This is a genomic window from Symbiobacterium ostreiconchae (assembly GCF_055396975.1).
In genome coordinates this window covers 850056-962082 of the sequence record NZ_AP042454.1, presented here as the reverse complement: position 1 = coordinate 962082, position 112027 = coordinate 850056, and the positions used below count along the sequence as shown (strand labels likewise).

Below are 112027 nucleotides of genomic sequence, written 5' to 3'. Positions count from 1 at the left end.
CACGCCAGTCGTGCCATCCACGGGCGCAGCCGAACCGGCTGTGGCCTCCCTGCTCCACCGGAAGTGGAGCCATCAGTCCAGAGGGAGGAGGTGCTACCGCCATGCGGAAGTACGAGATGATGGTCATCGCCCGTCCGGACCTGGACGAGGCGGGCCTCCAGGCGCTGTCCGAGAAGATCGCCGAGCTGATCACCAGCAACGGCGGGGCGGTCGAGAGCCAGGACGCCTGGAAGAAGCAGCGTCTCGCGTACGAGATCAAGCGTCTGCGGGAGGGCTTCTACTCGGTCATCAACTTCACCGGTGAGCCCAGGACGGCGGATGAACTGAACCGCGTCCTGAAGATCACCGACGAGGTTGTCCGCTTCCTGATCGTCCGGCCTGCCGAGTAACGGGATGAAGAGGAGGTAAGGATGTGCTCAATTCCGTCGTTCTGATTGGCCGCCTTACCAAGGATCCGGAACTGCGGTACACGCCGTCGGGCAAGGCCGTCGCGAACATGCGGCTGGCCGTGGACCGCGGCACGATCAACCAACAGGGCGAGAGGGAGACGGACTTTATCGACATCGTCGTGTGGGAGAAGCAGGCCGAGACCGTCGCCAACTACCTGCAGAAAGGCCGGCTGGTCGCCGTCCAGGGCCGGCTGCAGATCCGCCAGTACACCACACAGGAAGGCCAGCGGCGGGAGAAGGCGGAGGTTGTCGCCACGACGGTCCGGTTCCTGGACAGCGCCCGTGACCACGGCGGCGGCCAGGCGCCCCGCCGGGATGAGGGCATGGGCAGCGAGCTGACCCTCCCCGACGATGAAGATGTCCCCTTCTAGAACCAAAGGAGGACAGAACGCATGCGTCGTGAACGTGGCCGTCGCGCGAGGCGCCGTGTGTGCAGCTTCTGCGTCGACAAGATTGAACACGTGGATTATAAGGATGCCGCTCGCCTGAAGCGGTACATCACCGAACGGGGCAAGATCCTGCCCCGGCGGATCTCGGGCAACTGCGCCCGCCATCAGCGCCAGTTGACCGTGGCCATCAAGCGGGCCCGCATCATGGCCCTGCTGCCGTTTACCGTCGAGTAGACGGCCCGAGCAACGGAAAGAGGGGGGCACCGCGTCCGGCGGGCCCCCCTGTTCGCTCACCCATCACCGCTTGCCCGAAGGAGCATTGCCGCATGCAAAGCCGATCGACCCGTGTGCAGGGGCTGGTCTTTGGCGCGCTGATGGCGGCCCTGACCGTCGTGTTCAGCCTGGTGCCGGTGCTCTCCGTCCTGATGCCGATCCCGCTGGTGCTGGCCTATGTGCGGTACGGCGGCCGCATCGCCGTCATGACGGCGACCGCCGCCACCCTCTTCACCATGGTGTTCACCGGCGTGATCTCCGGCATCCTGGCCATTCCGGCCGGCATCCTGCCCGGCCTGGTCTTCGGGCTGGGCTTCCGCCGGCGTTGGCGGCCGCTCACCATCGGACTTGCGGCCGTGCTCACCTTCTTCTTCGGCTTCGCGCTGACCTACGTGGTCACCCGCCTGGCCATGTTCGACGGCCGCGACCCCTTCATGGCCATGCTGGAGACCCCGGCGGTCCAGGCGCAGGTGGAGGGCTACGCGGCGTTCATGGACCAGATGGCAGAGATGGTGGAGTCCGCCGCCGCCCAGGGGGGCACTCCCACCGCGGCGCAGCTGCAGATGGCGCAGCAGTACCGGGACATGGCCGACGTCCTCCGGCGGGATGCGGCGGGCCTGATCTGGGCGCTGCTGCCATCCACGCTGTTCTTCATGGGCGCCTTTTCCAGCTGGATCAACTACCTACTCTGCAAGCTCATCCTTCCCCGGTTCGGCCACCCGCTGCCGCCGGCCACGCCGTTTGCGGAGTTCCGCCTGCCGATCTGGGTCATCTGGGCCTATGCGATCATCTCCCTGGCCGCGCCGCAGTTCATCGGCGGCGACGTGACCGTGATGCCCTGGTGGGCGAAGCTCCTGGTGAACGTGTTCACGCCGCTCATGCTGATTCTGGTGCTGGCGGGGCTGGCCGTGGCCTACGGCTACCTGCGGAAGCGCGGCCTGGAGAAGGGCATTGCCGTGACGATCCTGGTGGTGGCATTTCTGCTGCTCGGGCAGTTCGCCATGCAGCTTCTGGTGCTCCTGGCCATGGTGGATACGATTTTTGACCTGCGCGGCCTCGGGCACGGCTTGTGGAAGCGGACGGAGGAAATCGGTTAACTGGAGGGATCCGAATGAAGGTCATCCTGAAGGCCGACGTGAAGGGGACGGGGAAGAAGGGCCAGACCGTCGAGGTCGCGGACGGCTACGCGCGCAATTACCTGATTCCCCGGGGCCTGGCCGTGGCCGCCTCCGAAGGCGCCCTGCGCTCCATCGAGGCGGAGCGGAAGGCGCAGAAGGCGAAGCTGGAGCGGCAGATCGCCGAACTCACGGCCCTGCGGGACGAGCTCGACGGTCAGACGATTCAGCTCCCGGCCAAGTGCGGCGAAGCGGGCCGGCTCTTCGGGTCGGTCACCAACAAGGACGTGGCCGACGCCATCGCCCGCCACATCGGGAAGCCGTTCGACCGCAAGCTGGTCGACCTGAGCACGCCGATCAAGACCCTGGGTGTCCACTCGGTCACACTGCGGTTCGGCCACAACATCACCGGGAAAGTCAACGTCGAAATCGTACCCGAGTGACAGCCAGCGGCCCGGCCGGCGGGTGTCCGGCCAGGGCCGCCGCTCGCTCTTTGACCGTCTGCGCGTGGAAGGAGGTGCGGGCTTCAGCCGCCTATGATGAAGGATATCCTGGACAAGCTGATGCGCGGCGCCCAGCCGGCCGACACCGAGACGCTGAGCCAGCGGCTCACGCCGGAGGAGCGGTACGGCCGGCAGGTTGGCGCGCTGTTCAACCTCCTCATGGCCGTCTGGGGGCCGGAACGGCTGGTGGTGAAGGCCGGCAAGCTCGACGCCCTCGGGCTGATGAAGTCCGACCGGGTGGAGGAGCAGGTGCTGGCCCTGCAGCGGCTCGTCTACGAGGACCCGACCCTGGACACCGTGCCGGATCTCCGGGAGCTGCCCGAGATCCTGGATCAGCTGGAGGACGCGGTGGCCGACCTCGCCGCCCGCCGCTCGGTGGAAGACCGGATCGAGCGGAAGGTCCAGACCCGCATGCAGGAGCGGCAGGACGACTACTACCGCGAGATCAAGCAGCAGGTGCTGAAGGAGGAGGCCGGCCCCGAGACCAGCTCCACCCTGAAGCGCCTGGAGTGGCTGGAGTCCCTGGAGAAGAAGTCGCTGCACCGCAGCGCGGCGGAGCTCCTGCGCCCCCGCTCGCTGTCGGAGGTGGTGGGGCAGGAGCGGGCCATCCAGGCGCTGCTGGCCAAGGTGGCCTCGCCCTTCCCGCAGCACGTCCTCCTGTACGGCCCGCCCGGCGTCGGCAAGACGACGGTGGCCCGGCTGGTGCTGGAGAAGGCCAAGCAGATGCCGCAGACCCCGTTTGCGGCGGATGCGCCCTTCGTGGAGGTCGACGGCACGACCCTGCGGTGGGACCCCCGGGAGGTGACGAACCCCCTTCTGGGGTCCGTCCACGACCCCATCTACCAGGGCGCCCGGCGCGACCTGGCGGAGAGCGGCGTGCCTGAGCCGCGCACCGGCCTCGTGACCGATGCCCACGGCGGGGTGCTGTTCATCGACGAGATCGGCGAGATGGACCCCATGCTCCAGACCAAGCTGCTGAAGGTGCTGGAGGACCGGCGGGTCACCTTCGAGTCCAGCTACTACGACGAGAACGACCCCAACGTGCCCAAGTACGTGAAAAAGCTGTTCGAGGAGGGCGCACCGGCGGACTTCGTGCTGATCGGGGCGACGACCCGCGACCCCGAGGACATCAACCCGGCCCTGCGCTCCCGCTGCGCGGAGGTGTTCTTCGAGCCGCTCACGCCGGACGACATCGCGCTGATCGTCCGCCAGGCCGCCGAGCGCATCGGCGTGCAGCTCGCCCCGGGGGTGGAGGCCATCGTGGCGGACTACACCATCGAGGGGCGCAAGGCGGTGGGCATTCTGGCCGATGCCTACGGCCTGGCCCTCTACCGGGCGGCGGAGGCCGGGAAGGAAAACGAACCTGTCACGATCACCGAGGAACTGGTGTACGAGGTGATCCAGGCCAGCCGGCTGGCCCCCCACGTCACGCGCAAGGCCTCGCCCACGGCCGAGGTGGGGCGCATCTTCGGCCTGGGCGTGCTGGGCTTCGTCGGCTCGGTCCTGGAGATCGAGGCGGTGGCGTTCCCCGCCCGCGAGAAGGGAAAGGGCGTGCTGCGGATCAACGACACGGCCGGCTCCATGACGAAGGACTCCCTGTTCAACGCGGCCGCGGTCGTACGCAGGGTAACCGGCGAGGACCTGTCGAACTGGGATGTGCACGTGAATGTCGTCGGCGGCGGCCGGATCGACGGGCCCAGCGCCGGAACGGCCATCTACCTGGCCATGATCTCGGCGATGCAGGGGCGGCCCATCCGGCAGGACGTCGCCATTACCGGCGAGGTCTCCATCCGCGGCGGCATCCGTGCCGTCGGCGGGGTGTACGAGAAAATCTACGGCGCCAAGCAGGCGGGCATGGCCCGCGTGGTCCTGCCCGAGGAGAACCGCAAGGACGTTCCGCAGCGCGTGCCGGGCATCGAGGTCTGCTTCGCCGCGACCATCGAGGAGGCGATGCAGCTGGTCATGGCCGAGCCCGGCGGTGAGGGGGCAAACGAGCCGTGAACGCCTTCAGTGAACGGGTTCCACCGCAGAATCTCGAGGCGGAGCAGTCGGTCCTGGGCGCGATGCTGATCGACCGGGAGGCGGTGATCGCCGTCTCCAACAAGCTGGTGCCCGAGGACTTCTACTCGGACCGGCACCAGCACCTGTACGCCGCCATGATGGCGATCTACAACCGGGGCGAGCCGGTGGATCCCATCACGGTGCAGGATGAGCTGATCCGGACCGGCAAGCTGGAAGAGGTGGGGGGGCTCACCTATCTCACCACGCTGATCAACCTGGTGCCCACCACCGCCAACGTCCTGCAGTACGCCGAGATCGTGGAGTCGAAGGCGATCCTGCGCCGGCTGCAGACGGCGGCCCGGCGCATCGTCGACGACTGCTACACCACGGAGGATGTGGAGACGACGCTGCAGGAGGCGGAGAAGTCCATCTTCGCCGTGACCCAGCGCCGGTCGGCCCGGGGATACCAGCACATCCGCGACGCGCTGGTCACCGCGTACGGCCACCTGGAGCACCTGTACAGCTCCAAGGGCCGGACGACCGGCGTGCCCTCGGGCTACCGGGACCTGGACGCGATGACGTCGGGCTTTCAGCCCTCCGACCTGATCATCGTCGCCGCCCGCCCGTCGGTGGGAAAGACCGCGTTCACCCTGAACATTGCCCGCAACGCCGCCGTGCAGGCCCGGGCGAAGGTGATCTTCTTCTCCCTGGAGATGTCGGCGGAGCAGCTGGCGCTGCGCCTGCTGGCCTCTGAGGCCACCGTGGACGGCCACAAGCTGCGCACCGGCCAGCTTCAGGACCAGGACTGGCACAAGCTCGGCACGGCGCTTTCGGTGCTGGGGGAGAGCGACATCTACATCGACGACACGCCCAACATCCCCCTGCAGGAGATGCGGGCGAAGTCCCGCCGCCTGGCGCAGGAGCACGGGCTCGACCTGATCATCGTCGACTACCTGCAGCTGATGTCGCTGCCCCAGCGGCCGGGGCAGCAGATCAACCGGCAGCAGGAGATCTCCGAGATCTCCCGGTCCCTGAAGGCGCTCGCCCGGGAGCTGAAGGTGCCGGTGATCGCCCTCTCGCAGCTCTCCCGGTCGGTGGAGCAGCGGCAGGACAAGCGGCCGATGCTGTCGGACCTCCGGGAATCGGGCGCGCTGGAGCAGGATGCTGATGTGGTCGCCTTCCTCTACCGGGACGACTATTACAATCAGGACAGCGACAAGAAGAATATCGTGGAAGTCATCCTCGCCAAGCACCGTAATGGACCGGTGGGAACCGTGGAACTCTACTTCGCGCGGGACATTCAACGGATGTACGGCAGCGAGCAGCTGCGGCAGTAGGAGAAAAGTTTCCGCGACGACGCGCGAATCTTTCACGTCGCGAGTTACGAACATTAGTATCCACAGCTGTGGACATCGTTCGGAATCTGCATTGACACCGCGAAGCGGTGAATGGTACACTGTGCCTGGAATCGGCAAGCGCGGCCCAGGGGCCCCCCCTGCGGGGCCCCGGCGTGTTTCGTACGGGAGGTGCCGACATGCCAGTCGTCGTGGTGATGGGCGCCCAGTGGGGCGATGAGGGCAAGGGCAAGTTCGTCGACCTGCTGGCAGAGCGGGCGGACGTGGTGGTTCGGTCGACCGGCGGCTCCAACGCCGGGCACACCGTCTGGGCTGACGGGAAACAGTACAAGCTGCATCAGGTACCTTCGGGCATTCTCTATCCGGGCACGCTCTGTGTCATCGGCCACGGTGTGGTGCTGGATCCGCCCAGGCTGCTGGAGGAGATGGACCGGCTGGCGAGCCAGGGCGTCGATCTCTCCAACCTGCGCATCAGCGGCGGTGCGCACATCGTCTTCCCCTACCACATCCGGCTGGACGAGGCCGAGGAGGACCGGAAGGGCGAGCGCAAGATCGGCACGACCCGGCGCGGCATCGGGCCGGCCTATATGGACAAGTTCGCCCGGATCGGCATCCGGATGGTCGACCTGCTGGACCGTGATGAGTTCCTGCCGAAGCTGAAGGCAGCGGTGGAGGAGAAGAACCAGCTCCTGGAGCGGGTGTACGGGCTGCCTGGCTTCACCGTCGCGGAGATCGCGGAGCCCTACCTGGCGTACGCGGAGCGGCTGCGTCCGTACGTGGCCAACACCGTCGAACTGATCAACGACGCGATCGACGCGGGGAAGAACGTGCTGTTCGAGGGCGCGCAGGGCCACCTGCTGGACATCGACTTCGGAACCTACCCGTACGTGACCGCCTCGCATCCGATCGCCGCCGGGCTGATCATCGGCGCGGGCGTGGGGCCCACCAAGGTCTCGCGGGTGGTCGGCGTGGTGAAGGCCTACACCTCGCGCGTGGGCGAGGGGCCGTTTCCGACCGAGCTGCACGGCGAGGAGGGGCACCGCATCCGCGAGGAGGGCCACGAGTACGGCACCACCACCGGCCGACCGCGCCGCATCGGCTGGCTCGACCTGGTGATGGTGCGCTACGCCTGCCGCGTGAGCGGCATCACCGACCTGGCCGTCCCGCACCTGGACACGCTGGCCAGGACCGGCCTGCCCACACTGAAGGTCTGCGTGGGGTACCGCATGCCCGACGGCACTGTCACCCGGGAGTTCCCCGTGGGCCTGAAGGCCCTGAGCCAGGTGGAGCCGGTGTACGAGGAGCTGCCCAACTGGGAGTGGTCGGAGGCGCTCGGTACCGCCAAGAGCTTCGAGGAGCTGCCTGAAGGGGCCCGGCGGTACGTCATGCTCATCGAAGAGGTCACCGGCGTCCGCGTCTCCATCCTGGGCGTGGGCAGCGAGCGGACCCAGGCGATCTACCGCTCCAGCATCTTCTAGCCCCCGGTATCTTCGGGACACGACCGCGGGACGGCTGCCAGCCGTCCCGCGTTTTTCAAACCGAATCCGCCTTGCATTCAACCTCCGCCGTCGCTATAATAATCGTTGTCGAGGAACCGCGGGTGTAGTTCAATGGTAGAACATCAGCTTCCCAAGCTGAGAACGTGGGTTCGATTCCCATCACCCGCTCCAGCCAGGCGGAGACGGCGTCCGTCTCCGTTTTCCGTGCCGATGTAGCTCAGCCGGTAGAGCAGCTGATTCGTAATCAGCAGGTCAGGGGTTCGAGTCCCCTCATCGGCTCCAGACGACCCCCGAGGCCCATGCGGCTTCGGGGTTTTTTCGCGCCCGCCGACAGGCTTCGACAACTTTCGCCGGGGAGTCCTGGTAAAGTATGGATGAGGTGGGAAATGATGAGAAAGGACCGGGCTCGCAGGCGGCTCCGGGCGCGGAGCCTGCGCCGCGACCTGATGGCGCTCTTGGTGTTTCTGTTTGTCTTCACGGTGCACGGGCTTCACGGCCGGCTGGAGGCGGCGGATGTACCGCCGGCCCGGCCTCCGGGGCCGGTGGAACCGATGATCCCCGAGCACGACCTCCTGCTTGCCCAGCGGCGGGCGCAGGCGGCGCAGCGCACCGCCGCGCGGCTCTCCCGCGAGGCCCAGGCGGCCGCAGCCGAACTCACGGAGGCGCAGCGGCGCCTGGTGCGGCAGGCCGACGCCGAGCGGCGGCGGGACCTGGAGCGCATCGCCGACCTGGTGCCGCCGGAGTTCCGGCAGATGGTGCTCGACCTCTCCGCCCAGTACGGCGTCGATCCCCGCCTGGTCGCCGCGGTGGGCCATGTGGAGAGCCGGTGGAACCCGCGGACGGTGGGATCCCACAACGACACCGGGCTGATGCAGATCCTGCCCAGCACGGCGCAGTGGATCGCCAGCCGGCTGGGCTGGTCGGAATACGACCTGTTCGATCCGTGGACGAACCTGCACATGGGCATCTGGTACCTGCACGTGCTTCACCAGGAGTACGGCACGTGGGAGAAGGCGCTGGCGGCATACAATGGCGGGCCCCGTCATGCACACCTGGGAGCGGCCCACCCGTATGTTGGTAGGGTGATGCGTGCATACGGCTCCCAATGACGGAATGGGACAACCTTCCAGATCGTAGAAACAGAGTTAGGCGGTGGTGGTGGAATCGGCAGGTTGCTGGCAGGACACCGACAATACTTAGCGAAACAATATACCCTGTGTGATATTTGAGGAGGTGGACCCGCCTTGCCTCGCCGCCCCGTATTGCTGGTCGTGCTGGCAGCGATCATTACCCTCGGACTCGCAGCCGATCTCGGGTTTCGGAATCTGCAGCGCTCGCAGCCGAAAGTGGCGGCGGAGGAGCAGGAGACGGGAACACCTGAACCCACCGACGCGCGCGGTGTGCTGGCTGCCGCCGACGGTTCGGACCGGGAGCGCGTGGACATCGCCTCCCGCCTGGGGCAGGGTCCCCGGGCGGCGCGCGATCTGTTGGAAGCCACCGCGGTCGCGCAGGCTCCGCAGATGAAGGAGGCCACGGTCATCGCCGTGAACGGCGAGCCGGTGGTGGCCGTCGCCACCGCGGAGATGGCCCAGCAGGTGGTGGACACGATTCTGGAGGCGTACCGGGAGAACTACCTGAGCGACGCCACCGTCATCGAGGACCTCTCCTTCGCCGAGACGATCACCTGGGCGGTGGGCGAGGTCGAGGCCGACAGCATCAAGACGGTGGAGGAGGCCGTCAACGTCCTGCTGCTGGGCACGGACAAGGTGGCCACGTACACCGTCGAGTCGGGCGACACGGCCTGGGATATCGCCATGGAGTACGGCCTGACCACAGACCAGCTGGCCAGGGCCAACCCCGGCGTCGACATCGAGTGGCTGCAGATCGGCCAGGAACTGACCATCACGTACAAGGAGCCCTACGTGCACCCCCAGTCTGTCTCGCAGCGGGTGGTGTACGAGGGCATTCCGTTCGTGGAGGAGCGCATCCAGGATGACACGCTCTGGCCCTGGGAGTCGGTCGTGGTGACGGCCGGAAGCTGGGGAACCCGGGAGAAGCTCATCCGCGAGCACCGGGAGGAGGGCGTGATCGTCAGCACCGAGGTGCTGGAGAGCCGCGTCACCAAGGCGCCCCAGAAGCAGGTGCGCAGGGTGGGCGTCAAGCAGGTGCCCGACCTGGGCAGCGGGTCGCTGATTCTGCCGGTCGTCGGGGACATCACCTCGTACTTCGGCCCGCGCTGGGGCTCGTGGCACAACGGCATCGACATCGCGGCGCCCACCGGGACGCCGGTGCTGGCGGCCGACAGCGGCATGGTCGTGTACCGCGGCTGGAGCGGGAACTACGGCAACCTGGTGCAGATTGACCACGGCGGCGGCAAGATGGTGACCTGGTACGCCCATCTCTCCGGCTTCAACGTGTCGCTGGGGCAGCAGGTCAACAAGGGCGACGTCATCGGCTACGTGGGCAACACCGGGTACTCCACCGGGCCGCACCTGCATTTCGAAATCCGGGTTGATGGTTCGCCGGTCAACCCGCTGAACTACTACCAGTGACGAGAACAGGCCGCGTTGGGGCCGCCGGCAGACCTGCCGGCGGTCCTGCTGCAAGGGCGGCGCACGTGCCTCTTTCCTGCATGGGCGTCCTGACGTGGGGGGAGGATAGTGCAGGAAAGGGAAATCTCGCGCGGGCAGGCGCATCCCGCCAGAAGGAGACGGGGCGGCAGCGGTCGAATCATTCAGTAAAGTCGGTGACCCAAGGCAGCCCCGTCTCGAGTCCATCTCCAGGGAGGGTGCGGAATGGAAAGGCCCAGGGGGACGAAGAGTAAGGCTGACCAGATCAAGGCCTTCCTTGAACAGTACCAGCCGAAGCTCTCGGAAGCCCGCGGATTCCTGCAGTTCATGCTCTCCAAGGAGGAGATCCTCCGCCGGACGGAGCTGGTGTCGGACCTGACGGGTTACGAGTGTGCCATCCTGGTGTCGGCCAAGGGCTCCGGGACGTGGCCGTTCCTGTTCCGCAGGGGGGAGAAGGTCTACACCAAGACCTCGCAGGCCGTGGTGGAGCTGATGAAGTCCCTGCCGGAGCACATTGCCCTCTGCCTGTCTACCGCGCCGCCACCGTGGAGCGCGGAGCGGCAGGAGTTCCTCGACATGCTCGCCCGGTGGCACGACGAGGTGTTCCACGAGGACCTGGAGCGCGTCACGCGGCGGCAGGAGCTCCTGCGCCAGATCGACCACGCGCTGGACCGGGGAGACCGGAGCCTGTTCGAACAGCTCTCGGCCGAGCTGCGCCGGATGAACTGAACCTCCCGCAGCCGCCATCCCGAACCTGTGCGCATCGGGGCCGTCCCATGGACGGGCCCCGTTTCGCTTTGCCTGCCAAAGTCTGCGGATGGCCGCCGGTCGCGCCCTGATCTATACTAGACTATGCTAATGTAACATCTTATTGATTTAGGAGATTACAGACATGAACCGCAGACGTGCTTTGCAGCGGCTGCTCTCCGTCCTGGCCGCCGGGGCCTTGCTGATCTGCGGGCTGCTGGGCTGGCCGGAGGCCAGGGCCGCCGTCTACCGCTATTACCGGGACCAGGGCCGGGAACGGACCCTGGCCGGCCTTTCCGGGTACCTGAGCGCCGGCTCGGCCCGGTTTGTGCTGTATTACCGGCCGGAGGACGGCGACCTGGTGCGGATGATCCTGGAGCACGCGGAGTCGGTCTATGACCTGGTGGTCAGCCAGGTGGGATACCGGCCGGCCGGGCGGGTGCCCCTGATCCTTTACCCCGACCGCACCGAACTGCGCGCCGCCTACGGCTGGGGCAAGGGCCAGAGCGCGGTGGGCGTCTACTGGCGGGGCACCGTGGGGCTGCTGTCGCCGAAGGTCTGGATCGCCGCGGACGACCCGGCCGAGCTGGCGGCGGACTTCCGGCGGAGCAACCCGATTGCCCACGAACTCACCCACTACGCGCTGGATCTGCTGACCGACGGCAACTATCCGCGCTGGTTCACGGAGGGACTGGCCCAGTACGTGGAGGAGATGGCGACGGGCTACGTCTGGCTGGAGGCCGGCTCGACGCTGGACCAGCCGCTCTACACCCTGTCTGAACTCACGGCGCGCTTCGACAGTCTGCCGAACCAGCCCCTGGCTTACCGCATGAGCCATTCGCTGGTGGCCTACATGGCCGATACGTACGGGCAGGCCGGGCTGGCCCGGTTGATCGCGCTGCTGGGCGAGGGGGTGCCGTTTGACCGCGCGGTGGAAGAGGGGCTGGGGCGCAGCATGGACGCGATCTTTTCTGCGTGGCAGGATGGGGTGCGACGGGGCGCGGCATAGGGCAGGAACGTGCGGCTCACGAATCGAAAAGGCGTGCTGGAAGAGAGAGAAGGAGAGGACGTTATGGCCGATCGCATCCTGGTCGTTGACGATGAGCGCCCCATCGCCGAGATCCTGAAGTTCAGCTTCGAGCGCGAGGGCTTCGAGGTGGAGACGGCCTTCGACGGGGAAGAGGCCGTGGCCAAGGCCCGCACGTCGCAGTTTGACCTGGTCATCCTGGACATCATGCTGCCGAAGCTGGACGGCTTTTCGGTGTGCCGGGAGATCCGCCGCTTCTCCAACGTGCCGATCCTGATGCTGACGGCGAAGGAGGACGAGGTGGACAAGGTGCTGGGCCTGGAGCTCGGAGCCGACGACTACGTGACGAAGCCCTTCAGCCCCAGGGAGCTCATTGCCCGGGTGCGGGCGATCCTGCGGCGCACGCGGCTGGCGGAGGGCAACCGGGCCGGAGCCGTGTCGGATGAGATCCTGCGGGGGGGCGACATCACCATCAACCTGACGAGCTACGAGGTGCGCAAGGGCGACAAGCCGCTGGAGCTTACCCCCCGGGAGTTCGAACTGCTGCGCTTCCTGGTGGCGCACGCCGGCCAGGTCTTCTCGCGCGAGGCGCTGCTGGAGGAGGTCTGGGGCTACGACTACTACGGCGACGTGCGCACGGTGGACGTCACGGTGCGGCGGCTCCGGGAGAAGCTGGGCGACAGCGCGGCGCGGCCGGCCTACATCAAGACGCGCCGCGGGGTCGGCTACTACTTCCAGCGCTTCGACAGTTGAAAGGGTGGAGAGCGTGTTCCGCAGCATCCAGGGGAAGCTGGTGGTGGTCTACCTGCTTCTCATCGTGGTCGCGATGGAGTTGGCGAGCCTCTACCTGCTGCGCGAGCTGGAACGGAGCTACATCGGCAAGGTCCAGGACGACCTGCACCAGAGCGCGCAGCTGCTGGCGGGTCAGCTCTCCAACTTCATCCGCGGCGACCGGCTCGACCCCGAGGCGGTTGACCAGTACATGGAACGCTGGCCGGGCGAGGTGCTGGTGCTGGACGCCAACGGGGTGGTGATCGGCGCGACGGCGCGCCTTCCCAACCGGGAGGAGCTCCTGGGGCTGAAGTTCAGCCACGACGACGTCTCTCCCGCCTTCTTCGGCAACATCAACCGGAGGACGGGCATGGAAGGCTCGCAGCGGATGGCCTACGAGGCGGTGCCCATCACCGTCGCCGACAACGTCATCGGCGTGATCTACCTGAAGGACTCCCTGGAAGAGGCCTACGCCCGGCTGCAGGACATCCGCGACATCCTGCTGGTCGCGACGCTGGTGGCCATGGCGTCGACGGTGGTGCTGGGCGTCGCGCTGGCCCGCACGATCACGGGGCCCATCCGGGAGCTGACCCGCAGCGCCGCGCTGATCGCCGGCGGCCACTTCGACCAGGCCATTGAGGTGCGCTCTGACGACGAGATCGGGCAGCTGGCCGAGATGTTCAACCGCATGAGCCGCCAGCTGAAGGAGACGATGAACGAGATCCAGGACGAGAAGAGCCAGGCCGAGGCCATCCTGACGCACATGGCCGACGGCCTGATGGCCCTGAACGGAGCCGGGCGCATCATCCGGCTCAACCCCGCCGCGCAGCGCATGTTCCAGGTGCCGGAGCTGCAGGCCCTCGGCCGCCGTCCGGGGGAGCTGGCGGAAGACTCAGGACTGGAGGAGGCGCTGGCGGAGGCCTGGGACCGCAGCAGCCCGCTGACCCGCCAGATCCGGCTGCGAGACCGGGTGCTGCAGGCCTACATCACGCCGCTGAAGAGCGACGGCCGCCACCCCGGCGGTACGGTGATCGTCTTCCACGACATCACCGAACTGGAGAAGCTGGAGAGCCTGCGCCGGGAGTTCGTCGCCAACGTCTCGCACGAACTTAAGACCCCGCTGACCACCGTCAAGAGCTATGTGGAGACGCTGCTGGACGGCGCGGCCGAGGACCCGGAGGTGCGCGACCGGTTCCTGCGGGTGGTGGACGGCGAGACGGAGCGCATGGCCCGGCTGGTGCGCGACCTCCTGCGCCTGACCCAGATGGACGAGGGGACCCTCCGGTGGGCCATCGGGCCCCAGGACGTCGGGGCGCTGGTGGCGGAGGCCATCGGGCGCCTGCGCGTGCAGGCCGACCGGAAGCGGCTCACCGTGCACTGCGAGGTGGATCCGGACACGCCCCCTGCCCTGTGCGACTACGAGAAGATCCAGCAGGTGGTGATCAACCTGCTGGCCAACGCCATCGAGTTTACGCCCAACGGCGGCCGCATCCTGGTCTCCGTCGCGCCGGCAGGCGACGAGGTGCGGGTGTCGATCGCGGACACGGGCATCGGCATCCCGGCCCAGGACCTGCCCCGCATTTTCGAGCGCTTTTACCGGGTGGACAAGGCCCGCTCCCGCTCGATGGGCGGCACCGGACTCGGCCTTTCCATTGCCAAGCAGATCGTCGAACTGTCCGGCGGCAGTATTGCCATCGCCTCTGAGGTGGACCAGGGGACGACGGTCACCTTCACGCTGCCCGTCGCCCCGCACGGGGAGGTGAGCCCCGCGTGAGGCTCAGCGCAAGGGCGCGCAATGCGCTGCTCGACCTGCTGTTGGTGGTCCTGGTGCTGACCAGCGTGCTGCTTTCGGTGCGCATCTGGTACCCGGAGCCGCTCTTCGGCAGCGCGGACACCACCGAGCCCAGCCTGCAGCTGCAGCCCGCGCCCATCGTGCGGGAGATGCCGGAGATCTTCCGGCCCGAGCGCGTGGTGATCCGGCGGAGGGACGGGCTGCGCGCGGAGCTGCACGCGGGCTTCCCCACCTACCGCACCTCGTGGCAGCGCGTGCGCAAGGCGCTCACCGGCCTGGATGTCCGCGATGGCGCCCCGCTCATCGACGAGGTGCCCCGGGGAGAGGCGGAGGCCCCGGTGCTGGAGCTTTACCTGCCAACGGCGCTGCAGGTCCGCCAGTGGGCTGAACTCCTGCAGTGGAGGACGGCGTCTCTGCGCAACGGTTCGATCTTGGTCGACCGGGTGATCGTGACGCTGGGCGAGCGGGCCGCGGTGTACCTCTCCGGCCCGCCCGGGTTCAACCTGTTCGTGGCCGACCTGCCGGAAGCGGAGCGCACCGCGCTGGCCACCCACGTCGAGCGGCTGGACCCGGGGCTTTTCAGGCCGTACCGGGAGCTGATCCTGGACGACCTGGCCGTCACGGCGGAGCCGGGCGTGGTGGTGCCCGACGTGGCCGAACTGCCGGCGGCGCAGGTCGACGTCTCGATGCCCGACCTGTGGGAGGAGGAGGTCCGGTACTTCCCGGACGTCACCCTCGTCCGGCAGATCGATGAGCAGGACGCGCGCAGCCTGACGGACGGCCGGCGGGTGCTCCGGGTGACCGGAGCGGGCCTGCTGCAGTACCGCACCGCGGAGGGATCTGGCGAGGCGGCGGCCCCGACGCTGGAGCAGGCGCTGGAGACGGCCGGACGGTGGGTCGGTTCGCGGGGCGGATGGCCCCAGGATGTGGTACTGCACCGCTATGTGCGGGAGGCAGGCGTGGGCAGGCTGGCCTTCGAAGTCCATACCGGGGTCAGGTATCCCGTCCAGTCGCTGCCGGGCGCGATCCAGGTGCACGTCTCGGCGGCAGACCGGGTTGTGTACTTCGAGCGCAGCCCCACCGTGGTCAACGTCTCCTTCGAGGGCGAGCCGCTTCCGCTGATCTCCCCGGAGGCCGCGCTGGCGCACGCGCTGCCCGCCGCGCCGGTGCTCGCGGCAGAGCCGGTCCGTTCGATGTATCTGACGTACCTGCTGAAGCCCCCGGCCGAGGCCGGAGCCCGGTGGACGGCGGAACCGACCTGGGTCATCCAGGCCGGCCATACCGAGGTGTATGTGAACGCGGTGGCCCGGGAGTACCCGCTGCCGCCGAAAGTGGTGCAGTAGCGGGGACGGGCCGTAACCTTTTCTGCGGGAGTTTCGTTTAGGAGGTGGGGCAGTGGACTGGACGCGGGCGCGCGCCATCCTGCTGGCCGCTTTTGCCGTGGTCAACCTGATCCTGGCGTATGCGCTCTGGGGGCCCAAAGGCGAGATGAACCCCAGTGAGCCCACAGCCCGTTCCCAGATGGTCCAGCTGCGAACCCGGCTGGATGAGCGGGGGCTGCTGCTGCCCAGCGGTATCACCCTGCCCACCACCCCTCCCCCCATGCACTTCCTGCGCGTCGAGTTCCGGCCGGACCCGCCCAAACCCGACGCAGCGCCCGAACCCTTTGAAGGAGTGACTGCCCGCGCCAGCCTGCGCGTCCGGTACGATCCGACCACCCGGGAGACGGTGCTGGAGCCGGCCCGCTCGGAGGCGAAGACCCAGGTGGACCTGTCTGACCGCGGCGGCCTGCTCCGGGCGGCCGAGGAGTTCCTGCGGCAGTACGACCTGCTTCCGGACGATGTGCAGCTTTCGGGCATCTTCCTGCGGGAAGACGGGGCGGTGGTGGAGTTCGTGCCCGCGCACGAGGGGCTGCCCGTCTTCTCCGGGTACCTGCGCGTCTACCTTTCGCAGCGGGGGATCGAACGGGCGGTCATGCACTGGGTGGAGCCGGTGGGCTTCAAGGAGGGGGCCGCGAAGGCGGTCCGCCCCGCGGCGGAGGCCCTGCTGCGGCTGGCGGGACATCTGCAGGCGGACGGGGAGCAGGTCCGGACGATCGTGGATGTCAGGCTGGGCTACTACTCGGGCCCCTCGGTGACGGTGCCGGCGGCCGAGGAGATCAGCGCCTGGGAAACCGTCCCGGTGTGGCGGATCACCCTTGACAACGGCCAGGTCTATTATGTAAATGCATTCAACGGTGAGCTGGAGTCATGACCCCGGGTGTCCCGGTAACGATAGCCAGACCGGCAAGGAGGAAGGGATTTGACGACGTTAACGATTCGCGGCGGCCGCCCCCTGCGGGGGACGATTCGGGTTGGGGGGCGGAAGAACGCCACGCTTCCGCTGATTGCCGCATCACTGCTGGCGGACGGAACGAGCCGGCTGGAGAACGTGCCGCACATTCACGACGTGATGGTATACCGGAAGCTGCTGACGGGACTGGGCGCCCGGGTGGACTGGGACCCTGTCAACGGCATCCTGACGATACATACCGACGGTGTCAGGCCCGGTGAGCCGGAGTTTCACCTGGCATCGTCGATTCGCGCGTCCTACTACCTGCTCGGGGTGATGCTCGCCCGCTACGGCCAGGCGAGCGTGCCCCTGCCCGGGGGCGACAAGATCGGCCACCGCCCGGTCGACCAGCACATCAAGGGCCTCACGGCGCTGGGCGCGGAGGTCTGGATCGACCGGGGAATGATCCAGGCGCGGGCGAAGCGGCTGCGCGGGACCCACGTCTACCTGGACATCATCAGCGTCGGCGCTACCATCCAGGTGATGCTGGCGGCCTCGCTGGCAGAGGGCACCACCGTCATCCAGAACTGCGCCCGGGAGCCGCACGTGGTGGCGGTGGCCAACTTCATCAACGCCTGCGGCGGCAAGGTGACCGGCGCGGGGACCGACACGATCCGCGTCCGGGGCGTGGACCGGCTGGTCGGGGCGACGCAGACGGTCATTCCGGACGATATCGAGGCCGGCACCTGGATGATGGCGGCGGCGATGACCCAGGGCGACGTGACCCTGCAGAACGTGATCCCCACCCACATTACGCCGATCATGGCCAAGCTCCGGGAGGCGGGCGTCGAGATCCACGAGATGGCCGATGCCGTGCGGGTCATCGGCCGGGAGCGGCCGAAGGCGATCAACGTGAAGACCCTGCCGTACCCGGGCTTCCCGACGGACGCCCAGAGCCAGATGACAGCCCTGCTCTCGCTGGCCGACGGGACCAGCTACGTCACGGAGACGCTGTACGACGACCGGTTTCGCTTCGTCCCGGAGCTGGTGCGCATGGGCGCGCAGATCCGCGTGGAGGGGCGCACGGCCATCGTGAAGGGCGTGGAGCGGCTCTACGGGGCGCCGGTGGAGGCCACCGACATCCGGGCCGGCGCCGCCCTGGTGATCGCCGGGCTGGCGGCGGAGGGCGAGACGACGATCTACGGCATGGAACACGTGCAGCGGGGGTACGAAAAGCTGGAGCAGAAGCTGCTGGCCCTGGGCGCCGACGTGAAGATGGAGCGGCAGGGAGCGGCGGTGGTCTAGCGAAGACTAGAGGCGGTGCCACGGGGCACCGCCTTGTGCATGGGAACGGGGGTGGCGGCTTGCGGATCCGGCTGGTGACGGTGGGCAAGATCAGGGAGAAGTACCTGCAGGAGGGCGTGCAGGAGTACCTCAAGCGGCTGCGCCCCTACGCCCGGGTGGAGATCGTGACGGTGCCGGATGAGCCGATCCCCGACGGCGCATCGCCCGCGCAGGAGGCGCAGGTGATGCAGCGGGAGGGGGAGCGGATCCTCCGCGCCCTGGATCAGGGCGGCCAGGAATACGTGGTGGTGCTGGACGGCCGCGGCCGGAACTTCTCGTCCGAGGAACTGGCCGCCTTCCTGGCGGAGCGGGCCCTGCACGGGGACTCGAACCTGGCCTTCGTCATCGGCGGCTCGCTGGGGCTCGACCCCGCCGTCCTCGCCCGGGCGGACACCACGCTTTCGCTGGGGCGGATGACGTTTCTGCACCAGATGGTGCCGTTGATCCTGCTGGAGCAGGTCTATCGGGGGTTTAAGATCAACCGGGGGGAGAAGTATCACAAGTAGCTGCGGAACCAGCAACGGCTGTCCCTGAGGACCAGCCGCGCACCGTGAGACCGCTTGCGCCAGGGGAACTCGCCTGGAGACACGCCCTGCGGCGCTTTTTCAGCCATGCCACCAGGTTCGGTATGGGAACTTCCTGCCATCCACGTACCGGCCATTTCCGCAACCTCCGGTTGGAGGGAGCGGCTGGCGAAGCCCCTTCCTCCGAAGAAGCTGCTCGCAGGGGGGCATCGGGCTGCAGCCCAGGAGCTGGACTCCGCCAATCGCTCCGACGCGCGCTGGGCAGAGAGGTTCTCCCCTTCGGTCATAGAAAATCAAATGGTGGATCCCTCATCGGGGGAACAGATCCTCTGACCGCTTGCAACATGACCATCGGAGGCCAACGGATGATCTTCATACGCGGCGCGGCAGCATCAGATTGCGAAGCGATGCTCTCAGTGGCTCGCTCCCTTCCCGAATGGTTCAACGAGCAGGGGCTCCGGGAGATGGCCCGGGACTTCGCCTCTCACCAGGGACTTGTGGCTGTCTCCGGCAGCGGCGCAGAAGCGGAAGTGGTGGGCTTCGCGACCTGGTTCCCATCGCCAGACCCGACAGAACCGAACCTCGCCGAAATCACCTGGCTCGGTGTGCGACGCGAGTTCCAGGGGCGTGGCATCGGGCGGCGGTTAGTGGACGCCCTGGCGGACCGGTGCCGGCAGACGGGCGTGACCGTTCTCCAGGTCTCTACCCTGGCCGACAGCGTGGACTACGCCCCCTATGTCGGTACCCGCGCCTTCTACCGGCGGTTGGGATTTCGCGACTGGCGGGTGGATGTCGGCTACTACGGTCCGGACGCCGACCGGCTCGTGCTGCGCAAGGTGTTGTGAGCGGTACCGCGGCCGGCCTGGGCCGACACGCTCTCGGTGAAGGAGGCGTTGCCGGGGCTCGCCCGCGGCGCATGAGAACCAACAACCGGAGGAGGACCCGCATACCCTGGCAAAAACGGCGAGGAGGCTCCCCATGCACCTGCGTGCCCTGCTCCTCTCCGGCATGATGGCCGGCCTGGCGGTCGTCCTCCAGACGGCGCCCGTCTGGCTGGGGCAGCCTGTGGGCTTTGCCCTGGCCGTCCTGGCGTGCCTGCCCATGGCGCTCGTCGCCGCTGCCGAGCCGCGCGGGGCCGTTCTGGCCCTGCCTGTCGCGGCCATGCTCTGTGCGCTGTTCCAGCCGGAGGAGGGCTGGGTGTTCGGGCTCGCCAACGGCCCGTTCGGCGCGGCGATCGGCGTGACGCTCCGCCGGGGCCTGTCGGGCTGGAGGGCGCCCCTCCTTCCCGCGCTCACCCTGTTCTGCGGGCTGGCGCTGCTCACCCGGGGCGTCGGCTTCGCCGCCCTGGGACCGGACCTGCGCTCGCAGAACGTCCCGGTTGCCCTTACGGCCTGCCTCCTGTTTGCTGCCGTCTGGTCCGCCCTGTTCACGCCGCTGGTCCGGATCCTCATGCAGCGCCTGCGGCCGGTGCTGGATAACTGGATACAAGGTGATCCGCCCCCATAGCGGGGGCGGATTTGCACATGCTGCATCGTTGTCTGGCCTCTCCCACAGCGGGCATAAAGCCCATCCAAAGCCCGGTCTGCGTCCGTGCGGTTGATGCCGTGCAGACGGGGCTGCGGCTTCTCCTATGCCCTGCGGATGCGCCAGAGCGCGCCTGTGCCCGCATGGGGGATGAAGTGGCCGGGGATGGCTTCGAGCACCCCGAAGTCCACCAGGTACAGGCAGTGATGGCGGGGGCAGAACTTGACGTCGATGGGCCGCTCCGGCCAGGCGCCGCCGGCGCCCGGTCTGCGGTTCACGTAGAAGTCGCGCACCTGCCCGCTGGCGAGGTTGGCCCGGACCACCCGGAACCCGGGGATCCGGCCCATTGCCCGGGGGTCTGCTGTGAGCGGCGCGCCGGCGCCGAACTGGGCGATGAAGACCTGTCCGGCGACGCCTGGGGCCTGATCCGCCAGCTCGGCCGGCTCGGCCGCCAGGAGCGCCGGGTCGGTGAAGGCTTCCGGGCCGCCCGCCCTCTCCACGGGGCCGGGGGCGGCCTGGCGCAGAAGGTCGATCTCCCGCTGGTGCAGCGCGAGCGCGTGCCGGGCCAGCGGCCTCCCAGCCGGTGCGGCCAGTTCTGCGATGGCCTGGTAGAGCGGCAGGCAGAGCAGCGCCCGCTGCAGGTGGCGCTGGGCAAGGGCTGCACGGTATGGGTTCTTCAGTCCGATTCCCTCCTTCGCGCGCAGAGCATTCCAACTCTATGCGCGCCCACAGACGGGCATACCATCCGTGGCGGCCCGGACAGGAGGCCCCTCAGGCCGTGCAGAAAGACACTCAGGGACCGAACGGCTCACGATCCGGCGCGTACGCGCAACCCACGGCGCGGCGCATGCAGCAGAGGGGGAAAGAAGGTGGCTTCGGCGAAGCGGCCGGTCGTGCTGGTGGTGGACGACGAGCCCCGCATGCGGGAGCTGATCGGGCTCTACCTGAAGGGGGAGTTCGAGGTGATCGAGGCCGGGGACGGCCTCGCGGCGCTGCGGATGGTGCGCACCATGGACCCTGACCTCGTGCTGCTGGACGTGATGATGCCGCCGCCCGACGGCTGGGAGACGCTGCAGCACATCCGGGAGGAGTCCGCAGTGCCCGTGATCATGCTGACGGCCCGCGGCGGCGTGACGGATCGGGTGCAGGGACTCCGCATGGGTGCAGACGACTACATCGCCAAACCCTTCGACGGCCGGGAGTTGGCCGCCCGCGCGCAGGCGGTGCTACGGCGCGCGTCCGGGCAGGCGGCGACGCAGGTGCCGATCCGGCGCGGCAGCCTGACGATCCGGCCGGCCGAGCGGACGGCGGCGTACGGGGGCCGCCCGCTGAGCCTGACCCCGAAGGAGTTCGACCTGCTCACGCTGCTGGCGGCGCACCCGGGCCAGGTGTTCTCGCGGGAGAAGCTGCTCGACCGGATCTGGGGCCCGGACTACCAGGGCGACGCCCGCACGGTGGACAGCCACATCAAGAACCTGCGGGAGAAGCTCGGGGACGGGGCGGGACTGATCGTCACGGTGTGGGGCGTGGGCTACCGCTTCGCGGAGGTGACCGATGCAGAAGATTAGCCTGGTGGCCAGGTTCTGGCTCTCACTGACGCTGCTCCTGCTGCTTGTGCTGATCCCCATGGAGTATGCCCTGGATCAGCTGCTGGAGCGCTTCTACGCCACCCAGGTGACGGAGCCGCTGCTCTATCACAGCCGGCAGCTTGCCGACATGCTGGCGGCCGACGACGGGGCGCTGTCCGCGGCGCCGATGATGGCCGAGATGGTCGGCGGCGAGGTGCTGGTGCTGGACGCGGCCGGGCGGCCCCGGCTGTTCGAGGGCGCGTCGGCGATGGCGGCGCCCGAGGACGCGTCGCAGGCGGTGCTGGCCGGCCGGACGTACACGGGACAGCTGCGAACGGCCGAGGGGCGCACGTTCATCGTCACCGGCGTGCCGGTTCCGGGGGGCGCGGGGGCGGTGCTGCTGCTGGCGCCGGCGGACCGGCTGCGCCAGTCGTTCGACCTGGCCCGGCGCGGCCTGTGGCTGGCGGGCGGCGCCGCGCTGCTGCTGGGCGCCGGACTGGCCCTGGTGCTGGCCCGGAGCCTTACCCGCCCGGTGCTCGAGATGGAGCGGGTGACCGGGGCCATCGCGCGCGGCGATTTTTCGGCCCGCGTGGCCGTGGACGGCGCCGAGGAGCTGCACCGGCTCGGCCAGGCCATCAACCGGATGGCCGAGCAGCTGGAGACCCACGAGCGCCGCCGGCGGGCGTTTCTGGCAGACGTGGCCCACGAACTGCGCACGCCGCTCTCCTACATCCGCGGCTATACCCAGGCCCTGGCCGAGGGGATTGTCACCGACCCGGCGGAGGTGCGGCGCTGCCAGCAGGTGGTGATGGACGAAGCGGACCGGGTGGGGCGGCTCGTCGACGATCTGCTGGATCTGGCGCAGATGGAAGAGGGGCACATGGCCTTTGAAATGGTGCCCCTGGACCTGCGGGTGCCCGCCCTGCAGGCCCTGGAAGCGGTCCGTCCCCGGGCGGAGGGGAAGGGCATCACGCTGGCGGTGAATCTCCCGGAGGTGCTCCCGCCGGTGCGCGCCGACGGCGGCCGGATTCAGCAGGTGCTGTTCAACCTGCTGGACAACGCCCTGCGCCACACCCCGCCGGGCGGTGAGGTCCGGGTGGATGTGGAGGCCAAGCCCGACGTCGTCACCGTGTGGGTGCGCGACACGGGGGAGGGCATTGACCCGGAGCAGCTTCCCCACGTGTTCGAACGTTTCCGTGGTCGGCGAAAGGGCGGCCTGGGCCTGGCGGTGGTGCGTTCGCTGGTCCGGGCGCACGGCGGCGAAGTCGGCGCCGAGTCGCGGCCTGGCGAAGGGGCAACCTTCTGGTTCCGGCTGCCGCGGGCGTGAGACGGGCCTCAGGGATCGGCCGGAGGCATGGGCGTCGGGGTGGGCTCCAGTCCCATCGCCTGGTACGCCTGGTCGATCTCCTGCCGGAGGCGGGCGAGGGATTTTCCTTCTTCGAGGCCGATCACCACGTCGCGCGTGATGTCCAGACAGATCTGGCACCCTGCGGCGTGCCAGTCGAACGCGGCCACCTCTCCGGTTTCATCCCGGTAGAAGTAGCAGTCGAAGTTGCTGGCGTGGAAGTCGCCGCAGCCGCAGTAGCAGGGGATGTGCTGCAGCTCGTGCGCGTGATGCGCCGCCGCCACGTACAGCGCCTGCATGTGCTCCGGCGAGGCCCGGTACCATTCGGGCGCCTCCGGGAACCCTTCCGGAAAGGTCGCCTCCTGTCCGGCTTCCGGCTCATGGGAGGGCCCCGGCGAAGAGCAGCCGGCGGTCAGGCCCATCAGGGCGACCAGGAGCAGGGCCACAGCCGCCAGGGCGCCGATGGCTGGGTACGTTTGTGGGAACGCGCGGGTCTTCATCATGAACACCCCCATTTTCAGCGTGCGTCAGTCCCAGTTTCGCTCCTGACTGTGAAGAAAGTGTGAAGAGGGACCCGCCGGGGATGGGCCGCACGGTTTCCGAAGACACAGAAGAGCCGAGTCGCGGGAGTTTCCCTGACTCGGCTCAGATTGTGGGGTTATGTGTGGGCAGGCCGCCCGCGGCGGTCAGTCCGCTGCGTCGCCCAGGTTCTCTGTGGTCCCTGCGGGTTCCTCGGCGGCGGTTTCCAGTTCCGTCTCCATCGCGAAGCCGATACCGTGGACCGCTTCAGCCGTCACCAGCCCTACTTCCCAGTTTGCCTCAAAGGTCGAATAGGTGAACACCGAAACAGTCCCTCCTTCCCGCGGGCACGGGCGCACCGCCCCGGCGCTTCTGGTTCCAGCATAGCAGGAGGACGCTTCGCAATCGGGCGATTTGCGGCGAAATGCCGGTATTGGCGAACAGAACGCAGGTTGCGCCTTCCGTCCCACAGCCCGGGTGCCGGTCATCTGCCCTTCCGCGCAGTTCGCCGCTGGAAAATGCGCTTCACCGGATATGGCAGGAAACGGAGCGATGCCTTTACTTTTTGAGGTAGGTAAGGTATGTTTAGTGGTAGCAATTTTCCAATGTTGAATCGCGTGACTCCAAGACGCTCACCATGCCCGGACCTGTCAGACAGCTCTAAGGGGGGCAGACCATGGAACGGCTTATCGGCGTAGATCTTGGCTACGGATTCGTCAAGGCCACGGACGGCCGGGAAGGTTTCCTCTTCCCGAGCGTTGTCGGCGACGGCAGCCCGCATCAACCGCTGCGGCTCGCATCCCAGGAGGCCGACCCCACCGACAATCTGCGTCTGCAGATCGGCGACAGGGTCTACCACGTGGGAACCCTGGCCGTGCGCCAGTCCCGCATGGCCTACCGGTCCCTCTCGGTCCTGCGCGACGAGGGCAACGACTTGCTCGTCCTGTTCCTGACGGCGCTCAGCCTGTTCTGTCATGAACCCAACACGACGTTCTCCGTCGTCACCGGCCTGCCGCCGGGCCGCATGCACCTGGCGGACGAGTTCATCCGCAGCGTGAGGGGCGACCACCGGGTCGTCCGCTACCGCGCTGCCAACCCCGAGGAGCTTTATCTGCGGGTCGACCGGGTGACCGTGGTTCCGCAGCCGCTGGGCACGTACTGGTCCCAGGTGCTGGATTCCCGGGGCCAGCTGCAGCCGCACGCGGCCGCGGAGGGCAGGGTCGGCATCATCGACATCGGTTTCCGCACGACGGACCTGGTGACGGTGGAGGCGGGTGAATACGTGCCGGAGCAGAGCCGCACCGTGCCGACCGGCCTCTCCGCAGCCTACGGCGCGGTGGCCGCCGCCCTGCTGCGGGAGTACGGCATCGAGCGCGAGAACCACGCGCTCGACGAGGCGATCATCTCGGGCGAGATCGGTGTCAGCGGGCGGCGGGTGGACATCACCGGGCTCCGGGAGCAGGCCTTCGAGCAGCTGGCCACCAAGGTGCTGGTGGAGATCCGCTCCACCTGGCAGGTCGCCGACTACGACTACCTGTGGTTCACCGGCGGCGGCGGCCAGGCCCTGCAGCGGTACCTGGTGCCGAAGTTCCCGCAGGCGAGCCTGATTGGGGATCCGCTGACGGCCAACAGCCGCGGCTACCTGGCCTGGGCCCACTACATCTACGGGACCGGCGGTGCGCCCTGGACGGAGCGGACTCCGGTGAATCCGCAGCCCCAGTAAGGGTGACCGCACATGTTCGGGTGGCGTCGGAAGCTGGATACGCAGCCGCATTCCGTGATTGACCGGGGAACCGAAGTCCACGGCCCCATCCACTCGCGCGGGACGCTGGAGGTGCGCGGGCACATTCGCGGGCCGGTCATCCACGACGGAAAGCTGGTCGTCGCGCCGGGCGGGGTGTGCGCCGGCCCGGTGCGCTCGGTCGACCTCTACCTGCAGGGCGAGATCCACGGCGACGTCACGGTGACGGGCACCCTGCGGATCGGCAACGGTGGGCAGCTGTTCGGCGATGCCGACTGCCGCCGCCTGGTGATCGATCCCGGCGGGCGCTTCGTGGGCATCAACCGCTCGGACGCGGAGGGACAGCCGGCCGGAGACGCCACCGCGGCCGGATCGCCGCCGCCGCCGGCCCAGCCGGCGCCGAGCGCGCCGGCGGCGCGGAGGCCCGTGGCGGCGCCTGCGGCCGATCCCGCGCGGCAGGATGGCCGGCCGCCCGCCCTGGAGCCTTCCGGGGAGCCCGGGCCGGCGACCTCCATCGTCTTCCACGGGTACATGCGGTCCAGACGCAGACTGGCGCCCACGGCGTCTGACCACGAAGAGTGACCGAATCCCCCTGCCCGCTGGCGGCAGGGGGATCGTCTTCCGGATCTGCCGGTGGCTCCCGGCGTAACCCCCGCACCCCGCGGAGGCGTCTAAAGTACGACCATACGTGCATTCGGCAAGCTGGAGGCAGGTTGCATGGAGCCGATCGATCGTGAGGTTGTGCAGCAGCGGCTGCAGTCCTTTGTCAACACCGATGTCTACCTCCACCTGGAGACGACCAACGGCGCCTACGCCGGCGAGTTCTCCGGGGGGAGCGGGATGGCGGTCTGCGCCTTCATCCGCAACGCCCGGGTGCGGTTCCGCCGCGCCCAGATCACGGGCTCCGGTCCGTACCGCGTGGGGCTGCAGATGGAGTCCGGCGGGGGCTGGACCTACGCCGAGGGCCTGACGGATTACGAGGTGGACGACCAGGGCCGGCTGCTGCTGGCCGGCCACGACGCCGACGGCTGTCTGGCGATCGCCCTGGAGCTGAGCCACACGCCGTTTCCCATGTAGGAGGTCAGACCGTGAAGGAGCACCTGCTGGTCATCATGCCGCATCCCGACGACGAGACCTTTGCGGTGGGCGGCACCATCGCCCTCCACGCCCGGCGGGGCGTGCCCGTCACCTACGTGTGCGGCACCCGGGGCGAGATGGGCCGGCGCATGGGCCGGCCGCCGTTTGCCACGCGCGAGAGCCTGCCCGTGCTGCGCGAGAAGGAACTGCGTGAGGCGTGCCGCATCCTGGGCATCACCGACCTGCGCTTCCTCGGGCTGTGGGACAAGACCGTGGAGTTCGAGGACCCCGAGGCCCTGGCCGCGCGCCTGAAGGCCATCATCGAGGAGATCCGGCCGTCCTTGATCATCACCTACCACCCCGACTACAGCGTGCACCCCGACCACATGGCCCTGGGCCGGGCGACGATCCGGGCGGTGGAGCTCCTGCCCCCGGAGGAGCGGCCGCCGGTGCACACCCGGGCCTTCGGCAAGGCGTCGGCGGTGCTGGGTGAACCTGACCTGGTGGTGGATGTGCGGCCGGTCTGGGAGACAAAGTTGGCCGCCATCCGGGCGCACCGCTCGCAGAGCCAGCTCGTGCTCGACAGAGCGGCTGCCGATCCGGAGGAGCAGGAGCGGCTGCGCCGGGAGCGGGAGCTGGAGCGGTTCTACGTGTGGAAGTTCGACAACTAAACTGGGCGGCCCCCGGAGCGCATCCGGGGGCCGCTGTGCCAGGCAAGCCGCTCTGCGCGCGCCGGCTGCCAGGGCGGCGCTTGTGTGGCACGAATCTTGCATGAGATGATGGAAAGGTGGAAGTGGCGAAAGGGTAGTGGTGATCCGCCGCCTGTCCCGCCCGCATAATCCGGCCGGGCAAGGCGGAGGTTAGGAAACGACGTACTCCCGGGCCGTGACCTTGCCCGTGGTGAAGTGGTGGATCCAGTCGGCGAGCAGGTCCGCGTGCCGCGCAAACTCGTCCCGGTCGTACAGCGGCGGGCCGAAGAGCACCGCGACGCAGCGGCGGGTTCCCTCATGCGTGGCGGTCCGGGCAGAGTCGGTAATGGGCGAACCGCAGGGGCCGGCAGCATCCCGCAGCACGGGCTTGCCCCGGGTCTCCATCTCCGTGCCTGCCAGCGTCAGGTAGCGCTCGCCCTCCCGGCCTGAGCCGAACACCAGGGCGCCGCCCTCCAGCCGGTCCGCGTCGTACAGCCCGATGGGCAGCCCGGACGCCGCTGACCAGACGTTCACCAGATCGACGATCAGGCTCACCCGGGGGAGCCCGTCCCCCTTTACGATGCGCCGGAGCAGCCGCTCGGAGGACACCCGGTACCGGGCGGGATCCGTCCCCATGGCTTTCAGCGCCTTGCGCCAGCCGGCGATGGCCGGCAGCCGGCTGATCTCCTCCATCTGGAGCCCGGCCCGGGTCTGGGCCACGGTCGCGTCGACCAGGGCCTGCAGGGCGCCGGAGGCCGGGCCGTTCTCCAGGCCTTCGACCTGCAGGAGCCCCAGCGTGACGAAGGGAAGCTGCTGGCTCAGGTCCGGATCGATCTTCAGCTGCAGCACAAGCACCCCCTTTCCACCGCGACTCCGCATGGATACGCCGGAAATAGTACCGAATCCTGCTGGACACCGGCGCAGGGATCCCGGATACTAATGTTAAACGTCTTTGCGGAAGTTACCGAGAAGGAGTGTCCGCCCCATGGTAGAGAGAGCTTTCACGCTCAGCAACCCGACAGGTCTGCACGCCAGGCCCGCAGCGCTGTTCGTCAAGGAAGTCCAGAAGTTCGCCGACACGGAAATCTTCGTCCGCAAGGGCGACAAGGAGGTCTCGGCCCGCTCCCTGCTTTCCCTGCTGAGCCTCGGGATCTCGCAGGGTGAGACCATCGTGATCCGCTGCCAGGGCCCCCAGGAGGAGGAAGCCATGACTGCGCTGGCCGCGCTGATTGAGGGTGGGCTCGGTGAGTGAGCGGATCTTGCAGGGCGTGGCGGCCGCTTCCGGCGTGGCGGTCGGCCCGGCGCTCGTTTACCGGGAAGGGCAGCCTGAGACCGCGGCGCGGCAGGCAGCCACGCCGGACGAGGAGCTGGCACGGTACGCGGCCGCCTGCAGGCGGGCCGAGGAAGAGCTGGATGCGCTGGCCGGGCGGGCCGATGCGCAGGCCCGGGACATCCTCACGGCACATCAGCTGATGCTCCAGGACCCGGAACTGCACAACTTCGTGGAGGCGGCCATCCGGGAGGGGCAACCGGCCGAGGCGGCGGTGCGGACGGCGGTGGAGCAGTTCGCCGGCATGCTGGAGGCGCTGGACGACGAGTACCTCCGCGAGCGCGCCGCGGATGTGCGCGACGTGGGCCGGCGGCTCGTGGCGGCCCTGACGGGGCGCACGGTCGGGATCGTGCTCCGGGAGCCGGCCGTGGTGGTTGCGCGCGACCTGGCCCCCACAGACACCATCGGGCTCGACCGTTCGCTTCTGCTGGGCATCGTGACGGAGCAGGGCGGCCCCACCTCCCATACCACCATCCTGGCCCGGTCCTGGGGCATTCCGGCGGTGGTGGCGACGCCGGGGGTGCTGGATGCCGCAGTCGACGGCATGACCGTCGCGCTGGACGGCGACACGGGCGAGGTGGTCCTCGACCCCGCAGCGGAGACCCGGAGCCGGTACGAGGCAGCCCTCGCGCGCGCCCGCGAACAGGCGGAGCGCGACCGGGCCGAGGCGTTGCTGCCGGCGGAGACGCCTGACGGCGTGCGGGTGGAACTGGCGGCCAACGCCGGTTCGCCGGCCGAAGTGGCCTTCGCCATGGAGAAGGGCGCCGAGGGGGTCGGCCTGCTGCGCTCCGAGTTCCTCTTCATGGGGCGCGACGCCGCGCCGACGGAGGAGGAGCAGTTCCAGGCCTATGCGGAGGCGCTTCGCAACGCCGGCGGCAAGCGGGTGATCATCCGCACGCTGGACATCGGCGGCGACAAGGACGTGCCCTACCTGGGCCTTGCGAAGGAGGAGAACCCCTTCCTGGGCGTGAGGGCCCTGCGGCTGTGCTTCCAGAGGCCGGAGCTGTTCCGGACCCAGCTGCGGGCGCTGCTGCGGGCCTCGGTGCACGGACGGCTGGCGATCATGTTCCCGATGGTGAGCGGCCTTGCTGACCTGCGCCGGGCGCAGGAAGCCCTGGCCGAGGCGCGGCGCTCGCTGGAGGCCGAAGGGCACCCGGTGGCGGACGACTACGAGGTCGGCATCATGGTGGAGATTCCGTCGGCGGCGCTGCTGGCCGACCACCTGGCGCCGGAGGTGGACTTCTTCTCCATCGGCACGAACGACCTGGTGCAGTACACCCTGGCGGTGGACCGGGGCAACCCGGAGCTCGCCGACATGTACCAGCCCTGGCACCCGGCCGTCCTGCGGCTGATCGACCAGGTGGTGAAGGCCGCGCACGCGGCGGGGAAATGGGTCGGCGTGTGCGGCGAGATGGGCGGCCTGCCCGAGGGGGCCCTGCTGCTCCTGGGCCTGGGCGTGGACGAGCTGTCGATGTCGCCCGCCCTCCTGCCGCGCATCCGCCGGCTGGTGCGCGCGACGCCGGCTGAGGAAGCCCGGGCGCTCGCGCAGCGCTGCCTGAGCCTGGGCACGCCCGAAGAGGTCCTGGCGCTGGTGGAGCCGCTGGTCCGCCGCGGCGGGTAGTCACGCTCGACACGAAAGGACCGCCCTGACCGGGGCGGTCCTTTTCCTTGCTCATCGACCGGCTAGGCGGATGGGTGCGCGGTGGGAACCCCCGTCCCGGCCGGAGCTTCCTGCTCCTCCAGCCGCTCCTCGAACTGGAGCCGCCAGAGCTTGTAGTACAGCCCTCGTTTCGCCAGCAGCTCCTCGTGGGTGCCCTGTTCGTGGATCCGGCCCTTGTGCAGCACGATGATCTGGTCGGCGTGCTGGATGGTGGAGAGCCGGTGTGCCACGATGAAGGTGGTGCGGCCCTTCGTCAGTTCCCTCAGCGCCTTCTGGATCCGCGCCTCCGTCTCGGAGTCGATGGACGCCGTGGCCTCGTCCAGCACCAGGATCGGCGGATCAAAGGCCAGGGCCCGGGCGAAGGAGAGCAGCTGCCGCTGCCCCGCAGAGAGGGTGGCGCCCCGCTCGGCGACGGGCTCGTCGTAGCCGTCGCGCAGCTCGCGGATAAACTCGTCCGCCCCGACGATGCGGGCTGCCTCCCGCACGCGCTCGTCGCTGATCTCGGTGTTGCCCAGCCGGATGTTGTAGGCGATGTCGCCGCTGAAGAGGAAGACGTCCTGCGCGACCAGGCCGATGGCCCGGCGCAGCTCGGCCGTGGAGACCTCCCGCACGTCGATGCCGTTGACCAGCACCTGGCCTTTCTGCACGTCGTAGAAGCGCATGAGCAGGTTGATGATGGAGGACTTGCCTGCCCCGGTGTGGCCGACGAAGGCGATGGTCTGCCCCGGCTCGGCCCGGAACGAGACGTCCTTCAGCACCCAGTCGCCCTCGTTGTAGGCGAACCAGACGCCCTTGAACTCCACCTCGCCGGTGACCCGGCCCAGGGGCTTGGGGTCCGGCGGATCCACGACGGCCGGCGGGGTGTCCAGCAGCATGAAGATGCGCTCGGCCGAGGCCATGGCGCTCTGCAGGATGTTGAACTTCTCCGCCAGCTGCATCAGCGGTTCGAAGAAGCGGCGGGAGAGGGTGACGAACAGCAGCAGGACGCCGGGGGTCAGGTTCCCGCCCAGAGCCTGCAGGCCGCCATACCAGAGCACCAGGGAGATGGTGATGTTGGCCAGCAGGTCGAGGATGGGCCGGAAGACGGCCCAGACCATGAGCTGCCGCCAGGAGGCCCGGTTGTACTCGTCGTTCTCGTGCTTGAACTCGGCGAAGGTCTGGGCCTCCCGGGCGAAGAGCTGCACGACCCGCATGCCGCTCACGTGCTCCGCGACGAAGGCGTTGATGCGGGCCAGCCGCACCCGCACCTCCCGCCAGGCGTCGCGGGCCCGGGTCGCGAAGAACCGGGTGTAGTAGGCGACCAACGGGACGAGGAGCAGGCTGACGCCGGCCAGCCTCGGGTGCGTGCTGATCATCACGACGGCCACGCCGACCAGCATGAAGACGTCGCGGAACAGGTTGACCAGCACGCTGGTGTACATCTCGTTCAGCGTCTCGGTGTCATTCGTCACCCGGGTGACCAGCCGTCCGGCCGGGCTCTGGTCGAAGAACTGCAGATGAAGCCGCTGCAGGTGGCCAAAAAGCTCCTTGCGGATGGCGTAGATGATCTTCTGCCCGGTCAGCTGGAGCAGGAGCACCTCGCCGTAGGAGACGACGAAGTTGGCGATGAGGGCCGCCGTCAGCCAGAGGGCGAGGCGGGTCAGGCCCTCCACCGCGGCCGGGTCCTCGATGCCGAGGACCAGGTACTGGTCGATCGCGGTCTGCACCAGCTTGGGCACCAGGAGGTCCAGGCTCACGGCCACCCCGAGCATGGCGATGCAGGCCAGCAGCGCCTTCCAGTGGGGCCGGGCGTAGGCGAGGAGACGGGCCATGAGTCGTGCGTCGTAGACCTTGCCAAGGGCCTCTTCTTCGCGAAAGTCCGCCATACTTTCCTCCTGTGTGAGCTACTCGAGGCTGGCGATGGCCTCCTCGAGCTGTTGGCGCTGGTAGGTGCGGAAGTAGCGGCCGCCCAGGGCGACCAGCTCCTCGTGGGTCCCGGACTCCACGATGCGGCCGCGCTCCAGCACGATGATCTGGTCCGCGGCCTTCACCGCCGCGACCCGGTGGGAGATGATGATGGTGGTGCGCTCTCGCATCACCGGCCGCAGGCCGCTGAGAATGCGCTGCTCGGTGGCGGTGTCGACGGCGGAGAGGCAGTCGTCGAGCACCAGGATCGGGGCGTCCTTCAGGACGGCCCGGGCCAGGCTCACCCGCTGCCGCTGGCCCCCGGAGAGCGTCACCCCTCGCTCGCCGACCATCGTCTCGTACCCGTCGGGCAGGAACTCCAGGATGTCCTGCTCCACGTGGGCCGTGCGGGCGGCCTGCCGGATCTGCTCCGGAGTCCACTCGCCCGGCGCGAAGCCGATGTTCTCGCCCACCGTGCGGGAGAAGAGGAAGGCCTCCTGGGGCACAGCGGCGATGGAGCGCCGGAGCAGATCGAGGGGCAGGTCGAGTACGTCGACGCCGTCGATGAAGATGGTGCCCCGGGGCGGGTTGAAGACCCGGGCCAGCAGCGAGGCCAGCGTGGACTTGCCGCTGCCTGTGCGCCCGAGGATGCCCAGGGTCTGGCCCGGGGCGATGTGCAGGTTGATGCCGTCCAGCGCCGGCGGCGAGTCGGGGGTGTACTGGAAGGTGAGGTCGCGGATGACGATCTCGCCCCGGATCCGGCCGCCCTCCGGGACCACGGTCTCCGCCGCATCCCGGACCTCGGGTTCGGTGAGCAGCACCTCGCGGATGCGGGCGAAGGCGGCGAAGCCCCGCTGGATGATGTGGACCACCCACCCGGCCGCGATCATCGGCCAGATGAGCATGCCGATGTACATCGTGAGCGCGGAGAAATCACCCAGCGAGATCTCGCCGCGAAGGACCGCCCGGCCGGGGACCAGCAGGGCGACGACGAAACAGAGCCCGGCGAACAGGTTGACCACCGGGTCGAAGAGGCCGTCGATGCGCATCATCGCCATGAAGCGGCGGATGTAGTCCCGGTTGGCCTCGTCGAACTTGGCTTCCTCCGCCGCCTCCTGGGTGTAGGCCTTCACGACCCGGACGCCGGAAATGTTCTCCTGCACCACGTCCGAGAGCCGGGCGAAGCTGTCCTGCACCGCCCGGGAGCGGGCGAAGATCGCCCGCCCGACCGCCGCGATGAGCACGGCCAGGAACGGAAGCGGCAGCAGCGCCCAGAGTGAGAGCTTCAGCCCGATGGTGGAGATCATGGCGATGAGCGTGAAGAGGGTCATGGCCACCGCGTCCGCGACCATGAGCACGCCCTCGCCGGCGATGCCCCGCACCGCCTGGAGGTCGTTGGTGGCCATCGCCATGATGTCGCCGGTCTTGTGCCGGTGGAAGAAGGAAGCGGAGAGCCGCTCCAGGTGCGCGAAGAGGTCTGCGCGCAGGTCCCGCTCGACCAGGCGCGCGGTGCCGAAGACGAAAATCCGCCACACGAAGCGGAGAAAGGCGATGAAGAGGGCCGTGCCGATGATGAATGCCAGATACCGGTAGATCCCTGCGACGTTCAGGTTCCCGGCCTCCAGGTCGTCCACAAACATGCCGATCAGGCGGGGCGTGACCTGCTGCAGGAGGTCCGTGCCGGCCAAGGCCAGGACGCCCAGCAGGTAACGCCACTTGTAGCGGCCCAGAAACCGGAAGAGAGAGCTGTGAGAGGACGACATAAGCACCTCGCCGCTTCAACGTAAGGTTGACGAGAGATCAGTGGCCCGCAACATGAATAGACGTCCCCTGCGTGCCTTGAGTTCCGCGTGATTCTGAGTGCTCCGAAAAGCGCCGATCCCCCGGTCTGCACCGGGGGATCGGTATGCGCAGCCGCTACATGGCTGCCGTCTCCGCCCGGGCCGCAACGCGGCGGCGGACCCTTGCCACCAGGTCGTCGAAGAGCGTATAGACGACCGGGATGACCACCAGCGTCAGCAGGGTGGAGAGGGTCAGGCCGCCGATGACGACGGTGGCCAGCGGCGCCTCCAGCTCGGCGCCCTCGCCCAGCCCCAGGGCCAGCGGCAGGAGGCCCAGCACCGTGGTCAGGGTGGTCATCAGCACCGGCCGCAGCCGCCGCGGGCCGGTGATGCGCACGGCCTCGTCCCGGTCCAGCCCGCGCCGGCGGAGCTGGTTGATGTAGTCCACCAGGACGATCGCGTTGTTGACGACCACGCCTGCCAGCAGGATGAGGCCGATCATGGCGGACATGTCCATGCTCCGGCCGGTCAGCACCAGCGCCAGCACCGCGCCCACCAGGGCGAGCGGGATGGTGAAGAGGATGACGAACGGGTGCAGGAACGACTCGAACTGTGCCGCCATCACCAGGTAGACCAGCGCGACGGAGAAGACCAGGGTCTGCAGCAGGCCGCTGATCGCCTCATCCATCAGCTCGTAGTCGCCGCCGTAGCCGATTTCGTATCCCGACGGCAGCGGGAGGCGGGAAAGGCGCGCCTTGATGTCGTTGGTGACGCTGCCCAGGTCACGGCCGTGGATCTGGCCGATGATCTTCACCACGCGCATCTGGTCCTCGCGGTCGACGGTGGTGGGGCCCACGCCCCGGGTGAGCTCCGCCAGCTCGCCCAGCGGGACGGTCTGCCCGAGCGGGGTGGCGATGGGCAGCTGCCGGAGCGCGTCCACGTTGTTCCGGGCGCTCTCGGTGGCCTGCAGCCGGATGTCGACCTCCTCGCCGCCCACCCGGTACTGGGTGACCACCTGCCCGCGCACCGCCGACTGGACGGCCGCGGCCACCTGGCTGGCGCTGAGGCCGTAAGAGGCGGCCCGTGCGCGGTCGACCCGGATCTGAATCTCGGGCAGCCCCTCGCTGATGGAGGTGTCGAGCCCGCGGGCGCCGGGCACCTGCGCGACCTCGGCCAGGACCTGCTGCGAAAGTTCCCGCAGCACCTCCAGGTCAGGCCCCTTGATCTGCACCTCGATGTCGTTGCCGCCCGTCTCGATCATGCCGGCGGTGGAGACGGTCACCTTGGCGCCGGGCAGCACGATGCGGTTCCTGACGTCCTCCACGACCTCCTGCAGGCTGCGGCGCCGCTCATCCGGCCGGGAGAGGGCGCCGGAGATGAAGGCCTGGTGAGACTCGCCGCCGGTGCTGTAAGCGCTGCCGGAGGCGCCCACCGCGACGTAGAGGCTGCGCAGCTCGGGCAGATCCTTGATCTGCTCCACCGCCCGTTCGACGGCCGCCTGGGTCTGCTCGAACTGGGTGCCGGGCGGCATCTGGATGCTGACCCGGAACTCGCTGGTGTCGCTGGTGGGGATGAAGTCCAGGCCCATCCGCCCCAGGACCAGGAGGGACAGGGCCAGGGAGGCGGCCCCGATGGCCACCACCTGCCACCGGTGCCCGAGGGCCCAGTCCAGCAGCCGGCCGTAGACGGCCTCCAGCCGCTCCAGCCGCCCGGCGATCCAGGCGGAGAGCCGGGCGATACGCGGGTTCTCGCGCCGGGCCGGACGGTCCTCCAGGAGCCGGGGGGCCATCATCGGCACCAGCGTCATAGAGGTCAGCAGCGACATCATCAGGGAGAAGGAGATGGTCAGCGCCAGCTCACGGAAGAAGAGCTGCGCCAGACCAGTGATCCAGACCACGGGGAGGAACACGACGACCGTGGTGAGGGTAGAGGCCGTGACGGCCAGGCCCACCTCGGCCGTGCCGTCCTCCGCCGCCTGGACGATGTCCTTCCCCATCTCCTTGTGGCGGAAAATGTTCTCCAGCACCACGATGGAGGAGTCCACCATCATGCCCACGCCCAGCGCGAGGCCGCCCAGCGAGATGATGTTGAGCGTGATGCCGCTGAAGAAGACCGGCCCGAAGGTGGAGATGATCGCGACGGGGATGCTGACGGCGATGGCGAAGGTCGCCCGCAGGTGCCGGAGGAAGAACAGCAGCACCAGGATGGCCAGGATGGCGCCCTGCAGGCCGTTGGTGGCGACGGACTCCAGCGAGGTGACCACCATGCGGGAGGTGTCGGAGAGGACGGTGGCCTGCACCTGACCCGGCAGCTCGGCCTCGATCTTCTTCAGCTCGGCCTTGACGGCGTTGGCCACCGCCACGGAGTTGCCGCCGCTCTGCTTCTGGATGTCCAGCGAGACGGCGGGACGCCCGTTGAGCCAGACCATCGACTCGGCCTCGGCGAAGGTGTCGCGCACCTCGGCGATGTCGCCCAGCCGCACCGGTCCGAGCCGCAGGTCGCGGATCTCATCGACGGACGCATACTGGCCGATGGTGCGCACCAGCAGGTTGACCGTGCCCTCGGGGACCTCGCCGCCGGGGAGGTTCAGGTTCTCATAGGCCAGCAGCTGCGCCACCTGGGTCATGGAGAGGCCGAAGGACTGCAGGCGGGCGGGGTCGACGATCACCTGGATCTCCCGCTCCAGGCCGCCGCTGACGTTCACGGAGGCGACGCCCTGCAGCCGCTCCAGCCGCGGCTTGATCCGGTCCTCGGCCAGGGACTTCAGCTCGGCCAGGTCGTCGGAGCCGGTGAGGGCGATGGTCAGCACCGGCAGCGCGGTGGGGTCGATCTTGAACACCATGGGGGCCTCCGTGCCGTCGGGCAGGTAGCCCCGGACCTGGTCGACCTTCTCGCGGATGGAGAGGGCGGCCTGGTCCATGTCGGTGCCGTAGTCAAACTCGACGATGACCAGGGACGTGCCCTCGGAGCTGGAGGAGGAGACCTTGGTGACGCCGGGCACGGTGCCCACGACTTCCTCCATGGGGCGGGAGACGTGCGCCTCGACCTCCTCCGGCCCTGCCCCCTCGTACCGGGTCACCACCACCGCCAGGGGAAACTCCATGGCGGGGTAGAGGTCCAGGGGAAGCCGGGTCAGCGAGACCACGCCGATCACGGCGGTGATCAGGTAGAAGACGATGGTGGGGACTGGGTGGCGGATGGAGAACCGGATGAGGGGCCTCACTGGTCAGGCCCTCCTCCCACGCGCACGGGGGCGCCGTCGTAGAGCCGGTTCTGCCCCGCCACCACCACCTGGTCGCCGGCGGCCACGCCCTCGACCAGCGCCTGCTCGTCGGAGCGGACGGCGACCGTGACCGGCGTGCGGTGGGCCACGCCGTCCCTGACCACGTACACGTGGGGTTCGCCGCCGCTTTCCACCAGGGCTTCGACCGGCACCAGCACGCCGTCCTGCTCAGACAGCGGGATGCTGACCTCGGCAAACATGCCGCCCTTCAGCACGCCGTCGGGATTGGGCAGGGTGACCCGCACCCGGTAGGAGCGGGTCTGCAGGTCCATCTGCGGGCTCACGGACTCCACCTCGCCGGTGAAGGTCCGGCCCAGCGCGGGGACGGAGACGGAGACCGCCACCCCCGGGCGGACGGCGTTGATGGCCGCCTCGGCCACCCCTGCCTCCACGACCACCGTGGAGAGGTCGACCAACTGGAACAGCGGGGTGCCCGCGCCGACCATGCCGCCGGGCTCCACGTAACGGGCCGCCAGCACGCCGTCGGCCGGGGCGGTGATGCGGGCGCCCTCGTAGCTGGAGGTGACCAGCTCAAGCTGCGCACGCGCCGCCTCCACCTGGGCTTCCGCCAGGGTCAGCTGGGTGCGGATCTGCTCCGCCTGGCTGCGGGAGACCGCGCCCTGCTCCAGGAGCATCTCCAGCCGGGAGGCCTGCCGGGCCGCCTCGGCCCGCTGGGCCTCGGCCTGGGCGTACTGGGCCTGCGCGGCGGCCAGCTGGCTGGCCAGGTCCTTGTCATCCAGCTCCGCCAGGAGGTCGCCTTCCTGGACGGCGTCGCCCATCTGCTTGTGCACCGCGACCACCTTGCCCGGGACCTTGGCGGTGATCACGACGCTCCGGATCGGACTCAGCTGGCCGGAGGCCCGGCTCATGGCGGTGAGCGTCCCGGTGCGGGCCTCTGTAACCGCAACCGCCACGGCCTCCACCGTGGGTTCGCTGTTCTGGCCGGAGGCCAGGCCGCAGCCCGACAGGATCAGGGCGCACAGCGCCAGCCATGCCGCGGGGAAAAAACGCTTCATCTCACGCGCACCTCCAGGGGATCAGGGGACGGCCGGCAGCACGTCCAGCCGGATGTCGGCCCAGACGGTCTCGCCCGACGGCAGACCGACCAGGGGGGTGATGACGACCTCGCCGGGCGCCGTGCTGCTGCGGAGGCCTGAGGACGGATCCACCGCCACCGGCGCGTACCGTCGGCCAGGCACCAGATCGGTGAACCGGTAGATGCCGTCGTTGTTGGTGTAGGCGAACCGGTCCGCGGCGTGGCTGCCCTCTGCGTAGAGCACCACCCGGATGCCGGCGAGCGGCGTGCCGTCGGGGCCCACGACCCGGCCGGTGATCGAAGCGGGCACGTGGGTGGTCAGATTGGCCTGGACGCCGAAGTTCGTGCCGGGCTGCAGCACGCCGCCGGCGGCAGACAGGACGGCGTCGTCGCTGGCCGCCCGGATGAGGTAGGCCTCGCCGGGTGCAGCCGGCACCCTGACTGCGTAGCTGCCGTCTTCCCCGACCTGGCCGCTGAAGGTCTCGCCGTCGCTGGTGCGGACGACGGTCACCTGGGCTCCGGAAGCCGGACGGTCATCGCCGGCCTGCACCAGCCCCAGGAAGAGCGTCTCGGCGGGGCGGGCGACCAGGACCACGTTGCCGGGCGCGGCCGGGTTGAGGGGGGCTGGCTCCCGCTGGGCGCCGTCGGGCGCCACGGCGCCGTTCACGTACGCCGGGTCGGTGATGACCGGCAGGTAGCGGGTCTGCTTCGCGACGGGCAGGTCCTTGAACTCGTACCGGCCGCTCTCGTCGGTGGTGGTCTCGGTGATCCGGTTGCGCCCCTCCTCCCGGAGACCGACCTTCACGCCGGCCAGGGGCTCGCCCCGGTCGTCGACCACCCGGCCGGCCACGGCGGCCCGCTCGGGCTGGAGGACGAAGTCCGCGGTGTTGTTCCCCCGCCGCAGGTCCACCAGGGAGGGCGGCAGGCCCTCCTCCGCGAAGGGCTGGTCGGTGTACAGGTAACCGGAGACCTTCACGCTCACGTGGTAGCCGGTGCCGGGGTCATCGGCCGGCGAGGTCGGGATGTTGGCCGGGAGGCTGATGTCGTACCTTCCGTCCTCGTCGGTCCTGGCCGTCCAGGTCTGGGAGCCGCGGACGACCTTCACCTCGGCCCCGGCGACCGGTTCGTCCAGGTGGTTCTTCACGGTGCCGGAGAGGACGGCGCTGCCGTAGCTGTAAGTATCGGGCGCCTCGGCGACGATGTTGGCGGAGATGCGCTCGCCGCCCGCGACGTTCATCCAGCCGGTGTCGCTCCTGACCAGGGAGCCGCCGGGGAAGGCGCGCACCCGGTAGGTGCCGCCCACGACCTCGCGGAAGGTGAAGCGGCCTTCCTCGTCCGTGCGGGCGATCTGCACGGTGCCCACGCCGGCCCGCTGCAGGTGGACCTCGACATCCTGCATCGGCCGGGCGCTCTCGTCGAACACCTTGCCGGCGAGCTCCGCGTACAGCCGGTTCAGCACCAGCCGGTCTTCCCCGCTGAAATCGACCCAGCCGCCTTCCTGCAGGGTGAAGGGGGCGGTCGTGATCGTCTCATGGTCATACCGGGAGACGCGCAGCCGGTACACACCGCCCTCGGCCGGCGGCGCTGCGACGGCGAAGTAGCCGGTGCGGTCGGTCCGCACCGTGGCCACCGGGCCCCAGCCGTCCAGGAGGAGCTGTACCGTGGCGTCCCAGACCGGCGTGCCCCGGGTCCCCGAGACGACCTCTCCGGTGACGCGGCCGGTGGCGAATGGCAGGGTCAGGTCCACCTGGTTCCGGCGGCGGGGGTCCAGCGGGCCGATCTCCTGGGAGGCGGGGCGGTACCCGTCGGCCCGGACCTGAAGGGTGTACTCGCCGTCAGCCCGGACGGCCGAGAGCGTGTAGACGCCCAGGTCGTTGGTGCGGGTCGACGCCTCCAGGCCGTAGCCGGCCCGGAACAGCTCGACGGTGGCCCGGGCGACCGGCAGGCCCCGGGCGTCCAGCACCAGGCCGGTGAGGTACGCCGTGTACGGCGCCGCGGTCAGGGTGAGGGCGGCGCCGTCGCTGGCCGGGACGTAGGCCCGCTCCACCAGGCCGTGCCCGTCGGCCCAGACCCGCAGCCAGAAGCTCTGGCCGGGAGGCAGCGCCAGGGTGGCCCGGCCCTGCTGGTCGGTGCGGACCGAGACGATGCCGGGCAGGCCGGGGGTGAGGACCTGCACCTCGGCCTCCGGCAGCGGCGTGCCGTCGGTGCTGATCACCGTCACGTGCAGGGGCGGAGCCGTAGCGGGCACCAGGAAGGAGAGGTCAGCCGCCGACGCCGCCGGGGCGGTGAGGCCCAGCAGCGCGGCGCAGAGTACCAGGGCCATCAACTTACGCATATCTCACACCTCTATACTGTTCCTGACGCAAATATGGCGTTCGTGAAGAAGTCAGCGACGTCGTCGTCCAGCCGGTCGTACCAGTCGGGCGGCAGCAGTCCGGCGAAGGGAGCGGGGGTGCCGGGACCCACCTGCAGGATCGCCCAGATCGCGGCCGACAGCCCGACGGTGAGCAGGATGGGCAGCAGCGGGTTGACCGGCCGGCCGCCCAGCGCCCGGACGAAGGTCTCCCGGTCCTCCTCGGTGTAGGCGGAGACCACGTGCTGCAGCATGATGTCGGCGATCTCCGGGTGGAACCGGCCTTCGGTGAACAGCACGTTGAAGACCGCGCGGTTCTCCCGGATGATCCGGACGACCTCCCGGATGCGCAGGCGGATGAGTTCGCGCACGTCGCCGGTCCGGGGGAGCCGCTGCTCGCGGCGCAGGGCCTCGTGCACCACCGGCTCCACACAGGCGATGAACAGCTCCTTCTTGTCCTTGAAGTACCGGTAGATGGTGCCTTCCGCCACGCCGGCCCGGCGGGCGATCTCGGCGGTGGTGGCGCCGTTGTAGCCCCGCTCGCTGATCAGGTGCAGCGCTGCTTCGAGAATGCGGTCCCGTGTCGCTTCCATGCGCCGTGCCTCCTTACCCGTCACCGACGGCGTGGCTGAGCTCCAGCAGCCGCAGCAGCAGGCCGGCAGCGGCCTGAATGCGCCCCGCCTCGGCCTCCAGCGCCGCCGCGGAGGCGGTCTGCACCTCGACCCAGGTGGCGATGCCGGCCTCGTAGCGCAGCTCGGCCAGCCGCAGCGCCTCCTGCGCCATCTCCACGGCCTTCTCCCGGGCCTTCAGCTCCTCCACGGATCCTCTGGCCGCCAGGTAGGCCTGGGTGACCTGGGCCCGGGCCTGGGAGAGCGCCATCCCGTAGCTGGACGCGGCGGCCTGCACCTGGGCCGCGGTCCCGCCCTCGGCGACGAGGCCGGTCTGCAGGCGGCGGCCGGCGAGCTGCGCGGCGGCCTCCCGCAGATCGGGGCGCCGCTGAACCGCCCGGGCGATCAGCGCCTCCAGGTCGTCGGGCAGCAGGACGTCTGCGGCGCGCAGGGAGAGGGGCTCCGGCTGCACGTCGGCCGCCAGGGGCACGCCGATGACTGCCCCCAGGGCGCTGCGCGCCCCCTGCTCCATGGCCTCGGCACCCGCCAGGGCCGCCTGCTGGCCGGCCAGCGCGACCTGTACCTGCAGCAGGTCGTACGGCGCCGCGCTGCCCACCGCGACGGCGGCCTCCACGTTGGCGAGCTGTGTCTCGGTGCGCTCCAGCGCGGCGCGCTGCGCCCGGACCGTGGCTGCGGCCTTCTGCCACTCCACGTAGGCCTGCAGGGCGCCGGCCCTGACCTGCTGGCGGGCGGTCTGGTACTGCGCCGCGGCCTGTTCATAGGCGTAAACGGCCTGCTGGCCGACCGCCCCGGGCGTAATGGCCTCGGCCGGGATCGTCAGTCCGTACTGGGACTGCAGGAAGGCCGACGCCAGCGGGGCGAGGGCCGGCGTGTTGGCCGGCGCGGCGTCCAGCGCCGCCCGGGCCGCCTCCACCTGGAGCGCGGCCATGCGCAGCCCGGGGTTGTACCGCTCGGCCAGGCCGAGGGCCTCCTGCAGCGAGAGGATGCGCACGGACGCTTCACCGGCGGCCGTGACGCCGTCCACCGGCCCGGCGTCTGCCGGTGCCGCGGAGGCCGCCGTCCACGCGCCGGCCAGGAGAGCCAGTGCGGTCAGTAGGGATACCAGCGATCGCACAATCTGCATGACGGGACATCACCCTCCGGGGATCGAATCTGCGGAACGATGGGAGTGAGCACTCACTCATTCTACGCCCCGCCGCAGATGGCGTCAATAGGAAAGGACGTACCCAGCGGCTGCCAGGTACGTCCATGAGCACGATTTTCGGTTCAGGAACCGAGATCCTCCCAGAGCGCCAGGAGCCGGTGCGCGCTGATGCGGGCCAGCGCGGCGTCGCCGGTCTCCAGCGCCCCGCGGAGTCCGGCGAGCTCCAGGTCGAAGGTCTCGACCTCTTCCAGGGTGGAGGTGAGCCGGACCCGGCCGCGGACCCGCCGCCAGGCCTCGCTCAGCCCGTGAACGGCGCCGCCGGCGTCCTCCCAGCGCTCCCCTTCCGTGTGGTCGAGAAGCTGCCGGAGGTGTGCCGCGACGTCGTCGTGGCTTCCCAACGGCCGCTTCAGGAAGGTCCCGGAGTTCAGGGCCAGCACCGAGACGGCGACGATGAGCGCGGGCAGTCCGTAGTAGAGAATCCTGAGCAAGCGCCCTCTCACGGCAGCGCCTCCCTTCCTTCCTCCGGTTCAGTTGGGCCCGGGATAGTCGCTGAGGTCGTGGGTACGGGGAACCCGGTCGGTGTAGCGGTCCACGTAGAGCTTGCCGTCGGCGTCCACCACCGCCATGAAGGCCTCCTTCGGGCTCTTCACACCCTGCTCCTTCAGCTTCGCCATCAGCCAGGCCCGGTTGACGCCCACCCGGCGGAGATTCTGCTCCATGACCTCGCCGTCCACCACCAGCTCGACGCCCAGACCCCGGGAGGACGCCGGAAGCCCGAGATCAGCCGGCGTGACCGGCTGGTTCTCCGCGGTCTTGAGCACGGAGAGGGTGCCCCGCGGCTCCAGGATGGCCAGTTCCACCTCGTCAAAGTGAAAGACGGACTGGGCCCGCAGCAGCTCTGCAAGCTCGCTCTCGCGCATCCGCAGCCGGCGCAGGTTCTCCTCCAGGATCTGGCCCCGGTAGACCAGCATGACGGGCTCGCCGTCCAGCATCTTGGCCATCCACCGGCTCTTCAGCGCGATCCACTGCGTCAGCAGCGTGAGGCCGCCCCAGGCGAACAGGCCCACGAACACGGGCCACGGTCGGAGGGAGAGGTTGGTGGAGAGCTCTGCGCCCAGCGACCCGAGGGTGATGCCGCTGACGTACTCGAAGAAGGTGAGCTGACTCACCTGGGTCTTGCCGAGGAGACGGCACAGGATCAGGAGGTTGAGGAACGTGATGGTGGACCGGATCAGGACGATGGCGACTTCACCCAACGTTCCACCTCCAACCGGGAGATTCGCCGCAGTCCGCCCGCCGTGCAGCGCCGGGCACACGGGCCAGTCCGCTGCATTGGGAACCTCGCGGTGGTTTACACACGGCCCAGTTCTGTTATACTGCGTTAGGATGCAACCCCACACGCCCCTGCAGGAGGTGAGGACCGTGAATCAGCACGAGATGCCGCTGTTTTCCGGGCTGGTGCGGCACGCCGCGCGCAACCCGATCCAGTTTCACATCCCCGGCCATAAGAAGGGCGCGGGGATGGCCTCCGAGTTCCGCGAGTACATCGGCGAGCGCGCCCTGGCCATCGACCTCATCAACATCGCCCCCCTGGACGACCTGCACAACCCCCACGGCATCATCCGGGAGGCGCAGGCCCTGGCCGCAGAGGCGTTCGGGGCAGACCACTCCTTCTTCAGCGTGCAGGGCACCAGCGGGGCCATCATCACGATGATCATGACCGTCTGCGGGCCCGGTGACAAGATTCTGGTTCCCCGCAACGTCCACAAGTCGGTCCTCACCGGCATTGTGCTGTCGGGGGCCCTGCCCATATTCATGAACCCCGACCTGGACTACGACCTGGGCATCGCACACGGGGTGAGCCTGGAGGCGGTGCGCCACGCCCTGGACCAGCACCCCGACGCGAAGGGCGTGCTGGTCATCAACCCGACATATTACGGCGTCGCGGCGGACCTGAAGGGCATCGTCGAGCTGGCCCACTCCCGCGGCGTCCCGGTGCTCGTGGACGAGGCCCACGGCGTCCATCTCTGCTTCCACGACGAGCTGCCCCTTTCGGCCATGCAGGCCGGCGCCGACATGGCGGCCACGTCGGTGCACAAGCTGGGCGGGTCGCTGACGCAGACCAGCATCCTCAACGTGCGGGAGGGGTTCATCAACCCGGGGCGGGTGCAGGCGATCCTCTCCATGCTGCACACCACCTCGACGTCGTACCTGCTCCTGGCATCGCTGGACGTCGCCCGGAAGCAGCTGGCCACCCGGGGGCGGGAGCTGATCGACCGGGCCGTGCGCCTGGCCCGGCGTGCCCGCCGGCAGATTGACGAAATCCCGGGGCTGTACTGCCTGGGGCCGGACGTGGTCGGCCAGTCGTCCTCCCGCTTCGACCTCGACCCCACGAAGCTCTGCATCAATGTGAAGGAACTGGGCGTGACCGGCGTGGAGGTGGAGGTCCTCCTGCGGGAGGAGTTCAACATCGAGGTGGAGCTCTCCGACCTCTATAACATCCTCTGCATCATCTCGCTGGGCGATACGGAGGAGGACGTGGACGCGCTGGTGGCCGCGCTCGGGGAGATCTCCCGGCGCTTCTACCGGCAGCGGCCCGCCAACGTGGTGAAGGTGAAGGTGCCCGTGACCCCCATCCTCGCGATGCACCCGCGCACGGCCTTCTACGCGGAGACGGAAGTGCTTCCGATCCAGGAGGCGGAAGGCCGGGTGATCGCCGAGTCGATCATGGTCTACCCGCCGGGCATCCCGATCCTGCTCCCTGGCGAGATCGTCGCCCAGGAGAACCTGGACTACCTGAACGAGTGCATCCAGGCCGGGCTGCCCGTGCAGGGCACGGAGGATCCCGAGGTCAAGATGGTGAAGGTCGTCAAGGACGCGCATCGTTAAGCTATAGGATTGTCGACAAGTTACTGGAAAAGCCGGGAGCGGCGTGGGGCCGTTCCCGGCTTTTTGGCCTGCCCCGCCCTTCGACAACGGGCTGGCCGCGGGGAGAGTTGTACACAGGTTTTCCGCGGCCTGTGGAGAACTCTCGTTCCCCGAAACGCCCACCCGGCGCGGCTTTGTTCGATCAGGCCGAAAGAATATCCACGGGCATTGTGGATAACTTGTGGTCAAACTGGGGAGACGCGGTGGACAGTTTTCGCGCGACGAACAGGAAAAATCTCCACGTGCAGACCGCTCCGCTTCCCGCTGCGTACCATGGGGAAAAAGACGGAGGTCGGGGTATGGTCTTCTACTTCGTGCAGCCAGGTGAGACGCTGTTTGCCATCGCCCGGCGCTACCGGACGACCGTTCACGCCCTCGTCACTGCCAACCGGCTGAAAGACCCCAACGCGATCAGCCCGGGCCAGGCCCTGCTGATCCCCCGCCCCGGCCAGCGGCCGTCGCCGCCGCCGGGGGGCGTGGTGCACCGTGTGCGCAGGGGGGAGACGGCCCTTTCGCTGGCGGCCCGCTACGGGACCACGGTGAAGGCGATCATGCTGGCCAACCAGCTGGCCCACCCGGAGTTCGTCGAGCCCGGGCAGCGGCTGGTCATCCCGGAACCGCCCGAGCCGGGGCCGGACTGGCCGATGCTGGGGCGGGACCCGGGCCGCGGGGCGGACGGCCCGGTGACCCCGGCGGCGCCGCCCAGCCTCCGGTGGACCCGCCGCCCCGGGAAGCCGTCCGGGTTCGCGCCTTCCGCGCCGGTGACCCGGTACGGCCTGGTTTTCGCCGGCCTCGGCGACGGCATCTGGTACGCGCTGGACCAGGCGACGGGCAGGGTGCGCTGGAAGGCCCGCGGGCTGCCCGCCGGGTCCGGCGCCCCGGCTGCACGGACGGGAGACGGGCCCGACCGGGCCGGCGGGCCGGGCGCGGAAGCGCTGCCCGCGCCGGTCGCTTACGACGGGCTGGTCTACTTCTGCGAGTCCGGGGGCATGCGGGCCGTGGAAGCCCGGACGGGCGCGCCGGTCTGGCAGGTCGCGCCGGAGGAGGGCCTGGGCTCGCCCGTTGCCTCCGAGGGCATCCTGTACTGCGGGTCCGCGCGCGGCGCGCTGGCGGTCGAGGCCAAGACCGGCGCCGTGGTCTGGAAGGCGCTGCTGGACGGGCCGGTGGTGCAGCCGGTGGCCCTGGGCGACGGGCGGCTGTACGCCGTCACCGAAACGGGCACGCTGTGGGCCCTGGATGCGCTGACCGGGGCGGCGCTGTGGCAGGCGGCGGCCGACCCCTGCGCACCGGTCTTCGCCGAGCTGCTGGTGGTGGTGGGCGGCCGGGCCGTCGATGCGCTGACCGGCGAGCAGGTGTGGCGCCGGCCGGATCTGCAGACGGCTGCGGCGGTGCGGGGAGAGGCGGTCTGCTACCCCGGGCTCTGGGCGGATCTGTTCACGGGCCAGACCGTGTGGGAGGCGGAAGGCGGGCCCGCGGCGGCACGCACCGGCGCTGCCCACCTGCTGGCGGGCGACCTGCACGTGTGGGCGACCCCCGATCCGGCGCTGGCAGCCTGGGACGGAGCGCAGGGAGGGCTGGCCTGGTCGGTGCCCCTCCCGGCTCCGGCCGTGGCGATGGCCCTGGCAGACGGATGGATTTTCGTCACCCTGGCAGACGGTTCGCTGGCCGCCTACAGCACGGCCGCAGCGGAATGAGCGGCCGCACCTGCGTGTCCCGGCCCCGGGATCGGGGGCCGGGTCTTTCTGTTCTTGCATGGAGCGGGCCGCGGCCAGAGAGACTAGGGTTCACCAACGGCAGACGAGGGAGGAGAGGTCCGTGCACAGGCTGCTGAAATGGGCCGCGGCCGTCTGCGCCGCCGGGCTCCTGCTGCTGTGGCCGGAGGCGACGTTCGACGGTCACCGGACGTTCGCGGAGAGCCGGGCGGCCAAGGACAACCTGCACCTGCTGGCCCAGGTGGTCTGCGGCGAGGCCCGCGGCGAGCCGTACGAGGGCAAGGTGGCCGTGGCGGCCGTGATCCTGAACCGGACGCTGGACAACCGGTTCCCGGACTCGGTGGCCGGGGTGGTCTACCAGACCCATGCGTTCGAGTCGGTCTCCAACGGGGAGATCTACAAGGAGACGACGGAGGAGTGCTTCAAGGCGGCGCGGGCGGCCCTGGCCGGCTGGGACCCCTCCAACGGGTCGCTCTACTTCTTCGCCCCGGCCAAGACCAGCAACGCGTTCATCTGGTCCCGGGAGCAGGTACGGACCATCGGCAAGCACATCTTTGCGAAGTAGGAGGCCGGTGCCGTGAAGTCGCAGAAGGGGCAGGTCTGGGCGTACCTGCTGCTCGGGGTTGCGCTGGTGGGCGCCATGGGTTTCGGCGCGTACCAGACCCGCCTGAAGAACCAGTACCTGCGGGAAGCGGAAAACAAGTACATGGCTGCGTTCCACAAGCTGAAGTGGACCAGCGAGAACATCGAGGAGCGCATGGCCAAGCTCGTGGCTACCAGCGATCCGAGGCTCCAGGAGAGCCTGCTGGCGGACCTGCGGGTGTTCAGCGCGCAGGCGGTGGAGCACATGTCGACGCTGCCGTTCACGACCATGAACACCCCGCGCATCGCCAACTTCCTGAACACCCTGCGGGCGCAGTCTGATGAGAAGCACCACAAGCTGAGCGTCGGCGAAGCCCTGACGGAGGAGGACTGGTCCCACCTCATGGAACTGCGCAAGCAGGCGGTCTTCTTTGAGGAGGAGCTGTCCAACCTGCTGGGGCTGGTGGGGAACAACCTGATCCGCTGGCACCCGACGGTGCAGGCGACCAGCCCGGCGCAGAGCGGGAAGGCCGCGACGCCCATCACCCGGTCGGTGATGCTCCTGGAAGAGAATCTGCCCGTGCCGCCGGGGGAGGAGAACGCGCTGGCGCCGGAGAAGGCGCAGCTGCCGCGCCCCCAGACGGATCCGGGTCCCAGGGTGGACGCCGCGGCCGCTGCGGAGGCGATCAAGCGCTTCGTGGACATGCCCCTGTCCGGCGAGCCGGTGCAGACGGGCGTGTACGACCCGGAGGACACCGAACGGGGGCTCTCGCTCTACTACTTCGATGCCAAGAAGCAGAACGGGCTGCCCATGAGCTTCGGGGTTTCGGTGCACGGCGGTCACGTGGTGTACATGATCGACGGGCGGGCGGTCACCGAAAAGAAGACGGCGCCCGCGGAGCTGGTCGCGAAGGCGAAGGAGATGCTGGCCCGGTGGGGCTTTGATGAAGTGGCCCTGGTGTCCAGCGCGGAGAACGACGGGACCCTGGTGATGGACTTCGCCCCGGTCGCCGGCGGCGTCGCGGTCCACACCGAGATGATCCGGGTCATGCTGGCGATGGACAATGGCGAACTGGTGGGGTACGACGCCCGCGCCTACTGGGTGAATCACGTCGAGCGCGATCTGCCCCCGCCGCGGCTCAGCGCCGAAGAGGCGGCCTCCCGCACCTCCCCGCGCCTCACAGTCACGGGAGAGCCGCGCCTTTCGCTGATCGCCGACCGCCGGGGGCAGGAGCGGCTGGTCTGGGAGGTGCCGGGGCGCGTGGAGGACCAGCACTTCCGGGTCTTTGTGGACGCCATGGACGGCACGGAGGTGGACCTGATCCGCTCGGTCGGCGATCCGGCCCCGCCGATGCAGGAAGGATAGGGTGAAAGGGGCTGTCCGCCCGGAACGCCGGGGACAGCCCCTTTCGCGCGCCGAGGCCCGGAGCTCCCGGCAGATGAGCGGATGCATTTCGCCGGTGAAAATGTGCATTTCGCCGCCCGAAAACCACTATTGGCAGGAGAAGCCTTGACGTGCTATAGTGGGAGTACCTTCTGCCTACGACAACGCACGAGGGTGGTCCTTTCGTGCCGGGCAGGACGACTGTGCAGGGGAGGGAGACTCCTATGGCTGCGACCCCCACGCAGGGAACCGCCCGGCTCCCCGTCAAGGACGAGCTCGGGTTCTTCAACATCCGCCTGGAGTCGATCGGGGGCTACGGCGCCAACATCGCCGGCAAGATGCTGGCCGAGGCCGGTGTGCTTTACCAGGGCCTGAACGGCGCCAACTTTTCCTCCTACGGCTCCGAGAAGAAGGGCTCGCCCGTGAAGTCCTTCATCCGCTTCGCTGAGCCCGACACGCCGATCCGCATCAGCTCGCCCATCGAGGAGCCGCATATTGTCTGCATCTTCCACGAGGCGCTGATCCGCACGCAGCCGGTGGTGGCCGGCCTGCGCCCGGGCGGCGTGGTCATCGTCAACACGCGCAAGCGGCCGGAGGAAATCCGGGATGCGCTGGGCGTCGACGACGTGACCATCGGCACCTTCGACGCCACGACGATCGCCGTGGAGACGGGCTCCCGGGTGAACATGGCCGTGCTCGGGGCGATCGCCCGCGCGGCGGAGTTCCTCGACCCCGAAGCGATCAAGGCGCTCATCACCGACACGTTTTCGAAGAAGTACCCGCACACCGTGCCGGGCAACCTGCGCTGCTTCGAGCGGGGGTACGAGGAGATCCAGTTCGAGTACTTCGGCCCTTCCGGGGAGGCGGGCGCCGCCCGCGGCCGGCCTTCGGCGGCCGCGTACGGGTACCTGAACATGCCCATCGGCGGCGTGATCCCCAACCCCGGCAACATGGCGCTGAAGGACCTGAGCGCCTCCCGCCAGGGCTTCCTGCCGGAGTTCGACCGGGAGAAGTGCATCGACTGCGCGCAGTGCGACCTGGTCTGCCCGGACTTCTGCTTCGTTTGGGAGCAGGGGGTCGACAAGCGGGGGCGGCCGGCGATGGTGCTGAAGGGCATCAACTATCAGTACTGCAAGGGCTGCCTGAAGTGCGTGGAGGCCTGCCCGGTGGACGCCCTGCGGGAGATCCGGGAGCAGGACGGCTGGGCCGACGCGCACACGGTAAGGCACGACCACTTGCTGGCGGTGGGGAGGTGAGCGGCCGATGGCTTTGAAAGAGGAGCAGCTGAGGGTCCAGAAGACGGACTTCAAGTCGGGCAACGAGATGGCCGCGCTGGCCGCGAGCCAGATCAACTTCCACCTGATGGGCTATTACCCGATCACGCCGTCCACCGAAATCGCCGAGTTCGTCGACGAGATGCGGGTGGAGGGCGAGAACACGATCGCGATGGTCGCCGGCGACGGCGAGCACGGCGCCGCCGGCATCTGCTACGGCGCCGCGGTGGCCGGCGGGCGGGTGTTCAACGCCACCTCGGCCAACGGGTACCTGTACGCTTTGGAGCAGATGCCGGTCCAGTCGGGCACCCGCATGCCGATGGTGCTGGACCTGGTCACCCGGTCGGTGTCGGGGCCGCTGGACATCCGCGGCGATCACTCTGACCTCTACTTCGCCCTGAACACGGGCTGGATCATCCTATACGCCAACAACCCGCAGGAGGTCTACGACCTACACCCCATCGCCGTCCGGGTGGGCGAGCACCCTGACGTGCGGCTGCCGGTGATCGTGGGCTTCGACGGGTTCTTCACCAGCCACCAGAAGCGGCGGGTCTCCTACTTCGAGGATCCGAAGGTGCTGCAGGCGTTTGTGGGGCCGCAGCCTGAGGGCTTCCCCCACGCCCTGGACCCGCGCAATCCGCAGACCTTCGGCCCGTATATGAACGATCCGGACCTGATCAACAACAAGTACCAGCTGCACCTGGCCATGGAGGCGGCCCGGCGGGTGATTCCCGAGGTCTTCGCCGAGTGGGAGCGGCTCTCGGGGCGCCGGCTGGAGATGGTCGAGCGGTACCGCATGGAGGACGCGGACGTCGCCCTGGTGCTGCTGGGCTCCGCGGCCGACACCGGCAAGCAGGTGGCGGACCAGCTCCGGGAGCGGGGCGTGCGCGCCGGCCTGCTGACGCTGCACGTGCTCCGTCCGTTCCCGGCTGACGAGATCCGGGAGGCCCTGCGGGGCGTGGCCGCGGTCGTCATCGGCGAGCGGGCCGACTCCTACGGGTCGGGCGGGGGGAACCTGTCCCACGAGATCAAGTCCGCGCTGAAGGACGACCCGGACAACCGCACGCTGGTGGCCACCCGCATCTACGGCCTGGGCGGCAAGGACTTCTACCCCGCCGACGCCGAGGCGTTCTACGAGCTCGCGCTGGAGATGGCCCGCACGGGCCGGGTGGAGGTGCCGTTCGACTACCACGGCACCACCGCCGCCACCGAGACCCAGCCGCTGCCGGTGGTGCGGCCGCTGACCCGGGAGGAGCAGCAGTCGCCGGTCAAGGTGGAAGTGGTCGGCGACGAGCTGAAGGTCACCGTGCCGCCGCCCCGCCAGATGATGGGCATGCCGAAGCGCATCACGCCGGGGCACGGCGCCTGCCCGGGCTGCGGCATCTTCCCGGCCCTGGACAACTTCTTCCGGGCGCTCTCCGGCGACGTGGTGGTCCTGTTCCAGACGGGGTGCGCGATGGTGGTCACCACGGGCTACCCCTATTCGGCCCACCGGGTCACGTATATCCACAACCTGTTCCAGAACGGCGCCGCCACGCTTTCCGGCGTCGTGGAGGTGTTCCACGAGAAGAAGCGCCGGGGCGAGATCGACGTCGGCGAGGACATTACGTTTGTGATGGTGACCGGCGACGGCGGCATGGACATCGGCATGGGGCCGGCCATCGGCGCCGCGCTGCGCAACCACAAGATGATCATCCTGGAGTACGACAACGAGGGCTATATGAACACCGGTTCCCAGCTCTCGTACTCCACGCCCATCGGCCACAAGACCGCGACGTCCAACGTGGGCAGCCTGGGCGGCGGCAAGGCGTTCCACCACAAGGACACGCCGCAGATCATGGCCGCCTGCCATATCCCTTACGTCTTCACGGCCGTCGAGTCGCAGCCGCAGGACCTGTGGAAGAAGGCGGCCAAGGCCCAGTGGTACGCGAAGAACGTCGGCCTGGTCTACGGCAAGCTGCTGATCGCCTGCCCGCTCAACTGGCTCTCTGAGGACCGGATGGGCACCAAGATCGTGCAGGCCGCGGTGGACTGCAACTTCTTCCCGCTCTATGAGGTGGAGCGGGGCAAGACCCGGCTCACCTACGACCCCGAGGCCAAGGGCCGGAAGATCCCCGTGGAAGACTGGCTGAAGATGATGGGCAAGACCCGCCACCTGCTGAAGCCCGAGTTCGCCGACGTGCTGGAGGAGTTCAAGCGGGAGGTCGACCGCCGGTTCCGACGCATCAAGGCGATGAGCGAGCATCCCGAGCTGTAGGGAAAGCGCGGAAGGCCGCCGGCAGCCGCCGGCGGCCTTCCGCGCGCCTTGCGCCGCGCGGGGCTGCCCGGGCAGGGCAGGAGTTTGCGCGGGTCACGGAGAAACTCGCGACGCCACAGGACTGCGCGCCGCACCCGGGCGCGCGGGTGGACCGATTTCGGGAAAGGGGGGGTGCCGAATGGCGCTCGGGCCCGACGGGCCGGGTGAGTTCGGTTTTTTTGAGGCGATGATGAAGCGGGGCTTCGTCAACATCCCCCGGATGCTCTTCGACTACACGCTGGATCTCGGTCTGGACTACGACCGGATCGGCAAGATTTTTGCCGTGCTCGCATGCGTGGGCGGACCGGGAGAGAGTCCCTACAGCGTTTATACGGTCACCCGCCGCAGCACGCCCCGGGACTTCGACCAGGTCCGCACGCTGGTGCTGCAGCTGGAGGAGGACATGATCACCCGCTGCGACCACGTGACGGAGAACGAGATCACGTTCTCGTTCGGCCCGCTCTTCGCGCGCCTGTTCGCGGTCTGGGAGGAGTACTGGCACGAGCACCAGAAGGAGCAGGCCCGCAAGGGGCCCCACCCGGCTGTCGCACTGGCCGAACAGCTGCTGGGGCGCTCGCTCTCGGCGCGCGACGTGCGGGAGATTCTCGAGTGGGTGGACGAGCTCGGGTTCACCGTGGAGATGGTGGAAGCCGTGCTGCGGGAGGGTCTCCGGCAGGGGGTCACCCGCATGAGCTATTTGAAGGCGATCGCCCGGGAGTGGGCGGAGGCCGGGCTGCAGACGCAGGCGCAGGTGGCCGCGTACCTGGAGGAGCACCAGAAGACCGTGGCCCGCCACCGCAGGGCGACGCAGGCTCTGGGCATCAAGCGGCCGCTGACCGCCGCGGAGCAGGCGATGATCGAGCGCTGGTACGAGGAATGGGGTTTCGACGACGAGGTTATCCTCCAGGCCTGCGAGCAGGCGGCCGGCGCGAAGAACCCCCTGCAGTACACGAACAAGGTGCTGGAGAGCTGGCTGCAGGAAGGCATCCGCACCCGCGCGGACCTGGACCGCATGCTGGAGCAGAAGCGGCGCACCGCCGCGGCCGGCGTGGAGTCTGCCCGTGCCGCCCGCGGGGGACGCAGAGGGTCCGGGCAGTCCAACGTCATCTTGAAGCGCGAGAAGAAGGATGATAGTTACTATGAGGTCGTCTTTAAGCGATATGACGATTGAACGGGCCAAGCGCCGGGAGGCCCGCATCCGCCAGCTGGAGCAGGAGCGCGCCGAGCGGGAGGCGGCCATCTTCGCGCGCGTGCCCCGTCTCGCCGAGATCAAGGAACTGCAGGCGGAGATCGGCCTGGACCTCGCGCGCCTGTACCTGAAGCGTCCGACCCGCTTCAAGATGACCTTCGAGGAGCTGAGGGACTGGTCCCTCCGCCTCTCCGAGGAGCGGGAGGCGCTGCTGCGCCGTCACGGCATCGACCCCCGGGAGCTGGAGGTGCACTGGGACTGCCCCCGGTGCCAGAACACCGGCTGGATCCGGGATCCCGAGGCGGGCGAGACGGTCGCCCCCCCGCGCAAGTGCAGCTGCCTCATCCAGGAGGAGATCGAAGACCTGTACCGGGTGGCGGGCCTCACCGGTCCCCTCCGGGAACAGACCTTCGACCGCTTCGACCTCACCGTCTACCCGCCGGAGAACCGGAAGCACAACGCCGGGGTCCTGGCGGACTGCCGCCGCTTCGCCCAGGCGGTGGCCGAGGGGCGGTGCCGCACCTCCCTGCTCCTGCAGGGGGCCGTCGGGCTGGGGAAGACTTTCCTGGCCTCGGCCATCGGCAACCACGTCATCGCCGCCCGGAAGACTGTGCTCTACTTCACGCTGGCGGAGTTCGTCGACCTCGTCCGCACCGAGAAGTTCGACGACGAGGGGGACTTCCGGGCGTCGGCGCAGTGGCTGCTGGAGGCGGACCTGGTCATCCTGGACGACCTGGGCGCTGAGAAGGTGACGGAGTTCGTGGCCCAGGAGCTGTTCAACCTCATCAACCTGCGGCTGAACCGGCAGATGCCCATGGTGGTTTCGACCAACCTGCGCGCCAGCGAGCTGTTCGACACCTACGGGGAGCGCATCGCCTCGCGGCTGCTCTACGGGTTTGAGGCCCTCACGCTGGAGGGCGAGGACGTGCGGCGGGTGCTGCGCCTGCGGGCGGAGGGCCGGCCGTGAGTCTCGCAGGTTTCACGCCGCGGCCCGTCGAATACAGCCGTGAGGAGGGTCGCTGAGTGACGCAGGAGCAGGACCGGGCGCCGCTTTTTGAGGCGCTCAGGGCGTACGCCGCCCGGGTGCGGGCGCCGCTGCACGTGCCCGGTCACAAGATGGGGCGCGGCGCGCCCCCGGCGTGGCGGGATTTTCTGGGGCCCAACGCGCTGGCGATCGACCAGACCGAGGCGCCCGGGCTCGACGACCTGCACGCGCCCGAAGGCGTCATCGCCGAGGCGCAGCGGCTGGCCGCCCAGGCGTTCGGCGCGTGGCGGAGCTACTTCCTGGTGGGCGGCACCACCGCCGGCCTGCACGCGCTGATCCTCGCCGCGTGCCGGCCCGGCGAGGCCATCGCGGTCCCGCGCCACGCGCACCGGTCGGTGCTGGGGGCCCTCATCCTGGCCGGGCTCCGACCCCGCTGGGTGCGGGTCGCCTTCGACCCGGAGCTGGGCATCGCCACCGGCCCGCTGCTCCCGTCGCTGGAGGAGGCGCTGCCGGGATCGGCGGCGGCGGTGCTGGTCCATCCCACCTACTACGGCATCGCCGGGGACACGGCCGGCGCGATCGACCGCATCCGCCGCGCCGGGCTCCCCGTCCTGGTGGACGAGGCGCACGGAGCGCACTTCCCGTTCCATCCCGCCCTGCCGCCTTCTGCGCTGGAACTGGGCGCCGACGGGGTTGTCCAGTCCCTGCACAAGACGGGGGGGAGCCTGACCCAGTCCTCCCTGTGCCACCTGGGCCACGGCAGCCGCATCCGGCCTGAGCGGCTGCAGGAGATGCTCCGGCTGGTGCAGAGCACCAGCCCGTCATACCTCCTCATGGCGTCGCTGGACGTGGCCCGCCGCGAGCTCGCCCTGGCGGGGCGGGCGAACTGGGAGCGGGCCCTGGAGCTGGCGCATGAGGCCCGCCGGCGGATCGACGGCCTTCCCGGCCTCCGGGTGCGCCCCACCGACGACCCGACCAAGCTGCTCATCGATGTCCGGGGCCGGGGCCTCTCGGGGTTCCGGGCGGCTGAGTGGCTGTGGAGCGAGGCCGGGGTGGCCGTGGAGGCGGCCGGGCTGACGTACCTGCTTGCCGTGCTCTCGCCCGGGGATGCGCGCGAGCAGATCGACGCGCTGGTAGGCGGGCTGGCTCGGCTTCCCGCGGAAGGGGGCATTCCGCCCCTCCCGCCGGAGCCGCCATGGCCTGAAGTGGTCCTGGCGCCGCGGGAGGCATACTTAGCCCGTAAGGAAGCGGTGCCGCTCAGCCGCGCCGCAGGCCGCATCGCGGCCGAACTGGTGGCGCCCTACCCGCCGGGCATACCGGTGGTCGCGCCCGGCGAACGGCTGACCGCCGACGTGCTGGATTACCTCCGGCACGCCGTCCGCTCCGGCTGGCACCTCCAGGGTCCGGCAGATCCGCAGCTGAGCACCATCCAGGTCGTGGAGGAGTGAGCGGCGTTGTCGGTGTTCATCAGCTTCGAGGGGGTCGACGGGTCCGGGAAGTCGACCCAGATCCGGCTCCTGCTGCAGCACCTCGATGCGCAGGGCGTGCCCTACGTCTTCACCCGGGAGCCGGGCGGCACGCCCATCGCGGAGCAGATCCGCAGGATCCTCCTGGATCCGGACAACCGGGGGATGTCGGTCATCACGGAGGCCCTCCTGTTCGCGGCGAGCCGCTCCGAGCACGTGGCCCGGACGATCCGGCCGGCGCTGGAGGCGGGCAAGGTGGTGATCTGCGACCGGTACGTCGACTCGTCGCTGGTCTACCAGGGTGTGGCCGGGGGCCTGCCGCTGGAGTTTCTGACGCAGATCAACGAAATGGCTACGGGGGCGCTGCGCCCGCACCGCACGATCGTGCTGGACCTGGCCCCGGAGGCGGCCCTGGCCCGTCGGGAGAGCGGCGAGACCGACCGCATTGAGCGCAAGTCGCTGGCATATCACCAGCTGGTCCGGGAGGGGTACCTGGAGCTGGCCCGCGCGGAGCCCCGGCGCGTGAAGGTGGTCGACGCATCCAGGAGCGTGGACGAGGTGCAGAACGAGATCCGGAGGCTGGTGGAGGAGGTGCTGCCCCGCCGCTTCCGCGGGGTCGGGGCCGCACCGTGAGCGAAAGGAGGGCGAACCTGCGTGAAGTTGATCATCGCGATCGTCCAGGACAAGGACACCCACCGCCTGCTGACGGCGCTGACCCAGGAAGGGTTCCGCGCGACGAAGCTCAGCTCGACGGGCGGCTTCCTGCGGGAGGGCAACACCACCCTCCTGATGGGCGTGGACGATGATAAGGTGGAGGACATTCTGCGCATCATCAAGAGTACCTGCAGGTCGCGGGAGCAGCTGGTTACGCCGCTCTCGCCCATGGGCGGGCCGGCGGACTCGTACATTCCTTATCCGGTGGAGATCACGGTCGGCGGCGCCATCATCTTCGTGCTCGGCGTGGAGCGCTTCGAGCAGTTCTAGGGGGCCTTGGGCGTGACGTGGTCCGCGATTCGTGGCCAGCAGATGGCCGTGGACTTGCTGCGCCGCGCGGCGGCCGGGGGCAGGGTTGCCCACGCGTATCTGTTTGCCGGGCCGCCCGGGGTGGGCAAGCGGCTGGCCGCGTTGGAGCTGGCCCGCAGCCTCAACTGCCTGGCGCCGCACGCCGGCGAGGCCTGCGGCTCCTGCCGCAGCTGCCTGAAACTGGCCGAGGACCCGCCGGTCCACCCCGATGTGATGGTGGTGGAGCCTGACGGGCGGGTGATCCGCACCGAGCAGATGCGCCAGGTGCAGAACGAGGTGTACGCCCGGCCGACGGAGGGGCGCTTCCGGGTCGTCGTGATCGACGGGGCCGAGCGCATGAACGCCGAGTCGGGCAACCGGTTGCTGAAGGTCCTGGAGGAGCCGCCTTCTTACGCCTGCTTCGTCCTGCTGACGACGAACGCGGCCGGCGTGTTGCCGACCATCGTGTCCCGGTGCCAGATCGTCCACTTCTCGCCGCTGCCGCCGGAGGAGGTCGCGGCGGTGGTGCAGGAGAAGGCGGGCATCGGCGTTGAGGAGGCCCACCTCTTCGCTTCGCTTGCAGGCGGGTCGGTGGGGGCGGCGCTGGCGATGGCCGCGAACCCGGAGGTGGCCCAGCGCCGGGACGAGGCCCTGCGCCTCCTGCTCCGCCTGGGGGAGATGGACGACGCCGACCTGCTGGAACAGGCCGGCGCTTGGGAAAAGGAGAAGGACCACCTGGAGGAGCGGCTGGAGATGGTGGCCCTGTGGCTGCGGGATGCCCTCCTGCTCGCCCGGGAGGCGCCCGAGCGGCTGGTGGTGAACCGGGACCGGATCGCGGACGCGCACAGGATCGCCCACCGCTACGGCGGCGAGGGCCTGATGGCGATGCTGGAGAGCGTGGCTGCTGCCCGTGGGGCGCTGCTCCGCAACGCCAACACCCGGCTGGTGCTGGATGTGCTGCTGCTCGACCTCCACGGCGCAGCCCAGCCCGGAGCCGGTTGGCGCTGAGATAGATGGGAACGCTGCCCATGGCAGCGAGGAGGTGACGGGGTGGTCTGTGTCGTAGGCGTACGCTTCAAGCTCGCCGGGAAGGTCTACTACTTCGATCCCGGTGAGCTGCCCGTCGCCCAGGGAGATCGGGTCATCGTGGAGACGGTCAGGGGCGTTGAGTACGGCGAGGTCGTCGTGGGGCCGAAGATGGTCCCCGAAGACGAGGTGGTGCAGCCCCTGAAAAAGGTGATTCGCATCGGGAACGAGCGGGATGCCCAGATCGCGGAGGCGAACAAGCGCAAGGAGAAGGATGCCTTTGCGATCGCCCTCCAGAAGATCGAGGCACACAACCTCGACATGTACCTGGTCGACGTTGAGTATACATTTGATGGTTCAAAGATCATCTTCTACTTTACGGCGGAAGGCCGGGTCGATTTTCGCGAGCTGGTCCGGGACCTGGCTTCGGTCTTCCGCACTCGGATCGAGATGCGCCAGATCGGCGTGCGGGATGAGGCCAAGCTGCTCGGGGGCATCGGGCCCTGCGGGCGGGTTCTCTGCTGCACCAGCTTCCTCGGCGACTTCGCGCCGGTGTCGATCCGCATGGCCAAGGACCAGAACCTCTCGCTGAACCCGTCGAAGATCTCCGGGCTGTGCGGGAGGCTGATGTGCTGCTTGCGCTTTGAGCAGGAGACCTACGAAGCGGCAAAGACCGATCCGACGCTGGCGCCGGGCTACGTGCCGCCGCCGCTGCCCGACCCTGAGCCGGAGGAGGTGCCCGAGGTCGAGTGGCTGGCGGAGCCTGCGGCACCGGCCTCCCCGGCGCGGACTCGGCCGAAGGAGGAGGACCAGGCTCGGATCGCCGGCGCGGAAGAGGAGCAGAAGCGCGTCCGCCGGGGGCGCGGCCGGAACCGGGGAGCACAGACCCAGGAGGCGGGCGCCGCAGACGCTCCTGCGCCGGAGGCGGCCGACGGCAGCGGTGAGCCGCAGGATCCGGGCAAGGCCGGCCCGAGCAAGCGGTCCAGGCGGAAGAAGCGGAAGCCGGCCCGGACAGCCGGCAGCGCGACCCATGCGGAGGGCCGCGGCGGGGCGGCGCGCGCGGGGGGCGAGCAGGAGGGAGGCTCGCCGGCCAGAGGCGGTCAGGCCGGCGATGCGCGCACACGCAGCACCCAGGAGGCGGCCGCCGGGCAGGCAGAAGTGAAGACAGCGGGGCGGACCGGGCGCGGCTCGCGGCGGCGGCGCCGCCGGCGCAGCGCCGCCGGGTCAGCCCGCAGGACCGCAGACGGTGCGCCGGCAGCAGACGGCACGACAGCGGCCAGCGGGCTGGCCGAAGGGTAATCCACAGGAGGATCTCGCAACGTGGCGGGCACGCTCTACATTGTCGGCACGCCGATCGGGAACCTGGAGGACATCACCCACCGGGCCCTGCGGATTCTGAAGTCGGTGGCCGTGATCGCGTGCGAGGACACGCGGGAGACGCGCAAGCTGCTGCACCACTTCCAGATCGACACGCCGACCACCAGCTACCACGAGCACAACCAGCGCACGGCCGGTCCGGCCTTGATCCGGCGGCTGCTGGAGGGCGAGGACGTGGCCCTGGTGAGCGACGCCGGGATGCCGGCCATCTCCGACCCGGGAGAGGATCTGGTGCGGCGCGCCGTGGAGGCGGGCATTCCCGTCGTCCCCGTGCCGGGGCCCACAGCGTTCGTGACGGCCCTGGTGGGCGCGGGACTGCCGACCCGGCGCTTTGCGTTCGAAGGGTTTCTGCCCCACAAGGGCCGGGAGCGCAGGCGGGCGCTGGAGCGGCTGAAGGCGGAAGAGCGGACCCTCATCCTGTACGAGGCGCCGCACCGCCTGCTGGAGACGCTGCGGGACCTGCACGAAGCGCTCGGCGACCGGCAGGCCGCCGTCGGGCGGGAGCTCACGAAGGTCCACGAGGAGTTCGTGCGGGGGAGCCTCACCCAGCTCATCGACCACTTCACCGCGCACGCTCCGAGGGGGGAGTTCGTGCTGGTGCTGGCGGGGGCCGAAGAGGCGCCGGCGGAAGCTGCGGCCGGGGCGCCGGACCCGGCGGTCCTGGCCCGGGAGGTGGCGGCTTGCACGGCGGAGGGAATGGACCGCAAGGCGGCGATGAAGGAAGTCGCCCAGCGGTACGGCGTCTCCCGCAAGGTCGTCTACCAGGCCGTGCTCGACGCGAAGGAAGAGGAATGAAAAAAGCACTCCGCGCGGCGGAGTGCTTTCTGGTCTTATCGTCTACCCGACCTGATGAGCACGCTCAGCCATGGAGGCAAGGCAGGACTGGCACACGTTCTTACCCTTGAAGTTTTCCACATTGGCCGCGTTGCCGCAGAAGACGCACGCCGGCTCATACTTGCGCAGGATGATCTTGTCCCCGTCAACGTAGATCTCCAGGGAGTCCTTCTCCTCAATGTTTAACGTACGACGGAGTTCGATCGGAATCACGACCCGGCCGAGTTCGTCTACCTTCCGGACGATTCCCGTGGACTTCATCATATGGCGCATTCCCTCCTTGCGTCCAGGGGCTGCGAAAGCTCTATCACCGATGATAACAGTTATGGCAGAAAAAGTCAAGTCAATGCCTTAACGTTACCCACGGCACATTCGAACGGGTATCTGGTTAAGGGCTGTCTGCCCGCTTATGACAACGATAACTGGATACGCGTCCTAAGTCAAGGGTCAATTGGGCATTTTCCCCAGGTGCGGCAGCCGTTAGCAGCGGGGGCGGGTCTTGACACCGTTTTCGGAGTCGCCTATACTATGGCCATTCAAACGCGATGAAAGAGATGAGTAGGGTCTGAGGTCCCCACAGCGAGCCGGGTCTGGTGCAAGCCGGCGGCGACCGAGACGGCCCGAACATGGCTCTGGAGCGGCCGGCTGAAGGTTCTTTCGGAACTGCGTAGGCTGGGACGGGGGGCTCCCGTTAGAGGGCCAGGATATCGGCCGCGGAATCGGCCCGTATCCGCACGAGGTCCGACCTGGGTCGGGCGAACAAGGGTGGTACCACGGGGTGCAAGCCTCGTCCCTTTCAGCGGGACGAGGCTTTGTGCGTCTGCGGGGCGAGATTTGTGAGGAGGAGGTTCGGCATGACGACCAGGTTCTATATCACAACGCCCATCTACTACCCCAGCAGCAAGCTGCACATCGGCCATTCGTACACCACCGTCGCTGCAGATGCGCTGGCGCGCTACCACCGGCGGCTGGGGCACGAGACCTACTTCCTGACCGGCACCGACGAGCACGGCCAGAAGATTGAGCGTGCGGCGCTCGCCGAGGGGAAGACGCCGATTCAGTTCGTCGATGAGATCGTGGCGGGCATCAAGGACCTGTGGGCGGCCCTGCACATCTCGTATGACGACTTTATCCGCACGACGGAGGAGCGGCACAAGAAGGTCGTGCAGAAGATCTTCAAGCAGCTCTACGACCAGGGGGACATCTACAAGTCCTCGTACGAGGGCTGGTACTGCACGCCGTGTGAGACGTTCTGGATCGAGGGCAAGCTGAAGGAGGGGAACCTCTGCCCGGACTGCGGCCGCCCCGTCGAGTGGACGAAGGAGGAGAGCTACTTCTTCCGCCTCTCGAAGTACGCGGAGCCGCTGCTGAAGTATATCGAGGAGACCGACTTCATCCAGCCGGCCTCGCGCAAGAACGAGATGGTCTCGTTCATCAACCAGGGGCTGGAGGACCTGTGCGTCTCGCGCAGCACCGTGCGCTGGGGGATCCCGGTGCCCATCGATGAGAAACAGACCATCTACGTGTGGATCGACGCGCTCTCCAACTATATCTCCGCACTGGGCTGGGGCACCGAGAACGACGAGCTGTACCGGAAGTTCTGGCCGGCGGATGTGCACCTGGTGGGCAAGGAGATCGTGCGGTTCCACACCATCATCTGGCCGTGCATCCTGATGGCCCTGGGTCTGCCGCTGCCCAAGAAGGTCTTCGGCCACGGCTGGCTGCTGTTCGGCTCGCAGGCCGAGAAGATGTCCAAGTCAAAGGGCAACGTGGTTGATCCCTTCGTCCTCATTGAGCGGTACGGGCTGGACGCGGTGCGCTACTACCTGCTCCGGGAGGTGCCCTTCGGCTCTGACGGCACCTATACGGAAGAGGCGTTCATTCTGCGCACCAACAACGACCTGGCCAACGACCTGGGCAACCTGCTCTCCCGCACCACGCAGATGATCAACAAGTTCAGCGACGGCCGGGTGCCCGAGCCCGATCCGGCCACCGATGACCGGGTCCTGGCCGATCTCGCGGCACAGGTGCTGCGGGAGTTCCAGGAGGCCATGGACCGGTTGGAGATCTCCACGGCCCTGGCGGCGCTGTGGAAGCTGGTGGACCGGGCGAACAAGTATATCGACGAGCAGGCGCCGTGGGCCCTGGCTCGGGATCCGGCCAAGGCGGGCCAGCTTCGCAACGTGCTGTACAGCCTGGCGGAGTCGCTGCGCCTCCTGGCCGTGACGCTCACGCCGTTCCTGATCCATACGCCGGAGCGCATCTGGGAGCAGCTGGGCCTCGAGCCGGACAAGGTCCGCACGGTTCCCTGGGAGGACGCGGTCGCCTGGGGCGGCCTGAAGCCGGGCACCGTGATCCGCAGGGGGAGCCCGCTCTTCCCGCGGATCGAGCTGCCGAAGGAGGACGGCGAGGCCGCCGTGCCCAAGGCGAAGACCGGCGAGGCGGCGGCCGGGCCGGGCGGGCAGAAGCCCGGGGCGCAGCCGGCGGCCGGGCCGGGCGAGCAGGCTGACGGCGTGGCGGAGATCGACTACGATGACTTCGCCCGGGTGGAGCTGAAGGTCGCGGAGATCGTGGAAGCCGAGCGGATCCCCAAGGCCGACCGGCTGCTCCGGCTGGTGCTGGCGGTGGGCGAGGAGCGCCGGCAGATCGTCTCGGGCATCGCGCAGCACTACGCGCCCGAGGAGCTGATTGGTAAGCGGATCGTCCTGGTGGCCAATCTGAAGCCCAAGAAGCTGCGCGGCGTGGAGTCGCACGGCATGCTGCTGGCCGCCACCGCGGAAGACGGCAGCCTGAGCCTGGTCACGCTGGACAAGCCGGACTTCCCCACCGGGATGCGCGTGAAGTAAAACCAGATCACGTCTCCCCGGGCGCCCCTGCCAGGCGCCCGGGGAGATGAACTGAAAGAGGGACGCGGGATGTTGTTCAACACGCACTCGCATGTGGATACGGGGCGCCAGTTCGCGCAGGACCGGGACGATGTGCTGGCGCGCGCACGGGAGATGGGCGTCAGCCAGCTGATGGTGATCGGCTTTGAGCGGGCGCTGCTGCCGATCACCCTGGGCTTCGCCGAGCGGCACGACTGGGTGTGGGCGGCGGTGGGCATCCACCCCACCAGCGCCCTGGAATGGGGACCCGACGCGGAGGCGGAGATCCGGGCAGCGGCCCGTCACCCGCGGGTGAAGGCGCTGGGCGAGGTGGGCCTGGACTACTACTGGAAGGACCGGGCGCCGTTCGATGTGCAGCGGGATGTCTTTCGGCAGCAGATTCGCCTGGCCCGGGAGCTGGGGCTGCCGCTGGTCATTCACAACCGCGATGCCCACGAGGACGTGGTGCGCATCCTCGAAGAAGAGGGGGCGGATGAAGTTGGCGGCATCATGCACTGCTTCTCCGGCGACTGGGAGATTGCCCAGCGATGTCTCGCCTTGAATTTCTATATCGGCATCGGCGGAACGGTAACGTATAAGAACAATCCGGTCGGTCAGGATGTGGCCCGGCGGCTGCCGCTGGACCGGATCGTGCTGGAGACGGATGATCCGTATCTCGCACCCGTGCCGTACCGCGGCAAGCGCAACGAGCCGGGCTACGTGCGGATCGTCGCGGAGTTCCTTGCGGAGCTGCGCGGCACCACGCTGGAGGAGATCGCGGCGGCGACGACCGCGAATGCCCGGCGCGTGCTCCGGATGGATGCCTAGTGGACCGAAAGAGCGAAGTGTGTTGACGACCCGCCCGGCAGTCGCTATACTAACATCTTGCCGGGCGGCGCGGTTCACCAGCAATTGGTCGGTTGACGCCGTCCTGTGCGTCTGCTAAAATGCCATCTTGCCGCCAGCTGGGCGGCGGGGTTCACGGCGGAGACAGCCGGCCGGAACGGCCAAGTGGCACGAACTGGCCGGTTGACACGACGCCGGGAACTTGCTAAACTGGTGAAGCTGTCGCCTGACGGCGGCGGCGGATCTCGAACCTTGAAAACTAGACAGTGCAGAAGAGGGAAGCCGAGCGAGCCGGTATTCCAAAGGAGCCAAAGTCAAGCTTTCCACGGAGAGTTTGATCCTGGCTCAGGACGAACGCTGGCGGCGTGCCTAAGACATGCAAGTCGAGCGGGGCTTCGGGGCTTCGGCCCTGAAGCCCAGCGGCGGACGGGTGAGTAACACGTGGATAACCTGCCCTCTGCTCTGGGATAACAGGCCGAAAGGCCTGCTAATACCGGATAAGCTCACGGTCCCGCATGGGGCTGGGAGAAAAGGCGCTGGAGTCAGTGGCGCTGGCAGAGGAGGGGTCCGCGGCCCATTAGCTGGTTGGCGGGGTAACGGCCCACCAAGGCGACGATGGGTAGCCGGCCTGAGAGGGCGACCGGCCACACTGGGACTGAGACACGGCCCAGACTCCTACGGGAGGCAGCAGTCGGGAATTTTGCACAATGGCCGAAAGGCTGATGCAGCAACGCCGCGTGAGCGAAGAAGGCCTTCGGGTTGTAAAGCTCTGTTGCCTGCGAAGAAGGGCCCCGTCAGGAAATGGGCGGGGTTTGACGGTAGCAGGCGAGGAAGCCCCGGCAAACTACGTGCCAGCAGCCGCGGTAATACGTAGGGGGCGAGCGTTGTCCGGAATTACTGGGCGTAAAGGGCGTGTAGGCGGCCTGTTAAGTCAGGGGTGAAAGACCGGGGCTCAACCCCGGGGGTGCCTCTGAAACTGGCGGGCTTGAGTGCTCTAGAGGGCAGTGGAATTCCCGGTGTAGCAGTGAAATGCGTAGAGATCGGGAGGAACACCAGTGGCGAAGGCGGCTGCCTGGGGAGTCACTGACGCTGAGGCGCGAAAGCTAGGGGAGCAAACAGGATTAGATACCCTGGTAGTCCTAGCCGTAAACGATGAGTGCTATGTGTGAGGGGTATCGACCCCCCTCGTGCAGGAGCTAACGCACTAAGCACTCCGCCTGGGGAGTACGGCCGCAAGGTTGAAACTCAAAGGAATTGACGGGGGCCCGCACAAGCAGCGGAGCATGTGGTTTAATTCGAAGCAACGCGTAGAACCTTACCAGGGCTTGACATCCACCGAACCCTGCAGAGATGCGGGGGTGCCTCTTTTCGGAGAGGAACGGTGAGACAGGTGGTGCATGGTTGTCGTCAGCTCGTGTCGTGAGATGTTGGGTTAAGTCCCGCAACGAGCGCAACCCCTGTCGCATGTTGCCAGCACGTTATGGTGGGCACTCATGCGAGACTGCCGGTGACAAACCGGAGGAAGGTGGGGATGACGTCAAATCATCATGCCCCTTATGTCCTGGGCTACACACGTGCTACAATGGCCGCCACAGAGCGCCCCGAACCCGCGAGGGGGAGGCAATCGCGAAAGGCGGTCCCAGTTCGGATCGCAGGCTGCAACTCGCCTGCGTGAAGTCGGAGTTGCTAGTAATCGCGGATCAGCACGCCGCGGTGAATACGTTCCCGGGCCTTGTACACACCGCCCGTCACACCATGGGAGCTGGCAACACCCGAAGTCGGTGAGCTAACCCGCAAGGGAGGCAGCCGCCGAAGGTGGGGCCGGTGACTGGGGTGAAGTCGTAACAAGGTAGCCGTATCGGAAGGTGCGGCTGGATCACCTCCTTTCTAAGGAGCACAGCCCCTGAGAAGGGGAGACTCCGAGGTCGATCCTCAGCCCATCAAAACGGGCTGAGGGAAACTGACGGCCGCTGGGCGGACCGAATCTGCACTGTTTAGTTTTGAGGGTTCGAGATGAGCGGTGAGCAGTGGGCTGTGAGCAGTGAGAGCTGTTCCGGCCCGCACGCTTGCTGACTCAGGATCTTCGAGCCCCTCAGTGAGTGCCTGCGGGAGCTTCGCTCCCGCACGGGACCACGGGCTGCTTCGGGAACCTTGGGTTCCCTGCAGCAGCGTCGTACCTTGAAAACTGCACAGTGGACACACGCAAAGGCAACGCGGGAAGCGTGCATCTCAGCGAAATCAAGCTGGGAAGGGCACACGGTGGATGCCTGGGCGCCAGGTGCCGATGAAGGACGTGGAAAGCTGCGATAAGCCTCGGGGAGCCGCAAGCAGGCGTAGATCCGGGGATCTCCGAATGGGGCAACCCGGCTGGCGTAATGGCCAGTCACCCACAGCTGAATCCATAGGCTGTGGGGGGGCACCGCCCGAACTGAAACATCTCAGTAGGGCGAGGAAAAGAAATCAACCGAGATTCCCTCAGTAGCGGCGAGCGAACGGGGAGGAGCCTAAACCAGCAGCGAGCCATCGCTGCTGGGGTTGCGGGACGCCCGTAAAGCGATGCTGCCGAGTCTAGCCGAAGAGGTCTGGAAAGGCCCGCCACAGAAGGTAAGAGCCCTGTAGGCGAAAGGCGAGGCGCCGCTGGGCGGATCCCAAGTACCACGGGACACGAGGAATCCCGTGGGAATCCGGGGGGACCACCCTCCAAGGCTAAATACGCCTGGCGACCGATAGTGAACCAGTACCGTGAGGGAAAGGTGAAAAGCACCGCGGGAGCGGAGTGAAAGAGACCCTGAAACCGTGTGCCTACAAGCAGTACGAGCCCCGTACGTGGGTGAGTGCGTGCCTATTGAAGAATGAACCGGCGAGTTACGGTCACTGGCGTGGTTAAGGGCCTCAGGCCCGGAGCCGAAGCGAAAGCGAGTCTGAAGAGGGCGTAGTCAGTGGCTGTAGACCCGAAACCCGGTGATCTATCCATGGCCAGGGTGAAGCGGGGGTAAGACCCCGTGGAGGCCCGAACCGGTTAGCGTTGAAAAGCTATCGGATGAGCTGTGGATAGGGGTGAAAAGCCAAACGAACCGGGAGATAGCTGGTTCTCCCCGAAATAGCTTTAGGGCTAGCGTCGGCATGTGAGCTTGCTGGAGGTAGAGCACTGATTGGGCTAGGGGCCCTACCGGTTACCGAACTCAGTCAAACTCCGAATGCCAGCAAGTATGGCCGGCAGTCAGACGGCGAGCGCTAAGGTCCGTCGTCAAGAGGGAAACAGCCCAGACCGCCAGCTAAGGTCCCGAAGTTCCTGCTAAGTGGGCAAGGATGTGGCGTTGTAGAGACAACCAGGATGTTGGCTTAGAAGCAGCCATCATTGAAAGAGTGCGTAATAGCTCACTGGTCGAATGACGCTGCGCCATAAATACTCGGGGCTAAGCAGGACACCGAAGCTGCGGGTGTGAGCGGTGAGAGGTGAGTGGTGAGCAGTGAGTGCGGTCCGGAGTTTTCGGGATCTGCGGGTGTACCAGCGGAGCTATGAGCTGGCGCTGACGGTACACCGGCTGACCCGAAGCTTTCCGGCGCACGAACAGTTCGAGCTCGGACAGCAGCTGCGTCGCGCAGCCGTATCGATACCGGCGAACATCGCCGAGGGATTCGGTCGGCGCGAGTCGGCCGCTGACTTCCGACACTTCTTGCGGATGGCGTTGGGGTCTGCCAACGAGATGTTCGTGCTGCTGAGTCTGGCCAGGGATCTCGGGTACGAGATCGCTGCCATGGACAAGGTGATATCCGAGTACGAACAGCTCGGGAAGCAGATTTACGCGCTGATGCAGAGGTTGCAATAGCTCACTACTCACTACTCACATCTCACTGCTCACGCGGTAGGGGAGCGTTCCATGTGCGTCGAAGGTCGACCGGAAGGACGGCTGGAGCGCATGGAAGTGAGAATGCCGGTATGAGTAGCGAAAAGACAGGTGAGAATCCTGTCCACCGAAAGCCTAAGGATTCCTGAGCAAGGCTCGTCCGCTCAGGGTCAGTCGGGACCTAAGCCGAGGCCGAATGGCGTAGGCGATGGGAAACAGGTCGACATTCCTGTACCACCTACGGGTCGCTTGACCGATGCGGGGACGCAGGAGGCTAGGGGGACCCGGCCGCTGGTTGAGCCGGGGTAAGCGGGTAGCGTGGCCCGGCAGGGAAGTCCGCCGGGCTAAACGTGAGACGCGATGCCGACCGAACTGAAGTAGGGAAGCCCCTGACGCCACACTGCCGAGAAAAGCCGCTAGGGAGACCCGGGGTGCCCGTACCGCAAACCGACACAGGTAGGCGGGGAGAGAATCCTCAGGTGCGCGGGAGAACCCTCGCTAAGGAACTCGGCAAAATGCATCCGTAACTTCGGGAGAAGGATGGCCCTCGGACCGTGAGCGGAGAGACGCCGCAGAGCGGGGGAGGGTTGCAGAGGAGAGGCCCAAGCGACTGTTTACCACAAACACAGGTCAGTGCTAAGCCGGAAGGCGACGTATACTGGCTGACGCCTGCCCGGTGCTGGAAGGTTAAGGGGAGAGGTCAGGCCGGAAGGCCGAAGCTTTGAACCGAAGCCCCAGTAAACGGCGGCCGTAACTATAACGGTCCTAAGGTAGCGAAATTCCTTGTCGGGTAAGTTCCGACCCGCACGAATGGCGTAACGACTTGGGCACTGTCTCAGCGAGGGACCCGGTGAAATTGCAATACCTGTGAAGATGCAGGTTACCTGCGATTGGACAGAAAGACCCCGTGGAGCTTTACTGTAGCCTGGCATTGGATTTTGGTGGTGCGTGTACAGGATAGGTGGGAGCCTGCGAAGCCGGGTCGCCAGATTCGGTGGAGGCGCCGTTGGGATACCACCCTCGCAGCATCGAAGTTCTAACACGGGCCCCTGCAACGGGGTCGTGGACCGTGCCAGGTGGGCAGTTTGACTGGGGCGGTCGCCTCCCAAAAGGTAACGGAGGCGCCCAAAGGTCCGCTCAGGATGGTTGGAAATCATCCGGGGAGTGTAAAGGCAGAAGCGGGCTTGACTGCGAGACAGACAGGTCGAGCAGGGTCGAAAGACGGGCTTAGTGATCCGGCGGTTCCGAGTGGAAGGGCCGTCGCTCAACGGATAAAAGCTACCCCGGGGATAACAGGCTGATCTCCCCCAAGAGTCCACATCGACGGGGAGGTTTGGCACCTCGATGTCGGCTCATCGCATCCTCGGGCTGAAGTCGGTCCGAAGGGTTCGGCTGTTCGCCGATTAAAGCGGTACGCGAGCTGGGTTCAGAACGTCGTGAGACAGTTCGGTCCCTATCCATCGCAGGCGGAGGAGATTTGACGGGAACTGCCCCTAGTACGAGAGGACCGGGGTGGACGGCCCGCTGGTGTACCAGTTATCCCGCCAGGGGTACAGCTGGGTAGCCAAGGCCGGAACGGATAAGCGCTGAAAGCATCTAAGCGCGAAGCCGGCCCGAAGATGAGATCTCCCATCCCGCAAGGGAGTAAGGCCCCTGGAAGATGACCAGGTAGATAGGCCGGGAGTGGAAGCGGCGCAAGCCGTGGAGCGGACCGGTACTAATCGGCCGAGGGCTTGATTTCGCTGAAGCCGGAGCGTGTGCAGATCGCTGTGCAGTTTTGAGGGTAGGACCCAGGCGTCCGCAGGAACTGCCGATGGCGGTTCCGAGGATCGCCTACCTACAGTCCACAATTTTTGGGTGGCGATACCGGAGGGGATCACCCGTTCCCATACCGAACACGGAAGTTAAGCCCTCCAGGGCCGAAGGTACTCCGCAAGGGGGAGAATAGGTCGCTGCCCAAACTAGATTTCTGCGGTAAGCCTCCCCCGGCGGCAGCCGTCGCCGGGGGACGGCGGACCGGATTCAACCGGGCGGTTAGCTCAGCGGGAGAGCACTTGCTTCACACGCAAGGGGTCACTGGTTCGATCCCAGTACCGCCCACCAACATCCGGCCCCATCGTCTAGAGGCCTAGGACACCACCCTTTCACGGTGGCGGCACGGGTTCGAATCCCGTTGGGGTCACCACTGCGCCTGCAGGCAGTGCCTGCAGGTTTCCCCTTACATCGTACCGCGGGGCGCCCGCTTCTCACGGCTTTCCTCCAGCCTCTCGCCTTCCGTTTTCATCCCCCTCAACGTCTCACCATCTCGTCCACTACTTTCTCACTGCTCACATCCCACCGCCCACTGCTCACTTCCCACTTCCCACTTCCCACTTCCCACTTCCCACTTCCCACTTCCCACTTCCCACCGCCCACTGCTCACCGCTCACCGCTCATAGGTGCCTATAGCTCAGTGGATAGAGCGCTTGCCTCCGGAGCAAGAGGTCCCAGGTTCGAATCCTGGTAGGCACGCCAGCGCAAAGCCCGGTGATAGCTGATCACCGGGCTTTGCTGTACACCCGCGTGCAGAAGTTGCCAGCCTTCCCTGGCAGGCATAGGGGCGCGCCGGGGCGAACTAGTAGGGCAGCGCGCACCACGCGGGAAGGGGGGCGGACATGCGCCTGAGACTCGTACGGCGGCGAGTGCTGTCCGTCGCCGCGGCGGTCATCCTGCTGGCCGGCGCCCTGAGCTGGCTGGCCCCGCCTGCTCGGCACACGGTGACGGTTCACGGGCTGGGACGGCCGGTCACAATCGTCACCGAGTCGGCGCGCCTGGACGAGGCGCTGGCGGACGCCGGGATTGCCGTCGGTCCGTCCGACGTCGTGGAACCGCCGCTCGATACCGTGCTGGCCGGAACGGGGCCGGTTGAGGTCACGATCCGCCGGGCAGTGCCGGTGACCCTGGTCGACGGCGGCCGGCGGCGCACCGTGCGGACGACGGCACGCACCGTCGCCGAGCTCCTGGCCCACCAGTCGGTCACCCTGGGCGAGATGGATTCGCTGTCCGTTCCGCGCACGGCGCCCATCACCGCGGGCCTGGAGGTCCGCATTATCCGCCGGGCAGAGGAATTCGTGGCGACCTACGTCGAGATTCCGTTTGAGACGGTGGAGCGGCCCGACAGCCGGCTCGTGGTTGGCAGCGAGGAGGTCATCCAGACAGGTGTCCCCGGCCGGAAGCGGGTCGAGCGGTTTGTCAGGTATGAGGACGGCGTGGAAGTCTCCAGCGAGGTCGTGAGCGAGACGGTCGTTGAGGAGCCCACACCGCAGATCGTCGCCTACGGCACGGGCGGCGTGGTCTCACGCGGCGGGGAACAGTTCCGCTATACCGATGTCCTGGAGATGGTCGCAACGGGCTATACCCCGGGCCCGGAGAGTAATCCGGACGGAAATGGGTTAACCTACACGGGCATTCCGGCGGCTCGCGGCATCGTCGCTGTCGATCCGTCCGTCATTCCGCTGTACACACGCCTTTATGTGGAAGGATACGGGCCGGCCCTGGCCGCGGACACGGGCGGAGCGATCAAGGGCAACCGCATCGACCTCTGCTTCGAGACCGTGGAGGAGGCGCTGGCCTGGGGCGTGCGGACGGTGACGGTCTACGTCCTCGGAGACTGAACACGGGCCAGGGGCTGCCGGCCGGCGCCTCTGGCTTCTCGCACTTTCGCGGACACGCGTGAAGGAGACGATTCCATGGACCTGGCAAACCCGGGCGTCCTGAAGACGCTGATGGCACAGTACGGCCTCCGCCCGCAGCATCGGCTCGGACAGAACTTCCTCATCGACGGCAGGGTGCTGGACGGCATCGTGGCCGCCGCCGCGCTGCAGCCGGAAGACCTGGTGCTGGAGATCGGTCCGGGGCTGGGCACCCTGACGCAGCGCCTGGCCCAGCGCGCGGGGCGCGTCGTCTGCATTGAAATCGACCGCGGGCTCGTGCAGGTGCTGCGGGACACGGTGCAGAAGGCCTATGACAACGTCGAGGTCATCCATGGTGACGCCGGGCGGATCGATTTACATAAGCTGTTCGAGGAGAGGATGGCGCCGGGCCAGAAGGCCAAGGTGGTGGCCAACCTGCCGTACTACATCACCACGCCGCTGGTGATGCGGCTCCTGGAGGAGGAGCTGCCCCTGGCGCGCGTGGTGGTGATGGTGCAGAAGGAGGTGGCCGACCGCATGGTCTCGCCGCCGGGATCCAAGGCCTATGGTGCGCTCAGCGTTGCGGTACAATATTACACGGCGCCGCGGGTCGTGCTGCGGGTCAACCGGGCGTCTTTCCTGCCGCAGCCCGAGGTGGAGTCTGCGGTCGTCAGCATGGAGATCAGGGACGAACCGCCGGTGGACGTAAGGCCGGAGCCCCTGTTCAAGGTGGTCCGGGCCGCGTTCGGCCAGCGGCGCAAGAGCCTGGTCAACGCGCTGACGTCCCTGGGACTGGAGAAGGCGGCAGTGCAGGCGGCTCTGGAGGCGGCGGGCATTGACCCGGGGCGGCGGGGCGAGAGCCTGTCACTGGAGGAGTTTGCGGCAGTGGCGCGAAAGCTGTTCTGTTGACCAGGCCACGGCCATGCACGTGCACCTGTTGGGGGGAGCGCATGTGGAGGATGGTAGATTTCACAGCCCGACCAGGGGACCGCTCACGTTCGACCAGCTGATCGAGGATCTGATGGCCTTTATGGCGGACGATCCCCACGGTTCGTACCGGCTGATCGTCGGGACGGACTCCCATACGCGCACGGATCTGTGCTTCGTGACGGCGATCATCGTGCACCGCAAGGGAAAGGGCGCGCGGTTCTACTACCGCCGGCGCCGGCACAGCAAGATGCGCAGCCTCCGTCAGCGCATCTTCTACGAGGCCGCGCTGTCGCTCTCGACTGCGGAACGGCTGGCCGAGAGCCTGTCCCGCCACGGTGCCAGGGGGCTGAATGTCGAGATCCACCTGGACATCGGCGAGCAGGGCGAGACCCGCGAACTCATTCGCGACGTGGTGGGCATGATCGTGGGCAGCGGCTTCCACGCTGAGATCAAGCCGCACTCCTACGGCGCCTCCAAGGTGGCTGACCGCTACACCAAGTGACACCTGTCCTGCATACCGCCCGCAGGAGCAACAGTTTATTCACCAGAAGTACTTGACATGGGGCACGCGGCCAAGTAAAATGATATTTTCCTTGACTCTGGTGGCCAGAGCTGCTATACTAGTCCTGTGAACGACTGCGCCAGCGGATGCGGCGACTGAGCGGGAAGGTGTGGTGGCAATTGGCTTCCAGGAGTGTTCTTGTCGACATCAAGCGGGATCTCGAGGCGTACGTTGGGGAGAAGATCCGCCTGAGAGCCAATAAGGGCCGCAAGAAGATCATCGAGCGCGAGGGCGTACTGGAAGGTACATACCCTAACATCTTCACCGTCCGGCTGTCCGAAGCAGACACGGTTCGTCGGGTCAGCTACAGCTACGCAGACCTGCTGACGGAGACGGTGGAGCTGGTGGTCTGCTCCGCCAGCGGCAAGGAGACGAAGTTCGAGGCGCATTCCCGCTAGGCGACCCGGAACAAGAGCCAGGGAGACTCCCTGGCTTTTTCGGTGTGTGGAGGGAAATCCGGATGGAGATCGCGTGCCACGCCAAAGTGAACCTCACGCTGGATGTGCTCAACCGGCGGCCGGAAGACGGGTACCACAACATCCGCTCCGTCATGGTGCCGGTTTCCCTGCATGACCGCCTGGAGCTCGAAGGCCGCGAAGCGGGCATCGTCTTCGAGTGCCAGCCCCCGGTGACGGGGGGACTGGAGCAGAACCTGGCGTACCGGGCCGCGGTGCTGCTCCAGCAGGCGACGGGGTGCCGGCTCGGCGCCGCGATCCGCCTGCATAAGGCGATCCCGGTAGCCGGCGGGCTGGCGGGCGGCTCCACGGACGCCGCCGGCGTCCTGCTGGGCCTCAACCAGCTCTGGGGAACCGGGCTCTCGGAACGGGAACTGGCGGAACTGGCCGTTCGGCTGGGCGCTGACGTCCCGTTTTTCATCTGGTCGCGCCCTGCCCGGGTAGAGGGCATCGGTGAGCAGGTCACCCCGCTTGCGATGGCAGAGCCGCTGTGGCTGGTGTTGGCCACGCCGGATGTGGCCAAGTCTACCGGTCGCGTGTACGAGTGGTTTGATCAGCTCCCGGACGTGCATCCCCGCCCCGACACAGGGGCGATGGAGGCGGCGCTGGCTCGGGGCGACCTCCGCGCGGTGGGCCGGGCGCTGTGCAACGTGTTTGAGCAGGTGATGCTGCCGCGGCACCCGGAGATCGCCCGCCTGAAGGCGGCGATGCTGGCGGCCGGGGCCCTGGGCGCTGTCATGTCGGGGGCGGGTCCGACGGTGCTGGGGCTCGTGCCCGACAGGGAGTCCGGCAGCAGGCTGCTGGCGCAAGTCCGGCCCCTGGCCAGGGAGGCCTGGCTGGTCCGCACGGTCGGACAGGGGGCCTCAGGCGCACCGGAACCAGCCGCGGCTGGATGGCTGCGGCGCTCCGGCCCCTGAGGTGGCGGGATGGTTGCGGCCCTCCGGCACCGGAGGGGCGGCCATCTGCGGCGCTCCGGCACAGGAGGGGCTGGCATGTGCTGTGCACCGGCAGGAGTTCGGGTCGCGCGCCGAGAAGCAGACTGCTTGTTTCCCATTTGAATTTCTGGGCATTGAGGAGAGAGACGGCATGGCCGTACACGTCATCGTCCTGGCCGGCGCCGCCAACGGCGGCCCGCTGCGGGAGGTCAGCCCGGCGCCTAACGAGGCGCTCGTTGAGATCAACGGCAAGCCCATGATCCAATACGTCATTGACGCACTGCAGGAGGCCAGGTCGATCGGGCGTATCGTGATCGTCGCCCCGCCCGGCGAGGTGGAGCCGCACGTGTCCGGCCAGGATCTGGAGTTCGTGCCCAGCCGCGGCAACATCGTGGACAACATCCTGGGGGCGCTGAAGGTCCTTCAGCCGAAAGCGCCGTTCCTGGTGATCAGCAGCGACGTGCCGCTCATCACCGGCAAGATCGTGGACGACCTGATCGCCCTCTGCCAGCAGCGGCCGGCGGACCTGTACTACCCTATCGTGGAGCAGAAGGTCGCCGAGGCGCGGTACCCGGGCGTCCGGCGCACGTATGTCAAGCTGCGGGAAGGGACCTTCACGGGCGGCAACGTGTTCCTGGTCAATCCCGCGATCGTCGACCGGGTGGCACCGAAGATCCGGGCGTTCCTGGACTACCGCAAGAGCCCGCTGAAGATGGTCAGCCTGCTGGGCTGGGGCTTCACCCTGCGCTACCTGCTGCTGCGCGATCTGAGCCTCAGGGAGTTGGAGGAGAAGGTCTCGCGCATGCTGGACATCAACGGGGCCGTCGTGGTCTGCCCGTGGCCCGAGGTGGGCATCGACGTGGACAAGCCGAGCGACCTGGGGCTCGTGCAGGCGCTTCTGAAGTAGCGCCGCGACCCAGGCGGACGGGGGGTGGCATCCATCGATCGGATGAACCGGAGCCAGCGTCTGGTGGCCATCATGAAACTGCTCTCCGAACGGCCGGGGGAGCTCCTGCCGCTGAGCTTCTTCACCGAGCGGTTCGGTGCCGCCAAGTCCACGATTTCCGAGGATCTGTCCCTGGTGAAGGAGGCCCTGGAGGCCGACGGTTCCGGCCTTCTGCGCACGCACGCAGGGGCAGCCGGGGGCGTGCAGTACTGGCCGCTGCCTTCCCGGGAGGAGGAGCAGGAGACCCTGCTGGAGCTTTGCCGCCTCCTGGGCGACCCGGGGCGCATTCTCCCCGGCGGTTTCGTGTACATGACCGATCTGATCACACACCCGATCTGGAGCGCCCGAATCGGGGCCATCATGGCCCGGCGGTTCATCGATGCGGCGCCCGATGTGGTGCTCACCGTGGAGACGAAGGGCATCCCCCTGGCCCTGATGGTCGCCCGGGCCCTGGGGCTGCCCATGGTGGTGGCCCGGCGGGAGGGCCGGGTCACGGAGGGACCGTCGGTTACCCTCCACTACATCTCCGGCTCGACCCGGCGCATCCACACGATGACCGTGGGCCTCAGGGCGCTCACGCGCGGCTCCCGGGTACTGGTGGTTGACGACTTCATGAAGGCGGGCGCGACGGCCCGCGCCATGGTCGAGGTCGCCGGGGAGATGGGCTGCTCCGTCGCCGGCGTGGGGGTGTTCGTCGCCACGGCGGAGCCGGCGCGCAAGCAGGTGGAGCACTACGTGTCGCTGCTCACGCTGGAGCAGGTGGACGAGGTGGCGCGCACGGTTCGGGTGGTTCCCAGCCGACCGAATGACGAAGGAGTGACCTGAGGGTGACCGTAACCATCGCAGACATCGAGAGAGCTCGTGCCCTTCTCAACGGCCACATCAAGCGGACCCCCCTGCTCCAGAGCCCCGGCATCACCACGCATCTGGGGCTTCCGGTCTACCTGAAGGCGGAGAACCTGCAGCGCGCCGGATCGTTCAAGGTGCGGGGGGCCCTCACGAAGATCCACTCGCTGACCGAGGAGGAAAAGGCCCGGGGCGTCATCGCGGCGTCTGCGGGCAACCACGCCCAGGGCGTCGCCCTGGCGGCCTCCAGCCTGGGCATCCGGTCCGTCATCTGCATGCCGGAGGGCGCCCCGATCGCCAAGCTGGAGGCGACGCAGAGCTACGGCGCACAGGTGGTCCTGCACGGGGAAACCTACGACGACGCCTACCAGAAGGCGCTGGAGCTGCAGGCAGAGCACGGTTACACGTTCATTCACGGGTTTGATGACCCGTATACCATTGCGGGCCAGGGGACGGTGGGCCTGGAGATTCTGGATGACCTGCCCGACGTCAGGACGGTCGTGGTGCCCATCGGCGGCGGCGGCCTCATGGCGGGCGTCGCCCTGGCCGTCAAGTCCCGCAAGCCCGATGTGCGGGTCGTCGGGGTCCAGGCCGCGGGCGCGCCGGCGGTCTTCCTCAGCCGGCAGCAGGGGAAGCTGGTGGCGACCGAGTCGGTGCATACCATCGCCGACGGCATCGCCATCAAGCGGCCCGGGGCGCTTTGCTGGGAGATCATCCAGGAGCATGTCGACGACGTCGTGCTGGTGGATGAGGAGGAGATCGCCCAGTCGATCCTGTTCCTCCTGGAGCGCGCCAAGGTGATCGTAGAGGGCGCCGGCGCGGTGGGCATGGCGGCGCTTCTCGGCGACAAGGTTTCCGACCTGCAGGGGCCCGTGTGCGTGGTGCTGTCGGGCGGCAACATCGACGTGAACATCATCTCCCGCATCATCGAGCGCGGCCTGGTCAAGGCGGGCCGGTACATCCGGATCTCCACCTTCGTGCCCGACCGGCCCGGCGGGCTCCAGCAGCTGCTCGCCACGGTGGCGCAGACCGGGGCCAACGTCATCGACGTGCGGCATGAGCGGTGGCTCAACAAGGTGACCATCGGCGAGGTGGAGATCAACCTGGCGCTGGAGACCCGCAACGCCCGGCACGTCGAAGAGATCCTCACCACGCTGAAGGCCAAGGGGTATCATGTCTGGATCATTCCGCCTTATCGTCCCAACGACTGGTAGGGGGTGTGAGCGATGGTGCATCGGCCGGCCTCGTGGTTCCGGAACGTGGCGGCAGCGAGCCTTGTGGTCGCGGTGGCCATGGTTCCGGCGATCGCGGCGCTTCTGAACGGGAGTCTGCCGCTCTGGCTCCACATTCCGCTGATCGGGCTGGCGCTGACGCTGCTGGCGCTGGGGTCCGCCGCAGCAGGCGTGGCGGCCGTCGAGTTCCGGCACCGCCGGCAGCTCGCAAGCGGCGGGGAGTAGCCGCAGACGAGGGAGGGAGGCTTCGGCCTCCCTCCTTCGCTGTTCGCCCGCGGGGGAGAACACGGCAGGCGAGTCTGCGAACATTTGCACGGTCACTTCGGCTCCTCGCGGGAGGAATTCTCTGGAAAGGAAGAGAAGTACTTCCACACAGCAACGCTGGGGAGGTACAGAAGAATGAAGATCACGAACGTGCGGATCAACCAGCTCGTGGGGGAAGGCAAGGTCAGGGCGCTGGCGTCGGTCGTGTTCGACGGGGTGCTGACCGTCACGGATCTGCGGGTCGTCGAAGGCTCCAAGGGGATCTTCGTCTCCATGCCCAGCCGGAAGAACAAGGACGGCAAGTACCGCGACATCGTGTACCCCTGCACGGCCGAGATGCGGCAGGCGATTCAGAGCGCCGTGATCGGCGCCTACAACGCCATGGTGAAGAGCGAGGTGAGCGCGCAGGCGGAGGAGCGGAGCGGCCTGGAGGAGACCCTGGCCCCAGCGCCGCAGGCCGCATACGGCGAAGGCGAGCTGCCGTGGGTTTCCGGCGAGGAATGCGCTGCGGCGCCGCAGGAGGGTGCCGACGCCCGGGAGCTGGCTGCCGTGGGGGGCGAGGCGCGGCTTGTGGGCTAGCCGGTCGTTCGGATCCGGCCCGGTACAGCGGGGTGTGCCGGGCCAATTTTCCTTGTCTCGTGTTCAGCCTGTGGTATAATGGCTCCGGATCGAAACCGGGGGAGGGAATCCCATGTCGGACATCACCGCCGTTTTGCTCGCTGCCGGACACGGAACACGGATGAAGTCGGACCTGATCAAGGTGATGCACCCGATCGCCGGCAAGCCCATGATCGGCCACATCGTGGCCAACGTGCGGCGGGCCGGGCTGGAGGATATCGTGGTTGTCGTCGGATATCAGCAGGAGCGGGTCCGCGCCTACCTGGGCGACCAGGTCCGATACGCCGTGCAGACGGAGCAGCTGGGCACGGGCCACGCGGTGCTGCAGGCGGCCAGCCTGATCGACGAGACCGAGGACGGCCACGTGCTGGTGATGTTCGGCGACAACCCCTTCATCGGTCCGGAGCTGATCCAGCGGCTGATCCAGGCGCACGTCGAGGCCGGCGCGGCCGCCACCCTGCTGACGGCGGAGGTGTCCGACCCCGGTTCGCTGGGCCGGATCCTGCGCCACCCCGAGACGGGCGAGTTCGCCGGCAGCATCGAGTATAAGGATGCGACGCCCGAGCAGCGGCGCATCCGGGAGATCTGGCCCGGAGTGGTGGTGTTCCGGCGGAAGGGCTTCACCGCCCTCCTGAAGCGTCTGGACCGGAACAATGCCCAGCGCGAGTACTACCTCCCCCAGGCCTGGGAGATCCTGCTGCGCGAGGGGCAGAAGGTACAGGCCCTGCGGCTCGCCTCCGAAGAGGAGGCGCTGGCGCCCAACGACCGGGTGGAGCTGGCCAGGGCCGAGGCCAGGCTGCGCAGGCTGATCAACGAGCGGCACATGCGCAGCGGCGTCACGATCATCAACCCGGACGCGACGTACATCGACGAGGACGTGGAGATCGGGCGCGACACGGTGATCTGGCCCTTCACCTTCATCCACGGCAAGACCGTGATCGGACCCCACTGCAAGATCGGGCCGATGACGACCATCGTCTCGTCCACCGTCGAAGAGGGATCGGTGGTGGAACAGTCGGTGGTCGAGGAATCGTACGTGGGGCCCGGCTGCCGCATCGGTCCCATGGCGCACCTCCGCCCGGGCTGTGAGCTGGAGGGCGGAGCCGAGATCGGCAACTACGCCGAGCTGAAGAAGGCGAAGGTGGGCCGCGGCGTGAAGTGCCACCATCACGCCTACCTGGGAGATGCCACCATCGGCGCCGGGGCCAACATCGGCGCCGGCACGATTACCGCCAACTACAACGGCGTCGAGAAGTTCCGCACGGAGATCGGACAGGGCGCCTTCATCGGCACCAACGTCAACCTGATCGCCCCGATCACTGTGGGCGACGGCGCCCTGGTCGCAGCGGGCTCCACCGTGGGCCCCAGACTGCAGATCCCGGCGGATGCGCTGGTGGTGGAACGGGCGCAGGCGGTCATCAAGGAAGGCCGCGCCGCCAGCCTGAAGGAAGCGTGGCGGCAGCGCAAGATGAAGAGGGAGGGCGTCTAGCCGTGGTACCGTACCGTGATCGTAAGCTCAAAATCTTCTCCGGGAACGCAAACCTCCCCCTGGCGAGGGCCATTGCGGAGCACATGGGGATCAGCCTCGGCAACATGAACGTGGGCCGCTTCTCCAATGGCGAGATTCGGGTGGACATCAACGAATCGGTGCGGGGCACCGACTGTTTCGTGATCCAGTCGGGGGTCCATCCGGTGAACGAGAACGTGATGGAGCTGCTGGTCATCGGCGACGCCCTCCGGCGGGCGAGTGCCCGCCGGATCACCGCGGTGGTGCCCCATTTCCCCTATGCCCGGCAGGATCGCAAGGCCCGGGGCCGCGAGCCCATCACGGCCAAGCTCATGGCGAACCTGATCACGACGGCCGGCTTCCGCCGCCTCCTGACCATCGACCTGCACGCTGCGCAGATCCAGGGCTTCTTCGACACGCCGGTGGACCACCTGCACGCGGGTCCCCTGATCGCCAACTACTTCCGGCAGAAGGGGATCAAGAATGCCGTGGTGGTGTCGCCTGACACCGGCGGCGTGCCCCGGGCCCGCGACCTGGCGGAGCGGCTGGGGGTCGGGCTGGCGATCATCGACAAGCGGCGGCCGGAGCCCAACGTCTCTGAGGTCATGAACATCATCGGCGACGTGGAGGGCAAGGCGGCCATCATGGTGGACGACCTTATCGACACCGCCGGCACCATCGTGAGCGCGGCCGAGGCGCTGCTGCAGCGCGGGGCGACCGAGGTCTACGCCGCCTGTACCCACCCGGTGTTCAGCGGCCCGGCCTACGAGCGCCTGGCTGCCAGCCCCATCAAGGAGATCGTGGTGACCGACACGATCCCGGTGGACACCGAGAAGCTGGGCGACAGGCTGCGGGTGGTTTCGGTGGCGCCGCTCCTGGGGAAAGCCATCATCCGCATTCATGAGGACCTCTCTGTGTCCAAGATCTTCGAAGAGGAGCCCAGGCTGTAGCCTTCGCCGCCAGGCTGCACGGTCCGGCCCGCCACGGCATCCCGGACGGTTCCGGGGTGCCGTTGTGTTGTGGTAAAGTAGAGCATGTCGAACCCCGCAAGAGGAGACAGTGTGTATGGCCAAGCTCATCGTGGGCCTCGGCAACCCCGGGAGCCGGTATGCCGCCACCCGGCACAACGTGGGCTGGATGCTGCTGGACGCGTTCGCCCGCAAGCACGGGGTGGCGGTGTCGCAGCGCGGCTTTCAGGGGCTGTACGGCGAGCTCAGGTGGGGGCCGGAGGCGGAGAAGGTCATCCTGCTGAAGCCCCTGACCTACATGAACCTCAGCGGACGGTCGGTGGTGCAGGCCGCCCGCTTCTACCGCGTGGACCCTGCCGGGATCCTGGTCCTGGTCGACGACCTGGACCTGGAGGTGGGGCGGCTGCGCCTGCGCGCGAAGGGCAGCGCCGGCGGCCACAACGGCCTGAAGTCGGTCATCGCCGAGCTGGGCACGACGGAGTTTCCGCGCCTCCGGATCGGCATCGGCCGGCCGGCCCCGGGCTGGGAGGTCGTCGACTGGGTGCTGGCGCCGTTCGGGGAAGAGGATGCGGCGGTGGTGTCCGCCGCGCTGCCCCGGGCCGTCGAGGCCGTGGAATGCTTCCTCACCGACGGCATTCTGGCGGCGATGAACCGTTATAATGCATAGCAATGGGGGATTCACCGTGAATCTCGCTGCGTCGGTCAGGCGGGGTACGCAGGCGGGCCTCGTCGTCCTGTGGGAGCTGGCCAAGGTGATCGTGCCGGCCGTCGTGCTCGTCCATCTGCTGGAGCAGAGCGGCTGGCTGCCGCGCATCTCCGGCTGGCTGGGGCCGGTGATGGGGATCTTCGGCCTGCCGGGTGAGGCTGCCCTGGCCCTGGTTTCGGCCAACCTGTCCACCATCTACGCCGGCCTGGGCGTGACGGTGGCCCTCGGGCTCCCGGCCCGGGAGACGACGATCGTCGCCGCGATGATGATGATCTGCCACAGCGCCATCGCGGAGACGGCCCTCGTGGCGAAGGCGGGGGCCCGGGCCGGCTGGGTGCTCCTGGCGCGCGTCGTCACCATGGTCGTGGTCGCGCTCCTGCTCAACTGGCTGCTGCCGGGGGAGGGTGCGGTATGATGATGTGGCTGACCTGGCTCTGGGAAGGGCTGATCGCCGGCCTGCTGCAGGTCGCCCAGCTCTGGTGGCTGATCCTGCTGTTCATCGGCATCCAGATCCTGAAGGACACGGGCTGGCTCACCCGGGCTGCGCGGTACATGGCGCCGGTGCTCAGGCCGCTTCGGCTCCCGGGGGAGGCGGGCCTCCCCATGGCCGCCGGGCTGGGCATCGGGCTGACCTACGGCGCCGGCATCCTCGTGCAGACGGCCAGGGAGGGGCGGCTGAGCCGGGATGAGCTCACCGTGATGTGCGTCTTCCTGGGCATCTGCCACGCCATCTTCGAGGAGACGGTCCTCTTTGCCGCCGCGGGGGCCAACGGCCTGCTGCTCCTGGCCATCCGCATGGGCACGGCGGCCGTGGCCGGCTGGCTGGCGGCGCGGGCCTGGCTTCGCCCCGCCGCGTACGGGCTGCCGATGCCGGGCGACGCCCGGGCGGACTGAACGCATAGGGCGCTGCGGCGGGGGTCAGACTTCCGCACAGCGGTTCGGGCTGTAGCCCTGCGGGCTAGAGCCCTGACTGGCCGTGCCCCGCGCCCGGAACGCACCCTGCGCTTCCGGCCGGCGGTGGGCGGCCGCATACGGGAGGTTTCCCAATGTCCAGTGAAACGCTGCTTCAGGTTCTCCAGGCCTCGCCGGAGTTCAGTTCGCTGTACGACGGGCTCAGGCGGGGTTTCGCGGAGCAGATGGTATACGGTGTCGCCGGCTCACTGAAGAGCGCATTCCTGGCCGCGCTGCGCGAACGCACGGGCCGGCCCGCCCTGGTGATCACCGCCACGATCCAGCAGGCCGAGCAGTTCCGCGCGGACCTGGAAACCTGGCTGCCGGATCAGGACGTGGTGCTCTTCCCGCCGATGGAGTACCTGCCGTTCGAGGTGATGGCGCACTCGCCCGAGGTGGTGAGCCAGCGGCTGGCCGTGCTGGAGCGGCTGGCGAAGGGCGAGAACCTGATCGTGGTGGCGCCGGCGGCGGCGCTTTACCGGAGCCTGACGCCCCACGCGGTCTTCCGGCAGTCACTGCTCACGCTGACGCCCGGGACGGCGATCGGCCGCGATGCCCTGGTTGCGCGCCTCACGCGGCAGGGTTACGAGCGCGTCGACATGGTGGAGTCCAAGGGGCACGTCGCGGTGCGGGGCGAGATCGTCGACTTCTTTCCCCTGGCCAGCGAGTACCCCCTCCGGGTGGCCTTCTGGGGCGATGAGATCGACGAGATCCGGCGGTTCGACCCGGCGACGCAGCGCACGGTGGAGCGGGTGGAGTCGGTTTCGGTGGGGCCGGCTCGGGAGTTCATCCTGCCGGAGGACGGGGTAGAACGGGCCATCGAGCGGATCCGCAAGGACCTGGCTGAGGCCGTGGTCCGGCTCCGGCGGCTGCAGGCGCGCAAGGCCACCGAGCGGTCGGGCGCGGAGGGCCCTGCGCCCGGCGGCGAGGGCGGGCCCGGTGCGGCAGCAGAAGCCCGGGACGGGGACCGCAGGTCCGGCCGCCGGCGCGGGCGCAAGGCTGTACCCCGGCTGCCGCTGGATTCGGTCGACGCCGCGCAGAAGCTCGAGGACCGCGTGGAGGCGCACCTGGCCAAGCTGCAGGAGCAGATCTACTTCCCCGGGCTCGAGCACTACGCCCCCTTCTTCTACGACCATCTGGAGACGCTGATCGACTACTTCCCCGAACGGCCGCTGATCCTCATCGACGAGCCGGCGCGGATTCGGGACGCAAGCCTGGAGGCGCAGGGGCGCGAGGCCGACCGTCAGGTGGCGATGATGGAGCGCGGCCACCTGCTGCCGGGCCAGCTGGGTCTGTACCTGAACTACCAGGAGCTGTTCCAGCGGTGCCGCCAGGGCAGCGCGATCTACTTCAGCGCCCTGGGCCGGGGCATTCCCGGCATCCGGCCGGCCAACGAGGTGGGGCTTTCGGCCACCTCGGTGCAGGAGTTCCACGGCCAGTGGCCGCTGTTCGAAGAGGAACTCCGGCGCTGGAAGAAGCAGGGCTACCGCATCGTGATCCTGGTGGGCACGGAGGACCGGCAGCGGCGCGTCCGGGAGCTGCTGCAGGAGGCCGACGTGGAGAGCGGCGCGGGGGCGCCGGGCCGTCCGGTCGTTCTGCCGCTTCCCGGCGCCGTCTGGGTCGGCATCGGCACCGTGGAGGGCGGCTTCCAGTGGCCCGGGCAGCGGCTGGTCGTCGTCACTGACCGCGAGATTCAGGGCCGCCAGCGGCGGCGCCGCAGGGCCGGCGTGCACGGCACGGCGGCTGCGTCGGCGCGCCAGGCTGCACGCATCGCCAGCTACCACGACCTGCAGGTGGGCGACTACGTCGTCCACGCCACTCACGGCATCGGCCGGTACCTGGGGGTGCGTTCGGAGACGATCCTGGGCGTGACCCGGGACTACCTGGTCATCCAGTACGAGGGCTCTGACCGGCTGAAGATCCCCACCGAGCAGGTCGACCAGATCCAGAAGTACATCGGCGCGGAGGGGCACGAGCCGCGGATCAACCGGCTGGGCGGCGGCGAGTGGGCGAAGGTCAAGAGCCGGGTCAAGGAGTCGATCCGGGAGATGGCCGCGGAACTGCTCCGGCTGGCGGCCCTGCGGGAGACGCTGCCGGGCACCGCCTTCCCGCCCGACACGCCGTGGCAGCGGGAGTTTGAGGACGCCTTCCCCTACGAGGAGACGCCCGACCAGCTGACCGCCGTCGCCGAGATCAAGGCGGACATGGAGAAGCCGAGGCCGATGGACCGGCTGCTGCTGGGCGACGTGGGCTACGGCAAGACCGAGGTCGCGCTGCGGGCGGCGTTCAAGGCCGCGACCGCCGGCAAGCAGGTGGCCATCCTGGTGCCCACCACGATTTTGGCGCAGCAGCACTACGCCACCTGCAAGAGCCGGATGGAGGGCTTCCCCATCCACCTGGCGGTGCTCAACCGCTTCAAGACCCCGAAGGAGCAGGCCGAGATCATCAAGGGCCTCGCCGACGGCACGATTGACATCGTCATCGGCACGCACCGGCTGCTCTCGGACGACGTGAAGTTCAAGGACCTGGGCCTGCTGATCGTGGACGAGGAGCAGCGCTTCGGCGTGGCGCACAAGGAACGGATCAAGCAGCTCCGGGCCAACGTCGACGTGCTGACGCTCTCCGCGACCCCCATCCCCCGCACCCTGCACATGGCCATGGTGGGCATGCGGGACATGTCGGTGATCACCACACCGCCGGAGGACCGGTATCCGGTGGAAACGTTCGTCGCGGAGTACGACGACGCCCTGGTGCAGGACGCCATCGGGCGGGAGCTGGCCCGGGGCGGGCAGGTCTTTTTCGTCCACAACCGCATCCAGACGCTGGACAAGGTGGCCGCGCGCCTGCACCAGCTGGTGCCCGAGGCCCGCATCGCCGTGGCGCACGGCCAGATGCCCGAGGACCGGCTGGAGCAGATCCTGCTGGACTTCATGGACGGCGAGTACGACGTGCTGGTGGCCACCACCATCATCGAGAACGGGATCGACATCCCCCAGGTGAACACCATCATTGTCGACGACGCCGACCACCTGGGGCTGAGCCAGCTGTACCAGCTGCGGGGGCGGGTGGGCCGCTCCAACCGGCTGGCGTACGCCTATTTCCTGTACCGGAGGGACAAGGTCCTCACCGAGGCTTCGGAGAAGCGGCTCCGGGCCATCAAGGACTTCACCGAGCTGGGCTCGGGGTTCAAGATCGCCATGCGGGACCTGGAGATCCGCGGCGCCGGCAACATCCTCGGCCCGGAGCAGCACGGCTTCATCGTCAGCGTCGGCTTCGACCTGTACACGCAGCTGCTGGAGGAGGCCGTGCGGGAGCTGAAGGGCGAGCCGGCGCCCGAGCCGGAGGTGCAGCCGAACATCGAGCTGCAGGTCGACGCCTTCATCTCGGACCAGTACGTGCCCGACGCCCGGCAGAAGATCGACGCCTACAAGCGGATCATCGCCATCCGCTCCATGGCGGACGTGGAGGATGTCGCGGACGAGCTGGTCGACCGCTTCGGCTCGCTGCCCGACCCGGTGAAGAACCTGCTGGACATCGCCCGGCTGCGGGTGCACTGCAACCGGCTGGGCATCACGTCGATCTCGCAGATGCGGGACCGGGTGACGGTGAAGTTCCTGCCGTCCGCGGCCCGTCAGGTTCCGATCGACCGGCTGGCGCTGCTCAACCGCCGGCCGGAGTTCCGGGGACGCATCGAGACGCCGCGCAGTAGAAGCTCCACCAGCTTCGTCGTGAAGGTGGGCGGCCTGGACGCCCGGTCGCTCCTGCGCACCCTGCTGCTCCTGATGGAGCGGCTGCGCGAGGAAGTCGCGCAGGCCGCGGCGCGCTGACCCCGGCCTGGGCGGCTCCGGGCCGCTCCGCTGCCGCCGCACCCGGCAGATAGGCCACAGCGCTCCGGCACCCGCCAGGGTCTGGCGGGTGCCGGATTCGCGTGCGCAGGAGATGCCTGCGATTCCACTTCTTGCATATACTGTCACCGGAACGCCCCGGCGGGAGGGCTGCCAAAATGTGAATAGGGGCTGGAAGGGGTGCCGTATACTATCGGCAGTCGAGCCGAAGTCGCTGCCTACAGAGGAGGGTTGTACTTGAAGGCCACAGGCATAGTCAGACGCATTGATGACCTGGGCCGGGTTGTCATCCCCAAGGAGATCCGTAGGACCCTTCGGATCCGGGAAGGCGACCCCCTGGAGATCTTTGTCGACCGGGACGGCGAAGTGATCCTCAAGAAGTACTCGCCGATCGGGGAACTGGGGGAGTTCGCCAAGGAGTACGCCGACTCCCTCTACGAGGCTATCGGGCATACTGCACTGATTGCCGACCGGGACACGGTTATCGCTGTAGCTGGAGCGCCCAAGAAGGAATTCCTCAACAAGCCCATCGGTTCGATTGTGGAACGCGCCATGGAAGAGCGCCGCTCCATCGTGGTGGCCCGGGCAGGAGAGGGCAAGCAGCGGGGCTCTATCGTCGGCGATGATGAAGACGAGAACCGCATTCCCGTGTACGTAGTCGCCCCCATCGTGGCCGGGGGTGACCCCATCGGCGCCGTGATCATCTGTTCGCGGGAGGCCGATGCGGTCATGACCGAGACCGAGATCAAGCTCGCGGAGACCGCCGCCGGTTTTCTCGCTAAGCAAATGGAGCAATAGCAGGAAACCCGAGTCCGTTCAGGAGCAGCCCGTCTGCTCCTGAACGTGTTTATCCGGCCGGAGTCTTCGTCCCGCCCGTGCTGCGCCGGCCCCTGCCCTTTACGGCGGCGCCCCGGTGAGATACCATAGGAAAGATTAAGCGGTCTCACCGGAACCGACGACGGGGGGGCGAGCATGCAGCGCGAAGGCGAATCGTTTCTGCGCGGGGCGTTCGTCCTGACCCTGGCCACGCTGATCACCCGGCTCCTGGGACTGCTGTACAAGCCGCTGGTCGCCCGCATCTTCGCCCCGTTCGACGGGCGGGGGGGCGCGGTGGGACTGGGGCTCACCCAGGTGCCGGTCACCGCGTACCAGATCGTCCTCTCGTTCACCTCCGTCGGCCTCAACGTGGGCATCGCCCGGCTTGTCGCCGAGCGGATGGCCCTGGGCGACGTGCACGGGGCGCGGCGGGTGTTCCGGTCCGCGCTGGCCCTGATGGCCGGCCTGGGGCTTGCGGGCACGGCTGCCTTGTTCTTCGGGGCGCCGTGGATCGCCCGGGCGATCTCGCCGGAGGTGCTGGAAGCCGCGCCCGGCTTCCGGGCGATGGCGCCGGCCCTGTTCCTCACGTCGGTCCTGGCCGCTTACCGCGGCCTCTTCCAGGGATTCCAGCAGATGACGCCCACCGCCGTGTCGCAGATCGTCGAGCAGGCGGTGCGCGTGAGCGCCGGGGCGGCGCTCACGTGGGCGCTGGTGCGGATCTCCGTTCCCCTGGGCGCCGCGGGGTTCAACCTGGGCGACGTGTTCGGCGCCGCGGCGGCCCTGGCGTACATGCTGATCCTGTCCGCGCGGCGCGGGCGGGGACTCTGGCGGGCGGAGCCCGCCGCCGCGGACGGGCCGGGGGCGCCGTCTATCCCGGCGCAGGGTGCCGGCGCTGGTCTGCAGGCAGCCCGGCGTGACTGGCTGCCCCGGGGTCTCGGGCTGTACGGCCGCATCTTCGCAGTGGCCGGGCCCATCACCATCGTCGGGGCCGTTGTGCCGCTGATGATGATGGCCGATGCCCTCTTCGTCTTCCGGGCCCTCTCCGCCGCGGGCATCACCGGCGTCGACGCGCAGGAGCAGTACGGCCTCCTCACCAACGTCTTCATGATCGCCAACCTGCCGGCCATCATCTCCACCGCGGTGTACACCGCCGTGCTGCCCGCCCTGGCCGGCGCCGCGGCCCTCGGCCGGGCCGGTGACGCCCGCCGCAAAGCCCGGCAGGCCTACCGGGTCACCTTCCTGCTGGGCATTCCGGCCCAGGCGGGCATCTGGGCCCTGGCGACCGGCATCTACCGGCTGATCTACGGCGCGCCCGCAGGCGGGCCGGCGCTGCAGGCGATGGCCTGGGCCGTGTTTCCGATCATGCTCCAGCAGACCACCTCGGGCGTGCTCCAGGGCATGGGGCGCATCGGCCTGCCGGTACGGAACTTCGTGCTCGGCGCTGCAGTCAAAATTGGGCTGACCGCGTGGTGGACAGGCCCCCACGGCATCGCCGGGGCCGCGTGGGCCACGGCCGCCGGCTTCGGCGTGGCCGCGGCGCTCAACCTGGTGGACGTGGAGCGCCACCTGGGGCGGACGCTCCAGACCCGCGCCATGCTGTGGAAGCCGCTGGGCGCTGCCCTGGCCATGGTCGGCCTGCTGCGGGTCCTGCAGCCGCATCTGCCGGCGGGCCATCTGGGGGTGCTCATGGCCGTCGCGGCCGGCGCCGCCGCCTACGGGCTGACGCTGCTCCTGACAGGCGGCGTGCACCGCCGGGACGTGGCCGCGATTCCCCGCTTCGGGCCGCAGCTCGCCGCGCGGCTCGGCCGCACCCGGCTCCTGCGGTAGGCTGCCGCCCGCGGATCCGAGGCGTCCGTCCCGCCCGGCGGGAAACAGGGGGGTTCTTCGTTGCAGCAGTCCAGATCCGAGGGATTCGTGCGCGGCGCCCTGCTGATCACGGCCGGATCCCTGATCTCCCGCATACTCGGCGTCTTCTACCGCCCCGTCGCCCAGCTCCCCCTGGGTGAGGACGGGCTCGCCCTGGTATCGCCGCCGAACGCGCCCTACATGCTCATCCTGGCCCTGTCCTCCACCGGGCTGAACGTCGCCGTCTCCCGGCTGGTTTCGCAGCGGCTGGCGGTGGGCGACCTGCGCGGCGCGCGGCGGGTGGTGCGGCTCTCCGGCACCGTGCTCGGCATTCTCGGGGTGATCTTCAGCGTTCTCTTCGCTGCGGCGGCGCCCTGGATGGCCCGGGTGCAGGGCTTCCCGGAGGCGGCGCCCGGCTTCCTGGCCCTGGCGCCGGCGATCCTCATGGTGACCCTGGAGGTTTCGCTGCGCGGCCTGTACCAGGGCATGCAGCAGATGCGGCCCGCCGCGATGACGATGGTGATCGAGCAGGTGGGGCGGGTAGGGCTCGGCCTGGCCGGCGTCTTCCTGCTCACCCCCATCGCGCTCAACCTGGGCGCGGCGGCCTTCAATGCGGGCAACACCGTCGGCGTGTTCCTGGGCCTGGTCTACATGGTCTGGATCTACCTGCGGGACCGCCCCATGCGGTCGTGGACGACGGTGGCCCCTGGGGTGGAATCGTGGGAGCGGCTGAGCACCTGGCAGCTGATGCGGGAGATCCTCGCAATCGCGATGCCGCTCTCCTTCCTGGGCGCGGTGCTGCCGCTGACGCAGCTGGCGGACACGGCCCTGATCACCAACCGGCTCATCGCCGCCGGCACCGACGTCGCGGAGGCCAAGCGGGCCCTGAGCTACATCACCAACGCGACGCAGCTCCGGGATCTGCCCATCATCTTCGCCCAGGCGCTGTACGTATCGCTGATCCCGGCCATCAGCGAGTCGATGGCGGTGGGGAGGGAGGAGCAGGCACGGCACCGGTCCGCCGCCGCGATGCGGCTGACCTGGATGATCGGCCTCCCGGCCACGGTCGGCCTGGTGGCGGCCGGGCGCGACGCCTACGGCGTGCTCTTCACCGGCCCGGGCTGGTACGTGATGGCGCCGCTGGGCTGGTCGACGATCTTCCTCATGCTGCAGCAGACCTCGTCGGGCATCCTCCAGGGGCTGGGGCTGATCTGGCTCTCGGTCTGGAACCAGCTCCTGGGCGTGGTGGTGAAGATCGTCCTGACCTGGTGGTGGACCGGGGTGCCGGCCCTGGGCGCGAGCGGGGCCGCGTGGGCGACCACCGCGGGCTTCCTCCTGTCGGCCGGCCTGAACCTCCTGGCCCTGCGCCGCAGGTTCGGCCTGGGGCTCGGGGTACGGGAGAACATCCTGCGCCCTGCCGTGGCCTCGGCGCTCATGGCGGCCGCGCTCCTCGGGGTCAGCCCGCTCATGCGGGAGGCGATCGGCTGGCCGCGGCTTTCGGGCCTCGCCGTCATCGCGGTCGGCGTGCTGGTCTACGGCGGCGCGCTGCTGGCCCTGGGCGGCATCCGGCAGGCCGACCTGGCGCTGGTGCCGGGCATCTCGCCGGCGACGATCAACCGGCTCAGAAGGCTCAAACTGCTGCGTGAAGGTTAAGGGGGACCACGGCGATGGACGACCTGCTTCGTGCGTTTGCGATCGATCCGGCTGACGGCGTGGAGATACGGCCGGCCGGCCAGCTTCAGGACTGGGCGGGCCCGGCGGATCTGCCGCTGGTGATCCCGGCCGTGCCGGCCGGAGAGCTGGGCGCCGTACAGGGGGCGCTGCTCCGGCATTACGCCCCGGCGCACCCGGTGAAGGTGCGCGCGGGCGGGCGCGTGCACGCGGTCCCCCTGAATGGTTTGACCGGCCAGAACTGGGGAGAATACCGGATAGACCTTTGCCTGGCCCCGCCGGCGCAGGCGCCTCGGGGCCGGTGGCCGCTGGATTCGCTGGTGGATGTGATGGCCCGGCTGCGCGCGCCGGACGGCTGTCCCTGGGACCGGGAGCAGACCCACGAGTCGCTCCGGCGCTACATGCTGGAGGAGGCCTACGAGGCGGTGGAGGCCATCGACGACGGCGATCCCGGCCACCTGTGCGAGGAGCTGGGCGACGTGCTGCTGCAGGTGGTCTTCCACGCGCAGATCGCGCGGGAGGCGGGCCGCTTCGACATGCGGGACGTGGTCGCGGGGATCACCGAGAAGCTGATCCGCCGGCATCCCCACGTGTTCGGCGATGCGTCCGCGGCCACGGCGGAGGAGGTCACCCGCCGGTGGGACGCGATCAAGCAGGCGGAGCGCGGGCTGCAGCGCGCCCAGTCTGCCCTCGGCGGCATTTCCCGGTCCCTGCCGGCCCTCTCCCGGGCGTGCGAGCTGCAGAAGCGGGCGGCGAAAGTCGGCTTTGACTGGGACGATGTGGACGGTCCGGCGGAAAAGGTGCGGGAGGAGCTGCGCGAGGCGCTTTCGGCCGGCCCCGGCGAACGGGAGGACGAGGTGGGCGATCTGCTGTTCGCGGTGGTCAACCTGGCCCGCAAGCTGCAGGTCGATCCGGAGGTGGCGCTGACCCGGGCCAACGCCAAGTTCGAGCGGCGCTTCCGCTATGTGGAGGAGCGGCTGGCGGAGAACGGGCTTCAGCCGGCCGATGTGAGCCTTGCGGAGATGGATGCGCTGTGGGAAGAGGGTAAACGGGTCGAACTTCGGAAAAAATATGGGGGAAATTAACGAGAACCGTAAAGGAAATGGAAGGAGTTCCGGAAACCTGCGCCGAATACGGCTCAGCGGGATTCATACCCAATTCTGACCTCGAAAGGGGAGACCGATTCTTGAACAAGCAGGATCTGGTCGCCAGCGTCGCCGAAAAGTCCGGTCTGACCAAGAAGGACGCGGAGAAGGCGCTCAACGCCGTCGTGGATTCCATCAAGGAGGCCCTGAAGAAGGGGGACAAGGTCTCGCTCGTCGGGTTTGGCACGTTTGAGGTTCGTACCCGGGCTGCCCGTTCGGGGCGCAACCCGCAGACCGGTGAGCCGATCAAGATTCCTGCGGGCAAGGTGCCTGCCTTCCGCCCGGGCAAGGATCTGAAGGAGAGCGTATAGCCCAGACGATAGGGGCCGGACCCCGCAAGGGGGTCCGGTCTTCGTGTGAGGAGCGGTGAAATGCGGATCGACAAGTTCCTGAAGGTCTCCCGGATCATCAAGCGGCGCACCCTGGCCAAGGAGGTCTGCGATGCCGGCAGGGTGCAGATCAACGGCCGGGTGGCGAAGGCCGGGACCGAGGTGAAGCCGGAGGACACGGTGTTCATCGACTTCGGCCGCCGGCAGCTGACGGTGCGGGTGCGGGAGGTGCGCGAGCACGTGCGCGCCGCCGAGGCCCGGGATCTCTACGAGGTGATCGCGGAGGAGTTCAGGCCCGACCCCCTGCTGCCCGAACTGGAGGACGATCCCGAGTAACGAAGAGACGAGCGGACCGCCGAGGGGCGGTCCCTTTTCTTACATAATGCCCCGCGCCGCGGCATAGGGATGGGACAGGTCCCCCGCCAGCCAGGGGGTGCAGAGGAGGTCGGTGACGGGTGGAGGAGAGGACGCCTTACCGGATGGAGGGCCGGAGCCCCGGCATGGGTGAGCAGGAGGCGAGCACCCACTCGCTGAGCATTGCCAACCGGGAGCGGGTGCAGATCACGGGCGTGCTGGCCGTGGACAGCTTCGACGACGAAGAGGTGAACCTGGAGACGGAGATGGGGCTGCTCACGATCCGCGGCGAGGAGCTGCAGATCAAGCAGCTCGACCTGGAGAAGGGCCAGTTTGAGATCGCGGGCTTCGTCTCCGCCCTGCAGTACGCCAGCCCGCGGCAGCGCAGCGGACGGCAGCCGCGCGGCCGGTCGTTCCTGGAGCGGCTCCTCAGGTAGCCGATGGGCACGGGCAGTCGGGGCGGGGGGGCAGTCCGGTGCTGCGAATGGAGCTTCAGTTCTACGCGTTCTTCATGACGGTGCTCAGCGGCATCGGGGTCGGCCTGCTGTTCGACCTGCTGCGGGCGGTCAGGCGGTTTGTGCGCCCAGGGCCGCTGCTGGCGGCCCTGGGGGATCTTCTTTTCTGGGGTGCGGCCACGGCCATGGTGGGCACGGGCCTCTTCCTGGGCAACTGGGGCGAGTACAGGCTCTACGTGCTGGTCGGCCTCCTGATCGGCCTGGGCCTGCACTTCTGGCTCGCCAGCCCCGCCGTGCTGTGGCTGGCCGACCGGCTGCTGCACGCGCTGGCCTGGGCGCTGGGGCTCCTCTGGGCGCTGGCGCTCCGGCTGGTCTGGTTCCCGCTGCTGGCGCTGGCGGGGTTCATCCTGCGCCTGGGGCGGTGGCTGGGCGGCTGGCTGGCGCGCAGGCTCCGCGGGCCGTACCGCTGCCTGCGGCTGCACTACCTGCTGACGAAGCGGCGCATCCGCCGCGCGTGGCGGCGCTGGCTGCGGGGGCCGAAAGAGTGACGAAGTTTCTGGACGCGAGAAGGAGTTTCCCGGTTGTCGAAGAAGGTAATAAGAACGTACACAGCTTGTACCCAGCTTGTACTCAGGTTGTACACAACGCTATCCACAAGTTGTGCATAACAGGTAGCCAGGGGCTGACGCGGCAGTGAACATCGAAATCCGCGGAGCGGAACGGCTCAGCTTCCGGGAACGGCAGGTCGTCGTGCTGAAGGAGATGGGCTGGAGCAACGAGCAGGTCGCCAAGCGGCTCTCGCTCGCGGCCAGCACTGTCGCGACCTTGTACAACCGGGCGAAGGCCAAGGGCTACCAGGTGGTCATCGTTCTGCCGGGAGACAGTCTGGGGCTGTTTGACAGCGCCGACAGGGAGGAAGATGAATGAGGACTTCCCGTAGGAGGGCGGATACGGCAGTGGCCGCGCCGCAGCCAGGCCGGCGAGCCAGGGCAAACCCCCTGCGGCGGCACTGGCTGACCGGCGCGCTGTTCATCGCGGTCGGCGCCGTCCTCTCCATCGGCGTGCTCGAGCTTTACCAGGCAGAACTCGAACTGCAGCAGGCCCTGCAGGAGCAGGCGAGGGTGGAAGCCGAACTGAAAGCGCTGCAGGAGAAGAACCAGCGGCTTTCCGAGACGCTGGAGCGGGTCACCAGCGACGAGTCGATGGAACTCAAGGCCAAGCAGCTGGGCTTCACCTGGCCGGACGAGCGGGTGTACCAGACGGTGCTGCCGGGCATGAACTGAGCAAGGGCGCCGCAGCGGCGCCCTGCTTCTGCACTGTCAGGACCTGGTCTGTTGAAAACGCCTGCCGGCGCGTGCTAAGCTAAGGTGAACTGGCGCAGTCGGGCCCGAGTGGCGGAATGGCAGACGCACGAGACTTAAAATCTTGGGGCCGCAGCGGCCGTGCGGGTTCGAGTCCCGCCTCGGGCACCAGATGAGACAAGGGCTGCAGGGTTCGACCCCTGCAGCCCCTTTCGCGTCTCGGGCCCGATTTTGTAGCCACCTTGTAGCCACCGGGATTCCAAACGGGTTCAAATGGCATCAGACCGTACCGAATCATTTCTCATTTGCAGGCATGGGTGGGAGGATCTGCGCAAGCTTCCGCGTGACCTCCTGCTGCATGGTGGGTAGCACGTGGCTGTAGGTGGTCATCGTGACCTGGACCGTGTCGCCTAACCTCTCGGCAGCAACCCGCGGGTGGACGCCGGCCGCCAGCATGAGCGTGGCGTGGGTGTGGCGGAGATCATGTAGGCGGACATGCGGCAGGCCCGCTTTCTGCAACAGGAGACGGAAGTGCTTGCTGACCTGGCTCGGCTCCTGCGGCCGGCCGTTGAGGCGCGGAAACACGAGCCCATGATCCTCATAATGCGGGCCCAATCTGAGCTTTTGCTCGGCCTGGGCGACACGATGGCGCCTGAGCACCGCGATGGCCTCCTCGGTGAGCGGGATCGTGCGCCTGCTGTGCCTCGATTTGGGTGCGTCGAACCGGATTTCGTTGTTCACCACAGTGGCCGCCCGGTTGATGGTGACGGTCCGGTTCTCCCAGTCGATATCCTCCCAACGGAGGGCGATTAGCTCGCCCCTGCGGGCACCAGTCGCGATGGCGAGGTAGTAGAGCGGGCCGAGGGGGTCATCGGCCAGGGCTTGAACGAGTTGCTGCAGCTGATCTGGGGTTAGGACGGTCATCTCGCGGTGTTCAGCCCGGGGGGCATCCACTCCGTCTGTGGGAGCCGCGGGGATGAGGCGGAGCTTTACGGCCCGGCGCATCGCCCTGCGCAGGATCGCGTGGGTGTACTCCACGGTGCGCCTGCTCAGCCCGGACGCCAGCATCTGATCGTAGAGGGCCTGGATATGGAACGGCTGGAGCCTGTCCAGCTGGATGTGGCCGAGGGCAGGCTTGATGTATTTCTCCAACTTGACCCGGTAACTTTCCATGGTCGAGGCCCGCACGGTGCCGGCGGCCCACTGTGCCCACTGGTCGAGGTACTGCGCAACCGTCAACCTGGTAGGGTCGGGCAGGGTGCCCTTTGTTTGCAGTTCTGCGATCAACTGTTGCAGCTTCTGCTTAGCCTCCGTTTTGGTGCGGCCATAGACTGTGCGCCGCCGGCGCCGGCCGTTCTCCGTGCCCAGGCTGACAGAGGCGACCCACACTCCGTCGGCCCGCTGATAGATCGAGCCCTCGCCCTGGCCGCGCTTCCTCCTCCTCTCAGCCATTCTCTCCCCCTCCGTTCCTTCGGCCTAGCAGGCGATAGTCCGGGGTAGGATCCCCAGACGTTCCAATCTTACCTGCAGTGCTGTCCGACTCACCAGGAAACGACCAGTCAGTTCCGCCAGTTGGTTCACTTCAGCCCTACGGATTACCTCCTCGGGCATTAGCAGTTCCGCGGCGAACTCGTTAGCTTCTCGTTCATGCTGGGGGCCCGGTGCCATCCCAGCTGCGATTAGGTCGCGGTGGAGGAGGTAATGCCCCAGCTCGTGGGCGATGCTGAAACGCCGACGACCATGCCCACGGCCTGGCGACACGAAGATGGCCCAACAGTCGGGCGGGTGGTAGGCCAGGCAGGCGTCAACGTCTAGCGGACCTCCGGGCGGCAGCGGCAGAACGGGAACTCCGCATGCTCGGGCAACGGTGACCACGTGGATCGGGGGCTGGAGTCCAAGTTCAGTGAGGCAGAAGCGCGCTACGTCTGCTGGGGGGTTGATGTCGAGGTCAGTTTCAAGGGCAACCATCCGAGGAACAACCTCCCTTCTTACGAACATATGTTCGCTTGATGGTGCGCATTTTCCTGTTGCAAAGCTTCGGGAGTTGTGAGCGAATTGCCGCGTTGCCAGCCCTACGGCGGTCTACGGGCGTCGAAATTCCACTCCAGCAGGCCGATAGACTCGCCGGGATCAGAGAACTATAATGATCCATGAACCGACACGCCGAACTGCAGGAGGTGGCTCCGAGCACATGACGACGCCATGCTCATTTCTCCGGCGTGTAGAGAGCAGTGAGGGTCTATCTGCGATGGTGGCGCGAGCTAGAGCAATAAATGACACATATACTACCTTCATGCCCGATGTCATCGTCTGGGACATGCTGTTCTCCGTGTTTCCGCCTGACGAATATCCTGAAGTCGTTGCGCTGAGTCGGGAATACACGGGACATCACGTCGTCAACCATCTGCTCCTGCGATACTACCCGGCTGAACGGGTGGTGAAGTATCACCTTGTGAAAGAGCGAGTCGGCCAGCCGGACGAGGTTACGATCTTCGAGATGTGTGTCGACACGAGCCGTGTTGACCTGGCCAGGATCAACGGCGAGTCATATGCATTTGAGGTGAAGACCGAGTTCGACAGGTTGGACAAGCTGGCCCGTCAGATGGAAGACTATGCCAAGGTGTTCGAGCACGTTAGTGCGGTCGTCCACGAAAGCCATTTGGAACGGGCACTAGAGCTTGTGCCGGAGTTCTGCGGGATCCAAGTTTATGCGATCGTCGATTCTCGGATTGAACTGTACACGCTTCGGTCCCCAGAGCGGAGCAAAATGGTAACTGCAGAGGCACAGGTAAGGAACCTATCGAGCAAAGACCTGGCTGAGGTCCTTCGTCAGGCCCGGCTGCCCGACCCGCGAAGAAAGGACGAGCGAGCTGCGCTCGTCCTTCGGAAATGCGATCCGGAACAGATCAATGCCTATTTCAAGGCAGTGGTGAAGCGGAAGTACAAGAAGCAGTGGGATTACCTTCAGTCGATTTTTGACCAGGTTGAGCCGGTCGATATACAGGCCTTCTACCGAACAGAAGCCGATCCGAAGTGGGTTTACTACAAATACTCTTCCATGGTGTAGAGGTAGTGCATAACGGCGATACGTTTCCAGAGGCCCTGACTTCGACCGGTTTCAGGGCCATTTACGATACTGTTGATCGTCTGACAGCCTGGGCAGCTTGAGTGGTGGTTCGCTCCATAGCGGGCGTAGTAGCGTGAGGCTAGTACGGTCGGGCCAATATGCCTTTTGAACTCCCACAGGTTCTTAACTCGACCTCGATATCCTACAAACTCGTTGGTGTGCCACGCGTAGAAGATGAACCCAGGGCTGATTGTTCCGCCATCGTGAAGCAGATCTTTCTTGATGCCAGCGAAGTCGCCAAATGCGTCGAACCCGTAGCGGTTGTATGAAGTTAGGAGACTATTGTCAGCGGCTGCTATCGGCTGGTCGTCTATCAGTCCAACGTTTGTAATTGTGTCGTCGATAGCAGAGCGAACCAGAACCGTCTTGCATCCAGGGTTAGCTTTCAGCGCCGTTATCTGACCATAAAGGCCCTGAACGGTTGGGCTCGTGTGAGCAGCATCGTCGATATCCAGGACAACGATATCGCCGGCTTGGGCCACAGTAGTGACTTCCCGGAGCGCCGAAGAGAAATCCCTCTCGAACAATCGAAAAGCTAGGCGAGCGAACGTCTCGCGCAATTCCCTTGCTGTTTTTGTTATTATGCCAGGTACGAAAGGAATCTGGGGGTTATAGGTGACTACAGGAACGAGATCGGGCACCGAAGCAAGTGTTCGAAAGAGATCGATACGGCGAGTAGGATCAAGTTGCACCGGACGAAGGAAGTTTGCCACCTCTTGAGAGGTTGACGAACCGAGAGGCAAGTAGGTCGGAAAGTCCACCATCACAGGATGCGCCAACGTTCGAAGATCGTTGGTGTAGATTGTCGCGAAGTCCCCCTTCATGTTGGACGCTGGGCGCTCCTTGACGATCTCAATCAACGGTAGGGTCTTGGATGACAACCTGACCTGCTTGAGGGCTCCCCGTTCCTCCTTACGGTACCGAAGGACAGGCACATACTTCAGGTTTCGCATGACTTCGTTTATTGAAACCACAGTACGCGAACTACGCGATGATTTGCGCGGCACAACACTCGCTCCTTTCTGCACCAGCTTTATGCGTACACGCACAAAGGCAGCAAATCATACCTGATACACGGTTCTTAGAGATCGCCCCCTTGCTGGTTAAATGGCAATTGCCACACGATGAAAAGGAATACACAAATATCCAGCCACTTGCGATGGCTGGCTACTTCTTTTTCTCCTGCTCCTCGCGAAGCTTCCGGTTGGCATCCTCCATCATTAGGATCAAGAGGCGCTTGTACTCCGGGCTCAGTTCCTGGCGCTTGCCTCGGAAGACGACGTAGAGTTCGTCATCGTCACCGTTGCTTAGACTGGAGCTACGCGGCCCTTCAGAACCAGGACCCTCTGCGAGTCCGGGGTTGTCCACTGTTAGATTGGTGCGTTTCCTTTCAGAGGAAATAGCGGTACGACCTAGCAGATAGTCAACGGTGACCCCGAATATCGTTGCTATCCGCTGGAGCATCGCGAAGTCTGGTTGGTTCTTACCGATCTCCCAGGCTGAGACCGCAGCACCCGTGATCCCGAGCATTCCACCGAGTTCCTTCTGGGTGAGGCCGCGCTCCAGCCGAAGCTGCTTGAGTCGAGCTCCAAATGGCACGATCAGGGGCACCTCCCTTCTGCTTCGTATTAGGCCGCTTTCCCCTGGGACCCAGCGTTACAGTCATATTATGGCGCTCTTAAACCACCGGTTGAAGTCGTTTCAAGAGAATGTTGAACCCGCTCTTGACATCAACCGTTCGTTGAATTACACTCAACTCAGGTTGATTCAACTATTCGTTGAGGGGGGTGAGACCGTGGCCCGTGACACAGCACTCAAGATCGAGAGGATTCGTCAAGGGTTGATGGCCAAGCAGGTAGCCGAGCGGGTTGGCGTCAGCGAGCAGTACTACTGCGCAATCGAAAATGGACGAACTCCTTCTTTTCGCTTGGCAATGCGCATAGCGGAGGTCTTGCAGAAACCGGTACATGACCTTTTTTCTGCCCATGAAATCAACGAATCGTTGAGACCAACCGGCGACACCCGTGAACGGAGGTGTTCCTGAGTGCCTGACACCACGACCCAGCAGCCCATCCTGGTCACGGTGCCTGAGGCCGCAAGGCTCCTGGGCATCAAGACGTGGCGGGCCTACGCCTTGATCAACGCCGGCATTATCCCCTCCGTCCGCCTCGGTGAGCGGTGCCTGCGGGTCCCCGTCGACGCCCTCCGGCAGCGGATGAACGAGATGGCGGAGGCCGGAGCAGAGGGGCGGTCGGCATGAGCGGTCGGGTTGACGTCGGGGTGATGTATGGGGAGATCGTCTGGAGTCCCCGATACATCGCCTACGAGATCTGGCGTAGAGGTCCGGCGCCGGCGGCCCCGCAGGAGCGCAGAGACTCCATGCGGCTGTTCCGCCAGCTCTGCGACGACCTGTTTGCGAGGTGCCGAGCAAGTACTACCGAGGAGCGGCTGGACGCCATCGAGGAGGCCCTGTTCGGAGAAGCGGCCGACCCGGAACTGGTGAGGGCGTTCCAACGCTGCTGGCCTAGCCGGGAGTTGGCGGAGGCGGTCATCCAGAGCGTGCGGCGGGCCTACGAGATCCACAGAGGGGGTGAGCGAAGGTGAATATCACCGCAGACGTGCGGATCGTGGAAAACGGCCTCATCCCGGTGTATGAGGGCGCCAACGGTCGCCGCCTTGTCAGTGCACGGGAACTGCATGAGGCCCTGGGCAGCAGGCAGGAGTTTGCCAACTGGATCAAGCACCGCCTGGAGACCTACGGCTTCACCGAGGGCACCGACTTTTTGACAACCTTATCAAAAACCCCTACCGGCGGCCGTCCGCGGATCGAGTACTGGCTCACCGTCAACTGCGCCAAAGAGATCGCCATGGTCGAGAACAACGAGCGGGGGCGGCAGATCAGGAAGTACCTGATCGAGGTCGAGGAGCGGTACCGTGCCGGTCTGACCCTGACGGTGGAGCAGCTCCTGCAGGATCCGGACTTCCTCGTCCAGCTCACCATCAGGTACAGGGATGAGCGCAACGCCCGCCTGGCCGCCGAGGCCAAGGTCAAGGAGCTGACCCCCAAGGCCGAGTTCCACGACCGGGTGGCCTCCAGCCGGGACGCCATGAGCATCAGGGAGGCGGCCAAGCTCCTCGGGACCGGCCAGAACCGGCTATTCGCCTGGCTCCGTGGTCAGCGGATCCTGATGGCCGACAACCAGCCGTACCAGGAGTACCTCGACGCCGGCTATTTCCGGGTGATCGAGCAGACGTGGACGGACCGGCAAGGCAACGTGCATCTGGCTACCAAGACCCTGGTCACCGGCAAGGGCCTGGCCTGGCTGCAAAAGCGGTGGGACGCCTACCATCGCCCGGAGCGGGCCCTGAGGGTAGTCGAGACGGCCTCGCACCAATAACGATGGCGTGACCTTCCAGAAAAGTTCGAGAGGAGGGAGAGGATGGAGCGGCGCCAGTGGACCGAGGAGGATCTGCAGGCCCTGCGGGAGGCCGTGGTGACGCTGGAGCGGCTGGGCATCTGGTCGGTGCACGTGCGGGGAGACGGCATCACTCAGACCACCGTGCACGTGAGCAGCAGGAACCTGGCCGAGATCGCCCGGCTACCTGGGACGACCGTCGCACAGCCGCAGTGGCGACATGGATCCTGGGAAGTGCGGGCGGAGGCAGGAGGCCTCAGCATTACGGCCCGGGTGGCCACCGAGGAGCTGCCGGCAGTCGGCTGGCGCCTGGCGAGTGAGGAGCCCAGGCTGGAGCGGGTGCAGGAGGTGGGCGCGTGAACGAGTGGCTTGCCATTCACGACGGTGAACTGGTCAGTGCCCTGATCAATTTGGATCACGTGATCAGCATTCGGGTTCGGGAGAAGGAGAGGCCTTCAGACGCCCCGTCCCGGTATGAAGTTGTAGCTTTCCTGGCCGGCGGCGGCACGGTTCAGTTGTACGAAAGCAGTCTGGGTGATTGCCAGCAGCAGATGGAGTGGCTGATCCGGCAACTTGGAGGGTGTCGGCATGAACTTCGTGATCCTCATCGGCCGCCTCACCAAGGATCCTGAGCTGCGGTATACGCCCTCAGGTAAGGCCGTAGCCACCTTCCGGCTGGCGGTTGACCGAGGCACCGTCAACCAGCAGGGCGATCGGGAGACGGACTTCATCAACATCGTCTGCTGGGAGAAGCAAGCCGAGGCCGTCACCAACTACCTGCAGAAGGGCCTGCTGGTCGCTGTCCAGGGCCGGCTGCAGGTCCGGCAATACACCACCGACGACGGCCAGCGCCGGGAGCGGGCCGAGGTAGTCGCCCAGCGGGTGCAGTTCCTGGAACGGGCCCAGCAGCAGGAGGGCAATCAGTCCCCGCCCATGGGTGAGGAGACCGAGGCGCCCGACGACGACGTGCCATTCTAGAGGGTGGTGCACATGATACCCGAACCGGGATTCATCACCAGCATGGTGGGGCGGATCGCAGACCTGGCGGGGGTGTCCACCGCCACGGCCCGGGAGTGCCTGGCGGCCGGGATGAGAGAGATGGAGGCGATCCAGTGGCTGCGGTGGGGGAGGCGACGCGGCCTGTCGACTGAGCAGGTGATCGAGTCCTGGCGGCAGGCCGGGCAGGCACAGCGGAGGCGAGTCCGCCTATGAGGGTCGACCCGGTGTGGCTGTCACGGATCGCGGCCCGGGTGGTGCTGGCGGCCGATGTACCGTACCAGGTCGCTCGCCGGCTGATCCGGGAGGGCATGGACGAGGCTACGGCGGTGGAGTTGGCAACGGCCTGGCGCCGGCGTGGCGCAGATCCGGCCGATCTGGATCGGGTGATTCGGGTGTGGCGGAGCACAGAGAAAGCCCCCCGGCCACGGCGCCGGGCGGCACGACGGTAGATCACGACGGAGAGGAGAGGTGTCCTGTGACTCTGCAGCAGCGCATCGAGCGGATGAGGCGGCAGGCGCAGAACGGGGTTATCTCCCCGGGCGAGTTGATCTGCCTGCTGGACGATCTGAGCACGGTGGTACAGGCCCATGAGGCCCGCATGGATGCCGCGCTCGCCTCGCTCTCGTACTCGGAGCTGATAATGGTCCGGCGCCTGGTCGACGCACTGCCTGAGGAGACCGGCGGAGTCATCGTTGCGAGCCGTATTGCAGACAGTTGCCTCGGGACCAGGAGCGTGGTGGTGCAGGCGCTCCGCAAACTGGCGGCCGCTGGACTGGTGACGGTACGGTCCCTGGGTCAGAAGGGCACCCACGTCCGGCTGCACGGCATCACCCGGACGGATCTGTTGCAGCGCCTGGGAGGTGCGGCGTGATGCCTGTCCGTTTCACCCTCACACGGGGATGCACCACCTGCGGCGCTCAGATCACGTGGGAGGACGAACGCCCCCGGGTGCTCATCGACCAGGAGGCGGTGGCGATGCTCGAAACCGCCAGGCGGTTCGTGGAGGAGCACCCGACAGTGGAGGTCGGGGATCCGCCTCGGCCGGATGGAGTCCGCGTGAACCTCCTCACCGGGCAATATTACGTCGACGACATCCGCACCCGCTACATCGAGTGCCCGGCCTGCTCTGGCAGGATCTACGTCTCCTGGGGTGATTCCGATGATGGCAACTCGTAGGCTCTCCCCTGGCCGGCGCAACCTCCTGGAGCGCCTGGCCCGCTCCCGGGCCGCCAGGGATCTGCGGGAGTTCGGCAGGAACGCGGCAGCCGGCCTTCTGCTAGGCCTCACGTTTTGGGGCTGGGTCATGGTGACGGCGTGGATCATCGAACACGGCGCCCCGGCCCTAGCGAGGTGGCTGGGGTGGATCTAGCGGAGGAGGCGGGCGGATGGCCTGGATCGAGCTCCACCAATCAGTCTGGACTCACCGCAAAACGTTGATGCTGGGACATGCGCTCGGGCTGCCCCCCGCCTACGCGGCCGCACACATGATGCAGCTGTGGTGCTGGGCCCTGGACAACGCCCAGGACGGCGACCTCACCGGCCTCCCACCGGCTGTGGTGGCGGCGGGCGCCGGGTGGGCAGGGGATCCTGACCTGTTCGTCGAGGCAGCCGTAACGGTTGGCTACCTGGATCGGGATGGCGATTCACTCCGCATCCACGACTGGCACGACTACGCCGGCAAGCTCATCGAGCGGAGGGAACAGCAGCGGGAGCGTATGCGGCAGGCCCGTTCCAGGGCGTTAGCATCACGTGCGCATAACGTGAGTGGTAAGGCGCAGGAACGTGAGCAGTTACCTAACCGTACCGAACCTAACCATACCGTACCGGGGGAAGAGGGGGAAGCGGGCGGGGCGCCGCCCGGCGAGCCACCGGACAACGCCCCGGTCAACTGGATGTTCTGGTACCACAAACGCACGACGCGCCACCCAACCGCGAAGGAGATCGCTGACGCCGACGCCCTCATCGAGAAGGGTGTCACCCACGAGTTGATCATCGCCATGATCGAGCGAGCCATCGAGCTGAAACGGTCGGCCCCGGCCGCGTGGGCGCTGAAGCGGATCGCTGATCTCCAGCCCTACAACATCCGCACCGTCGATGACCTGTGCCGGTTCGAGGCAGAACAGCAGCGGCAGAACCGGTCCAGGGATGCACCCAAGCGTGAGGAGCCCCGGGGATTTGACGCTCTCATGGCGATCATCGGAGGTGGATCCGCGTGACCCAGGACGAATGCGCCCGGCTCCTGGCGACGGCCATGCTGGCCTACCCAAACTGGCTGCGGGACATCGGGGAGCCCCGCATGGCCGCCATGGTTGCCACCTGGCACCGCATGCTCCAGGACATCGACTACCAACTGGCCGACGCGGCCCTGGCGAAACACGTGGCGACCAGCCAGTACCCACCGAGCATCGCCGAACTGCGGAGTGCTGCCCTCTCCCTGCTCCCCTCAGAGTTCCCGGACGCCGAGGAGGCATGGGGAGAGGTGGTGCATCACCTCCAGCGGACGGGGTATACCCGGACGCCGGAATGGAGCCACCCGATCATCGGCCGGTGCGTGGTGGCGATGTGGGGCTCATGGGCGAACGCCTGCCAGTCGGTGATGACCGAGACCCTGAACGTCGACCGGGCCCAGTTCATCCGGATGTACCAGACCATGACCAAACGGGAGCGGGAGGCCGCACTCCTCCCGGCGCCCATCCGGGAACTGACAGGGATGCTGGCTGAACGGTTCCGGCCACCCGGGTTCGATGTGAAGAGTCTGCCAACACCGGGGATGGTTCGCACCGAGGAGGCGGATTCGGCATGAGGACGACTGCCCTCCCTCGCTGGGAGGGAGCCAGGCACAGCACGGCCCTACAGGAGACTGCGTACCTGGCCGGCGGCGGCCGGCTCATGTTCAACCCACTCAGCAGGAGCGAGATGCGTCGTGTGGTGCGGCAGTGGCTCCGGGCGGCTCGGACGCCGGCTGAGGTTCGCCGGGTAATGAGGGTATGGCGGGAGATCCACTACCTGGCCCGGGGCCAGGCCGACCCCATCGGCGTTAGGCAGATCCGCCTGCACTACTACCTGGACCTGCCCGCCCTGCGCCCGGTCCCACACCCATGGTACCCGGCGGCTGCCGTGACGATCCGTTACGCCCTCCCGGCCGGAGTCCCGCCGGAGCTGGGGTTGGAGTCGCCGCTCCAGGCCCTGGAGATCGCCCGGTGTTTCGTGGCCGACGATCTACGCTGGCCGGCTGTGCCCGACCTGGCGCCGGAGATCCTCCGGGAGGTGGTCAGGCGGATGCGGCAGGGCGACGACTGGGCCGAGGTGGTGGCCGGGCGAGTGCAGTGGCGGCCCCGGTGGCTGCTCAGCTTCTCTGACCCGGCCGTGGGCCACGACGGTGGTCTCTACCGTGGCGCCGGAGCCCGCTGCCTCGGGGAGACGGCCGGCGGGAAGGTGGTCTGGGGATGGGAGCTCTGAGGCGGACACCTCTCCGCCGCCGGACACCGCTCCGGGCCAGCCGCTCCCTCACCCGCTCCATCACCGCCCTGGCCCGGGTGGGACGCCGGGGGCGCCGGCTGAGAGCGGCCGACCGCCGGCAGGAGAGGGCTACACACCAGCTCCCATGCGTGTGCGGATGCTCGGCCGGCCCAGGGGAGATCACGAGGGCACACCTGATCGGCCGGGCAGTGGAATCGGTGCGGAACGAGGACTGGAACAACGTCCCGGCCTGCTGGTGGTTGCACCGGTGGCTGGACTCTGAGCCGGATGGCATCCGGTGCAAACGGTCGATGTGGGCCCTGGCCGTGGGCCTGGGCCGCCGGCTGGAGGCCGTGGACGTGCAACCGCTCCTGCGGGAGTGCGGCTACTACGAGTGGAGGAGGCGTAGCGGCGGATGAGCGCGCCGTGCGCTACGTGGGCACACGGTTCAGGAGGCAGGAGGAGGATCACCATGCCGGTAGCGACACTGATGCAGACTGTGGCCGCGAATACGATGCGGCACCTCACGGTGCTGTTGCGCCTGGGGCCGGCTCTGTGGGCCGCGGTGGCCGCCATGGTGGCGTACACCGGTCATGGGGCCATCCGTGTGCTGCGGAGGGGGTAGGACGGTGCCCCGGTACACGAGCGGCTACGAGGCGGCCCGGGCGGACGGGTGGTGCATCCAGTGCCTGCGCCGGCAAGCAGTCGAGGGCCGGTCCATGTGCGAGCACTGCGCCGAGCTTCGCAACGCCCGGAGCCGTAAGCGGAACGAGCAGCGGCCCACACAGCGGATGACCAGGCGCCGGGTGCAGGACCTGTTCGAGGGGGCGAGGACGCTGTGATCTACACCATCGAGCGGACCATGACGCCGGAGGAGCGCAGGCTGGAGCGGCTACGCCGGATCCAGCGCCGGCTGTTCCCGGGTGACAGGCACCTGCTACCCCGAGTCCTGACGGCCCCCGTGGAGGAGGTGATCCGGTGGCGGCAGAGTGGGCACAGCGCCTAGATGGCCTGGCGGCGAGGCACCGGGCCGGCGATCCCGTGGATGAGGAGCTGTACGAACAGGGGAGGCGCATGGTCCGGCGGATGATTCGCCGCCGGGGATGGTATTTGGCCGGCGCCGCCGAGGACGACCTGGTCCAGGAGGGCATGATCGGGTTCTGGGGGGCGGTACGCCACTGGCGCCCGGACGGCGGCATGGCGTTCGCTGCGTTCGCAGAGATGTGCGTGACCCGGGCGATGATTACTGCCCAGACCAAGGCGAACCGGCTCAAACACCAGGTGCTGAGCAGGGCGATATCGCTGGACACGCCGTTGGCCGGCGCCAGGGACGAGTCCCGGCCGCTGGTCCTCCGAGACATCGTAGGTGATCCGGACAGCGACCCGGCTGAGCGGGTGATCGAGGCGGAGGACCGCCTGGAGAATGCCTGGATCGTGGCCGGCGCCCTGCAGGGGCTCAGCAACCTGGAGCGGGAGGCCGTGCTGCGGATCACGCGGGGCCAGTCCTACGCCGAGGCGGCCTGGGCCCTGGGCACCACCCCGAAGGCCATCGACAACGCCCTGCAGCGGGCCAGGCGCAAACTGCTGCGCCGCCGGGAGGCGCTGAGCGCATGAGCGAGTTCCTGGACACGTCGCCGCTTATCCGCCAGGAGCGAGACCTGCTCCTCCTGGTATGGCGTCACGGGGTGATCACGGCCGAGACAGCGCAGTACGAGCTGGACTGGACGGCAGGCGAGCTGGGAAACTTCAACCGGCGCCTGCTATCCAGTGGGCTGATCCGCCGGGAGAAAGGCGGCCGGTCCAAGACAATCACGTACCACTGCACTCGGCTGGGCCGGATGGTGGCAGACGCCCTCAACCGGGGCCTGCGGGTGGAGCTGGTGGAACCCATCGGCCGGCGGCGGAATGCGGCCCCGGTGAGGGAAATGGTCCGGCTGCGGCTCCAGGGATACACGGTCCGGGAGATCGCAGACCGGCTGGGCTACCTGAACGACCACACGGTTTACCGCCACCTGCGCCGCGCTGGGCTGTCGAGCGGGCGGCCCGGCCGGCCCCGGCGGCGAGCGGCTGGAGAGTGAGAGGAGGAGCGGCTGAGATGCTCACGGAGCTGGAGGAACTGGTGCTCGATCTGCTTTGTGAACGCCGCTACGTCTATGCTCATCGCGTAGCGCAGGATGCCCGGATTCCGCTGGAGCAGGCCGAGCGGGTGCTGGAGCAGCTGGCCGACCTGGGGTACGTGAAGCGGCTTTCCGGGTGGTACGGCCGGCGCTACCGGATCACCCAAGAAGGCCGGGAGGCGACGGTGCGGCCGAACCCGGAGGTGTGGACGGCGTGAGAACTGAGGAACGGCAGAGCCAGGATAGGCCGATTGGGCGGATACCGCCAGGAACGACCGTTTCATGGACCAGCCAGAGCTGGGGCGTGGAGAAGACCAAGACCGGCCAGGTCCTTGCCTTCGTGCCGGCCGGCCATCATCCCAGGCGGTATTTCGATGTAGATGTCCGCGGTATCCCGACCTCACGCCTGAAGTTCGACTTCAGGCCGAGCCGGAATGACCGCTACATCGTGGCCGTGCCGCGGGGCGGGAAATCGAAGATCGTCGACTATTACGCTCCTATGGCATCCCGGCTCGAGCCGGAGCCGGAGATAACCAGGACGCCAGGCGAGAGGTGAAGACCGCATGATGCTCACCGATTTGCAGCAGGCAACCGCCTCCCTGGCGGACCCGGCCTGGCCGGAGGACAGAGACAACCCCCACCTGGCCGACTGCCTCATCGCCCGGCTGGCGGAGGAATGCGGGGAGCTTGCCCAGGCAGTACGCCTGCTGGCAGGCCCCCGGCTGGGGCATCCCGGGGAGGCAGCGGGGAGCATCGAGTACGTGGAGGACGAGCTAGGCGATTGCCTATTCCTGTTGGCCCGGTTGGCACTGGCGACGGGCGCCAGCCTGGAGCGGGCGGCGCAGCGGGTGATCGGCAAGATCGAGAGGAGGATAACCGGCTATGACTGAGCGATGGCGGGTGCTAGATGATCGGTGGACCAACCCCTTCACCGGGGAGCCGGAACGCCACATCTGCAAGTCCAGGGCCGATGATGCGACCGTAATCGCGGTGGAAGGGCCGCACTGCGATGACGACGCTCGGTGGGTAGCTGCCGCCCTGAATGCGGTGGACGGCGTTCCCACCGAAGTTCTGGAGGCCGGGGTAGTGGTGGTGCCGGTGGAGGAGCTCCGCAAGCGGCTTCCAGCCCTGATCCGGGCCACGGCTGAGATGGTGCTCTCGGAGCGGAGGAAGCTCGACAACGATCAGCTCGACGAAGAACTGAAAGATCTGTCCGCTCTGTCGCAGACAACTGCCAAGATGGAGAGCAAGCTGGGCAGTTTCATCGAGTGGCTCTCCCGCCTCCCGCAGAGCGGGGCGCAGACCGAGCCGCCCAGCAGATATACCGTCACCCTGACGGATGAGGAGCGGCAGATCGTATGCGAGGCGCTGAGCGTCTACACCGATCACTGCGCCGAGTACGAGGACCATCCAACCGCGGCCGTGCGGGAGACAGCCAGCACCAAGAAGCTGAAGGCCTGGGCTATCCTCTCCCGCCTCCAGCAGCACGGGGGCTGGTGGGAGACCGGCGACCAGGAACCCCGCCGGCTGCGCGAGGACTGCTACGAGCCCGGCCAGCAGATGGGAGGTGGGCATGTGTGAACGAGGTGGAGCAGAGGCTGCGGGAGATCGAGGAGCGGGTGAGCAAGGCAACACCGGGACCGTGGCGGGCGGTCTGCGAGGCAACTGCGGAAGAGACCGCATGTGGGCGTGATGTGTACTCCTTGACCGGTCCGGAGTGGGTGGAGGAGGGCGACTACAGCTTCTTCGGGGAGGATGACGCTCAGTTCATCGCCCATGCCCGCGATGACGTACCCTGGTTGCTCTCCCTCCTCCGTGAGAGGGAGGAGGAGGTCAGAGCCCTGCGGCACCTGCTGAACGAGATCGAGTGTGGCACGGACGACATCCGAGAGGGCCTGCGCGGCTGTGGCGATCACTCCTGCATCGTGAAGAAGCCGCTCGGCATGGCGACCAACGGCGGTTGCAGGTGCGTGACGAACAACACCTTCGAGGTGCGTGTGCTTCTCGGCCGGGCGCTTCGGAAAGCGGCCCGGCTGGAGGAGGAGAACCGCAGGCTGAGAGAGGCGTTGGGCTGGTTAGTCCACCTCAACCACGGCGTAAGCAAGGACGGTGGTCAGCCAACGATGACGGAGTGGGAGGACGCATGGGAGCACGCAGAACAGCTGCTGCGAGGTGAACAGCCATGACACCCAGCTACGCCGAGGAGGCCCTGATCGACTCTCTGCGGCGTAAGAATGCCGCCTACCGGGCTCTCCTGGAGCGGGCCCTCACCGGCGCTCTGCACGAGGCATGCGGCGACCATGAGGACCCCGATCCCTGCTGGCACTGCTGCGACTGGCGGGAGCTGGCGCAGGATATCCAGGCTGCGCTCGATGGCGAGACCTCTCCCGATCCGCTCATCGAGGAGAACAGGCGCCTCCGCCGCTTGGTGGACCACTACGAGACTGGAATCCGCCGCCTGATTGAGGAGGTGAGCCGTCACGACACCGGCGCAGCAGCGGGTGTACGAGGCGATCCGTGAGCTGGAGGATGAACTGGGGTACGGTCCCTCCACTCGGGAGATTGCAGCCCGGGCGGGACTGCACAGCACGGCGACGGTGCACATGCACCTGAGGGCTCTCCTGGAGGCTGGCCTCATCCGTCGGGCCTCCAGGAGGTCCGGCTACCGCACGGTCAAGGAGCGAGAGGAGGTCGACCATGGAGAGGATCTGCGGCACGTGCACCTTCGCTCGCCCGTGCGGCCGCTCGGGAGAGGTGGTCTGCACCCACCCTGAGAACCGGCGGTTCACGGTGACGACGGCTCAGTGCCGGCGACAACGGAAGTGGTGGAGGCCTCGGCCGGACATGGTGGAGGCATGGGAGGAGCGGATGGTGCGATGCGGCAGTTGACGGTGGAGGACCTGTTGGCCGAGACAGCGGCGGCGGAGTACCCGGCCGGTCGGTGGGAGATGTCGGGCGGTGCCATGCGCTGGGTCGGCCTGATCACAGGCCGGCCGTCGACCGGACAGCCCGACCGTATGATGGTGATCGGGGTCAGCTTTCTAAGCCACAGCCGGGGCTGGAGGTCTATGCCGTACGAGTTGGACCTACGCCGTGGAGACATGGCAGACGTAGACCCGACCCACCTGCAGTCCGGACTGGTTGTGGCCGTGGAGGAGGCCTGCATGGCGACGGAGCGGGAGCGGTTGGAGACAGGGTGTTGAGGTCAACTACTTGCCGTGGGTTAGGACCCCGTCTCTCAAGTTCTAGAGAGACGGGGTCTACCGACCAAAACGCAAGCTTTCGCGCGCGTGCGATGTCTTACACATCTCTTGGACAAGATCTCGGACAAAATCCGAGACATATGAGTGAACATCCTGTTTGCTATCATGCGGGAAAAAGGGCATAATGTATCCCACAGAACTGGATCTATCGACGGGACATTTGGAGGGACACCGCATGGCAAGGTGGGACATCAACTTTGAACCGTACATCAACTTGCGCTCCCCAGAGATCGTAGAGCTCATCGTTGAGATTGAGGCGTTCAAACGATCCGTCCTCAAGATACCTCTCCCGCCTAGCATGCGAGAGAAGATTGACAGCATCAATATTATCCGTCAGATCAGAGGTACGACCGGCATAGAAGGAAACTCGTTGAGTGAGGATGAGATCAAGTCGGTGCTGTCCGACTCGGCCAATCGCGAATCGGGAGCTGTTTCTGTCGAGCAGCAAGAGGTCATCAACGCTCAGGGAGTGCACCATTTCATCGTTGAACACGTCAAACACAACCGAGATGGGATTATCACCGAGGATTTGATCCGTACGATTCACCGAATTACCACCGAAGGTTGCAACTATAGAGACAACATCCCTGGTGAGTATAGGAAGCATCCAGTAGCAGTTGGCGAGTTCTATCCTCCCGACCACCACGAAATCCCAGAACTCATGCGCAAGTTCGTCGCACTGATTAACTCCAGAGAGGTGATCGAGGGATACAAACCGCTGGTACGCGCTATCGTTGCCCACTTTTACCTGATTACCATTCATCCTTTTGGGGATGGTAATGGTAGGACTTCGCGTGCCATCGAGGCGTACATTCTGTATCACGGCGGTTACAACGTCAGGGGGTTTTACTCCCTTGCAAATTACTTCTATAAGAATCGAGCTCAATACATCGAAAAATTGCAGGAGGCCCGGTTCAAGCACAACGGGGATCTCACCGAGTTCGTTGCGTTTGCGCTTAGAGGCTTCGTGGAGGAACTGCAATCCGTTCAAGATGAGATCTTGGAGTACGTCAGGCGGGTGATGTTCCGTGATCTGTACCTAGAGAAGCTTGCTCTAGGCGATATAAACGGCCGTGGCGTGGCCATCGTCGAGCACCTGACCTTCTACGAGCCAGAGGGGGTACCGGTTGAAGCGTGGAAAAACCGAACGTACCACTTATCCCGGGGGCTTTACGAAGGGAAGAGCCTGAAGACACTTCAGCGGGACCTCGCGAACCTCGAGAAGCAGGAACTGGTTGTGATTCGGAATGGCAGACTGCAGGCCAACCTCGAGTTGATGAACCAATATACATGATGTCTGCTTTCCCTTGGGAACTGGCACCGAACGCTTGCAAACGGCGTTCGGTGCCTCGATTTTTGCAGGAGGTTTTCAGGCGCGCCGAGAAAGGGCTGGCGACGTTCGGGGACCATCGAGAGAGGAGGGCGCAGACGATGAGCAGCGACCGCATTCGGGTAGGAGAGTACCTGGTGGAGCGGAAGGTGCTGGAG

119 protein-coding genes, 6 tRNA genes, 3 rRNA genes and 1 pseudogene (1 of these 129 running past the window's edge) are annotated in these 112027 nt (G+C 67.6%); 111 read left to right on the top strand and 18 right to left on the bottom strand.

Features of this window, described 5'->3' with window-relative positions; all coding sequences use genetic code 11:
• The first annotated feature begins 101 nt into the window (after nucleotides 1-101).
• The 22 genes from rpsF (at nucleotide 102) to ACZ5UM_RS04700 (ending at nucleotide 20136) form a co-directional block, all read left to right on the top strand.
• The gene (rpsF, locus tag ACZ5UM_RS04805) at nucleotides 102-389 is read left to right on the top strand and encodes a 30S ribosomal protein S6 (RefSeq protein ID WP_464847214.1); all 288 of its coding nucleotides are present in this window, start codon (nucleotides 102-104) and stop codon (nucleotides 387-389) included.
• A gap of 23 nt (nucleotides 390-412) precedes the next feature.
• Nucleotides 413-820: a single-stranded DNA-binding protein gene (locus ACZ5UM_RS04800; RefSeq protein WP_464847213.1), complete on the top strand. Its 408-nt coding sequence runs from the start codon at nucleotides 413-415 to the stop codon at nucleotides 818-820.
• A gap of 21 nt (nucleotides 821-841) precedes the next feature.
• The gene (gene rpsR, locus ACZ5UM_RS04795) at nucleotides 842-1072 is read left to right on the top strand and encodes a 30S ribosomal protein S18 (RefSeq protein WP_011197430.1); all 231 of its coding nucleotides are present in this window, start codon (nucleotides 842-844) and stop codon (nucleotides 1070-1072) included.
• A 92-nt stretch (nucleotides 1073-1164) separates the two neighbouring features.
• Nucleotides 1165-2208 carry a DUF2232 domain-containing protein gene (locus ACZ5UM_RS04790; protein ID WP_464847212.1) on the top strand — a complete coding sequence of 348 codons (1044 nt, stop codon included), beginning with the start codon at nucleotides 1165-1167 and terminating at the stop codon, nucleotides 2206-2208.
• A 14-nt stretch (nucleotides 2209-2222) separates the two neighbouring features.
• Nucleotides 2223-2669 carry a 50S ribosomal protein L9 gene (rplI, locus tag ACZ5UM_RS04785; protein WP_273382163.1) on the top strand — a complete coding sequence of 149 codons (447 nt, stop codon included), beginning with the start codon at nucleotides 2223-2225 and terminating at the stop codon, nucleotides 2667-2669.
• 96 nt (nucleotides 2670-2765) lie between these two features.
• Nucleotides 2766-4730, top strand: coding sequence for a Lon family ATP-dependent protease (gene lonC / locus ACZ5UM_RS04780; protein ID WP_464848281.1), 1965 nt, complete (start codon nucleotides 2766-2768; stop codon nucleotides 4728-4730).
• A complete protein-coding gene (gene dnaB, locus ACZ5UM_RS04775; RefSeq protein ID WP_464847211.1) occupies nucleotides 4727-6067 on the top strand; it encodes a replicative DNA helicase in 1341 nt (446 codons plus the stop codon). Before lonC ends, dnaB begins: the two co-directional genes overlap by 4 nt.
• A 197-nt stretch (nucleotides 6068-6264) precedes the next feature.
• Nucleotides 6265-7563, top strand: coding sequence for an adenylosuccinate synthase (locus ACZ5UM_RS04770; RefSeq protein WP_464847210.1), 1299 nt, complete (start codon nucleotides 6265-6267; stop codon nucleotides 7561-7563).
• A gap of 118 nt (nucleotides 7564-7681) precedes the next feature.
• A tRNA-Gly gene (locus ACZ5UM_RS04765) sits at nucleotides 7682-7755 on the top strand.
• Between the two features lie 35 nt (nucleotides 7756-7790).
• Nucleotides 7791-7866 (top strand) — tRNA-Thr (locus tag ACZ5UM_RS04760).
• Nucleotides 7867-7973: 107 nt separating this feature from the next.
• Nucleotides 7974-8693 (top strand): lytic transglycosylase domain-containing protein, encoded by a 720-nt coding sequence (locus ACZ5UM_RS04755; RefSeq protein ID WP_464847209.1) that lies wholly within the window; start codon nucleotides 7974-7976, stop codon nucleotides 8691-8693.
• Nucleotides 8694-8828: 135 nt separating this feature from the next.
• Nucleotides 8829-10136 carry a peptidoglycan DD-metalloendopeptidase family protein gene (locus ACZ5UM_RS04750; RefSeq protein WP_464847208.1) on the top strand — a complete coding sequence of 436 codons (1308 nt, stop codon included), beginning with the start codon at nucleotides 8829-8831 and terminating at the stop codon, nucleotides 10134-10136.
• A gap of 243 nt (nucleotides 10137-10379) precedes the next feature.
• Nucleotides 10380-10883 (top strand): YpiB family protein, encoded by a 504-nt coding sequence (locus tag ACZ5UM_RS04745; RefSeq protein WP_464847207.1) that lies wholly within the window; start codon nucleotides 10380-10382, stop codon nucleotides 10881-10883.
• Nucleotides 10884-11046: 163 nt separating this feature from the next.
• Nucleotides 11047-11910, top strand: coding sequence for a peptidase MA family metallohydrolase (locus ACZ5UM_RS04740; RefSeq protein ID WP_464847206.1), 864 nt, complete (start codon nucleotides 11047-11049; stop codon nucleotides 11908-11910).
• Between the two features lie 63 nt (nucleotides 11911-11973).
• Nucleotides 11974-12681 (top strand): response regulator, encoded by a 708-nt coding sequence (locus ACZ5UM_RS04735; RefSeq protein WP_464847205.1) that lies wholly within the window; start codon nucleotides 11974-11976, stop codon nucleotides 12679-12681.
• 13 nt (nucleotides 12682-12694) lie between these two features.
• The gene (locus ACZ5UM_RS04730) at nucleotides 12695-14473 is read left to right on the top strand and encodes a sensor histidine kinase (RefSeq protein ID WP_464847204.1); all 1779 of its coding nucleotides are present in this window, start codon (nucleotides 12695-12697) and stop codon (nucleotides 14471-14473) included.
• Nucleotides 14470-15834, top strand: coding sequence for a hypothetical protein (locus ACZ5UM_RS04725; RefSeq protein WP_464847203.1), 1365 nt, complete (start codon nucleotides 14470-14472; stop codon nucleotides 15832-15834). The genes ACZ5UM_RS04730 and ACZ5UM_RS04725 overlap by 4 nt, the downstream gene beginning before the upstream one ends.
• A 52-nt stretch (nucleotides 15835-15886) precedes the next feature.
• Nucleotides 15887-16744 (top strand): two-component system regulatory protein YycI, encoded by an 858-nt coding sequence (yycI, locus tag ACZ5UM_RS04720; RefSeq protein WP_464847202.1) that lies wholly within the window; start codon nucleotides 15887-15889, stop codon nucleotides 16742-16744.
• A gap of 48 nt (nucleotides 16745-16792) precedes the next feature.
• Complete coding sequence (murA, locus tag ACZ5UM_RS04715) at nucleotides 16793-18067, top strand: UDP-N-acetylglucosamine 1-carboxyvinyltransferase (protein WP_464847201.1); 1275 nt, start codon at nucleotides 16793-16795, stop codon at nucleotides 18065-18067.
• A 59-nt stretch (nucleotides 18068-18126) separates the two neighbouring features.
• Nucleotides 18127-18612: a 23S rRNA (pseudouridine(1915)-N(3))-methyltransferase RlmH gene (rlmH, locus tag ACZ5UM_RS04710; protein ID WP_464847200.1), complete on the top strand. Its 486-nt coding sequence runs from the start codon at nucleotides 18127-18129 to the stop codon at nucleotides 18610-18612.
• A 383-nt stretch (nucleotides 18613-18995) separates the two neighbouring features.
• Nucleotides 18996-19475, top strand: a complete 480-nt coding sequence (locus ACZ5UM_RS04705; RefSeq protein ID WP_464847199.1) for an N-acetyltransferase family protein — start codon at nucleotides 18996-18998, stop codon at nucleotides 19473-19475.
• Between the two features lie 133 nt (nucleotides 19476-19608).
• Nucleotides 19609-20136 (top strand): hypothetical protein, encoded by a 528-nt coding sequence (locus ACZ5UM_RS04700; RefSeq protein ID WP_464847198.1) that lies wholly within the window; start codon nucleotides 19609-19611, stop codon nucleotides 20134-20136.
• Nucleotides 20137-20258: 122 nt separating this feature from the next.
• Here ACZ5UM_RS04700 and ACZ5UM_RS04695 read toward each other — a convergent pair whose 3' ends face one another.
• A complete protein-coding gene (locus tag ACZ5UM_RS04695; RefSeq protein ID WP_464847197.1) occupies nucleotides 20259-20654 on the bottom strand; it encodes a hypothetical protein in 396 nt (131 codons plus the stop codon).
• A gap of 369 nt (nucleotides 20655-21023) precedes the next feature.
• On the opposite strand from ACZ5UM_RS04695, the gene ACZ5UM_RS04690 reads away from it, so the two are divergent.
• Together ACZ5UM_RS04690 and ACZ5UM_RS04685 are read left to right on the top strand one after the other, a co-directional pair.
• Nucleotides 21024-21722, top strand: coding sequence for a response regulator transcription factor (locus ACZ5UM_RS04690; RefSeq protein WP_464847196.1), 699 nt, complete (start codon nucleotides 21024-21026; stop codon nucleotides 21720-21722).
• Nucleotides 21709-23049 (top strand): sensor histidine kinase, encoded by a 1341-nt coding sequence (locus ACZ5UM_RS04685; protein ID WP_464847195.1) that lies wholly within the window; start codon nucleotides 21709-21711, stop codon nucleotides 23047-23049. Before ACZ5UM_RS04690 ends, ACZ5UM_RS04685 begins: the two co-directional genes overlap by 14 nt.
• Nucleotides 23050-23057: 8 nt before the next feature.
• On the opposite strand, the gene ACZ5UM_RS04680 is transcribed toward ACZ5UM_RS04685, so the two are convergent.
• Nucleotides 23058-23570 (bottom strand): PCYCGC motif-containing (lipo)protein, encoded by a 513-nt coding sequence (locus tag ACZ5UM_RS04680; RefSeq protein WP_464847194.1) that lies wholly within the window; start codon nucleotides 23568-23570, stop codon nucleotides 23058-23060.
• Between the two features lie 183 nt (nucleotides 23571-23753).
• Nucleotides 23754-23909: a hypothetical protein gene (locus ACZ5UM_RS04675; RefSeq protein WP_464847193.1), complete on the bottom strand. Its 156-nt coding sequence runs from the start codon at nucleotides 23907-23909 to the stop codon at nucleotides 23754-23756.
• A 353-nt stretch (nucleotides 23910-24262) separates the two neighbouring features.
• On the opposite strand from ACZ5UM_RS04675, the gene ACZ5UM_RS04670 reads away from it, so the two are divergent.
• The 4 genes from ACZ5UM_RS04670 (at nucleotide 24263) to bshB2 (ending at nucleotide 27075) form a co-directional block, all read left to right on the top strand.
• Complete coding sequence (locus ACZ5UM_RS04670; RefSeq protein WP_464847192.1) at nucleotides 24263-25309, top strand: ParM/StbA family protein; 1047 nt, start codon at nucleotides 24263-24265, stop codon at nucleotides 25307-25309.
• 12 nt (nucleotides 25310-25321) lie between these two features.
• On the top strand, nucleotides 25322-25909 hold the full coding sequence (locus ACZ5UM_RS04665; RefSeq protein ID WP_464847191.1) for a bactofilin family protein: 588 nt from the start codon (nucleotides 25322-25324) through the stop codon (nucleotides 25907-25909).
• A gap of 135 nt (nucleotides 25910-26044) precedes the next feature.
• On the top strand, nucleotides 26045-26404 hold the full coding sequence (locus ACZ5UM_RS04660; protein WP_464847190.1) for a YojF family protein: 360 nt from the start codon (nucleotides 26045-26047) through the stop codon (nucleotides 26402-26404).
• Nucleotides 26405-26415: 11 nt separating this feature from the next.
• Nucleotides 26416-27075 carry a bacillithiol biosynthesis deacetylase BshB2 gene (bshB2, locus tag ACZ5UM_RS04655; RefSeq protein ID WP_464847189.1) on the top strand — a complete coding sequence of 220 codons (660 nt, stop codon included), beginning with the start codon at nucleotides 26416-26418 and terminating at the stop codon, nucleotides 27073-27075.
• Nucleotides 27076-27264: 189 nt separating this feature from the next.
• Here the strand turns inward: bshB2 and ACZ5UM_RS04650 are convergent, their stop codons facing one another.
• Nucleotides 27265-27948, bottom strand: coding sequence for a B3/B4 domain-containing protein (locus tag ACZ5UM_RS04650; RefSeq protein WP_464847188.1), 684 nt, complete (start codon nucleotides 27946-27948; stop codon nucleotides 27265-27267).
• Between the two features lie 130 nt (nucleotides 27949-28078).
• Here ACZ5UM_RS04650 and ACZ5UM_RS04645 point away from each other — a divergent pair, with 130 nt between their 5' ends.
• Nucleotides 28079-28345 carry an HPr family phosphocarrier protein gene (locus tag ACZ5UM_RS04645; RefSeq protein WP_464847187.1) on the top strand — a complete coding sequence of 89 codons (267 nt, stop codon included), beginning with the start codon at nucleotides 28079-28081 and terminating at the stop codon, nucleotides 28343-28345.
• Nucleotides 28338-30044 (top strand): phosphoenolpyruvate--protein phosphotransferase, encoded by a 1707-nt coding sequence (ptsP, locus tag ACZ5UM_RS04640; protein WP_464847186.1) that lies wholly within the window; start codon nucleotides 28338-28340, stop codon nucleotides 30042-30044. Before ACZ5UM_RS04645 ends, ptsP begins: the two co-directional genes overlap by 8 nt.
• Nucleotides 30045-30106: 62 nt before the next feature.
• Here the strand turns inward: ptsP and ACZ5UM_RS04635 are convergent, their stop codons facing one another.
• The 9 genes from ACZ5UM_RS04635 to ACZ5UM_RS04595 form a co-directional block, all read right to left on the bottom strand.
• Complete coding sequence (locus tag ACZ5UM_RS04635) at nucleotides 30107-31948, bottom strand: ABC transporter ATP-binding protein (RefSeq protein ID WP_464847185.1); 1842 nt, start codon at nucleotides 31946-31948, stop codon at nucleotides 30107-30109.
• 18 nt (nucleotides 31949-31966) lie between these two features.
• On the bottom strand, nucleotides 31967-33730 hold the full coding sequence (locus ACZ5UM_RS04630; RefSeq protein WP_464847184.1) for an ABC transporter ATP-binding protein: 1764 nt from the start codon (nucleotides 33728-33730) through the stop codon (nucleotides 31967-31969).
• A 154-nt stretch (nucleotides 33731-33884) separates the two neighbouring features.
• Nucleotides 33885-36971 carry an efflux RND transporter permease subunit gene (locus tag ACZ5UM_RS04625; protein ID WP_464847183.1) on the bottom strand — a complete coding sequence of 1029 codons (3087 nt, stop codon included), beginning with the start codon at nucleotides 36969-36971 and terminating at the stop codon, nucleotides 33885-33887.
• Nucleotides 36968-38047 (bottom strand): efflux RND transporter periplasmic adaptor subunit, encoded by a 1080-nt coding sequence (locus ACZ5UM_RS04620; protein ID WP_464847182.1) that lies wholly within the window; start codon nucleotides 38045-38047, stop codon nucleotides 36968-36970. The genes ACZ5UM_RS04625 and ACZ5UM_RS04620 overlap by 4 nt, the downstream gene beginning before the upstream one ends.
• 21 nt (nucleotides 38048-38068) lie before the next feature.
• Nucleotides 38069-40402 carry a carboxypeptidase regulatory-like domain-containing protein gene (locus tag ACZ5UM_RS04615; RefSeq protein WP_464847181.1) on the bottom strand — a complete coding sequence of 778 codons (2334 nt, stop codon included), beginning with the start codon at nucleotides 40400-40402 and terminating at the stop codon, nucleotides 38069-38071.
• Nucleotides 40403-40413: 11 nt separating this feature from the next.
• Nucleotides 40414-41013, bottom strand: a complete 600-nt coding sequence (locus tag ACZ5UM_RS04610; protein ID WP_464847180.1) for a TetR/AcrR family transcriptional regulator — start codon at nucleotides 41011-41013, stop codon at nucleotides 40414-40416.
• Nucleotides 41014-41026: 13 nt separating this feature from the next.
• Nucleotides 41027-42172 (bottom strand): TolC family protein, encoded by a 1146-nt coding sequence (locus ACZ5UM_RS04605; protein WP_464847179.1) that lies wholly within the window; start codon nucleotides 42170-42172, stop codon nucleotides 41027-41029.
• Between the two features lie 143 nt (nucleotides 42173-42315).
• Entirely contained in the window at nucleotides 42316-42693 is a 378-nt protein-coding gene (locus ACZ5UM_RS04600; protein WP_464847178.1) for a hypothetical protein, read from the bottom strand.
• A gap of 27 nt (nucleotides 42694-42720) precedes the next feature.
• The gene (locus ACZ5UM_RS04595) at nucleotides 42721-43449 is read right to left on the bottom strand and encodes a YetF domain-containing protein (protein ID WP_464847177.1); all 729 of its coding nucleotides are present in this window, start codon (nucleotides 43447-43449) and stop codon (nucleotides 42721-42723) included.
• A 157-nt stretch (nucleotides 43450-43606) separates the two neighbouring features.
• Between ACZ5UM_RS04595 and ACZ5UM_RS04590 the strand changes: the two genes are divergently transcribed.
• From ACZ5UM_RS04590 to rsmI, 14 genes and pseudogenes are all read left to right on the top strand, one after another.
• On the top strand, nucleotides 43607-45082 hold the full coding sequence (locus ACZ5UM_RS04590) for an aminotransferase class I/II-fold pyridoxal phosphate-dependent enzyme (RefSeq protein WP_464847176.1): 1476 nt from the start codon (nucleotides 43607-43609) through the stop codon (nucleotides 45080-45082).
• A 338-nt stretch (nucleotides 45083-45420) separates the two neighbouring features.
• Complete coding sequence (locus ACZ5UM_RS04585; protein ID WP_464847175.1) at nucleotides 45421-46815, top strand: outer membrane protein assembly factor BamB family protein; 1395 nt, start codon at nucleotides 45421-45423, stop codon at nucleotides 46813-46815.
• A 121-nt stretch (nucleotides 46816-46936) separates the two neighbouring features.
• Nucleotides 46937-47398: a cell wall hydrolase gene (locus ACZ5UM_RS04580; protein ID WP_464847174.1), complete on the top strand. Its 462-nt coding sequence runs from the start codon at nucleotides 46937-46939 to the stop codon at nucleotides 47396-47398.
• A gap of 12 nt (nucleotides 47399-47410) precedes the next feature.
• The gene (locus ACZ5UM_RS04575) at nucleotides 47411-48781 is read left to right on the top strand and encodes a PepSY1/2 domain-containing protein (RefSeq protein WP_464847173.1); all 1371 of its coding nucleotides are present in this window, start codon (nucleotides 47411-47413) and stop codon (nucleotides 48779-48781) included.
• Between the two features lie 242 nt (nucleotides 48782-49023).
• A complete protein-coding gene (locus tag ACZ5UM_RS04570) occupies nucleotides 49024-50055 on the top strand; it encodes a 2-oxoacid:acceptor oxidoreductase family protein (RefSeq protein WP_464847172.1) in 1032 nt (343 codons plus the stop codon).
• A 7-nt stretch (nucleotides 50056-50062) separates the two neighbouring features.
• Nucleotides 50063-52330: a thiamine pyrophosphate-dependent enzyme gene (locus tag ACZ5UM_RS04565; protein WP_464847171.1), complete on the top strand. Its 2268-nt coding sequence runs from the start codon at nucleotides 50063-50065 to the stop codon at nucleotides 52328-52330.
• Between the two features lie 178 nt (nucleotides 52331-52508).
• Nucleotides 52509-53540: a DnaD domain-containing protein gene (locus ACZ5UM_RS04560; RefSeq protein ID WP_464847170.1), complete on the top strand. Its 1032-nt coding sequence runs from the start codon at nucleotides 52509-52511 to the stop codon at nucleotides 53538-53540.
• Nucleotides 53530-54525, top strand: a complete 996-nt coding sequence (locus tag ACZ5UM_RS04555) for an ATP-binding protein (protein ID WP_464847169.1) — start codon at nucleotides 53530-53532, stop codon at nucleotides 54523-54525. The genes ACZ5UM_RS04560 and ACZ5UM_RS04555 overlap by 11 nt, the downstream gene beginning before the upstream one ends.
• 56 nt (nucleotides 54526-54581) lie before the next feature.
• A complete protein-coding gene (locus ACZ5UM_RS04550; RefSeq protein ID WP_464847168.1) occupies nucleotides 54582-55991 on the top strand; it encodes an aminotransferase class I/II-fold pyridoxal phosphate-dependent enzyme in 1410 nt (469 codons plus the stop codon).
• Nucleotides 55992-56003: 12 nt separating this feature from the next.
• Nucleotides 56004-56642: a dTMP kinase gene (tmk, locus tag ACZ5UM_RS04545; RefSeq protein WP_464848280.1), complete on the top strand. Its 639-nt coding sequence runs from the start codon at nucleotides 56004-56006 to the stop codon at nucleotides 56640-56642.
• 21 nt (nucleotides 56643-56663) lie between these two features.
• A complete protein-coding gene (locus ACZ5UM_RS04540; RefSeq protein WP_464847167.1) occupies nucleotides 56664-56993 on the top strand; it encodes a cyclic-di-AMP receptor in 330 nt (109 codons plus the stop codon).
• Between the two features lie 12 nt (nucleotides 56994-57005).
• On the top strand, nucleotides 57006-58019 hold the full coding sequence (gene holB, locus ACZ5UM_RS04535) for a DNA polymerase III subunit delta' (protein ID WP_464847166.1): 1014 nt from the start codon (nucleotides 57006-57008) through the stop codon (nucleotides 58017-58019).
• A gap of 42 nt (nucleotides 58020-58061) precedes the next feature.
• Nucleotides 58062-58709: pseudogene (locus tag ACZ5UM_RS04530) on the top strand (PSP1 domain-containing protein); the annotation flags it as partial.
• 648 nt (nucleotides 58710-59357) lie between these two features.
• Nucleotides 59358-60209, top strand: coding sequence for a 16S rRNA (cytidine(1402)-2'-O)-methyltransferase (gene rsmI / locus ACZ5UM_RS04525; RefSeq protein WP_464847165.1), 852 nt, complete (start codon nucleotides 59358-59360; stop codon nucleotides 60207-60209).
• 42 nt (nucleotides 60210-60251) lie between these two features.
• Here rsmI and ACZ5UM_RS04520 read toward each other — a convergent pair whose 3' ends face one another.
• Entirely contained in the window at nucleotides 60252-60509 is a 258-nt protein-coding gene (locus tag ACZ5UM_RS04520; RefSeq protein ID WP_173355310.1) for an AbrB/MazE/SpoVT family DNA-binding domain-containing protein, read from the bottom strand.
• A gap of 593 nt (nucleotides 60510-61102) precedes the next feature.
• Here ACZ5UM_RS04520 and metG point away from each other — a divergent pair.
• The 35 genes from metG to ACZ5UM_RS04345 all read left to right on the top strand — a co-directional run bounded on the left by metG (nucleotide 61103) and on the right by ACZ5UM_RS04345 (nucleotide 94329).
• The gene (metG, locus tag ACZ5UM_RS04515; protein ID WP_464847164.1) at nucleotides 61103-63094 is read left to right on the top strand and encodes a methionine--tRNA ligase; all 1992 of its coding nucleotides are present in this window, start codon (nucleotides 61103-61105) and stop codon (nucleotides 63092-63094) included.
• Nucleotides 63095-63163: 69 nt separating this feature from the next.
• Nucleotides 63164-63940 (top strand): TatD family hydrolase, encoded by a 777-nt coding sequence (locus tag ACZ5UM_RS04510; protein WP_464847163.1) that lies wholly within the window; start codon nucleotides 63164-63166, stop codon nucleotides 63938-63940.
• 340 nt (nucleotides 63941-64280) lie between these two features.
• Nucleotides 64281-65845 (top strand): 16S ribosomal RNA (locus ACZ5UM_RS04505).
• A 349-nt stretch (nucleotides 65846-66194) separates the two neighbouring features.
• Nucleotides 66195-69547 (top strand): 23S ribosomal RNA (locus tag ACZ5UM_RS04500).
• A 112-nt stretch (nucleotides 69548-69659) separates the two neighbouring features.
• A 5S ribosomal RNA gene (gene rrf / locus ACZ5UM_RS04495) occupies nucleotides 69660-69767 on the top strand.
• The 16S, 23S and 5S rRNA genes sit together here with 3 tRNA genes alongside, the layout of an rRNA operon.
• Before the next feature lie 67 nt (nucleotides 69768-69834).
• Nucleotides 69835-69909 (top strand) — tRNA-Val (locus ACZ5UM_RS04490).
• Nucleotides 69910-69915: 6 nt separating this feature from the next.
• Nucleotides 69916-69991, top strand: a tRNA-Glu gene (locus tag ACZ5UM_RS04485).
• Nucleotides 69992-70244: 253 nt separating this feature from the next.
• A tRNA-Arg gene (locus tag ACZ5UM_RS04480) sits at nucleotides 70245-70320 on the top strand.
• 140 nt (nucleotides 70321-70460) lie between these two features.
• Complete coding sequence (locus tag ACZ5UM_RS04475; protein WP_464847162.1) at nucleotides 70461-71459, top strand: G5 domain-containing protein; 999 nt, start codon at nucleotides 70461-70463, stop codon at nucleotides 71457-71459.
• A gap of 75 nt (nucleotides 71460-71534) precedes the next feature.
• On the top strand, nucleotides 71535-72386 hold the full coding sequence (rsmA, locus tag ACZ5UM_RS04470) for a 16S rRNA (adenine(1518)-N(6)/adenine(1519)-N(6))-dimethyltransferase RsmA (protein ID WP_464847161.1): 852 nt from the start codon (nucleotides 71535-71537) through the stop codon (nucleotides 72384-72386).
• Between the two features lie 43 nt (nucleotides 72387-72429).
• Nucleotides 72430-72909 carry a ribonuclease H-like YkuK family protein gene (locus ACZ5UM_RS04465; protein WP_464847160.1) on the top strand — a complete coding sequence of 160 codons (480 nt, stop codon included), beginning with the start codon at nucleotides 72430-72432 and terminating at the stop codon, nucleotides 72907-72909.
• A 179-nt stretch (nucleotides 72910-73088) separates the two neighbouring features.
• Complete coding sequence (locus ACZ5UM_RS04460; RefSeq protein WP_464847159.1) at nucleotides 73089-73367, top strand: Veg family protein; 279 nt, start codon at nucleotides 73089-73091, stop codon at nucleotides 73365-73367.
• A gap of 62 nt (nucleotides 73368-73429) precedes the next feature.
• Nucleotides 73430-74341 (top strand): 4-(cytidine 5'-diphospho)-2-C-methyl-D-erythritol kinase, encoded by a 912-nt coding sequence (gene ispE / locus ACZ5UM_RS04455; RefSeq protein ID WP_464847158.1) that lies wholly within the window; start codon nucleotides 73430-73432, stop codon nucleotides 74339-74341.
• Nucleotides 74342-74510: 169 nt separating this feature from the next.
• Nucleotides 74511-75266, top strand: coding sequence for an NTP transferase domain-containing protein (locus ACZ5UM_RS04450; protein WP_464847157.1), 756 nt, complete (start codon nucleotides 74511-74513; stop codon nucleotides 75264-75266).
• A 24-nt stretch (nucleotides 75267-75290) separates the two neighbouring features.
• Nucleotides 75291-76130, top strand: a complete 840-nt coding sequence (purR, locus tag ACZ5UM_RS04445) for a pur operon repressor (protein WP_464847156.1) — start codon at nucleotides 75291-75293, stop codon at nucleotides 76128-76130.
• 2 nt (nucleotides 76131-76132) lie between these two features.
• Nucleotides 76133-77365 (top strand): threonine ammonia-lyase, encoded by a 1233-nt coding sequence (gene ilvA, locus ACZ5UM_RS04440; RefSeq protein ID WP_464847155.1) that lies wholly within the window; start codon nucleotides 76133-76135, stop codon nucleotides 77363-77365.
• A 12-nt stretch (nucleotides 77366-77377) separates the two neighbouring features.
• A complete protein-coding gene (locus tag ACZ5UM_RS04435) occupies nucleotides 77378-77608 on the top strand; it encodes a hypothetical protein (RefSeq protein WP_464847154.1) in 231 nt (76 codons plus the stop codon).
• A gap of 174 nt (nucleotides 77609-77782) precedes the next feature.
• Nucleotides 77783-78226 carry a SpoVG family protein gene (locus tag ACZ5UM_RS04430; protein WP_464847153.1) on the top strand — a complete coding sequence of 148 codons (444 nt, stop codon included), beginning with the start codon at nucleotides 77783-77785 and terminating at the stop codon, nucleotides 78224-78226.
• A gap of 112 nt (nucleotides 78227-78338) precedes the next feature.
• Nucleotides 78339-79754: a bifunctional UDP-N-acetylglucosamine diphosphorylase/glucosamine-1-phosphate N-acetyltransferase GlmU gene (glmU, locus tag ACZ5UM_RS04425; protein ID WP_464847152.1), complete on the top strand. Its 1416-nt coding sequence runs from the start codon at nucleotides 78339-78341 to the stop codon at nucleotides 79752-79754.
• Nucleotides 79755-79756: 2 nt separating this feature from the next.
• On the top strand, nucleotides 79757-80722 hold the full coding sequence (locus ACZ5UM_RS04420; RefSeq protein ID WP_464847151.1) for a ribose-phosphate diphosphokinase: 966 nt from the start codon (nucleotides 79757-79759) through the stop codon (nucleotides 80720-80722).
• Between the two features lie 115 nt (nucleotides 80723-80837).
• Complete coding sequence (pth, locus tag ACZ5UM_RS04415; RefSeq protein WP_464847150.1) at nucleotides 80838-81407, top strand: aminoacyl-tRNA hydrolase; 570 nt, start codon at nucleotides 80838-80840, stop codon at nucleotides 81405-81407.
• A 16-nt stretch (nucleotides 81408-81423) separates the two neighbouring features.
• Nucleotides 81424-81861 carry a nucleoside recognition domain-containing protein gene (locus tag ACZ5UM_RS04410; RefSeq protein WP_464847149.1) on the top strand — a complete coding sequence of 146 codons (438 nt, stop codon included), beginning with the start codon at nucleotides 81424-81426 and terminating at the stop codon, nucleotides 81859-81861.
• A complete protein-coding gene (locus ACZ5UM_RS04405; RefSeq protein ID WP_464847148.1) occupies nucleotides 81858-82340 on the top strand; it encodes a nucleoside recognition domain-containing protein in 483 nt (160 codons plus the stop codon). The genes ACZ5UM_RS04410 and ACZ5UM_RS04405 overlap by 4 nt, the downstream gene beginning before the upstream one ends.
• A gap of 152 nt (nucleotides 82341-82492) precedes the next feature.
• On the top strand, nucleotides 82493-86224 hold the full coding sequence (gene mfd, locus ACZ5UM_RS04400; protein ID WP_464847147.1) for a transcription-repair coupling factor: 3732 nt from the start codon (nucleotides 82493-82495) through the stop codon (nucleotides 86222-86224).
• Between the two features lie 255 nt (nucleotides 86225-86479).
• Entirely contained in the window at nucleotides 86480-87040 is a 561-nt protein-coding gene (gene spoVT, locus ACZ5UM_RS04395) for a stage V sporulation protein T (RefSeq protein WP_464847146.1), read from the top strand.
• Between the two features lie 174 nt (nucleotides 87041-87214).
• A complete protein-coding gene (locus ACZ5UM_RS04390) occupies nucleotides 87215-88885 on the top strand; it encodes a putative polysaccharide biosynthesis protein (protein WP_464847145.1) in 1671 nt (556 codons plus the stop codon).
• 60 nt (nucleotides 88886-88945) lie between these two features.
• Nucleotides 88946-90556 (top strand): putative polysaccharide biosynthesis protein, encoded by a 1611-nt coding sequence (locus ACZ5UM_RS04385; protein WP_464847144.1) that lies wholly within the window; start codon nucleotides 88946-88948, stop codon nucleotides 90554-90556.
• A 14-nt stretch (nucleotides 90557-90570) separates the two neighbouring features.
• Nucleotides 90571-91659: a nucleoside triphosphate pyrophosphohydrolase gene (gene mazG, locus ACZ5UM_RS04380; RefSeq protein ID WP_464847143.1), complete on the top strand. Its 1089-nt coding sequence runs from the start codon at nucleotides 90571-90573 to the stop codon at nucleotides 91657-91659.
• Nucleotides 91660-91760: 101 nt separating this feature from the next.
• Nucleotides 91761-92030, top strand: coding sequence for an HU family DNA-binding protein (locus ACZ5UM_RS04375; protein ID WP_464847142.1), 270 nt, complete (start codon nucleotides 91761-91763; stop codon nucleotides 92028-92030).
• A gap of 60 nt (nucleotides 92031-92090) precedes the next feature.
• Nucleotides 92091-92384 (top strand): RNA-binding S4 domain-containing protein, encoded by a 294-nt coding sequence (locus ACZ5UM_RS04370; protein WP_464847141.1) that lies wholly within the window; start codon nucleotides 92091-92093, stop codon nucleotides 92382-92384.
• Nucleotides 92385-92503: 119 nt separating this feature from the next.
• Nucleotides 92504-92839, top strand: a complete 336-nt coding sequence (gene yabP, locus ACZ5UM_RS04365; protein ID WP_464847140.1) for a sporulation protein YabP — start codon at nucleotides 92504-92506, stop codon at nucleotides 92837-92839.
• 47 nt (nucleotides 92840-92886) lie between these two features.
• A complete protein-coding gene (gene yabQ, locus ACZ5UM_RS04360) occupies nucleotides 92887-93405 on the top strand; it encodes a spore cortex biosynthesis protein YabQ (protein WP_464848278.1) in 519 nt (172 codons plus the stop codon).
• 145 nt (nucleotides 93406-93550) lie between these two features.
• Nucleotides 93551-93784 carry a sigma factor-like helix-turn-helix DNA-binding protein gene (locus ACZ5UM_RS04355; RefSeq protein WP_464847139.1) on the top strand — a complete coding sequence of 78 codons (234 nt, stop codon included), beginning with the start codon at nucleotides 93551-93553 and terminating at the stop codon, nucleotides 93782-93784.
• Complete coding sequence (locus ACZ5UM_RS04350; RefSeq protein ID WP_464847138.1) at nucleotides 93781-94140, top strand: septum formation initiator family protein; 360 nt, start codon at nucleotides 93781-93783, stop codon at nucleotides 94138-94140. Before ACZ5UM_RS04355 ends, ACZ5UM_RS04350 begins: the two co-directional genes overlap by 4 nt.
• A gap of 102 nt (nucleotides 94141-94242) precedes the next feature.
• Nucleotides 94243-94329: transfer RNA gene (locus tag ACZ5UM_RS04345), tRNA-Leu, on the top strand.
• A 123-nt stretch (nucleotides 94330-94452) separates the two neighbouring features.
• Here the strand turns inward: ACZ5UM_RS04345 and ACZ5UM_RS04340 are convergent.
• Both ACZ5UM_RS04340 and ACZ5UM_RS04335 read right to left on the bottom strand, forming a co-directional pair.
• Nucleotides 94453-95610 (bottom strand): tyrosine-type recombinase/integrase, encoded by a 1158-nt coding sequence (locus tag ACZ5UM_RS04340; RefSeq protein WP_464847137.1) that lies wholly within the window; start codon nucleotides 95608-95610, stop codon nucleotides 94453-94455.
• Between the two features lie 24 nt (nucleotides 95611-95634).
• Nucleotides 95635-96126 carry an ImmA/IrrE family metallo-endopeptidase gene (locus ACZ5UM_RS04335; protein WP_464847136.1) on the bottom strand — a complete coding sequence of 164 codons (492 nt, stop codon included), beginning with the start codon at nucleotides 96124-96126 and terminating at the stop codon, nucleotides 95635-95637.
• A gap of 223 nt (nucleotides 96127-96349) precedes the next feature.
• Here ACZ5UM_RS04335 and ACZ5UM_RS04330 point away from each other — a divergent pair, with 223 nt between their 5' ends.
• Nucleotides 96350-97225, top strand: a complete 876-nt coding sequence (locus tag ACZ5UM_RS04330) for a sce7726 family protein (protein ID WP_464847135.1) — start codon at nucleotides 96350-96352, stop codon at nucleotides 97223-97225.
• On the opposite strand, the gene ACZ5UM_RS04325 is transcribed toward ACZ5UM_RS04330, so the two are convergent.
• Both ACZ5UM_RS04325 and ACZ5UM_RS04320 read right to left on the bottom strand, forming a co-directional pair.
• Nucleotides 97201-98238, bottom strand: a complete 1038-nt coding sequence (locus ACZ5UM_RS04325) for a beta family protein (protein ID WP_464848276.1) — start codon at nucleotides 98236-98238, stop codon at nucleotides 97201-97203. The two genes, ACZ5UM_RS04330 and ACZ5UM_RS04325, sit on opposite strands and share 25 nt — an antisense overlap.
• 214 nt (nucleotides 98239-98452) lie before the next feature.
• A complete protein-coding gene (locus tag ACZ5UM_RS04320) occupies nucleotides 98453-98896 on the bottom strand; it encodes a helix-turn-helix domain-containing protein (protein WP_464847134.1) in 444 nt (147 codons plus the stop codon).
• A gap of 58 nt (nucleotides 98897-98954) precedes the next feature.
• On the opposite strand from ACZ5UM_RS04320, the gene ACZ5UM_RS04315 reads away from it, so the two are divergent.
• From ACZ5UM_RS04315 to ACZ5UM_RS04165, 31 genes are all read left to right on the top strand, one after another.
• Nucleotides 98955-99329, top strand: a complete 375-nt coding sequence (locus ACZ5UM_RS04315; RefSeq protein ID WP_464847133.1) for a helix-turn-helix transcriptional regulator — start codon at nucleotides 98955-98957, stop codon at nucleotides 99327-99329.
• Nucleotides 99330-99545, top strand: a complete 216-nt coding sequence (locus tag ACZ5UM_RS04310) for a helix-turn-helix transcriptional regulator (RefSeq protein WP_273381732.1) — start codon at nucleotides 99330-99332, stop codon at nucleotides 99543-99545. It abuts the gene before it with no gap.
• Complete coding sequence (locus tag ACZ5UM_RS04305; protein WP_464847132.1) at nucleotides 99542-99889, top strand: hypothetical protein; 348 nt, start codon at nucleotides 99542-99544, stop codon at nucleotides 99887-99889. The genes ACZ5UM_RS04310 and ACZ5UM_RS04305 overlap by 4 nt, the downstream gene beginning before the upstream one ends.
• Nucleotides 99886-100683 carry a phage antirepressor KilAC domain-containing protein gene (locus ACZ5UM_RS04300; protein ID WP_464847131.1) on the top strand — a complete coding sequence of 266 codons (798 nt, stop codon included), beginning with the start codon at nucleotides 99886-99888 and terminating at the stop codon, nucleotides 100681-100683. The genes ACZ5UM_RS04305 and ACZ5UM_RS04300 overlap by 4 nt, the downstream gene beginning before the upstream one ends.
• Before the next feature lie 42 nt (nucleotides 100684-100725).
• Nucleotides 100726-101061 carry a hypothetical protein gene (locus ACZ5UM_RS04295; protein WP_464847130.1) on the top strand — a complete coding sequence of 112 codons (336 nt, stop codon included), beginning with the start codon at nucleotides 100726-100728 and terminating at the stop codon, nucleotides 101059-101061.
• On the top strand, nucleotides 101058-101333 hold the full coding sequence (locus ACZ5UM_RS04290) for a hypothetical protein (protein ID WP_464847129.1): 276 nt from the start codon (nucleotides 101058-101060) through the stop codon (nucleotides 101331-101333). Before ACZ5UM_RS04295 ends, ACZ5UM_RS04290 begins: the two co-directional genes overlap by 4 nt.
• Nucleotides 101290-101679, top strand: coding sequence for a single-stranded DNA-binding protein (locus tag ACZ5UM_RS04285; protein WP_464847128.1), 390 nt, complete (start codon nucleotides 101290-101292; stop codon nucleotides 101677-101679). The genes ACZ5UM_RS04290 and ACZ5UM_RS04285 overlap by 44 nt, the downstream gene beginning before the upstream one ends.
• Nucleotides 101680-101691: 12 nt before the next feature.
• Nucleotides 101692-101913, top strand: coding sequence for a hypothetical protein (locus tag ACZ5UM_RS04280; protein ID WP_464847127.1), 222 nt, complete (start codon nucleotides 101692-101694; stop codon nucleotides 101911-101913).
• 11 nt (nucleotides 101914-101924) lie between these two features.
• On the top strand, nucleotides 101925-102149 hold the full coding sequence (locus ACZ5UM_RS04275; protein WP_464847126.1) for a hypothetical protein: 225 nt from the start codon (nucleotides 101925-101927) through the stop codon (nucleotides 102147-102149).
• A 26-nt stretch (nucleotides 102150-102175) separates the two neighbouring features.
• Nucleotides 102176-102571, top strand: coding sequence for a hypothetical protein (locus ACZ5UM_RS04270; protein WP_464847125.1), 396 nt, complete (start codon nucleotides 102176-102178; stop codon nucleotides 102569-102571).
• A complete protein-coding gene (locus ACZ5UM_RS04265; protein WP_464847124.1) occupies nucleotides 102571-102876 on the top strand; it encodes a hypothetical protein in 306 nt (101 codons plus the stop codon). The genes ACZ5UM_RS04270 and ACZ5UM_RS04265 overlap by 1 nt, the downstream gene beginning before the upstream one ends.
• Nucleotides 102863-103069: a hypothetical protein gene (locus tag ACZ5UM_RS04260; RefSeq protein ID WP_464847123.1), complete on the top strand. Its 207-nt coding sequence runs from the start codon at nucleotides 102863-102865 to the stop codon at nucleotides 103067-103069. Before ACZ5UM_RS04265 ends, ACZ5UM_RS04260 begins: the two co-directional genes overlap by 14 nt.
• A gap of 16 nt (nucleotides 103070-103085) precedes the next feature.
• A complete protein-coding gene (locus ACZ5UM_RS04255; RefSeq protein ID WP_464847122.1) occupies nucleotides 103086-103916 on the top strand; it encodes a hypothetical protein in 831 nt (276 codons plus the stop codon).
• Nucleotides 103913-104503, top strand: a complete 591-nt coding sequence (locus ACZ5UM_RS04250) for a hypothetical protein (protein ID WP_464847121.1) — start codon at nucleotides 103913-103915, stop codon at nucleotides 104501-104503. The genes ACZ5UM_RS04255 and ACZ5UM_RS04250 overlap by 4 nt, the downstream gene beginning before the upstream one ends.
• Before the next feature lie 113 nt (nucleotides 104504-104616).
• Nucleotides 104617-105159: a hypothetical protein gene (locus ACZ5UM_RS04245; RefSeq protein WP_464847120.1), complete on the top strand. Its 543-nt coding sequence runs from the start codon at nucleotides 104617-104619 to the stop codon at nucleotides 105157-105159.
• A 218-nt stretch (nucleotides 105160-105377) separates the two neighbouring features.
• Nucleotides 105378-105578: a hypothetical protein gene (locus ACZ5UM_RS04240; RefSeq protein ID WP_464847119.1), complete on the top strand. Its 201-nt coding sequence runs from the start codon at nucleotides 105378-105380 to the stop codon at nucleotides 105576-105578.
• Between the two features lie 53 nt (nucleotides 105579-105631).
• Nucleotides 105632-105784 (top strand): hypothetical protein, encoded by a 153-nt coding sequence (locus ACZ5UM_RS04235; RefSeq protein ID WP_464847118.1) that lies wholly within the window; start codon nucleotides 105632-105634, stop codon nucleotides 105782-105784.
• 4 nt (nucleotides 105785-105788) lie between these two features.
• Nucleotides 105789-106001: a hypothetical protein gene (locus ACZ5UM_RS04230; protein WP_464847117.1), complete on the top strand. Its 213-nt coding sequence runs from the start codon at nucleotides 105789-105791 to the stop codon at nucleotides 105999-106001.
• Nucleotides 105998-106165, top strand: a complete 168-nt coding sequence (locus ACZ5UM_RS04225) for a hypothetical protein (RefSeq protein ID WP_464847116.1) — start codon at nucleotides 105998-106000, stop codon at nucleotides 106163-106165. Before ACZ5UM_RS04230 ends, ACZ5UM_RS04225 begins: the two co-directional genes overlap by 4 nt.
• Entirely contained in the window at nucleotides 106138-106773 is a 636-nt protein-coding gene (locus ACZ5UM_RS04220; protein ID WP_464847115.1) for a sigma-70 family RNA polymerase sigma factor, read from the top strand. The genes ACZ5UM_RS04225 and ACZ5UM_RS04220 overlap by 28 nt, the downstream gene beginning before the upstream one ends.
• Nucleotides 106770-107237 (top strand): helix-turn-helix domain-containing protein, encoded by a 468-nt coding sequence (locus ACZ5UM_RS04215; RefSeq protein ID WP_464847114.1) that lies wholly within the window; start codon nucleotides 106770-106772, stop codon nucleotides 107235-107237. Before ACZ5UM_RS04220 ends, ACZ5UM_RS04215 begins: the two co-directional genes overlap by 4 nt.
• Before the next feature lie 17 nt (nucleotides 107238-107254).
• Nucleotides 107255-107494 (top strand): hypothetical protein, encoded by a 240-nt coding sequence (locus ACZ5UM_RS04210; RefSeq protein WP_464847113.1) that lies wholly within the window; start codon nucleotides 107255-107257, stop codon nucleotides 107492-107494.
• An 86-nt stretch (nucleotides 107495-107580) separates the two neighbouring features.
• On the top strand, nucleotides 107581-107832 hold the full coding sequence (locus ACZ5UM_RS04205; protein ID WP_464847112.1) for a hypothetical protein: 252 nt from the start codon (nucleotides 107581-107583) through the stop codon (nucleotides 107830-107832).
• Nucleotides 107833-107839: 7 nt separating this feature from the next.
• Nucleotides 107840-108166: a MazG nucleotide pyrophosphohydrolase domain-containing protein gene (locus tag ACZ5UM_RS04200; RefSeq protein ID WP_464847111.1), complete on the top strand. Its 327-nt coding sequence runs from the start codon at nucleotides 107840-107842 to the stop codon at nucleotides 108164-108166.
• Entirely contained in the window at nucleotides 108159-108857 is a 699-nt protein-coding gene (locus tag ACZ5UM_RS04195) for a hypothetical protein (protein WP_464847110.1), read from the top strand. Before ACZ5UM_RS04200 ends, ACZ5UM_RS04195 begins: the two co-directional genes overlap by 8 nt.
• Complete coding sequence (locus ACZ5UM_RS04190; RefSeq protein ID WP_464847109.1) at nucleotides 108854-109462, top strand: hypothetical protein; 609 nt, start codon at nucleotides 108854-108856, stop codon at nucleotides 109460-109462. Before ACZ5UM_RS04195 ends, ACZ5UM_RS04190 begins: the two co-directional genes overlap by 4 nt.
• Nucleotides 109459-109797 (top strand): hypothetical protein, encoded by a 339-nt coding sequence (locus tag ACZ5UM_RS04185; protein WP_464847108.1) that lies wholly within the window; start codon nucleotides 109459-109461, stop codon nucleotides 109795-109797. The genes ACZ5UM_RS04190 and ACZ5UM_RS04185 overlap by 4 nt, the downstream gene beginning before the upstream one ends.
• Nucleotides 109778-110050 (top strand): LexA family protein, encoded by a 273-nt coding sequence (locus ACZ5UM_RS04180; protein ID WP_464847107.1) that lies wholly within the window; start codon nucleotides 109778-109780, stop codon nucleotides 110048-110050. The genes ACZ5UM_RS04185 and ACZ5UM_RS04180 overlap by 20 nt, the downstream gene beginning before the upstream one ends.
• A gap of 102 nt (nucleotides 110051-110152) precedes the next feature.
• The gene (locus tag ACZ5UM_RS04175; protein ID WP_464847106.1) at nucleotides 110153-110479 is read left to right on the top strand and encodes a hypothetical protein; all 327 of its coding nucleotides are present in this window, start codon (nucleotides 110153-110155) and stop codon (nucleotides 110477-110479) included.
• A 235-nt stretch (nucleotides 110480-110714) separates the two neighbouring features.
• The gene (locus ACZ5UM_RS04170) at nucleotides 110715-111833 is read left to right on the top strand and encodes a Fic family protein (protein WP_464847105.1); all 1119 of its coding nucleotides are present in this window, start codon (nucleotides 110715-110717) and stop codon (nucleotides 111831-111833) included.
• 137 nt (nucleotides 111834-111970) lie between these two features.
• Nucleotides 111971-112027: the 5' end (the start) of a hypothetical protein gene (locus ACZ5UM_RS04165; RefSeq protein ID WP_464847104.1), read on the top strand. The gene runs 456 nt beyond the window's last position; 57 of the gene's 513 nt are visible here — the first part of the coding sequence; the start codon lies at nucleotides 111971-111973; its stop codon lies beyond the right edge, outside the window.

Coding starts and splice junctions, on each gene's coding strand:
- rpsF (WP_464847214.1), top strand. CDS start 102: ATGCGGAAGTACGAGATGATGGTCATCGCCCGTCCGGACCTGGACGAG.
- rpsR (WP_011197430.1), top strand. CDS start 842: ATGCGTCGTGAACGTGGCCGTCGCGCGAGGCGCCGTGTGTGCAGCTTC.
- ACZ5UM_RS04790 (WP_464847212.1), top strand. CDS start 1,165: ATGCAAAGCCGATCGACCCGTGTGCAGGGGCTGGTCTTTGGCGCGCTG.
- rplI (WP_273382163.1), top strand. CDS start 2,223: ATGAAGGTCATCCTGAAGGCCGACGTGAAGGGGACGGGGAAGAAGGGC.
- lonC (WP_464848281.1), top strand. CDS start 2,766: ATGAAGGATATCCTGGACAAGCTGATGCGCGGCGCCCAGCCGGCCGAC.
- ACZ5UM_RS04770 (WP_464847210.1), top strand. CDS start 6,265: ATGCCAGTCGTCGTGGTGATGGGCGCCCAGTGGGGCGATGAGGGCAAG.
- ACZ5UM_RS04755 (WP_464847209.1), top strand. CDS start 7,974: ATGAGAAAGGACCGGGCTCGCAGGCGGCTCCGGGCGCGGAGCCTGCGC.
- ACZ5UM_RS04745 (WP_464847207.1), top strand. CDS start 10,380: ATGGAAAGGCCCAGGGGGACGAAGAGTAAGGCTGACCAGATCAAGGCC.
- ACZ5UM_RS04740 (WP_464847206.1), top strand. CDS start 11,047: ATGAACCGCAGACGTGCTTTGCAGCGGCTGCTCTCCGTCCTGGCCGCC.
- ACZ5UM_RS04735 (WP_464847205.1), top strand. CDS start 11,974: ATGGCCGATCGCATCCTGGTCGTTGACGATGAGCGCCCCATCGCCGAG.
- ACZ5UM_RS04705 (WP_464847199.1), top strand. CDS start 18,996: ATGATCTTCATACGCGGCGCGGCAGCATCAGATTGCGAAGCGATGCTC.
- ACZ5UM_RS04700 (WP_464847198.1), top strand. CDS start 19,609: ATGCACCTGCGTGCCCTGCTCCTCTCCGGCATGATGGCCGGCCTGGCG.
- ACZ5UM_RS04685 (WP_464847195.1), top strand. CDS start 21,709: ATGCAGAAGATTAGCCTGGTGGCCAGGTTCTGGCTCTCACTGACGCTG.
- ACZ5UM_RS04680 (WP_464847194.1), bottom strand. CDS start 23,570: ATGATGAAGACCCGCGCGTTCCCACAAACGTACCCAGCCATCGGCGCC.
- ACZ5UM_RS04670 (WP_464847192.1), top strand. CDS start 24,263: ATGGAACGGCTTATCGGCGTAGATCTTGGCTACGGATTCGTCAAGGCC.
- ACZ5UM_RS04665 (WP_464847191.1), top strand. CDS start 25,322: ATGTTCGGGTGGCGTCGGAAGCTGGATACGCAGCCGCATTCCGTGATT.
- ACZ5UM_RS04660 (WP_464847190.1), top strand. CDS start 26,045: ATGGAGCCGATCGATCGTGAGGTTGTGCAGCAGCGGCTGCAGTCCTTT.
- ACZ5UM_RS04645 (WP_464847187.1), top strand. CDS start 28,079: ATGGTAGAGAGAGCTTTCACGCTCAGCAACCCGACAGGTCTGCACGCC.
- ACZ5UM_RS04635 (WP_464847185.1), bottom strand. CDS start 31,948: ATGGCGGACTTTCGCGAAGAAGAGGCCCTTGGCAAGGTCTACGACGCA.
- ACZ5UM_RS04630 (WP_464847184.1), bottom strand. CDS start 33,730: ATGTCGTCCTCTCACAGCTCTCTCTTCCGGTTTCTGGGCCGCTACAAG.
- ACZ5UM_RS04620 (WP_464847182.1), bottom strand. CDS start 38,047: ATGAAGCGTTTTTTCCCCGCGGCATGGCTGGCGCTGTGCGCCCTGATC.
- ACZ5UM_RS04615 (WP_464847181.1), bottom strand. CDS start 40,402: ATGCGTAAGTTGATGGCCCTGGTACTCTGCGCCGCGCTGCTGGGCCTC.
- ACZ5UM_RS04610 (WP_464847180.1), bottom strand. CDS start 41,013: ATGGAAGCGACACGGGACCGCATTCTCGAAGCAGCGCTGCACCTGATC.
- ACZ5UM_RS04605 (WP_464847179.1), bottom strand. CDS start 42,172: ATGCAGATTGTGCGATCGCTGGTATCCCTACTGACCGCACTGGCTCTC.
- ACZ5UM_RS04585 (WP_464847175.1), top strand. CDS start 45,421: ATGGTCTTCTACTTCGTGCAGCCAGGTGAGACGCTGTTTGCCATCGCC.
- ACZ5UM_RS04570 (WP_464847172.1), top strand. CDS start 49,024: ATGGCTGCGACCCCCACGCAGGGAACCGCCCGGCTCCCCGTCAAGGAC.
- ACZ5UM_RS04565 (WP_464847171.1), top strand. CDS start 50,063: ATGGCTTTGAAAGAGGAGCAGCTGAGGGTCCAGAAGACGGACTTCAAG.
- ACZ5UM_RS04560 (WP_464847170.1), top strand. CDS start 52,509: ATGGCGCTCGGGCCCGACGGGCCGGGTGAGTTCGGTTTTTTTGAGGCG.
- ACZ5UM_RS04555 (WP_464847169.1), top strand. CDS start 53,530: ATGACGATTGAACGGGCCAAGCGCCGGGAGGCCCGCATCCGCCAGCTG.
- ACZ5UM_RS04520 (WP_173355310.1), bottom strand. CDS start 60,509: ATGAAGTCCACGGGAATCGTCCGGAAGGTAGACGAACTCGGCCGGGTC.
- metG (WP_464847164.1), top strand. CDS start 61,103: ATGACGACCAGGTTCTATATCACAACGCCCATCTACTACCCCAGCAGC.
- ACZ5UM_RS04510 (WP_464847163.1), top strand. CDS start 63,164: ATGTTGTTCAACACGCACTCGCATGTGGATACGGGGCGCCAGTTCGCG.
- ACZ5UM_RS04475 (WP_464847162.1), top strand. CDS start 70,461: ATGCGCCTGAGACTCGTACGGCGGCGAGTGCTGTCCGTCGCCGCGGCG.
- rsmA (WP_464847161.1), top strand. CDS start 71,535: ATGGACCTGGCAAACCCGGGCGTCCTGAAGACGCTGATGGCACAGTAC.
- ispE (WP_464847158.1), top strand. CDS start 73,430: ATGGAGATCGCGTGCCACGCCAAAGTGAACCTCACGCTGGATGTGCTC.
- ACZ5UM_RS04450 (WP_464847157.1), top strand. CDS start 74,511: ATGGCCGTACACGTCATCGTCCTGGCCGGCGCCGCCAACGGCGGCCCG.
- ACZ5UM_RS04435 (WP_464847154.1), top strand. CDS start 77,378: ATGGTGCATCGGCCGGCCTCGTGGTTCCGGAACGTGGCGGCAGCGAGC.
- ACZ5UM_RS04430 (WP_464847153.1), top strand. CDS start 77,783: ATGAAGATCACGAACGTGCGGATCAACCAGCTCGTGGGGGAAGGCAAG.
- glmU (WP_464847152.1), top strand. CDS start 78,339: ATGTCGGACATCACCGCCGTTTTGCTCGCTGCCGGACACGGAACACGG.
- pth (WP_464847150.1), top strand. CDS start 80,838: ATGGCCAAGCTCATCGTGGGCCTCGGCAACCCCGGGAGCCGGTATGCC.
- ACZ5UM_RS04405 (WP_464847148.1), top strand. CDS start 81,858: ATGATGATGTGGCTGACCTGGCTCTGGGAAGGGCTGATCGCCGGCCTG.
- mfd (WP_464847147.1), top strand. CDS start 82,493: ATGTCCAGTGAAACGCTGCTTCAGGTTCTCCAGGCCTCGCCGGAGTTC.
- ACZ5UM_RS04390 (WP_464847145.1), top strand. CDS start 87,215: ATGCAGCGCGAAGGCGAATCGTTTCTGCGCGGGGCGTTCGTCCTGACC.
- mazG (WP_464847143.1), top strand. CDS start 90,571: ATGGACGACCTGCTTCGTGCGTTTGCGATCGATCCGGCTGACGGCGTG.
- ACZ5UM_RS04370 (WP_464847141.1), top strand. CDS start 92,091: ATGCGGATCGACAAGTTCCTGAAGGTCTCCCGGATCATCAAGCGGCGC.
- yabQ (WP_464848278.1), top strand. CDS start 92,887: ATGGAGCTTCAGTTCTACGCGTTCTTCATGACGGTGCTCAGCGGCATC.
- ACZ5UM_RS04350 (WP_464847138.1), top strand. CDS start 93,781: ATGAGGACTTCCCGTAGGAGGGCGGATACGGCAGTGGCCGCGCCGCAG.
- ACZ5UM_RS04340 (WP_464847137.1), bottom strand. CDS start 95,610: ATGGCTGAGAGGAGGAGGAAGCGCGGCCAGGGCGAGGGCTCGATCTAT.
- ACZ5UM_RS04335 (WP_464847136.1), bottom strand. CDS start 96,126: ATGGTTGCCCTTGAAACTGACCTCGACATCAACCCCCCAGCAGACGTA.
- ACZ5UM_RS04330 (WP_464847135.1), top strand. CDS start 96,350: ATGACGACGCCATGCTCATTTCTCCGGCGTGTAGAGAGCAGTGAGGGT.
- ACZ5UM_RS04325 (WP_464848276.1), bottom strand. CDS start 98,238: ATGCGAAACCTGAAGTATGTGCCTGTCCTTCGGTACCGTAAGGAGGAA.
- ACZ5UM_RS04315 (WP_464847133.1), top strand. CDS start 98,955: ATGGCGCTCTTAAACCACCGGTTGAAGTCGTTTCAAGAGAATGTTGAA.
- ACZ5UM_RS04305 (WP_464847132.1), top strand. CDS start 99,542: ATGAGCGGTCGGGTTGACGTCGGGGTGATGTATGGGGAGATCGTCTGG.
- ACZ5UM_RS04295 (WP_464847130.1), top strand. CDS start 100,726: ATGGAGCGGCGCCAGTGGACCGAGGAGGATCTGCAGGCCCTGCGGGAG.
- ACZ5UM_RS04285 (WP_464847128.1), top strand. CDS start 101,290: ATGAACTTCGTGATCCTCATCGGCCGCCTCACCAAGGATCCTGAGCTG.
- ACZ5UM_RS04280 (WP_464847127.1), top strand. CDS start 101,692: ATGATACCCGAACCGGGATTCATCACCAGCATGGTGGGGCGGATCGCA.
- ACZ5UM_RS04265 (WP_464847124.1), top strand. CDS start 102,571: ATGCCTGTCCGTTTCACCCTCACACGGGGATGCACCACCTGCGGCGCT.
- ACZ5UM_RS04260 (WP_464847123.1), top strand. CDS start 102,863: ATGGCAACTCGTAGGCTCTCCCCTGGCCGGCGCAACCTCCTGGAGCGC.
- ACZ5UM_RS04255 (WP_464847122.1), top strand. CDS start 103,086: ATGGCCTGGATCGAGCTCCACCAATCAGTCTGGACTCACCGCAAAACG.
- ACZ5UM_RS04245 (WP_464847120.1), top strand. CDS start 104,617: ATGCGTCGTGTGGTGCGGCAGTGGCTCCGGGCGGCTCGGACGCCGGCT.
- ACZ5UM_RS04235 (WP_464847118.1), top strand. CDS start 105,632: ATGCCGGTAGCGACACTGATGCAGACTGTGGCCGCGAATACGATGCGG.
- ACZ5UM_RS04215 (WP_464847114.1), top strand. CDS start 106,770: ATGAGCGAGTTCCTGGACACGTCGCCGCTTATCCGCCAGGAGCGAGAC.
- ACZ5UM_RS04210 (WP_464847113.1), top strand. CDS start 107,255: ATGCTCACGGAGCTGGAGGAACTGGTGCTCGATCTGCTTTGTGAACGC.
- ACZ5UM_RS04200 (WP_464847111.1), top strand. CDS start 107,840: ATGATGCTCACCGATTTGCAGCAGGCAACCGCCTCCCTGGCGGACCCG.
- ACZ5UM_RS04195 (WP_464847110.1), top strand. CDS start 108,159: ATGACTGAGCGATGGCGGGTGCTAGATGATCGGTGGACCAACCCCTTC.
- ACZ5UM_RS04185 (WP_464847108.1), top strand. CDS start 109,459: ATGACACCCAGCTACGCCGAGGAGGCCCTGATCGACTCTCTGCGGCGT.
- ACZ5UM_RS04175 (WP_464847106.1), top strand. CDS start 110,153: ATGCGGCAGTTGACGGTGGAGGACCTGTTGGCCGAGACAGCGGCGGCG.
- ACZ5UM_RS04170 (WP_464847105.1), top strand. CDS start 110,715: ATGGCAAGGTGGGACATCAACTTTGAACCGTACATCAACTTGCGCTCC.